The 115,343-nt window shown below is 61.3% G+C and carries 111 protein-coding genes, 7 tRNA genes, 1 other RNA gene, 2 pseudogenes and 1 riboswitch (1 of these 122 running past the window's edge); of the genes and pseudogenes, 50 read left to right on the forward strand and 71 right to left on the reverse strand.

What is annotated here, in order from left to right:
- Window positions 1-231 (reverse strand): annotated as a pseudogene (locus O148_RS17795) (hypothetical protein); the annotation flags it as partial.
- Window positions 232-542: 311 nt separating this feature from the next.
- On the opposite strand from O148_RS17795, the gene O148_RS0109600 reads away from it, so the two are divergent.
- The 7 genes from O148_RS0109600 to O148_RS0109630 all read left to right on the forward strand — a co-directional run bounded on the left by O148_RS0109600 (window position 543) and on the right by O148_RS0109630 (window position 8,655).
- Complete coding sequence (locus O148_RS0109600) at window positions 543-2,204, forward strand: thiamine pyrophosphate-binding protein (protein ID WP_026530732.1); 1,662 nt, start codon at window positions 543-545, stop codon at window positions 2,202-2,204.
- Window positions 2,205-2,293: 89 nt separating this feature from the next.
- A complete protein-coding gene (locus O148_RS0109605; protein WP_026530733.1) occupies window positions 2,294-3,808 on the forward strand; it encodes a fumarylacetoacetate hydrolase family protein in 1,515 nt (504 codons plus the stop codon).
- Window positions 3,808-4,500, forward strand: coding sequence for a GntR family transcriptional regulator (locus tag O148_RS0109610; protein ID WP_026530734.1), 693 nt, complete (start codon window positions 3,808-3,810; stop codon window positions 4,498-4,500). Before O148_RS0109605 ends, O148_RS0109610 begins: the two co-directional genes overlap by 1 nt.
- Entirely contained in the window at window positions 4,484-5,986 is a 1,503-nt protein-coding gene (hpaE, locus tag O148_RS0109615) for a 5-carboxymethyl-2-hydroxymuconate semialdehyde dehydrogenase (RefSeq protein WP_026530735.1), read from the forward strand. Before O148_RS0109610 ends, hpaE begins: the two co-directional genes overlap by 17 nt.
- 44 nt (window positions 5,987-6,030) lie before the next feature.
- Window positions 6,031-7,119, forward strand: coding sequence for a 3,4-dihydroxyphenylacetate 2,3-dioxygenase (hpaD, locus tag O148_RS0109620; protein ID WP_026530736.1), 1,089 nt, complete (start codon window positions 6,031-6,033; stop codon window positions 7,117-7,119).
- The gene (locus O148_RS0109625) at window positions 7,106-7,891 is read left to right on the forward strand and encodes a fumarylacetoacetate hydrolase family protein (protein WP_035745732.1); all 786 of its coding nucleotides are present in this window, start codon (window positions 7,106-7,108) and stop codon (window positions 7,889-7,891) included. The genes hpaD and O148_RS0109625 overlap by 14 nt, the downstream gene beginning before the upstream one ends.
- An 8-nt stretch (window positions 7,892-7,899) precedes the next feature.
- Window positions 7,900-8,655 (forward strand): HpcH/HpaI aldolase family protein, encoded by a 756-nt coding sequence (locus tag O148_RS0109630; RefSeq protein ID WP_240470845.1) that lies wholly within the window; start codon window positions 7,900-7,902, stop codon window positions 8,653-8,655.
- Window positions 8,656-8,735: 80 nt separating this feature from the next.
- Here O148_RS0109630 and O148_RS0109635 read toward each other — a convergent pair whose 3' ends face one another.
- From O148_RS0109635 to O148_RS0109715, 16 genes are all read right to left on the reverse strand, one after another.
- Window positions 8,736-9,638 carry a VOC family protein gene (locus O148_RS0109635; protein ID WP_026530738.1) on the reverse strand — a complete coding sequence of 301 codons (903 nt, stop codon included), beginning with the start codon at window positions 9,636-9,638 and terminating at the stop codon, window positions 8,736-8,738.
- Window positions 9,639-9,815: 177 nt separating this feature from the next.
- Entirely contained in the window at window positions 9,816-11,813 is a 1,998-nt protein-coding gene (locus tag O148_RS0109640; protein ID WP_026530739.1) for an HNH endonuclease signature motif containing protein, read from the reverse strand.
- 169 nt (window positions 11,814-11,982) lie between these two features.
- Window positions 11,983-12,633 carry a DUF6318 family protein gene (locus O148_RS17125; protein WP_338035374.1) on the reverse strand — a complete coding sequence of 217 codons (651 nt, stop codon included), beginning with the start codon at window positions 12,631-12,633 and terminating at the stop codon, window positions 11,983-11,985.
- Window positions 12,633-13,235 carry a DUF6318 family protein gene (locus tag O148_RS17130; RefSeq protein WP_157374603.1) on the reverse strand — a complete coding sequence of 201 codons (603 nt, stop codon included), beginning with the start codon at window positions 13,233-13,235 and terminating at the stop codon, window positions 12,633-12,635. The genes O148_RS17125 and O148_RS17130 overlap by 1 nt, the downstream gene beginning before the upstream one ends.
- A gap of 70 nt (window positions 13,236-13,305) precedes the next feature.
- A complete protein-coding gene (locus O148_RS0109655) occupies window positions 13,306-14,205 on the reverse strand; it encodes a PKD domain-containing protein (protein ID WP_157374604.1) in 900 nt (299 codons plus the stop codon).
- 38 nt (window positions 14,206-14,243) lie between these two features.
- Window positions 14,244-14,885: a DUF6318 family protein gene (locus O148_RS17800; RefSeq protein ID WP_157374605.1), complete on the reverse strand. Its 642-nt coding sequence runs from the start codon at window positions 14,883-14,885 to the stop codon at window positions 14,244-14,246.
- 116 nt (window positions 14,886-15,001) lie between these two features.
- Entirely contained in the window at window positions 15,002-15,529 is a 528-nt protein-coding gene (locus O148_RS15995) for a hypothetical protein (protein WP_157374606.1), read from the reverse strand.
- A 329-nt stretch (window positions 15,530-15,858) separates the two neighbouring features.
- Complete coding sequence (locus tag O148_RS0109670; protein WP_026530742.1) at window positions 15,859-17,358, reverse strand: hypothetical protein; 1,500 nt, start codon at window positions 17,356-17,358, stop codon at window positions 15,859-15,861.
- Between the two features lie 425 nt (window positions 17,359-17,783).
- Window positions 17,784-20,252: an FdhF/YdeP family oxidoreductase gene (locus tag O148_RS16000; RefSeq protein ID WP_084157246.1), complete on the reverse strand. Its 2,469-nt coding sequence runs from the start codon at window positions 20,250-20,252 to the stop codon at window positions 17,784-17,786.
- A gap of 126 nt (window positions 20,253-20,378) precedes the next feature.
- On the reverse strand, window positions 20,379-20,780 hold the full coding sequence (locus tag O148_RS0109680; protein ID WP_026530743.1) for a DoxX family protein: 402 nt from the start codon (window positions 20,778-20,780) through the stop codon (window positions 20,379-20,381).
- A 583-nt stretch (window positions 20,781-21,363) separates the two neighbouring features.
- Window positions 21,364-23,091, reverse strand: a complete 1,728-nt coding sequence (locus O148_RS0109690) for a UvrD-helicase domain-containing protein (protein WP_026530745.1) — start codon at window positions 23,089-23,091, stop codon at window positions 21,364-21,366.
- Window positions 23,092-23,096: 5 nt separating this feature from the next.
- Entirely contained in the window at window positions 23,097-24,950 is a 1,854-nt protein-coding gene (locus O148_RS0109695; protein ID WP_026530746.1) for an ATP-dependent nuclease, read from the reverse strand.
- Window positions 24,947-26,119 (reverse strand): AAA family ATPase, encoded by a 1,173-nt coding sequence (locus O148_RS0109700; RefSeq protein WP_026530747.1) that lies wholly within the window; start codon window positions 26,117-26,119, stop codon window positions 24,947-24,949. Before O148_RS0109700 ends, O148_RS0109695 begins: the two co-directional genes overlap by 4 nt.
- Entirely contained in the window at window positions 26,109-26,882 is a 774-nt protein-coding gene (locus O148_RS0109705) for a DUF6414 family protein (protein WP_051620082.1), read from the reverse strand. The genes O148_RS0109700 and O148_RS0109705 overlap by 11 nt, the downstream gene beginning before the upstream one ends.
- The gene (locus O148_RS0109710) at window positions 26,882-27,064 is read right to left on the reverse strand and encodes a hypothetical protein (protein WP_157374607.1); all 183 of its coding nucleotides are present in this window, start codon (window positions 27,062-27,064) and stop codon (window positions 26,882-26,884) included. Before O148_RS0109710 ends, O148_RS0109705 begins: the two co-directional genes overlap by 1 nt.
- Before the next feature lie 312 nt (window positions 27,065-27,376).
- A tRNA-Ala gene (locus tag O148_RS0109715) sits at window positions 27,377-27,449 on the reverse strand.
- A gap of 120 nt (window positions 27,450-27,569) precedes the next feature.
- On the opposite strand from O148_RS0109715, the gene O148_RS0109720 reads away from it, so the two are divergent.
- Window positions 27,570-27,917: a hypothetical protein gene (locus O148_RS0109720; RefSeq protein WP_026530750.1), complete on the forward strand. Its 348-nt coding sequence runs from the start codon at window positions 27,570-27,572 to the stop codon at window positions 27,915-27,917.
- Here O148_RS0109720 and O148_RS0109725 read toward each other — a convergent pair.
- The 6 genes from O148_RS0109725 to O148_RS0109750 form a co-directional block, all read right to left on the reverse strand.
- Window positions 27,914-28,540 (reverse strand): histidine phosphatase family protein, encoded by a 627-nt coding sequence (locus tag O148_RS0109725; RefSeq protein WP_026530751.1) that lies wholly within the window; start codon window positions 28,538-28,540, stop codon window positions 27,914-27,916. The two genes, O148_RS0109720 and O148_RS0109725, sit on opposite strands and share 4 nt — an antisense overlap.
- Window positions 28,541-28,544: 4 nt before the next feature.
- Window positions 28,545-28,934 (reverse strand): ribosome silencing factor, encoded by a 390-nt coding sequence (rsfS, locus tag O148_RS0109730; protein WP_026530752.1) that lies wholly within the window; start codon window positions 28,932-28,934, stop codon window positions 28,545-28,547.
- Window positions 28,935-28,942: 8 nt separating this feature from the next.
- A complete protein-coding gene (locus tag O148_RS0109735; protein WP_026530753.1) occupies window positions 28,943-30,157 on the reverse strand; it encodes a hypothetical protein in 1,215 nt (404 codons plus the stop codon).
- Window positions 30,158-30,166: 9 nt separating this feature from the next.
- On the reverse strand, window positions 30,167-30,778 hold the full coding sequence (gene nadD, locus O148_RS0109740) for a nicotinate-nucleotide adenylyltransferase (protein ID WP_420805784.1): 612 nt from the start codon (window positions 30,776-30,778) through the stop codon (window positions 30,167-30,169).
- A 77-nt stretch (window positions 30,779-30,855) separates the two neighbouring features.
- Entirely contained in the window at window positions 30,856-31,086 is a 231-nt protein-coding gene (locus tag O148_RS0109745; RefSeq protein WP_035745735.1) for a hypothetical protein, read from the reverse strand.
- 114 nt (window positions 31,087-31,200) lie between these two features.
- Window positions 31,201-32,550, reverse strand: a complete 1,350-nt coding sequence (locus O148_RS0109750; RefSeq protein ID WP_026530756.1) for a glutamate-5-semialdehyde dehydrogenase — start codon at window positions 32,548-32,550, stop codon at window positions 31,201-31,203.
- Window positions 32,551-32,671: 121 nt separating this feature from the next.
- Between O148_RS0109750 and O148_RS0109755 the strand changes: the two genes are divergently transcribed.
- Window positions 32,672-32,923, forward strand: a complete 252-nt coding sequence (locus O148_RS0109755) for a hypothetical protein (protein WP_026530757.1) — start codon at window positions 32,672-32,674, stop codon at window positions 32,921-32,923.
- Between the two features lie 74 nt (window positions 32,924-32,997).
- Here the strand turns inward: O148_RS0109755 and proB are convergent, their stop codons facing one another.
- A complete protein-coding gene (gene proB, locus O148_RS0109760; protein ID WP_026530758.1) occupies window positions 32,998-34,122 on the reverse strand; it encodes a glutamate 5-kinase in 1,125 nt (374 codons plus the stop codon).
- A gap of 92 nt (window positions 34,123-34,214) precedes the next feature.
- On the opposite strand from proB, the gene O148_RS0109765 reads away from it, so the two are divergent.
- The gene (locus O148_RS0109765; protein ID WP_051620084.1) at window positions 34,215-35,162 is read left to right on the forward strand and encodes an aldo/keto reductase; all 948 of its coding nucleotides are present in this window, start codon (window positions 34,215-34,217) and stop codon (window positions 35,160-35,162) included.
- 12 nt (window positions 35,163-35,174) lie between these two features.
- On the forward strand, window positions 35,175-35,531 hold the full coding sequence (locus tag O148_RS0109770; protein ID WP_026530760.1) for a MerR family transcriptional regulator: 357 nt from the start codon (window positions 35,175-35,177) through the stop codon (window positions 35,529-35,531).
- Between the two features lie 3 nt (window positions 35,532-35,534).
- Here the strand turns inward: O148_RS0109770 and obgE are convergent, their stop codons facing one another.
- The 7 genes from obgE to O148_RS16010 all read right to left on the reverse strand — a co-directional run bounded on the left by obgE (window position 35,535) and on the right by O148_RS16010 (window position 43,234).
- A complete protein-coding gene (gene obgE, locus O148_RS0109775; protein WP_026530761.1) occupies window positions 35,535-37,109 on the reverse strand; it encodes a GTPase ObgE in 1,575 nt (524 codons plus the stop codon).
- Window positions 37,110-37,228: 119 nt separating this feature from the next.
- A complete protein-coding gene (rpmA, locus tag O148_RS0109780) occupies window positions 37,229-37,492 on the reverse strand; it encodes a 50S ribosomal protein L27 (protein WP_026530762.1) in 264 nt (87 codons plus the stop codon).
- A gap of 13 nt (window positions 37,493-37,505) precedes the next feature.
- The gene (rplU, locus tag O148_RS0109785) at window positions 37,506-37,814 is read right to left on the reverse strand and encodes a 50S ribosomal protein L21 (protein WP_026530763.1); all 309 of its coding nucleotides are present in this window, start codon (window positions 37,812-37,814) and stop codon (window positions 37,506-37,508) included.
- A 290-nt stretch (window positions 37,815-38,104) separates the two neighbouring features.
- A complete protein-coding gene (locus O148_RS0109790; protein WP_035745738.1) occupies window positions 38,105-38,482 on the reverse strand; it encodes a type II toxin-antitoxin system VapC family toxin in 378 nt (125 codons plus the stop codon).
- A complete protein-coding gene (locus O148_RS18255) occupies window positions 38,479-38,751 on the reverse strand; it encodes a ribbon-helix-helix domain-containing protein (RefSeq protein WP_075204341.1) in 273 nt (90 codons plus the stop codon). Before O148_RS18255 ends, O148_RS0109790 begins: the two co-directional genes overlap by 4 nt.
- Window positions 38,752-38,853: 102 nt before the next feature.
- Window positions 38,854-40,386 (reverse strand): bifunctional hydroxymethylpyrimidine kinase/phosphomethylpyrimidine kinase, encoded by a 1,533-nt coding sequence (thiD, locus tag O148_RS16005; RefSeq protein WP_035745740.1) that lies wholly within the window; start codon window positions 40,384-40,386, stop codon window positions 38,854-38,856.
- Window positions 40,376-40,472: riboswitch (TPP riboswitch) on the reverse strand. Its footprint overlaps the gene before it by 11 nt.
- 5 nt (window positions 40,473-40,477) lie before the next feature.
- Window positions 40,478-43,234, reverse strand: a complete 2,757-nt coding sequence (locus O148_RS16010) for an Rne/Rng family ribonuclease (protein WP_051620085.1) — start codon at window positions 43,232-43,234, stop codon at window positions 40,478-40,480.
- A gap of 380 nt (window positions 43,235-43,614) precedes the next feature.
- Between O148_RS16010 and O148_RS0109805 the strand changes: the two genes are divergently transcribed.
- Entirely contained in the window at window positions 43,615-44,325 is a 711-nt protein-coding gene (locus O148_RS0109805) for a vitamin K epoxide reductase family protein (RefSeq protein ID WP_338035375.1), read from the forward strand.
- Window positions 44,326-44,483: 158 nt separating this feature from the next.
- On the opposite strand, the gene ndk is transcribed toward O148_RS0109805, so the two are convergent.
- The 5 genes from ndk to O148_RS0109830 form a co-directional block, all read right to left on the reverse strand.
- A complete protein-coding gene (gene ndk / locus O148_RS0109810; RefSeq protein WP_026530766.1) occupies window positions 44,484-44,900 on the reverse strand; it encodes a nucleoside-diphosphate kinase in 417 nt (138 codons plus the stop codon).
- Window positions 44,901-44,940: 40 nt separating this feature from the next.
- Complete coding sequence (locus O148_RS0109815) at window positions 44,941-45,402, reverse strand: DUF4233 domain-containing protein (RefSeq protein ID WP_026530767.1); 462 nt, start codon at window positions 45,400-45,402, stop codon at window positions 44,941-44,943.
- Window positions 45,402-46,775 carry a bifunctional folylpolyglutamate synthase/dihydrofolate synthase gene (locus O148_RS0109820; RefSeq protein WP_026530768.1) on the reverse strand — a complete coding sequence of 458 codons (1,374 nt, stop codon included), beginning with the start codon at window positions 46,773-46,775 and terminating at the stop codon, window positions 45,402-45,404. The genes O148_RS0109815 and O148_RS0109820 overlap by 1 nt, the downstream gene beginning before the upstream one ends.
- Window positions 46,772-50,071 carry an isoleucine--tRNA ligase gene (gene ileS, locus O148_RS0109825; protein WP_026530769.1) on the reverse strand — a complete coding sequence of 1,100 codons (3,300 nt, stop codon included), beginning with the start codon at window positions 50,069-50,071 and terminating at the stop codon, window positions 46,772-46,774. The genes O148_RS0109820 and ileS overlap by 4 nt, the downstream gene beginning before the upstream one ends.
- 249 nt (window positions 50,072-50,320) lie before the next feature.
- Window positions 50,321-51,091, reverse strand: a complete 771-nt coding sequence (locus O148_RS0109830) for an SDR family oxidoreductase (RefSeq protein WP_026530770.1) — start codon at window positions 51,089-51,091, stop codon at window positions 50,321-50,323.
- 44 nt (window positions 51,092-51,135) lie between these two features.
- Here O148_RS0109830 and valS point away from each other — a divergent pair, with 44 nt between their 5' ends.
- Complete coding sequence (gene valS / locus O148_RS0109835; protein WP_026530771.1) at window positions 51,136-53,760, forward strand: valine--tRNA ligase; 2,625 nt, start codon at window positions 51,136-51,138, stop codon at window positions 53,758-53,760.
- 176 nt (window positions 53,761-53,936) lie between these two features.
- On the opposite strand, the gene O148_RS16015 is transcribed toward valS, so the two are convergent.
- The 7 genes from O148_RS16015 to O148_RS0109870 form a co-directional block, all read right to left on the reverse strand.
- Window positions 53,937-54,755 carry an alpha/beta fold hydrolase gene (locus O148_RS16015; RefSeq protein WP_051620086.1) on the reverse strand — a complete coding sequence of 273 codons (819 nt, stop codon included), beginning with the start codon at window positions 54,753-54,755 and terminating at the stop codon, window positions 53,937-53,939.
- Complete coding sequence (locus tag O148_RS0109845; protein WP_026530772.1) at window positions 54,755-55,384, reverse strand: mycothiol-dependent nitroreductase Rv2466c family protein; 630 nt, start codon at window positions 55,382-55,384, stop codon at window positions 54,755-54,757. Before O148_RS0109845 ends, O148_RS16015 begins: the two co-directional genes overlap by 1 nt.
- Window positions 55,385-55,395: 11 nt before the next feature.
- Window positions 55,396-56,685, reverse strand: a complete 1,290-nt coding sequence (gene clpX / locus O148_RS0109850) for an ATP-dependent Clp protease ATP-binding subunit ClpX (protein WP_026530773.1) — start codon at window positions 56,683-56,685, stop codon at window positions 55,396-55,398.
- Window positions 56,686-56,829: 144 nt separating this feature from the next.
- Window positions 56,830-57,519, reverse strand: coding sequence for an ATP-dependent Clp protease proteolytic subunit (locus tag O148_RS0109855; RefSeq protein ID WP_026530774.1), 690 nt, complete (start codon window positions 57,517-57,519; stop codon window positions 56,830-56,832).
- A gap of 70 nt (window positions 57,520-57,589) precedes the next feature.
- Complete coding sequence (locus O148_RS0109860; RefSeq protein WP_420805782.1) at window positions 57,590-58,210, reverse strand: ATP-dependent Clp protease proteolytic subunit; 621 nt, start codon at window positions 58,208-58,210, stop codon at window positions 57,590-57,592.
- A 220-nt stretch (window positions 58,211-58,430) separates the two neighbouring features.
- Window positions 58,431-59,897, reverse strand: a complete 1,467-nt coding sequence (gene tig, locus O148_RS16020; RefSeq protein WP_051620087.1) for a trigger factor — start codon at window positions 59,895-59,897, stop codon at window positions 58,431-58,433.
- Between the two features lie 57 nt (window positions 59,898-59,954).
- Window positions 59,955-60,029: transfer RNA gene (locus O148_RS0109870), tRNA-Pro, on the reverse strand.
- Between the two features lie 138 nt (window positions 60,030-60,167).
- Here O148_RS0109870 and O148_RS0109875 point away from each other — a divergent pair.
- Window positions 60,168-60,241, forward strand: a tRNA-Gly gene (locus tag O148_RS0109875).
- 263 nt (window positions 60,242-60,504) lie between these two features.
- Complete coding sequence (locus tag O148_RS0109880; RefSeq protein ID WP_026530776.1) at window positions 60,505-62,268, forward strand: type 2 periplasmic-binding domain-containing protein; 1,764 nt, start codon at window positions 60,505-60,507, stop codon at window positions 62,266-62,268.
- Window positions 62,269-62,277: 9 nt separating this feature from the next.
- On the opposite strand, the gene O148_RS0109885 is transcribed toward O148_RS0109880, so the two are convergent.
- Complete coding sequence (locus O148_RS0109885; RefSeq protein ID WP_026530777.1) at window positions 62,278-62,757, reverse strand: ribose-5-phosphate isomerase; 480 nt, start codon at window positions 62,755-62,757, stop codon at window positions 62,278-62,280.
- Between the two features lie 39 nt (window positions 62,758-62,796).
- A complete protein-coding gene (locus O148_RS16025; RefSeq protein ID WP_051620088.1) occupies window positions 62,797-63,636 on the reverse strand; it encodes an aspartate dehydrogenase domain-containing protein in 840 nt (279 codons plus the stop codon).
- A 137-nt stretch (window positions 63,637-63,773) separates the two neighbouring features.
- Here O148_RS16025 and O148_RS0109895 point away from each other — a divergent pair, with 137 nt between their 5' ends.
- The 4 genes from O148_RS0109895 to O148_RS0109910 all read left to right on the forward strand — a co-directional run bounded on the left by O148_RS0109895 (window position 63,774) and on the right by O148_RS0109910 (window position 69,146).
- Entirely contained in the window at window positions 63,774-65,543 is a 1,770-nt protein-coding gene (locus O148_RS0109895; protein WP_084157249.1) for an extracellular solute-binding protein, read from the forward strand.
- 95 nt (window positions 65,544-65,638) lie between these two features.
- Window positions 65,639-68,185, forward strand: coding sequence for an aminopeptidase N (gene pepN / locus O148_RS0109900; RefSeq protein ID WP_026530779.1), 2,547 nt, complete (start codon window positions 65,639-65,641; stop codon window positions 68,183-68,185).
- Window positions 68,182-68,670, forward strand: coding sequence for an OsmC family protein (locus O148_RS0109905; RefSeq protein ID WP_026530780.1), 489 nt, complete (start codon window positions 68,182-68,184; stop codon window positions 68,668-68,670). The genes pepN and O148_RS0109905 overlap by 4 nt, the downstream gene beginning before the upstream one ends.
- Window positions 68,667-69,146, forward strand: coding sequence for a globin (locus tag O148_RS0109910; protein ID WP_026530781.1), 480 nt, complete (start codon window positions 68,667-68,669; stop codon window positions 69,144-69,146). The genes O148_RS0109905 and O148_RS0109910 overlap by 4 nt, the downstream gene beginning before the upstream one ends.
- Here O148_RS0109910 and O148_RS0109915 read toward each other — a convergent pair.
- The gene (locus O148_RS0109915; protein WP_035745743.1) at window positions 69,143-69,784 is read right to left on the reverse strand and encodes a DUF8185 domain-containing protein; all 642 of its coding nucleotides are present in this window, start codon (window positions 69,782-69,784) and stop codon (window positions 69,143-69,145) included. The genes O148_RS0109910 and O148_RS0109915 overlap by 4 nt on opposite strands.
- The gene (locus tag O148_RS16030; protein ID WP_035745745.1) at window positions 69,781-70,260 is read right to left on the reverse strand and encodes an acyl-CoA thioesterase; all 480 of its coding nucleotides are present in this window, start codon (window positions 70,258-70,260) and stop codon (window positions 69,781-69,783) included. Before O148_RS16030 ends, O148_RS0109915 begins: the two co-directional genes overlap by 4 nt.
- A 130-nt stretch (window positions 70,261-70,390) precedes the next feature.
- On the opposite strand from O148_RS16030, the gene O148_RS0109925 reads away from it, so the two are divergent.
- Window positions 70,391-71,287 carry an acyl-CoA thioesterase gene (locus O148_RS0109925; RefSeq protein WP_026530783.1) on the forward strand — a complete coding sequence of 299 codons (897 nt, stop codon included), beginning with the start codon at window positions 70,391-70,393 and terminating at the stop codon, window positions 71,285-71,287.
- Window positions 71,288-71,469: 182 nt separating this feature from the next.
- Here the strand turns inward: O148_RS0109925 and ettA are convergent, their stop codons facing one another.
- From ettA to O148_RS17140, 3 genes are all read right to left on the reverse strand, one after another.
- Entirely contained in the window at window positions 71,470-73,152 is a 1,683-nt protein-coding gene (ettA, locus tag O148_RS0109930; RefSeq protein WP_026530784.1) for an energy-dependent translational throttle protein EttA, read from the reverse strand.
- A gap of 76 nt (window positions 73,153-73,228) precedes the next feature.
- Window positions 73,229-73,669, reverse strand: coding sequence for a DUF6993 domain-containing protein (locus O148_RS18125; protein ID WP_240470846.1), 441 nt, complete (start codon window positions 73,667-73,669; stop codon window positions 73,229-73,231).
- Window positions 73,670-73,868: 199 nt separating this feature from the next.
- On the reverse strand, window positions 73,869-74,570 hold the full coding sequence (locus tag O148_RS17140) for a single-stranded DNA-binding protein (protein WP_051620089.1): 702 nt from the start codon (window positions 74,568-74,570) through the stop codon (window positions 73,869-73,871).
- A 1,191-nt stretch (window positions 74,571-75,761) separates the two neighbouring features.
- Here O148_RS17140 and O148_RS17980 point away from each other — a divergent pair.
- Window positions 75,762-75,932: a hypothetical protein gene (locus O148_RS17980; protein WP_205618181.1), complete on the forward strand. Its 171-nt coding sequence runs from the start codon at window positions 75,762-75,764 to the stop codon at window positions 75,930-75,932.
- Between the two features lie 47 nt (window positions 75,933-75,979).
- Complete coding sequence (locus O148_RS18190; RefSeq protein ID WP_276203069.1) at window positions 75,980-76,102, forward strand: hypothetical protein; 123 nt, start codon at window positions 75,980-75,982, stop codon at window positions 76,100-76,102.
- Between the two features lie 196 nt (window positions 76,103-76,298).
- Here O148_RS18190 and O148_RS17810 read toward each other — a convergent pair whose 3' ends face one another.
- Entirely contained in the window at window positions 76,299-76,490 is a 192-nt protein-coding gene (locus tag O148_RS17810; RefSeq protein WP_157374610.1) for a hypothetical protein, read from the reverse strand.
- Window positions 76,491-76,823: 333 nt separating this feature from the next.
- Between O148_RS17810 and O148_RS0109970 the strand changes: the two genes are divergently transcribed.
- From O148_RS0109970 to O148_RS16055, 9 genes and pseudogenes are all read left to right on the forward strand, one after another.
- Window positions 76,824-77,303 (forward strand): MarR family winged helix-turn-helix transcriptional regulator, encoded by a 480-nt coding sequence (locus O148_RS0109970; protein WP_026530787.1) that lies wholly within the window; start codon window positions 76,824-76,826, stop codon window positions 77,301-77,303.
- Window positions 77,304-77,382: 79 nt separating this feature from the next.
- The gene (locus O148_RS0109975; RefSeq protein WP_026530788.1) at window positions 77,383-78,006 is read left to right on the forward strand and encodes a DsbA family oxidoreductase; all 624 of its coding nucleotides are present in this window, start codon (window positions 77,383-77,385) and stop codon (window positions 78,004-78,006) included.
- A complete protein-coding gene (locus tag O148_RS0109980; protein ID WP_026530789.1) occupies window positions 78,003-78,530 on the forward strand; it encodes a deaminase in 528 nt (175 codons plus the stop codon). The genes O148_RS0109975 and O148_RS0109980 overlap by 4 nt, the downstream gene beginning before the upstream one ends.
- The gene (locus O148_RS0109985) at window positions 78,527-78,847 is read left to right on the forward strand and encodes a DMT family transporter (protein WP_026530790.1); all 321 of its coding nucleotides are present in this window, start codon (window positions 78,527-78,529) and stop codon (window positions 78,845-78,847) included. Before O148_RS0109980 ends, O148_RS0109985 begins: the two co-directional genes overlap by 4 nt.
- A 33-nt stretch (window positions 78,848-78,880) precedes the next feature.
- A complete protein-coding gene (locus O148_RS0109990; protein WP_035745747.1) occupies window positions 78,881-79,279 on the forward strand; it encodes a DMT family transporter in 399 nt (132 codons plus the stop codon).
- A gap of 7 nt (window positions 79,280-79,286) precedes the next feature.
- Complete coding sequence (locus tag O148_RS0109995; RefSeq protein WP_026530792.1) at window positions 79,287-80,357, forward strand: MFS transporter; 1,071 nt, start codon at window positions 79,287-79,289, stop codon at window positions 80,355-80,357.
- Window positions 80,354-80,494, forward strand: coding sequence for a hypothetical protein (locus O148_RS17815; RefSeq protein ID WP_157374611.1), 141 nt, complete (start codon window positions 80,354-80,356; stop codon window positions 80,492-80,494). Before O148_RS0109995 ends, O148_RS17815 begins: the two co-directional genes overlap by 4 nt.
- Complete coding sequence (locus tag O148_RS17145; RefSeq protein ID WP_026530793.1) at window positions 80,491-80,697, forward strand: hypothetical protein; 207 nt, start codon at window positions 80,491-80,493, stop codon at window positions 80,695-80,697. The genes O148_RS17815 and O148_RS17145 overlap by 4 nt, the downstream gene beginning before the upstream one ends.
- Before the next feature lie 140 nt (window positions 80,698-80,837).
- Window positions 80,838-81,329, forward strand: a pseudogene (locus O148_RS16055) (hypothetical protein); the annotation flags it as partial.
- Window positions 81,330-81,548: 219 nt separating this feature from the next.
- On the opposite strand, the gene O148_RS0110015 reads toward O148_RS16055, so the two are convergent.
- From O148_RS0110015 to mptB, 3 genes are all read right to left on the reverse strand, one after another.
- Window positions 81,549-81,621, reverse strand: a tRNA-Arg gene (locus tag O148_RS0110015).
- A 194-nt stretch (window positions 81,622-81,815) separates the two neighbouring features.
- Window positions 81,816-82,238 (reverse strand): DUF3224 domain-containing protein, encoded by a 423-nt coding sequence (locus tag O148_RS0110020; protein ID WP_026530794.1) that lies wholly within the window; start codon window positions 82,236-82,238, stop codon window positions 81,816-81,818.
- Window positions 82,239-82,294: 56 nt separating this feature from the next.
- Entirely contained in the window at window positions 82,295-83,824 is a 1,530-nt protein-coding gene (gene mptB / locus O148_RS16060; protein ID WP_035745749.1) for a polyprenol phosphomannose-dependent alpha 1,6 mannosyltransferase MptB, read from the reverse strand.
- 120 nt (window positions 83,825-83,944) lie between these two features.
- Here mptB and orn point away from each other — a divergent pair, with 120 nt between their 5' ends.
- Complete coding sequence (orn, locus tag O148_RS0110030) at window positions 83,945-84,562, forward strand: oligoribonuclease (RefSeq protein WP_075204342.1); 618 nt, start codon at window positions 83,945-83,947, stop codon at window positions 84,560-84,562.
- Window positions 84,563-84,696: 134 nt separating this feature from the next.
- A tRNA-His gene (locus O148_RS0110035) sits at window positions 84,697-84,769 on the forward strand.
- 268 nt (window positions 84,770-85,037) lie between these two features.
- Here the strand turns inward: O148_RS0110035 and O148_RS0110045 are convergent.
- Together O148_RS0110045 and O148_RS0110050 are read right to left on the reverse strand one after the other, a co-directional pair.
- The gene (locus O148_RS0110045) at window positions 85,038-85,187 is read right to left on the reverse strand and encodes a hypothetical protein (protein ID WP_157374612.1); all 150 of its coding nucleotides are present in this window, start codon (window positions 85,185-85,187) and stop codon (window positions 85,038-85,040) included.
- An 87-nt stretch (window positions 85,188-85,274) separates the two neighbouring features.
- Complete coding sequence (locus O148_RS0110050) at window positions 85,275-86,522, reverse strand: hypothetical protein (RefSeq protein ID WP_026530797.1); 1,248 nt, start codon at window positions 86,520-86,522, stop codon at window positions 85,275-85,277.
- Window positions 86,523-86,711: 189 nt separating this feature from the next.
- Here O148_RS0110050 and O148_RS16065 point away from each other — a divergent pair, with 189 nt between their 5' ends.
- Window positions 86,712-87,317, forward strand: a complete 606-nt coding sequence (locus tag O148_RS16065) for a CGNR zinc finger domain-containing protein (RefSeq protein WP_205618182.1) — start codon at window positions 86,712-86,714, stop codon at window positions 87,315-87,317.
- A gap of 2 nt (window positions 87,318-87,319) precedes the next feature.
- On the forward strand, window positions 87,320-88,192 hold the full coding sequence (locus O148_RS17150) for a PIN domain-containing protein (protein ID WP_051620091.1): 873 nt from the start codon (window positions 87,320-87,322) through the stop codon (window positions 88,190-88,192).
- 79 nt (window positions 88,193-88,271) lie between these two features.
- Here O148_RS17150 and O148_RS0110065 read toward each other — a convergent pair whose 3' ends face one another.
- The gene (locus tag O148_RS0110065; RefSeq protein ID WP_338035376.1) at window positions 88,272-89,147 is read right to left on the reverse strand and encodes an EamA family transporter; all 876 of its coding nucleotides are present in this window, start codon (window positions 89,145-89,147) and stop codon (window positions 88,272-88,274) included.
- A gap of 114 nt (window positions 89,148-89,261) precedes the next feature.
- Between O148_RS0110065 and O148_RS0110070 the strand changes: the two genes are divergently transcribed.
- The 5 genes from O148_RS0110070 (at window position 89,262) to O148_RS16075 (ending at window position 93,376) form a co-directional block, all read left to right on the forward strand.
- Window positions 89,262-89,672: a VOC family protein gene (locus O148_RS0110070; protein ID WP_026530799.1), complete on the forward strand. Its 411-nt coding sequence runs from the start codon at window positions 89,262-89,264 to the stop codon at window positions 89,670-89,672.
- 226 nt (window positions 89,673-89,898) lie between these two features.
- Window positions 89,899-90,465 (forward strand): TasA family protein, encoded by a 567-nt coding sequence (locus O148_RS0110075; RefSeq protein ID WP_026530800.1) that lies wholly within the window; start codon window positions 89,899-89,901, stop codon window positions 90,463-90,465.
- A gap of 73 nt (window positions 90,466-90,538) precedes the next feature.
- Window positions 90,539-91,876 (forward strand): signal peptidase I, encoded by a 1,338-nt coding sequence (locus O148_RS0110080; RefSeq protein ID WP_026530801.1) that lies wholly within the window; start codon window positions 90,539-90,541, stop codon window positions 91,874-91,876.
- A gap of 49 nt (window positions 91,877-91,925) precedes the next feature.
- A complete protein-coding gene (locus tag O148_RS0110085; RefSeq protein ID WP_026530802.1) occupies window positions 91,926-92,522 on the forward strand; it encodes a peptide deformylase in 597 nt (198 codons plus the stop codon).
- Entirely contained in the window at window positions 92,522-93,376 is an 855-nt protein-coding gene (locus tag O148_RS16075; RefSeq protein ID WP_051620092.1) for an acyltransferase domain-containing protein, read from the forward strand. The genes O148_RS0110085 and O148_RS16075 overlap by 1 nt, the downstream gene beginning before the upstream one ends.
- An 86-nt stretch (window positions 93,377-93,462) precedes the next feature.
- On the opposite strand, the gene O148_RS0110095 is transcribed toward O148_RS16075, so the two are convergent.
- From O148_RS0110095 to rnpB, 4 genes are all read right to left on the reverse strand, one after another.
- Window positions 93,463-93,639: a hypothetical protein gene (locus O148_RS0110095; RefSeq protein ID WP_157374613.1), complete on the reverse strand. Its 177-nt coding sequence runs from the start codon at window positions 93,637-93,639 to the stop codon at window positions 93,463-93,465.
- Between the two features lie 172 nt (window positions 93,640-93,811).
- The gene (locus tag O148_RS0110100) at window positions 93,812-95,035 is read right to left on the reverse strand and encodes a sensor histidine kinase (RefSeq protein WP_026530804.1); all 1,224 of its coding nucleotides are present in this window, start codon (window positions 95,033-95,035) and stop codon (window positions 93,812-93,814) included.
- 3 nt (window positions 95,036-95,038) lie between these two features.
- Window positions 95,039-95,722, reverse strand: coding sequence for a response regulator transcription factor (locus O148_RS0110105; RefSeq protein ID WP_051620098.1), 684 nt, complete (start codon window positions 95,720-95,722; stop codon window positions 95,039-95,041).
- A 42-nt stretch (window positions 95,723-95,764) separates the two neighbouring features.
- Window positions 95,765-96,156: RNase P RNA component class A (rnpB, locus tag O148_RS17155), an RNA gene on the reverse strand.
- Window positions 96,157-96,234: 78 nt separating this feature from the next.
- Here rnpB and O148_RS0110110 point away from each other — a divergent pair.
- Window positions 96,235-96,996 carry a YaaA family protein gene (locus tag O148_RS0110110; protein ID WP_026530806.1) on the forward strand — a complete coding sequence of 254 codons (762 nt, stop codon included), beginning with the start codon at window positions 96,235-96,237 and terminating at the stop codon, window positions 96,994-96,996.
- Here the strand turns inward: O148_RS0110110 and O148_RS0110115 are convergent.
- The 3 genes from O148_RS0110115 to O148_RS0110125 all read right to left on the reverse strand — a co-directional run bounded on the left by O148_RS0110115 (window position 96,983) and on the right by O148_RS0110125 (window position 99,529).
- Window positions 96,983-97,876, reverse strand: coding sequence for a reverse transcriptase-like protein (locus O148_RS0110115; RefSeq protein ID WP_240470847.1), 894 nt, complete (start codon window positions 97,874-97,876; stop codon window positions 96,983-96,985). The genes O148_RS0110110 and O148_RS0110115 overlap by 14 nt on opposite strands.
- Entirely contained in the window at window positions 97,873-98,613 is a 741-nt protein-coding gene (locus O148_RS0110120; protein WP_026530808.1) for a zinc ribbon domain-containing protein, read from the reverse strand. Before O148_RS0110120 ends, O148_RS0110115 begins: the two co-directional genes overlap by 4 nt.
- Before the next feature lie 79 nt (window positions 98,614-98,692).
- Window positions 98,693-99,529 carry a Nif3-like dinuclear metal center hexameric protein gene (locus O148_RS0110125; RefSeq protein ID WP_035745754.1) on the reverse strand — a complete coding sequence of 279 codons (837 nt, stop codon included), beginning with the start codon at window positions 99,527-99,529 and terminating at the stop codon, window positions 98,693-98,695.
- Window positions 99,530-99,642: 113 nt separating this feature from the next.
- Between O148_RS0110125 and msrA the strand changes: the two genes are divergently transcribed.
- From msrA to O148_RS0110145, 4 genes are all read left to right on the forward strand, one after another.
- The gene (gene msrA / locus O148_RS0110130; RefSeq protein WP_026530810.1) at window positions 99,643-100,167 is read left to right on the forward strand and encodes a peptide-methionine (S)-S-oxide reductase MsrA; all 525 of its coding nucleotides are present in this window, start codon (window positions 99,643-99,645) and stop codon (window positions 100,165-100,167) included.
- Window positions 100,168-100,235: 68 nt separating this feature from the next.
- Entirely contained in the window at window positions 100,236-101,171 is a 936-nt protein-coding gene (gene cysK, locus O148_RS0110135; protein ID WP_026530811.1) for a cysteine synthase A, read from the forward strand.
- Window positions 101,172-101,230: 59 nt separating this feature from the next.
- A complete protein-coding gene (gene epsC, locus O148_RS0110140; RefSeq protein WP_026530812.1) occupies window positions 101,231-101,824 on the forward strand; it encodes a serine O-acetyltransferase EpsC in 594 nt (197 codons plus the stop codon).
- Between the two features lie 223 nt (window positions 101,825-102,047).
- Complete coding sequence (locus O148_RS0110145; protein ID WP_035745756.1) at window positions 102,048-103,001, forward strand: hypothetical protein; 954 nt, start codon at window positions 102,048-102,050, stop codon at window positions 102,999-103,001.
- A 29-nt stretch (window positions 103,002-103,030) separates the two neighbouring features.
- Here the strand turns inward: O148_RS0110145 and gndA are convergent, their stop codons facing one another.
- Window positions 103,031-104,473 (reverse strand): NADP-dependent phosphogluconate dehydrogenase, encoded by a 1,443-nt coding sequence (gndA, locus tag O148_RS0110150; RefSeq protein ID WP_026530814.1) that lies wholly within the window; start codon window positions 104,471-104,473, stop codon window positions 103,031-103,033.
- Between the two features lie 76 nt (window positions 104,474-104,549).
- On the opposite strand from gndA, the gene O148_RS0110155 reads away from it, so the two are divergent.
- A complete protein-coding gene (locus O148_RS0110155; protein WP_026530815.1) occupies window positions 104,550-105,923 on the forward strand; it encodes an L-serine ammonia-lyase in 1,374 nt (457 codons plus the stop codon).
- A gap of 23 nt (window positions 105,924-105,946) precedes the next feature.
- Here the strand turns inward: O148_RS0110155 and O148_RS0110160 are convergent, their stop codons facing one another.
- The 6 genes from O148_RS0110160 to O148_RS0110185 all read right to left on the reverse strand — a co-directional run bounded on the left by O148_RS0110160 (window position 105,947) and on the right by O148_RS0110185 (window position 109,303).
- Window positions 105,947-106,987, reverse strand: coding sequence for an iron-siderophore ABC transporter substrate-binding protein (locus tag O148_RS0110160; RefSeq protein WP_035745758.1), 1,041 nt, complete (start codon window positions 106,985-106,987; stop codon window positions 105,947-105,949).
- A gap of 355 nt (window positions 106,988-107,342) precedes the next feature.
- Window positions 107,343-107,418, reverse strand: a tRNA-Val gene (locus O148_RS0110165).
- Between the two features lie 27 nt (window positions 107,419-107,445).
- Window positions 107,446-107,519, reverse strand: a tRNA-Val gene (locus tag O148_RS0110170).
- Between the two features lie 63 nt (window positions 107,520-107,582).
- The gene (locus tag O148_RS0110175) at window positions 107,583-108,404 is read right to left on the reverse strand and encodes an NAD-dependent protein deacetylase (protein ID WP_051620093.1); all 822 of its coding nucleotides are present in this window, start codon (window positions 108,402-108,404) and stop codon (window positions 107,583-107,585) included.
- The gene (locus O148_RS0110180) at window positions 108,395-108,871 is read right to left on the reverse strand and encodes a redoxin domain-containing protein (protein WP_026530818.1); all 477 of its coding nucleotides are present in this window, start codon (window positions 108,869-108,871) and stop codon (window positions 108,395-108,397) included. Before O148_RS0110180 ends, O148_RS0110175 begins: the two co-directional genes overlap by 10 nt.
- A gap of 3 nt (window positions 108,872-108,874) precedes the next feature.
- Window positions 108,875-109,303, reverse strand: coding sequence for a DUF3052 domain-containing protein (locus O148_RS0110185; RefSeq protein WP_026530819.1), 429 nt, complete (start codon window positions 109,301-109,303; stop codon window positions 108,875-108,877).
- 390 nt (window positions 109,304-109,693) lie between these two features.
- Between O148_RS0110185 and aceE the strand changes: the two genes are divergently transcribed.
- The 4 genes from aceE to O148_RS0110205 all read left to right on the forward strand — a co-directional run.
- The gene (gene aceE / locus O148_RS0110190; protein ID WP_026530820.1) at window positions 109,694-112,435 is read left to right on the forward strand and encodes a pyruvate dehydrogenase (acetyl-transferring), homodimeric type; all 2,742 of its coding nucleotides are present in this window, start codon (window positions 109,694-109,696) and stop codon (window positions 112,433-112,435) included.
- A 108-nt stretch (window positions 112,436-112,543) separates the two neighbouring features.
- Entirely contained in the window at window positions 112,544-113,773 is a 1,230-nt protein-coding gene (locus O148_RS16080; RefSeq protein WP_084157255.1) for a PucR family transcriptional regulator, read from the forward strand.
- 3 nt (window positions 113,774-113,776) lie between these two features.
- The gene (locus O148_RS0110200) at window positions 113,777-114,718 is read left to right on the forward strand and encodes an ACP S-malonyltransferase (RefSeq protein ID WP_026530821.1); all 942 of its coding nucleotides are present in this window, start codon (window positions 113,777-113,779) and stop codon (window positions 114,716-114,718) included.
- A gap of 15 nt (window positions 114,719-114,733) precedes the next feature.
- Window positions 114,734-115,343: the 5' portion of a beta-ketoacyl-ACP synthase III gene (locus O148_RS0110205; RefSeq protein ID WP_026530822.1), read on the forward strand. Its footprint extends 446 nt past the window's final position; the window shows 610 of its 1,056 coding nt (coding positions 1-610); it begins with the start codon at window positions 114,734-114,736; its stop codon lies beyond the right edge, outside the window.

Raw genomic sequence — 115,343 nt, forward strand, 5'->3', positions numbered from 1 at the left:
CAAGACCGCTTTAGTGACGAAATCGCTGGTCTGCCGAGGATGCGAGAGAGGCTTTCGCGAGCCCTTGAGCGCAGCGTCCTGAACACCCTGCTCGCGCACCAACGCACGGACCCGGTAAAACCACGACCGTGATACTCCATGCCGCAAGCAAAACGCTTCCACATCACCATGAGAGGCGTTCTGCGGCCAGGAGAGAACGAGCTGACGAATTTGATCAGGAATACGAGTCATCCCCGCATTCTCAACCGCCACAAACCAGCACGCTCAAATGTCCACTATGTATTGAGACCTAACTGTCCACTATGTATTGAGACTTCACAGACCCGTATACGGCTCAATTTTTGCGGTACGGGGATGCGAAACGAGAGTGTAATATGGCTCACGTCGGCACCCCGCCCTCGCCACGGTACGCGAAGTCGGGTGCCAGGTTCGAAAAAGGAACCTGAGAGCAGCGGCGCTTCCGGACACACGCCACAAACGCCGCTCCTGCAAGACATATATGGCCGCCTCGTAGCTCATAATGTCGATCCAGGAGTTCCACCATGCCCACCACACCCACCGTCGCCGCCGCACTCGCGAACACTCTCGCCACACACAGCGACATCATTTTTGGCGTCATGGGCAACGGCAACGCCCACTTCCTCGATGCCCTGCTCAAGCACCCCGTCCGCTATGTGGCAATGCGCCACGAAGTCGGCACCGTCGGCGCCGCGGACGCCTACCACCGCGCAAGCGGCAAACTCGCCCTTGCCACCACCACCTACGGCCCGGGCTTCACCAACGCCGCGACCACGCTCGCCGAAGCCCGCATGGCCCAAACACCGCTCATCATGATGACCGCTCAGTCACCGACTACGGGCCAGCGCCCATGGGATATCAATCAGGAAGCGTTCGCCGCCGCGATGGGCGTGCCCACCCTCGTCGTTACCGGAGACAATGCCGCCACCATAGCCGAGCAGGCCGTCCGCATGGCGCTCACCGACCGCACCCCGGTCATCCTCGCGCTCCCTTATGACCTAATCGAGAAACCCGCCACTGCAGCGACAGCCACAACGAAAACCACTTCAGCGACCACCGCGGGCACCGACGAAACGCCCCAGCCCGAGGCGCGCCGCGAGAACATCGCCGAACTCGCGACGGCTCTTCGCAACGCCCGCCGTCCGCTCATTCTCGCCGGACGCGGCGCCATTCCCGCCGCCGAGTCCGTGCGCGAACTCGCCACAATCGCCCGCGCACTCGGCGTCACAAGCGCTCCCGCCCGCGGGCTCTTCACCGGCTGGGAGCTGGACGCGGGCGTCGCCGGCGGTTTCGCCTCCGCGCGCACCGCCCGCCTCATCCGCGAATCCGACCTCGCCGTGGTGCTCGGCGCCGGCCTCAACCAGTTCACAATGGCGTTCGGCGAGACCTTTGCGCCCGGCACCCGGGTTTGGCAGATGGACGACGGCGTGTCCCCCACTCACGCGCGAGTCGATAGCTTTATCCGGGCGGACGTGGGTGACGGGGCTCGTCAACTCATCGACGCGCTCCGTGGCTCTCATCCTCGCAGCGACTGGGATCACGCGGATGTTGTCGGCGCGCAGGATGACCGCGAGCCTGGGGACGCACTTGCACCGGACGGTCGCCTCGACCCGCGTTCGCTCACGCGACGGCTGAACGCGATCTTGCCCGCAGAGCGGATTGTGAACCTGGACGGCGGCCACTTCATTGGTTGGCCCAACACCTACCTGGACCTTCCGAACGAGCGCAGCATGATTTTGCTGGGTACCGCTTTCCAATCGATTGGCTTGGGTTTCCAGGCCGCAGTCGGGGTCGCCGCGGCGCAACCGGACCGTCTCCTTGCCACGTTCGCGGGAGACGGCGGGGCGCTCATGTCCCTGGCCGACCTGGAAACCCTCATCCGCGAATCCACCCGCACCGTCGTCGTCATTTACAACGACGCCGCGTACGGCGCCGAAATCCACCAGTATGGGGCCCGCGGCATTAATGAGATGCCCATGCTCATCGACCAGGTGAACTTTGCCGCGCTCGCCCAGGCGCTCGGCGCTCGGGCGGACGTCGTCACCACCTTAGAAGACCTCGCGGGAGTCGAGTCCTGGATTGCTAGCGACGCCCAGGGACTCTACCTCCTCGACTGCCGCGTCTCGCAGACGGTCGTGGCCCCGTACATCCAAGAGATCATTCAACGCACGCTCGTAAAGGACTGAATCCACCACTACCCGAGATGCACAGGATCGTATACGATCGAGAGCAGAATCGTATACGATCTCAGCCGCCGACCAGCAAAGGAGCTCCGGTGACCCACAGCAACGACGCCAACGAGAAAGCAGAGTCAACCCCCGAGCGCGAGACCGCCGACCCGTCCGGCACCGACGCCCAGCGCGAACTCCCCCTCAGCACGCGCCCGGGCAAAATCATTGCGGTACACCTGAACTACCGCTCCCGCGCCGAACAGCGCGGCCGCATCCCGGCCCAGCCCTCCTACTTTTTCAAGCCCGCGTCCTCGCTCGCGGGCACCGGCGAGACAATTACCCGACCGGAGGGCACGGAACTTCTCGCCTTTGAGGGTGAAATCGCGCTCATCATCGGCACCGCAGCCCGCAACGTCAGCCCGGAGGACGGCTGGTCCCACGTGGCAAGCGTGAGCGCCGCCAACGACTTTGGGCTCTACGACTTCCGCGAAGCCGACAAGGGTTCCAACCTCCGTTCCAAGGGCGGCGACGGCTTCACCCCGATCGGCCCGCACATGATCGATGCCGCGAGTATCGACCCCGAGAACCTGCGCGTGCGCACGTGGAAGAACGGAGAACTCGTCCAGGAGGACAACACCGCGAACTTACTCTTCCCCTTCGGGCGCCTCATTGCCGACCTCTCGCAAATGCTCACCTTGGAACCCGGCGACATCATCCTGACCGGCACCCCCGCCGGTTCGTCGGTGTGTGAACCCGGCGACAGCATCGAGGTGGAAGTGGACGCACCCACCGCGAAAGGCGAGCCAAGCTCGGGAAGGCTGGTGACCGCCGTCGTACCCGGAAATATCCCCTTTGGCGACTTTGGCAGCAAACCCAGCGTGAATGACGCCCAGCGCGCCGAAGCGTGGGGCAACGAGCCCGAACCGACGCTCACCGATGCGCTCCGGGACAAGCTCGGCCGGGTCGCGGTCGCGACGCTGAGCGCGCAGTTGCGTCAGCGCGGGTACAACGAATCCACCATTGACGGCGTGCATCCGGCCGTTCCCGGGCAGCGGATTATTGGCACGGCGCGCACCTTGCGGTTCATTGCGCAACGCCCGGACCTCGACGCGGAGCGCGGCAAGGGTTTCAACGCGCACAAACAGGTGATTGACTCGCTTAAGCCGGGCGAAGTGCTCGTCATGGAGGCGCGCGGCGAGCCCATGACCGGAACCATTGGCGACCTTCTGGCGTTGCGCGCCAAAGTTCTCGGCGCCGCCGGTGTCGTGACCGACGGCGGGGTCCGGGACATTGAGATGGTGCAGGAGATCGGGCTGCCGACCTTCCACCAGAGCGCGCATCCAGCGGTCTTCGGGCGGCGGCACATCCCCTGGGAGATTGACGCGACCATCACGTGCGGCGGGGCCGCGGTGCAGCCCGGTGACATTATTGTTGGCGATAACGACGGCGTTGCCGTCCTCCCAGCGCACCTCGCCGAAGAGCTCGCTGACGCGGCGCTCACCCAGGAGCGCCAAGAACGCTTCATTGCCGAACAGGTGGCCGCCGGTGAGTCCATCAAGGGGCTGTACCCGATGAATGACGCCTGGCGTGAGCGATATGCGGCGTGGGACGGGCAGTGATGGCGAGCGTGACTGCCGTGCAGGAGAGCGCCTCGCAAAGCAAGTCTGAGCGGGCCTACCGGTGGCTTCGCGACCGCATTGTGGGTGGTGATTTCCCCGGCGGGCACCGCCTGGTACTAGACCAGATCGCTCGCGAACTCGACGCGAGTCCGGTTCCGGTACGGGAAGCGTTGCGCCGGCTCGAGGCGGAAAAGCTTGTGGTGTTTACCCGCAATGTGGGTGCGCAGGTCGCTGCGGTGGACAGTAAGGAGTATGCGCACACCATGCAGACGCTTGCGGTGCTGGAGGGCGCCGCGACCGCGCTCGCCGCACCGCACGTGGACGAACTTTCGCTCGCCAAGGCGGCCAAACTCAACGAATCGATGCGGGCGCTGCTTGACGACGTTGATCCGCTTGCCTTTTCCGATCTCAATCACGAATTCCATGAGGTGATTTTTGCGCACTGCCCGAATCCGCAACTGCTCTCGGTTCTGCAAGAAACCTGGGCACACATGATGCGCATTCGCTGCAGCATTTTCGGGTTTATCCCCGGCCGTCCGCACGATTCCGTGGACGAACACGATGCGCTGCTTGCCCTCATCCGATCCGGTGCGCCGGGCATGGATATTGAAGACGCCGTCCGGCGCCACCGACTCAACACTTTGAACGCCTACCTCGATACCTCAGGAGCGAACCATGCCGACAATGACTAAGCCAGACAACCTTCCCGAAAAAATCCAGCACTACATCAACGGCGAGTGGGTTGATAGCGCAGACGGGTCCACCTTTGACGTGCTGGAGCCGGTGGGCAACGAGGTCTACCTCACCGCCGCGGCGGGTAAGAAAGCAGACATTGACAGGGCCGTTGCCGCCGCGAAAGACGCGTTTGAAAGCGGACCCTGGCCGCGCATGCTCCCGCGCGAGCGCGCCCGCGTGCTGAACAAGATCGCCGACCTGGTTGAGGCGCAGGACAAGCGGCTCGCGGAACTAGAAACCTTCGATACCGGCCTGCCGATCAAACAAGCCCTCGGGCAGGCCCGCCGGGCGGCCGAGAATTTCCGGTTCTTCGCGGACCTGATTGTGGCGCAGGCCGATGACACGTTCAAGGTGCCCGGGCGCCAAATGAACTACGTCAACCGCAAACCCATCGGCGTGGCTGGGCTCATCACGCCGTGGAACACGCCCTTCATGTTGGAGAGTTGGAAGCTCGCACCGGCGCTGGCGACCGGCAACACCGTGGTTCTCAAACCCGCGGAGTTCACGCCGCTTTCGGCAAGTCTGTGGGCCGGGATCTTTGAGGAGGCGGGACTGCCCAAGGGAGTCTTCAACCTTGTGAACGGTATTGGCGAGGAGGCGGGCGACGCGCTCGTCAAGCACCCGGACGTGCCGCTCATTTCCTTTACCGGCGAGTCTAAGACTGGGCAGATCATCTTCGCGAACGCGGCTCCCTACTTGAAGGGTTTGTCGATGGAATTGGGCGGCAAGTCCCCGGCCGTGGTGTTTGCCGACGCCGACATCGACGCCGCACTGGACGCCACCGTGTTCGGTGTGTTCTCGCTCAACGGCGAACGCTGCACGGCAGGCAGCCGCGTGCTGGTCGAGCGTTCCATTTATGACGATTTTGTGGAGCGATACGCCGAGCGTGCCAAGAACGTGGTGGTCGGTTTGCCCAGCGATGAGGCGACCGAGGTCGGCGCCTTGGTGCATCCGGAGCACTTTGACAAGGTAATGAGCTACGTCGAACTGGCCAAGGAAGAGGGCCGGATCGTCGCGGGCGGAAAACGCCCAGATGAGTGGCCGGAAGGCAACTTTGTGCTGCCAACTGTTGTGGCCGACGTCGAACCTCAGGCCCGCATATTTCAGGAGGAAATCTTCGGTCCGGTGGTGGCAATTACCCCTTTTGATTCGGACGAGGAAGCGCTTGAGCTCGCGAACAACACCAAATACGGACTGGCCGCCTATATTTGGACGAACAACCTGAAACGCGCGCACAACTTCGCGCAGAATGTGCAAGCCGGAATGGTGTGGCTCAATTCGAACAATGTGCGCGATTTGCGGACCCCGTTTGGTGGGGTGAAGGCATCCGGGCTGGGCCACGAGGGCGGTTACCGTTCAATCGACTTCTATACCGATCAGCAGGCCGTGCACATTTCGCTCGACGAAGCGCACACGCCGAAATTCGGGGTTGGCGCCCAGTAATTGCCGGGTGGCCCCATTGAACACAGACTCAAAGGAGAGTACTCATGAGCACAGAAAAGACCGGCGCGCCAGTTGCCACCGACCAGTCGCCGGCCCCCGATATTTTGCGGGCGGCCTACGCCGAACTCGTGGTCACTGACCTCGCGAAATCACGTGAGTTTTACGTCGATGTCCTCGGGCTCAATGTCACGTATGAAGACGATCAAGAGATTTATCTGCGCAGCGACGAAGAGTTTATTCACCACAATTTGCTGCTGCGGCAGGGTCCGGTTGCGGCCAATGCCGCACTGAGTTTCCGCGTGCGCACACCGGAGGACGTGGACAAGGCACAGGCGTACTATGAGGCGCTGGGGTGCCGGGTGGAGCGGCGCAAGGATGGCTTCGTCAAGGGCATTGGGGATTCGGTGCGAGTCGAGGACCCGCTCGGGTTCACCTATGAGTTCTTCTTCGATGTGGATCATCAGGAGCGGCTGCAATGGCATTTTCACCTGCACTCCCCCGGCGCGCTGGTCCGCTTTGACCATTTCAACCAGGTCACCCCGGACGTGCCGCGCGGCGTTGAATACCTGGAGGGGCTCGGTTTCCGGGTGACCGAGGACATTCGGGATGAGAGCGGCACTGTGTTTGCCGCGTGGGCGCGCCGCAAGCCGACCGTCCATGACACCGCAATGACCGGTGGCGATGGGCCGCGCCTGCACCACATCGCGTTCAATACGCATGAGAAGCACAACATCATTTATATCTGCGACAAGCTCGGCGCGCTCCGCCTGTCGGACGCGATCGAGCGGGGCCCCGGCCGTCACGGCGTGTCCAATGCGTTCTACCTGTATCTGCGCGATCCGGACGGGCACCGCGTGGAAATTTACTCGCAGGACTACTACACCGGCGACCCGGATAACCCGCTACGCTCCTGGGATGTGCATGACAATCAGCGCCGCGACTGGTGGGGCAACCCCGTGGTGCCCTCCTGGTACACCGAGGCCAGCGCCGTGTTGGATTTGGACGGCAATGTCCGGGAGCTCAATGCGCGCGAAGAGGACAAGGAGATGGACGTGACCATTGGCGCGGACGGTTTCTCCTACACGCGCGAGGGCGATACCGAAAAGGGGTTCAAACTTGGTGAACAACTCTGAACTGCACACTCAGTTGGCCGACGAGTTGGCCGCGGCGGAGCGCTCTCAGGGGCAAATTCCGCTGATCACCGGGCGCTTCCCCGATCTGACGGTGGAGGACTCTTACCGCATTCAGGGCGTGTGGCGCTCTCGCGGCGAGGCTGCGGGGCGGCGCGTGGTCGGGCACAAGATTGGGCTGACCTCGCGGGCGATGCAGCAGGCGACCGGGATTACCGAGCCGGATTACGGGATCATCTTCTCCGATATGGTCTACCAGTCCGGGGCGCGGATTGAGCACGCGCAATTCTCGGGAGTGCGGGTGGAGGTGGAGCTCGCCTTTGTGCTCTCGGAGCCGTTGTCAGGCCCGGATTGCACCATGTTCGACGTCCTGCGCGCGACCGAATATGTGTTGCCGGCGCTGGAGATCCTCTCTTCCCGTATTGAAATGGAGGGCCGCACGATTGTGGATACGATCGCGGACAACGCGGCGATGGGCGCCATGGTGCTCGGCGGCGTCCCGATGAAGCACGACGGCGTGTCCTTACCTTGGGTGGGCGGCGTTCTGTACCGCAATGCCTCAATTGAGGAGACGGGGCTGGCTGCCGGGGTGCTTGGGCATCCGGCTCACGGGGTGGCGTGGCTGGCAAACAAGTTGCACCAGCACGGTGAATCATTGGCCGCCGGTGAGATCATTTTGTCAGGGTCGTTTACCCGGCCCCTGTGGGTTTCACCCGGTGACACCGTGTTTGCCGATTATGGCGAGCTGGGGAAAGTGACGTGTGAGTTTGTATGAATGCATCGTTGACTTTTAGAGATGCGCTGGCTGCTGCCAATGGTGGCGGGCACGCGCTGCGCGGCGCGTGGATTGCTTCCGGCAGTGTGGTGTGCGCCGAAATTGTGGCCTCCTCTGGAATGGGGTTTGTGCTGATTGATGCCGAGCATTCGCCGGTGGGGCTCAGCGAAACGACGCACTTGTTGCAAGCAGTGCACGGGTACGGTGCGGTGCCGTTGGTGCGTATGCCGGCCAATGGCGTGGTGCTCATTAAGCAGTTCTTGGATGCGGGTGCACGCAACGTGGTGATTCCCATGGTCAACACCGCCGATGACGCTGAGTCGGCCGTCGCCGCGACACGGTATCCGCCGCACGGGGTGCGCGGGGTGGGTAGCGCCCTGGCGCGATCCTCGCTGTGGAACGGTGTGCCGAACTATCTGGAGCGGGCCTCGGACTTCGTGTCATTGAGTGTGCAGATTGAAACCGCGCAGGCCGTGTCCAACGCCAAGGAGATTATCGGAGTGGATGGCGTGGATTCGGTGTTCATTGGGCCCAGCGATTTGGCCGCATCCATGGGGTATTTGGGGAAGCAGTCTCAGCCGGAGGTTGTCGACGCGGTGTTGTCGGTGATTTCTCTGGCTCGTGCCGCCGGGAAGTTTGTGGGTGTGAACGCATTTGATCCCGCAATGGCGGCAAAATATGTGGGCGCGGGCGCTCAGTACGTGTGTGTCACGGCCGATGTGACCATGCTGGCAAGCGGTATGCGGGAGGCCGCGAACCCGTAGATTCTGTGAGTGTCACCGCTGGGTAGCGCTCACATAAGTACTTCCGTGAGAGCTAACGCGAAGTAGCACTCACGGAAGTTTTACTTGTAGTCCGCGATCACGATCTTTTTCTGATTCATCATGGTGGTGAATGCGTCTGGGGCTTGCATCAGTTCTTCCATGTTCTCCGGGACGATCTGCCATGACACCCCGAACTGGTCCTTACACCAGCCGCATTGTTCTGATTCGGGGACGGCGGAGAGTTTGCTCCAGAGGTAGTCGATTTCCTCTTGGTCTCGACAGTTGACTTGGAAGGAGACGGCTTCGTTAAAGGTGAAGTCCTGTTCGGCGCCGGCGTCCATGGCCGCGAACCACTGGTGTGCGAGCGTGAAGTCTGCGTACATGATGGTTCCGGCCGTTGCCGGGCCCATGTCTTGTTCCCACTTTGCCGTGGTGCCGCGGGCAGAGCCGGGGAAGACAGAGGTGTAGTACTCGATGGCTTCTTCGGCGCGGTTCTGTGCCGGGCCACCAAACATAAGTGCGGGTACAAGTTTTGGCCTGGGTTCACCGGCGGGACCGGCGAGGGTGAGTTGCCAGCTGTAGCCGTACTTGTCCTGCATCCAACCGAAATAGGGGCTGAAAGGATATTCCTGGAGCGGCATTAGCGCGGTTCCGCCGTCGCCAAGCTTTTCCCATAGCGCGTCGATCTGTTGGCGGGCATCTTTGTCTTGGTTTTCGTCGAAGTTGACCATGATCGAGTGCGATGGTGTCGGTTTGAACTCGGGTCCAGCGTTAATCGCAACGAGCTGATAGCCGCCGATACTGAACTCAACGACGAGGTCGTCTCCGGCCAGCGGCTCCTGAAAATCGAGAAGACCCTCTTCCTTGCTTTGTGGGTATTTGGCTCCCCCAGTGATCTCAGCGTTCGGGAATGCGGACACATAGAATTCGACGGCTTCGCGGGCGTTCCCGTCGAACCAAAAATTGGGCACGATCTTTTGCATGGCAGGCTCCTTCGTTGGGGTCAAAAAGGGACTCACACGATGATCCCAACACTACTCCGCGTTGACTGGGTTTGGGCGGTGTTCGCGGCGGGATTGCAGTGCAGTGTTTCTGGGAAGGCTGCTGTGCTTGTCGCCGGGTATTGCTCGGGGCGTCCGCAACTCGCGCGGGCTCTACCCCTAGACGCCGCTCCGTACTCGATTCGCTTCGCGGAGTTTCGCAAAGACGGCGTGGCTCACCGAATTGGCAGTGGAACTACCTCGGCCCGGCCGTGGGCTTTCGGCATTGATGGTGTCTCGAAGCGCCTCACGGAATTCTTGCCACAATTGCTCATCCTGGTCGAGAGAGTCGGCGCTGGGGGACGGCTCGGAAGTTGCTTCGATGCTGCTGGCCCGATCAAGGCGCTGGCCGGCGTGTTCCGTGAAGTACTCATTGCCGAGCGGTGAGCGCCAAGTCAGGGTATTGTCGGAGTTCTTTGTGCAGGTCCACCCGTAATGGGTTTTCATGTTGTGGTGCTTCCGGCACAAAAGTTGCAAATTGTCCGGGGCGCTAGTGCCGCCATCGTTCCAATCCTGAATGTGGTCGATATCGGTATTTCTAGCGCTTCGCGAACACCCGGGGAATTGGCAAGTGTGAGAGTGAAGGTGCAAGTAGTCCCGGGTTTGCCGATCTAAGCGGTAGCTCTTACGTTCCAGATCCAACACGACACCGCTGATCGGGTCCACGAGCATTCGATACAGTGATGGAGCTTGGGCCGCTATTTGCCTCGCGGTCTCTGCTGGAATGGGACCGTAATCGTGGAGAAGAGCGTGGTCGTCGTTGAGTCCGGCTAACGTCTCGGCAGATACCGTCACAAAAATTTTCGGTTGCAATCCGGTCGGCACCGGAAGTTCCTGTGCCGCGGTGGAATCGGAGAAGCCAGCATCCTCCCTGAGGACATCGCTGGTGACATCAGAGCCCGGAACGCCACCAACGAACCTGCTCGTGTGATCTCCAGTTAGTTCATTGTCGAGCACCGTGACGCGTGCCTTGATCCAAGGCTGTGGAAGAGCCGAGTCGATACGATCATGCACCACGCGTCCCGGCTGCGAGAGCAGTGTCGTCGGGTTGAGCACCATGTCGACAAATACGTCTGCACGTATTTGTGCCATCGAGCGGCGCACGGGCCCAGCGGAGCCAGGATTCGGCGTGCCCGGTAGCCCTGGGGCTCGCGGTTGTTCACGGTGTAATGAGCGGGCGACGTCGTTAAGAGTGTTCATGATTGCGTGAGCGCTTTCAGCAGGAAGATGCGCAGTGATGGTAGCCATCCCGTCCTGATCTGCGGTCACATAAACATTCCGTCTCTCTACACGGCGCGCTCGACGCACCTCCAGCGGCTCAGCATGAAGCTCTTCACGAACGTGTTGCGCCTTGCGCCGCACGTGCGCCCGCGATCGGGTGGGTCGAGTTCCTGTGCTTGGCGACAAATATTCGGCGAGTTCACTTCCAAATATTTGCAGGCGTTCTTGAGGTAAGTCTTCACTCTGATCAAGCAACTCCTGTGCGTTTCCCCAGCTCATGAGGCCCTGCCGGTGGACCTTTTCCAGTTGGGGCGACGCTAGGAGCAGCACAGATTGGTGCATGAGTTGGTGTGCGCGCAATTCAGTGCATTCCAGCAGGCACGCTAGCTCGGTCGAAAGGGTGTAAGTAGCTGTACTAAACGCACGAGCGAGAACTGGATCTCGAACAAATTCGGCGGGCAATCCCTTGAAATTCGCGTGCGCGCCCTGGGCCTTGCTCTTCAGCTCATCTAATGGGTTGACCGGGCAGACAAACGCGGGCTCGCAATTGGTTGAATCCACGTCAGCGAATTCCTCTGGCTCCCGCGCGCATGACGAGGAGCTGTCAAGCGAGGCGAGGTTGTTGAGCTCCCGGGCCGCATACTCTTCGACAAAAATGCTGAGCAGTGCGGAAGTGCCCACATGCTGAGCAGAATCAAATCGTTTGCGCAGTGTATTCCATTGTTTCAAAATGACAGTGGCACGCTTTTCTGTTAAAGCGCTGCCATTGATGTCGATCGGTTCTTCTGAACTAACCTTTTGATCGAATGTATCGAGAGCCTTTTCCACATCAGCCACCAGTGACTCAAGGGCGAGGATACGCCGCTCGAGGTCTTGGTCAGCAAGTGGAAAATTCATAACTTCATTTTACTCTCTTGCTCCGACAATAACCACTTAAATCAAGCTCTTATGGAAATCTGTGGATAACTTTTCTCTCAATTGCATTTCACATCCCCTTACCGCAAAATCATCCCCTAATTGCATGATTCTGGAGGCGGTTCGAGCTGCGAACCCGGTTGGGGGTGCATCAAGAAGCCGGGCCGAACTGGAACACTTTCCATCCGGAATTGACGGGCGTCAATTGGAGGTACCAGACGGATGGCTCAATCCCTTTGCCTGTACCTAGAACGCCCCGGTCGCTGGCAAGCGCGTAATCTTGGCGAGAAAATTTCAAGTTGCCGCCAATATTTCCCTCTCTGTCAAGAGCCATCAATGCGTCCATATCATGGAGCGAATACACTCCATCGACAGGCCATTGATTTTGTTCTGCTACAAAGTTGGTAAAGTGAATTTCAACCCTGCAAAAGTCACAGGCTCCGGAAGCAAGAGCTTCAACCCGGCTCGGATCGTTGGTCTCCACCATGTAATTGAGCTCGTCGATGTAATACTTCGCAAAAGCCTCCCATCCTTCTTTGGTTTGTTGCTTGGCGGCCTCGGGCATCATTGGCACCGGAACGTTCTGGGCGGGCGCCTTCTCCGAAGTGGGCACATATACGGTAGGCGAGGGCGCCGATGCCGAAGTCGACGCAGGCGCGCTTGCTGGTGGATCCGCACTGGCTGATGACGACTCCAAGCTCCGATTCCCGGCGCTACACCCGCTAAGCAGCGCGAGCCCAGCGGCCACCACTGCGATCATTCGGGCACCAACTTTCAGCGCGACTATGCCTGGAGCTCGCATTACTTCACTAGCTCCAACCGATCCACGGCCCAGGCTCCCTGATACCAATACAGAGCCATTGACCAATTACTCGATTTGAACCCGGGGCGAACGGGAAGCGCGCCCCGCGCCTCAGTCGGGGTTGAATCGCTGCGAGACATGGTGAGTATGCCGGCAATAGTTCCCGTTTCGGTCGGCGCCATTTGCGTCATGGCATACTCGAGCGTGAACTTTCCTCCTACCAACCACTGGTTGTACTCGTCGAAGAAGTTCGCGAGCGTTGCCTGCTCCTGGCAATAATCACAACCCGCGGTCGTAAGTTTTTGGAGCCGTGAAAAGTCATTTGTTTCCACCATGTAATTGAGCTCGTCGATGTAATACTTCGCAAAAGCCTCCCATCCTTCTTTGGTTTGTTGCTTGGCGACCTCAGGCATCACCGGCACCGGAACATTTTGTGCCGGCGCCTTCTCCGAAGCGGGCACATACACCGTTGGCGTGAGCGTAGGGCTCGGCGTGGAGCTTGCGGCAGTCTCCGCCGTATTCCCCGACGCGGAAGATATCGGCGCACTCGTGCCTCCCCCAGTGCATGCGGTCAGCAATACCAGGGCAAGGAGGGAAGCCATGGTGCTGAAAAAGCGCCTCACGCCGCGAGAACCACTCATCATCACGCTCCCGAAAATCTGTCGTTGTCAGTTATGGTGTTTTAGCGCCGGGGCAGCCCCAACTATCCGGATTCTCCGCACAGGCTTCATCGACGTTTCGAATTTCGGTGCGCCACACGTCGATAGTCTGTGCGGGTGTCGCCACCTCGCCAGTACCGAGAATCGCTTGGCGCGGTCCGCCGTTCATCGAGTAATCAGCGATGAACTTTGTTGTGAGTCCTACCTGATATGTACCTGTTTCCTGATACACATGCGTGTAGGGCGTCTTCTTATCCGCCTCCTCGCCAGGACGCAATGGAGCACCGTTTGAGCCAATGGTGTTTGACTCGCCATCACCATAAGTCCACGTGTATTCAATGGGATAAACGTTCACGTCGAACTTTTGGCCGCCAACCGTCATCTGAAAATTCTGAGTCGCATCACTCGTATAGAAGTTGGTTTCAAACCGAATGAGCGTGTTCGGCGACGGCTCAATATTGATGGGCGACGGTCTTATATCGAATTTCATCACGTCTTCAATCGTGATTGTTGGCGCGCCTTCACCTGGGTCAGGTTGCGGAGTATCCGGACCGGTACAGAATGGTGCGCCAACCGAGTACGGATCACTCGGCGGTTCCAGATCTTGCCTCCAGAGTTGCACGAACATACTTCCCGTTGATTTATCGCACTCTGTGTTATCGAGGCAGCCTCCTGGATCGGCCTTTTCATTGGGACACAGGTAGACGAGCCACTCCCTATATTTTGGTAGTTCTGGATCCCCGATTCCGCCTTCAGGAGGATCCTCTGGGTCCTGAATGTCCCTGGGAATTACACATAATACTGAAACTTCCCCAGTGCCTAATTCTATAAGCGCGTATTTTTCACAGGTAGCGTCCGGTGGCGGAACTTTGACTTCCGGCGATTGTGCGGATTGTGGCGCCAATGATCCCACGGTAAGCAAGACTAGGCACATGGTGCGAGTCAAGAGGCTCATTTGGTTTCACCAAACTGAAAAACCCTCCAGCCCGTTTCTGAGGGCTGTAACTGCAAGTACCACACCGAGGATTCAATTCCCGCGGCCGTACCTAGGACACCGCTTTTGCTCACAATCGAAGATTCTTGACGAGAGACCGCGATATTACCGCCGATATTCCCATCCCTATCTGGCGACATAAGGGCATCGATTTTCCCTATGGAGTATTTTCCATTAATATTCCACTGACCGTTGTCGCTGAGGACTGTCGCATACTTGGTCTCGACCCTGCAGAAGTCGCAATCACCTACTGAAAGCTTCTCGACCCGACTAGGATCGTTCGTCTCCACCATGTAATTGAGCTCTTCAATAAAGTACTTCGCGAACGCTTCCCAGCCCTCTTTGGTTTGCTGTTTAGCGGCCTCGGGCATTACCGGCACCGGAACGTTTTGCGCCGGCGCCTTCTCGGACGCGGGCACATACGCCGTAGGTGTCGGAGTCGGCGTGGGTGTAGAAGAAGTCTCCTCCGCGCTGCCCGAGACAGACGGAGTTTGCGCGCCGGCATCTCCCCCGTCGCACCCAGATATAGCCACCAACCCGGCGACCAAAAACATTGACACAACAGCCTTGTGTGCAAACCATCCAACAGTGCGCGCCATTGTCAATCCCCCTTGTTTTCACCAAGTGAGATCAAACGCTACCGCAGAACGTCAACGACCGGCAGAAGTTATCCACAGTTTTCTTCTGGACCCACGTGAACTAACGGAGGCGCCCGCTAACCGTCGGCTTCGAGTTCCAACTGAATCCGTCTCTCCAGAGCGACCGTCGCACTCTCGGGCAGGAGCACCAGCCCCTGGACCTCGCGCACCAGACGCTGATACGCCAATCGACGCTCCGGCGGGGTCGACACCGAGTCCTGTGCAATCGACAGCAACGCCGAAGCCTTCTCCAGACTCTTCAGTTCCGCGGGCGAATACGAGTTCCGTTTTAGACTCCGTGCGTGCGCTTCGGCCACTTCAAATGCCTGCTCGAATTCGCGCACGGCCCGTGAATACGCCCCAATATCGGCTCCGTCCCGCAAATCCTCCGCGCGACGCATCGCCTGAATCATGGTGGCGGTTTGGTCTACGCGAGGATCGGACATGGCGGGATAGTCGATCATGAGCGCCAGGTCCAACTCGTACGCTCGCCACTTTTTCAGCACGGAGTCATGTAGCAGTTCCGCGCGTCGTCGTTGTTGCTCGGGAGTAGGTCCAGCATCAGAATTCGACGCTCGCGCCTCGCGAGAGTTCTCGCGCGGCACCTCAGCGGAGTAAACGCTCGAAGCACCCCGGTCCTCGTCTCGCCAGGCACCTTGGCGACCACTCGCCGTCGTACTTCTGCGACTCCCTCCCGCTCGCTTGCGCGAGGACCGAACCATCACCACCGAAACCGCCAATACACAAACGAATACCGGCCTGAGTTCTCTCAGCAAGAATATTCCGACGACAGCCGCCACCCCGCTAACGGCGTAAACAAGCACAGCGGCGGTGCCAAGTGCCGTGGGCGGCGTGTCACGCGCGGTCGAGTCGGAGCCGCTCAAGAGCAACCCGGCGAGGAGCGGTGGGCGCTGCGGTACACGCTTGCCGCGGCTCACGAGCGGACCTGCTTTCCATTAAAGTCGTAGGTCTCACGGCGCTCGGGTTGATCGGGTACGGAAACCCGCACATAAATTTCGCCATCGATAATGGTCATACTCGCGTACCGCAACTCCTCGAGCGAATACTTATCCCACGGGAAATTTGCGAGAGTGAAAGCGCTATCCATCCGCCCGGTCGCGCCGCCGGTACCAGCGCTACTGCCGGTGGCAACAGTCATGCAACCAATATCGTCGCAACGTATTTCCTGACCGCCCGGGACAGTTGCGCTGAACTCTTCGGCACTCAGATCCACCCGCGAGACTGCCTTCTCGGCCATCGCAGCGGCAAGATTACCCCATGCCTTCTCCCGTGTTTCCGGCGCAAACAGCGTCTGAAACACCACCGTTTCACCGCCAGGGAGGAACGCGCGCAACACCGTCCCGTCGTCACGGATGCTGACCCCGCCGTAACCATATTCCGTGTCCACGTTGAAGCGCCCAATCAAGCTCTTTTCATTAATGCTGGACGCCTCATAAGTCACGGAGTCAACTTCCCCTGCCGTCAACTCTGACTGCTCCAGCCCACGTTTCAAGCCGTCGGTAAACGCCTGAGCGTCAAAGTTCGAAAAATCGTACTCGCGCCAGACTTCATCCTTGCTGAGCGTGCGGTAACCTTCCCGCGTGAACGAGTCCCTGAACCCCAGCCGCACGCTATCGACTTCGCGGCCACCCGGCTTTGCCAGCACCTCGGCGGAAATGGAACGCGGCGAAACGGTCATCGAACCGAAGGTAGAGGTCCCGCTGGCGTCAATGAGTTTGGTGACCTTCTCCGCAATCCCCTCCGGGGTGAGGACGTCGGATACGGTTTCTGCCGCGTCCTCGGTGTCATGGCTCGTGCCAAAACGTTCGCCCGAAACCGAGGCATAGAAGCCGCTCATGAGCGAGCCCACAATCACGGCGCCGACTAGGAGTGTCCGGGCTCGCATCGCGTTGGCCCGCGGACTTGCGGCGAGGGTGAGCACGCGCGAATTGGGTTGTTTGACCCTTTGGACGGGCGAATTGGGGTCGCGCCGAATCGGGACCACGAGCTCGGGATACCTCTCCGACACGGCGCACAGCCACGTTTCACCGTTGAGCGGCGGCGCGTCATCCGGGGTGTCGATGACCGCCCGGTACCGAACCTGGCTGCTCGGTCTGAGAGTCCATTGCGAGGACGGCATCACGGTCACCGCCCAGCGCGTCCAGCCCTTCCCGCCGCCCGCTTGATTGGACGTGCGCACTATCATCGGAACGAGGTCACGGGACTTGAGCAATTTCCGGTACTCGGGCTCATACCCGGCGTAATAGCGCGGCGGGCGCCGGGCGCGCCCCCACAACCACACGGCCGCGACCCCCACAGCGCTCACGGCTGGAATCCACGGCCCGACCACCGGTATCTCGAAGATCGGCCAAAATACGCCCGAGAGCGCAAGCGCAACAAACGCGCCCATGAGGACATACCGCAGTCCCGCCACTCTCGCTCCCCTTTGTACCCCATGGCCCCGCTCGGACCGGCGGACGGCCGATCCAGCACAGCGTATTGTACGCGTGATTCCTAGCTTATGCGACGCACACTTATTAGTCGTGACTGGTTCGGTTTGCGGGGCGCGGAGGTGAATTACGACGGCGATGCTCGCCCAGTTGCCTCGGCTCACCTTCAGCTTGCCGGAACAGAATTCTCACGACGTCGTGAAGATAAAAGCGTCGCGAAGTCGGAGTGGGTGTCTCCCTCAGGCCATAAATGAAATGTAGGACCGTCTTAAAATGCAGGCTGTCTTTATGGCCCACAATGAGTCCCACCTTCACGTGGGAAACCGTGGGCCAACCCCGCACAAAAGGCGAGGTGCGACGGAGATGGAGGCATCGCCGTCGTACCTCAATGCCTGGGTGGCGCGAAACGCTAGGCGGGGATGCTGTCCTGGTCCGCGCGGCGCTCAATCTTGATGAGGATGTTTTTCATCAGGGGTTGGTCGCTTTGCGTGGAGTAATCGGCCCAGCCGAGGAGGACGTTCATTTCCGGCATGTAGCCGGCCGCCGAGCCCATCGGGATGTTGTATTTCAGGGCGCGGTAGTTCTCCAGCATGCGCTCGGTGCCGTCCTTGGAGAAGGAGCGGATGTTCACGAGGTCGCCTTCGCCGATGCCGCGGAGCTTCATGTCCTCCTCGTTCATGAACACGAGGGTGCGGAGGTTCTTGACGCCGCGGTAGCGATCGTCGTCCGCGTAGATGGTGGTGTTCCATTGGTCGTGAGAGCGCATGGTTTGCAGGACGAGCATGTCCTCATCCTCGGGAACCACGTTGGGCAACTTCGCGTGCGAGAACTCTGCCTTGCCGGTGCTGGTGAAGAACTCGAGTTCGCGCGCGGGCTGCGGGATGCGGAAGCCGTTGCGCTGACGGACTAGTTTGTTGAAGCCCGTGAATCCGGCGAGGGCGTTCGCCATGACGTCGCGGATACGGTCGTAATCGGCGACGAACCAATCCCACGGGGTCGTGGAGTTCGGAAGGCTCGCTTTAGCCATGCCGGCGATGATGGCGAGCTCGGATTTCAGGTCCTCCGAGGCGGGTTTACGGTTGCCGCGGGAGAGATGAACCATGCTCATCGCGTCTTCGACGGAGATCGACTGGTTTCCAGCTTCCTGCACGTCGAGCTCGGTGCGGCCGAGGCACGGCAGGATGAGCGCCTTTTTGCCGTGGACAATGTGGCTGCGGTTGAGCTTGGTGGAGACCTGGACGGTCAAGTCCATTTTGCGCATGCCGTCTTCGCTGTAATTGGTGTCCGGGACGGCCCGCACAAAGTTGCCGCCCATGCCGACGAATACTTTGAGGTCGCCGTCATGCATGGCCTTGATAGTGCCAACGGTGTCGAAGCCGGGTTCGCGCGGCGAGGTGATGCCGGTGGCTTTGTCCATGCGTGCGAGGAACTCTTCGGTCGGGCGGTGGTCGATGCCGCAGGTGCGGTTGCCCTGGACGTTCGAGTGGCCGCGGACCGGTGACGGGCCTACACCCGTGCGGCCGAGGTTGCCCTTCAGGAGGAGCACGTTCACGAATTCGCGGACGGTGTCCACGCCGTGTTCGTGCTGGGTCACGCCGAGGCACCAGCTAATGATCGACTTCTTGGACTGGCGGTAAATTTCTGCCGCTCGGGTGATGGATTCGCGGTCGAGGCCGGACTGGAATTCGAGTTCTTCCCAGGTGGTGTTCTCCACGAGTTGCTTATACTCGTCAAAACCGCTCGTGTGTTGGCGGGCGAACTCTTCATCGATAGCCGTGGGATCGGTTTCGGCTTGTTCGAAAAGGTATTTGGCGATCGCGCGCATGAGGGCAAGGTCGCCGCCCGGGCGGACCTGAAGGTTCAGGTTCGAGGTTTTGGTGGCCTTGAACAGTGCCATATCGACGAACTCGTGGGGCACGATCGTCGACTTCGTGGCGGCCTCAATAATCGGATTGATGTGCACGATTTGGGTGCCGCGCCGCTCGGCATCGGCGAGAGCGGTGAGCATGCGCGGGGCGTTGGATGCCGCATTGACGCCGATGATGAAGAGGGCGTCCGCTTCATCCCAGTCAATGAGGTCGGCTGTGCCCTTACCGGTGCCGATCGACTGCTTGAGCGCACGGCCGGACGCTTCGTGGCACATGTTCGAGCAGTCCGGCAGGTTGTTGGTTCCAAACTCGCGGGCCCACAGTTGGTAGAGGAACGTCGCCTCATTGGAGAGCCGCCCCGAGGTGTAAAACGAGACCTGGTTGGGGCTATCGAGACCCTGAAGCGTCTCGGCGACTATCCGGAACGCCTCATTCCAGCTGATCGCCTCATACTTGTCGGTGTCCGGGTTATAGGACATCGGCGTGGTGAGACGGCCTTCGGCTTCGAGGGCGTAGTCGGTCCAGCTTTCCAGTTCGGTGACGGTGTGATTGCGGAAGAACTCCGGCGTGGTGCGCTCCGGAACCATTTCCCACGTGGTGTGCTTGACGCCGTTCTCGCAGAGGTCCAGCTTGAGGCCCTTGAGGTCATCCGGCCACGCGCAGCCCGGGCAGTCGAAGCCCTTGCCCTCCTGGTTCATGTTGAACATTTCCAGGGTGCCGGCCACGGGGACCTTGTTTTCCAGGAGCACTTTTCCTACCGAAAGCGCTGCTCCCCAGCCTGCGGCGGGGTGGTTATAATCCTTTTGGCTCCACTTTTTGTTGTCACGCCGGCCGTATCCGCCTTGACCCTGCTCACCGTCAACGTTGACGGGAGGTTGCTCCGGCACGCGCGAGCGCACTTCCGGATCGGGTTCGATGGACTCCCGCGCCTGGTGCGTGGGGTCGGTGTCAACGTTCGGTGAGGTTGGCTCCGCGAATTCGGTCTTGGTTGCGTCTGCCTCATCGGCCATGTTGATCCTCCGCTACGTCGAAAAATACGTCAGTCCCCTGGTCTCATCGTATACCCGAGTGGGCGTCGTGGCCGGTGTTGGGTTTGGGCGCCGGTGGGCTTTGGGTGGCAGAGCCTGGAATGCGTTCTACTTCGACCCAATGATGTACACGAGGCCACCCATGATGGCGACGTTCTTCAAGACCTGGGTCTTTTGCATGTTGCGCTGCGGGTCTTCCTTGTCCATCTTCCAAAAGGCGTGGCCGGCAATCGTGGTAGGGATCAGTACAGCCGCTATCGCGCTGGCGGCGACTTTTGGTAGGACGCCGAGGGACAGCATGGCGCCGGAAGCGACCATGATTCCGCCGTTGGTGCGCACCACCGCCTCATCATCAAGCGGAATAGTGACTACCTTGCGCATCGTGGCGATCGTGTCCTTGGCCGCGGCTACCCGGCCCCCGGGCTCGGTGAGCGCCCCATATCCGAGGTAACCCACGGTGGCGCCGATCATGGTGCGGCCAACAAATTTCAACAGTGACGATGAGTTCATTCGAGAAGTCTAACGGCACAAAAAATGCCCCGCCAAAAGGCGGGGCATTCCTGGGAAAAACGTGGACGCGGGCGGACTCAAACCGAACACCTTGCAGCGATTCGAGCGGCTGAGTTCCGCGTGGAATCAGGCGAGACTCGGCATCGATGATGCGCCAGACAATGCCATTGACGACGAGCCAGGGGTCGTCGCGAACCCTAGGAGACGAGCTAAAACACCTCTGACGGAGAGCCAAGTGGACGCTATCCGAACTGCCCGCAAGAACGGTGAGAGCGTGATCTCCATCTGCCGACGATTCGAGGTGCATCGGATGACCGTCTGGACGCATACGAAGGATCTGATCGCGTAGACCTCTCGAGTTCAACCCAGGAGGTAGTCCTCGGCGCTAAGCGTCCTTCCGAGTGACACTGCCTCAGTTACTCAAAGACGTTGACAACTCCGGCCTATGGGACCGGTCTATCCACCTTGGACCTCGTCTCGGCTAGTCGGAGTGCCATCAGGGTGTGACCGTCCGAACGCGGCCTCGATCTTCGCGGTCGCGTCGATGTCGATTCTGGGTCGGGGTGTCTCGTCATCCCGCAAGTCATGCCAACACCGGCGCACCCGCTGGGGTCACAAGTGCCGGAGCGCCGTGCGGCCGAATGATCGCCACCTGGTGTCGCGCGCGGGTGATGCCGACGCGCAGCAGACGTCGCGATGCGGCTCGCTGCACCTCGGTGTCCGTGTCGCGAAAGAAGTTGCCCTGGTACTGCCCCTCGACGAGCAGGACGCCATCGAACTCCTTGCCCTTGGCCCTGTGGATGGTCATGAGCACGCAGCCGCGTGGGTCGCGCTGGTCGGCCTGGAGTCTGCCTACCTCGAGCGCGCGACGTACGAGGCCGACGGCGCGGCCGTAGCTACCGTGGAGATCCCACGCCGAGGCAAGTCGGCTTCCGATCTCATCGGTTGCGCGGAAGAGTCGGACGAACTTGGCGTTCGACAAGAGATCAGACAAGTCATTCCCGGCGCCGAGCAGATCACGCGCGTGTAGCCAGTCCTGTGCCGGATCGCCCTGAAGCACTAGACCGCTGTCGTACGAGGCGGTGAGGGCCTTGGCGCTCTTCAACCGCTGAATCTCACCTTTACGTGCTCGGTCAGCGGCGGTCCGATACCGCTCGCTGGTCTGCCGGGCGGTGTTGCTCGCGTTGGCAGCATTCTTCGCATCAAAATAGTCGGCGATGCGATCGAAGGTCTGGCCAAGTGCAGCCTCCTTGGGGTGGCTCTGCCATTCCAGAATCGAGGCCACTACCAGGGCGGCCGTTGCGGTGAGGTCTGCGTCCCACAGCACGTCGTGCTCAACGGGTCTGATTGTCTGGCCGTTGAAGCTGTGTTCTTGCCCCAGGATTGTCGATAGCTTCCCGATGAGCGCGTTCGTTCTTGCGAGTACGACGACGGACGGATGGGCGATGCCCGCCTTGCGGAGCGAACTGAGCATCCAGATGACGCCGGCGTGGACGGTGCTGTCGAATACGTTGGCCCAGTAGGCGCGCGTGATCACGTCCTTGGTGTCCGGGAGAGACCGGTTCATTAGCACTGCGTTGGCGTACTGCAGGATACCGGCGTCAGGGCTTCGGTGGTTCTCGCCACTGAGGTCGAACTCCGCGGGTCCGAGGTGGTCACGCAGATGGTTGATGCGCTCCGGGTCCACACGCGCGTCATAGTCGAAGATCCGCTGATCCGGGTCGGCCATGAACACGGTCTTCGAGCGTGCGGACAGCGCCTTGACCAGCGCCCATTGTGCGTCGTCGGTGTCTTGGAACTCGTCCAGGATGATCACGGGGTACTTGGTGGCGAGTAGGGCCGCAATCGATGAGCTGCCAGCGACGAGTTGGGCAGCGGCTGCGGCGAACTGCCCGAACACGTAACGGCCTTCATCGCGTGCGAGACGTTCGACTTCAGCGCCCCAGTCACCGTCGAAGGCGGCCTTGGCGAGGTTCTCATCGCCGGGATAGACAATGCGCGGAACGCGTCCGGTGAGCAGGCGACCATGCGCACGTAGGATGTCCATCGCGAACGCGTGGTAGGTGCGCACGACGATCTGCCGACGCTCGTTCGAGCGCAAGATGTCGCGGCAGCGGATCTCGACCTGCCGGACGGCTGCTCGGGAGAAGCTGAGGAAGAGGATCTCCTGGCCGGGCTGCAGGACGTGGAGCATCGCTTGCGCTTTCAGGAGCGACAACGTGGTCTTGCCGGAGCCGGGGCCACCGAGCACCAACACGGGGCAGTCGCGATCCAGGGCTCCCTGGGCGGTCTCGGATAGCTGCACCTCCACGGCGCCTACTCTTCGGGCTCTGCGGAGCCGGTCGCTGACTGAGCGTCGTCCAGTATTAGTTCAGGCTCGTCCTGGAGCTGTTCGTTGATAGTGAGAAGCGCGTCGCGGATGAAGGGAGGCAGCTCGTCCTCGGTCTGACACTGCTCGATGAGCGTGCCGGTGTACCCGAAGCCGAACGCATCACCCTTGCGGGCCTTCAATACCTTCGCCGCCAGCACGGCCAGGTCATCGTCAGCAACCTGCTCGGCCACGTACGGATAGCTCGTCGGATAGTCATCACGCTGCACGACTTCGTCGAGGAAGCTCCGCATCACACGCGTCGGAACCTGCTTCACGAGGATCTGCTCAATGCCCGTCTCCGGCGACTCCCAGAACTCGTCGAACGACTTGATGTTCTCCGTCGCGTCCGCTGCATCAGGGGCGTTCAGCTTGTCACGTATGCCATAGACCCGCTTGCCGAGAGCCTTGAAGATCGGAGCATACCGCGGCACCTCGCGGTCGTTACCCGCGTTGAAGAGAGTGACGCCAGTGAGATCAACGTGCGAGTAGTCGCCCCGGAACTGCTCGAGCGCCGATGAGACGGCGTGCACGGCAACCATCTCCGTCTGCCCCTCAAGGACGAGGACGGCGCGGCTCAGGATCGCCTCAGCAAACTGGCGGCGCTGCGTGCGGTACGTCTTCGGCTTCACGCTTGTAGTGTCGATCGGTGCGCCGGAGAAGGTATCCCCGTCACGAGAGAGGATCACCACGTTCTCTGGGTCGAACTGCTCGATGATATAGGGCGAATGGGAGGTGACGATCGACTGTCCCATCTGTTGCACTACAAACTTCGTCACGCGCCGCTGGGTGTGGGGAGGAAGCGCGATCTCCGGCTCCTCCATCACGAAGATGACGGATTGGTCTTGCTTCAGATCCGCGATGATCGTCAGCAACGCGAACACCAGCAGATTGATCGAGCCGGTGCCCTGCTTGGCGAACGGCACCGAATGGTTGCTCGGTTGCGTCGCAACGAAAAGGCGGACGACCTCGCGGAGGTGCTCGCGCGTCAGGTCTGAGGCGAAGAACGCCGCGGAGTCCTCACCTGGGGCCAGGTTGACGAACTTGCCGAGGCGCGTGCGGATATCTTCTCGGATCACCTTGAGCTGTTCGATCTCTCCGATTGCCGGATCAAGATCTTGCAGCGCTCCAAGTGCGTCCTGCCACATCTCTGCTGCGCCCTCGCCGCCGAGCCGAAGTATCGTGTCGAGCAGCGAACCGCGTTGCAGGCTAAGCGCGCGAGATCCGGTGCGCAGTGCTCGCAGGAAGATGAAGCCGCAGAGCCGCTTGTGCGCACGGATGAACTGCGCGCGGCCCGATCCGAGTGATGCGCGCTGGTCTTCGTCGAGCTCGTCAAGCTCGGGTAGCGGGTGGTCGAAGAACGTCTCTCCGATGAAGTCGTCTTCTTCGCGGTCATAGCGTCCTACAAAGATGACAGGGAGCGCCCAGACAGTTCCATCGTCGTCAGCGGATTGGACGCTGTCCGGTTCCTCATCGATGAACGAGAGTTCCTCGTCGTCCCAGCGCCGGAGGTGTTGGAAGAACCGGCGCAGCTGCTCGTCCGAAAGGTCGGTCAGTACGGCACGAACGCGAATCTCGCGTGGGTCGCCCGCGTCGCCAAGATATGTTCCGTGGGAGAAGTCATGCTCGTCGATGACCGGACGACGGTAGAGGCGCTCCGGACCCAAGACCAGCTCGAGCGCCTCGCACACCGTGGACTTCCCGATGTTATTTCCGCCGACCAGCAGGGTGTGCTGCTGGAAGACGATGCGTCCCTCTGTGATGCCGCGGAAGTTCTCGATCTCGAGCTGTCTGACCCTCATACCGCAGTCTCCTCGTCATCGGGGGACGTCGGCACGTTGGGATCAGTCGCTTCGTCCAGAGCCGCTCGGACCAGAAGCAGCGAGATCACCTCGTCGACCAGCTTTCCGAGCTTGCGGACGTTGCCGGTGCCGCTCGCATGAGCGTAGAGCAAAGACTTGATCTTGTCGCTGTCGAGTGCCGCCTGCTCATCGGTCGAGAGAACTTCAAAGCGACCATCTACCAGCCGATCGATAACCTGCCTAATCTCGTCGGGAGACAGCGGCTCGAACGGGATCAACGCATCGAAGCGCGAGTACAGAGCATCCCCGAGCGCTTGGCGGACCTCGTCTTCTGAGCCGTAGTTCGATGTACAGATGATCAGTGCCGGACCAAGCTGCACCCGATAGTTCTTATCTTCGAAGACGCCTTGGTCAAAGACTTCGTAGAAGGCGCTATGGAAGACGGAGTTGGCCTTGTCGAATTCGTCGATCAGGATCACACCCGAGGACCGGTCGAGCAGATCCCGCGCGAACGAGCTCTCGAAGTGTGTGCCGCCAAAAACATAGGAGGCGAATTTGTCACTATGGAACATCGAGAACTGCTTACGAAGCAGCTTGCCACCAAGAAGTCCGTTGATGAACTGGGCAGTCTCGGTCTTGCCCACGCCGGACGGACCGTAGAACATCAGGACGACTGGCTTGGTGCGCCGATCCGTAGTCAGGGGGTAGAGGGCAGCCAGCATCCGTTCTCGGACTGCCCGCTGTCCAACGAGATGCTCCGCGAAGCCGTCGCGGAACTTAACCAAGGTGTCGCGCGTGACGACCGGGTAGGCAAAGGACTCAACCTTCGTCTTGAACACTCGGTCCAGTTGCGTATGGATGTGTTCTGGCGGGTTGTGTAGGAGCAAGTGCTTTGGGTTGATCTCTCGCACGAGACCAACGAAGTTCGTGATGGCGTGCTCATGGACGCTCGCGTAGTCACTGGACATCGCGATCAGGCGGTCTGGTCGCGGCGCTGGCGCCTCCTCCTCGGTGCTCTCTTGCCCATCGACAGTGTGCCGGATGCGGCGTCTGGCTTCGTCGCGTTCGTTGACGGCGTCGAGCAGGTACCGTCGAGATCTCTTGCCGAGTTGCTTCTCGAACCATGAAAGGGGGCCGTAATAGACCTTGACCTTCGTGTCACTCCCCATACTCGACTCCCGCAAGGATGACGTCGTACACGTCCAGAAGCGTGTTTGGCTCCGTTGAGACGCCGTCGACCACGTCCAGGCCTGTCACAGATGCGGGCTCGGCACTGGGAGCCATCTCGGCCTGCATAGTCAGGCTGGATTCCGGGGCCCTGCCGACACGGATGCCGTGAAACACAAGACGCATCCGACCAAGATCAACCAGTCCATAGTTGTTTCGGAACGCCTGAATGTTGAAGCGCAGGATGCGCTTCGTGCCGTCCGCACTCTGTCCGAGTAGCTCGAAATACCCCTTCGCCGACGTCAGCGCGCTATCCAATTCGGCAAGATTGACAGGTAGCTCATCTATCTTAAGCATCGCCAAGTACGGCGTGTACATCTTCATATACGCCGCGGATTCGCTACGAGCAGTAACCGTCAGGCCTTCAAGCCGCTCGATACCCTTCAGCTCACCAAGCTTGCTGAGGTAGTCGGTCAGGATGGTATTCGAGAGCGTCTTGTTGAGGATGCTGCGTCCAACCGCCGACGCACTCGCAGCAGCGCCAGCCTCGGCAGATCCCCCGAAGAAGGGCAGCCAGTTGAACTTTGCGGCGGCCTTCGCACGCGCCTCAGCCTCCACCTCAGCTGTCCGTTCCTTGGTCAAGTCCTTCGAAGAAGTCTCTTTGCCCCCCGCCAGGATATCCAGCAAGTCCGAGGCCGACTCCTCATCGAAGTAGACAATCTTGATCAGAGGCGGATTCGCCTGGTCTTTGCTTGCACCAATCATCAGTCTTCACCTCCGGCTCCGCCGCTCAGCAGCCTGGGCTTGTCGGCCGTGTAGTTGTAGCTGACCGCCCCGTTCGGTACGGCGTCGAAGTGGTGGTCGACAAAGCGGGTACGCGTCGCCCCGCCCCAGTCCAGGTCGTCGAGGATCATTTCCCCCAGGACTTCGAACCCGACGAGGCTCAACGTGCTTGGGTAACCCCAGGGCCAGATCTGCGGAGATACCGCCGCCATCGTCTGCCTCGCTCTCTGGCGATGGCTCGGCTGCGCGAACTCGCCTGGTGTCAGAGATTCATGTCATCTATCAGTATCTCGAAAAGGTCGCCGCGAACGGGCGACGACACGACCACGGCAAGCGGCTCGCCAACCAAGCCCTCACCAACGGCATCGACATCAGCGAAGACGAAAGGGCGACGATCCGACTCGCTGAGCCCTTCGCCGCCCTCGCACCAACACCGGATTCAACCGATGTCAGGTGTTCTAGTACGTCTTCAATTGTGGAGGTAAGGGGACTCGAACCCCTGACCCCTTGCATGCCATGCAAGTGCGCTACCAGCTGCGCCATACCCCCGCATTCGGCGGATCAATCCGCCGAAAGCAACTTCTCTAGTGTAGTAGACATTTTCTGCTCAAACCAAATCGCGCGCCAGGAGGCACACCCCATACGTCACTTCCCCTAAAATTGGCGGGTATGGAGATCATCATCCCCACCGATTGCGGCAACGCCCCGCGCAAACTCGTCATCACGGACTTCATTACCGCCTGGGCGCTAGCCGACACCAAAACGCTCAACAGTTGGCTCGCAATAGACGCCGAATGGCTCACACCCACAGCGCCCGCAGACAGCACGCAACCGCCGCAACACAAGGCTTTGAAACTCGAATTCCTCACCCTCGCCACCCACGGCCGCGAGGCCGCCTGCAACGGCTACCTTGAGAACGCAAACACCAGGCTGGATTTCGCCCACTTTTTCCATTTCGCCACCACGGCGCGAACCAGCAAAATCACCCTGATCCGCAGCTACCTCATCGAGAGTTAGAGGCCAGCGTCCAATTCGGTCAATTGCCAGTGCGGCTCCGCTACATCGCCAGAGACCCACCGGAACGCATTCCAGTGACAGTTCCCCAAGTTTGTGAACCGGTTCCACGTGCCTGGCGGCAGTCCCAACATCGCGGCGGTCAAGGAGCGCGAGGAACCGCCGTGAGTAACTAAAACGAGCGTCCCGCCGTCGGTCACAGCCTCAGAATGTGACTGCAAAGAAGCCAACATCCGCTCGGCCACTTCTTCCCGGGTCTCCCCCGTACCGCCAGCGCGCACACCCGGCACACCGCCGCTCCAAAACCGCTGCAAATCCGGATCCTCGCGCGCAATATCGGCAAAAAACTTGCCCTCCCAGGGCCCTGAGGACACTTCGCGCAGACGCGAATCGAACGTCACCGGCACCCCGGCGGCGGCACCAATAATCCGCGCCGTCTCGGCCGCCCGCTCCAAGTCCGAGGAGACGACCGCAGAAATACCCCGAGCACCCAGCACCTCAGCAACCGCCGACGCTTGCGCAATGCCAGCAGCATTCAGCGGAATATCGGACACACCCTGATACCGCTTCTCCAGATTCCAGTCCGTCTGCCCATGCCGCAGAATCAGGACGTGTGAGGCAACCACAAATTTAGGAGGCGTCGGCGCCTGTGGAGGCATCGCCGTCGATCTTCAAATCAATGACCGGCGAGTCATTCCACAATCGCTCGAGCGCGTAAAACGCGCGGTCCTCCTCATGCATGACGTGAATGACCACGGCACCATAATCGAGGAGCACCCAGCGCCCCTCAGAGCGTCCCTCGCGGCGCAGCGGCTTGTCGCCGCGCTCGGACAGCGCCTCCTCGATCACGTCCACAATGGCGTTCACCTGGCGCTCGGACGGCGCGGACGCAATCAAAAATGCGTCCGAGAGCGCCAGCCGCTCCGAAACGTCCAGCCCCAGCAAATTCGTGGCCAGCTTATCGGCCGCGGCCGCCGCGGCGACCTCGACCATCGTGCGCGAATCTTCGCTGATTGTCACTGTTCTCCTTAGCGATTCATGCTTTGCAAAATCAGAAAAATACCGGTTGCGAGCGTGCCGAGGCCGAGGACTAAAAGCACGGCCTGCGCCACATAAAACTTCGTGCGCGAGATCGGTTGCCGCTCGCTGGCCCCCAACGGGTCCAGCCCGTACGCGTCCCGCGCCTCGACGGGGCTCGCCTGTAGCAATTGCTCGGCGTCCACCCGCTTCAAACGCCCGGTCAACGGCGAGCGAGAGGTACGACGGCGCGTGCTCACCTGCTGCGAATTCGTCACCACGGGCACGTGGGACGTCGCCGGACGCTTCATGACCGGACGATCCACGCCGGGAACCTTTTCAAATTCGAGAGGGGTCACCATGGCGAGGTTGTCGACGTCGGAGGGGGCGGAGCGTTGGGCTTTGGCCGCTTCGCGTGCTGTGCTCGCTTCGGGTGTGTTGCTCGCTTGCGGCGCGGATTCCTTGTGCGTCTCCGCCCGCGCCGCTTCCGCGGCCATCCGCTCTGCCTCGGCCCGCTGGGTCTCGACCCTTCCTGCCTCAGCGCGTTCAGCTTCGACCCGTTCAGCGGCAGCCTTTTCCGCCTCGGCTTGCGCCTGCAACTGGGCCTCAATGGCGCGAGCTTTCTCGGCGAGCACCTGGTGCTGTTGAATGTCCGCGAGCGAGAGGGCGTTCGGATCTTCGCGTCGCACCGCCTCCATGCCCGCGGCCTGATTCAGCACCTGCGCGGCAAGGGCCTCGCGGGCAGCCGAAATCTGCTCCAACGACATCGAATTAGTAATCGGATCCGTCACCGAGGCCGCAGCGTCTGCGGTCGGTGTCTCGGCGCCCGTTCCGCTAGCGGCGGCAACGGGCTCCTCTTCCTGCGACGCTTCTTTTGCGCCGGGCCCGCCCTGGTGATTCGCGCGTAACCGCAAGGTTCTGCGCGTGATGGGGGCATCGCCGTCGTTCTCCACGGGCGCGAAGTACTGCGGTGAGGTGCGGATATATGGCACGTCCACCGGACCGTCTGCCGCGTGGTTGAGGCGAGCACGGCGGCGACGACCGGCCGGAGCGGCTGATTCGCCTTCGCCCTCGGACTGGGCGGTGCGGCGCGCCGCTTCGACCCGCGCAGCTTCAGCGGCCGCGCGCTTCTCGGCCTCGGCCTCGGCCGCCGCGCGCGCTTCTTCGGCCAGCCGCGCTTGTTCGCGCAACTGACGCCGGGAAAGGTGGCCGTTGTCTTCGCTCATGCTCACCCCCTATGAATTGTGCAATCGCGGCAGACTGGATGTGATGGCCGGCTCGTCGTCGAGATACAGTTTGTACTTAGCGATGTATTGCACTACCCCGTCTGGAACAAGGTACCAGACCGGCTCGTGCTCCTTCACGCGACGCCGACAGTCGGTGGAGGAAATCGCCATCGCGGGCACTTCCATCAGACTCACGTCGGTGCGGCCAAGGTTCGTCAGCTCATGCCCGGGCCGCGTCACGCCGACAAAATGCGCGAGCTTCCACAGTTCATCGACGTCCTTCCAGGACAGGATTTGCGCAAGCGCATCCGCGCCGGTGATGAAGTAGAGCTCCGAATCCGGGTACAGCTTCTTCAGATCTTTGAGCGTGTCGATCGTGAAGGTAGGCCCAGGGCGGTCAATATCCACCCGACTCACCGTGAACCGCGGGTTCGCCGCGGTGGCGATGACCGTCATGAGGTAGCGGTGCTCGGGCTTGGAAACCTTTTTGCCCTCTTTTTGCCACGGCTGACCGGTGGGCACAAAGATGACCTCGTCGAGGCTGAATTTGGAGGCCACTTCGCTGGCGGCGACCAAGTGGCCGTGGTGAATCGGGTCGAAGGTGCCACCCATCACGCCGATGCGGCGAGGACCGTCTTCGCGCGGGGGCGCGCTAGCGGGTGCGGAGGGGGCGAGTGGATTCAACGGAACGGAGCCCCCTAGTGGGAGGAGTCCGAATGCAAGCCGTGATTATTCGCGTGTTGCCGGTTGGGATCGAAATGTTCTTCATGCGCTTCGTGCCGCAGGCCGACGCTCTTGAACGCAAAGGTAATGACCAAGAGGAACAGCAGAATGGCAAGAGCAATGGCCCCATACATGAAGGTGGGGATGGGAAGTTGGTTGACAACTTCGGCTTCCATCGGGGCGATCGCGGGCAGAATACCAATCATCGGTTCTCCTCAAAGTGTTGCTGGTGGCGCTCTATACATGGTACTTGCTTGGCCGAGATTCGCCGAGTTTCCCGCGCGATCCGTGACGCGTTTGGTGCGGCGCCGAGTGAGGCGCTAGCCGCGCACTTGACCGTCGCCATGCACAACCCACTTGGTGGTGGTGAGCTCGGCAAGGCCCATCGGTCCGCGTGCGTGCAATTTTTGGGTGGAGATTCCGACCTCGGCGCCAAGCCCCAACTCTCCCCCATCGGTGAATCTCGTGGACGCGTTGACGATCACGGCGGCCGAGTCGAGTTCGGCAACAAACCGGTCGGCGTTAGCCAGGTCATTGGTGAGGATCGCCTCGGTGTGACCGGTGGTCCAGGTGCGAATGTGCTCCAGCGCCTCATCGAGATCATCCACGACCTTCACCGCCAAATGCAGATCGAGATATTCGGTTGCCCAGTCCTCCTCGGTGGCCGGCTGGGTTTCCAGGTCCGGGATGAGCGCCTGTGCCCGTTCATCCGCATGAAGCACGACGGCGGCACGTGCCAAAGCGCGCAACACACCTTCTCCTTGGGTCACCGCGTCCTTGTGGATCAGGAGCGTTTCGACGGTGTTGCACACGCTGGGCTTCTGAGTTTTCGCGTTCAGCAGGATCTCGGTCGCTTGCTCGGCGTTGGCGGTCTTGTCGATAAAGATGTGGACGTTGCCTTCACCGGTTTCGATGACCGGGACGGTGGATTCGGTGACCACCGTTTGAATGAGGTCGTGGCCGCCCCTGGGGATCAGCACGTCCACGAGACCGCGGGCTTTCATGAGTGCCCCGGCGCCTTCGCGCCCGTACTTGTCCGCCGAGATGATGGCGTCTTCGGGCAGGCCGACGGCGTGGAGCGCATCGCGGAGAATGCTGACAAGAACTTTGTTGGTCTCTTCCGCCGCGCTCCCGCCGCGAAGGATGGCGGCGTTCCCGCTCTTGATGGCCAGCCCGGCGATGTCCACCGTGACGTTGGGGCGCGCCTCATAAATGGCAGCGATAACGCCCATGGGGACGCGCATTTGGCGCAGCCGCAGACCGTTGGGCAGTGTCTGACCGCGCACAACTTGGCCGACGGGATCTGGCAGACCGGCGAGTTCGCGGAGCGCGTCTGCGAGGTCTGCGATCTTGGCTTTGGTGAGGGTGAGGCGCTGAATGAGGGGCGCGGCAACTCCATTCTGCTCAGCGCGCTCAAGGTCGCGCTGGTTGGCGGCGAGAATCTGGTCTGTTTTCGCGAGGAGTTGCTCCGCCATCTCGGTGAGCGCACGGTCTTTCCAGGCGCGGGTGGCACGCGCGAGCTTGCGGCTTGCCTTCTTGGCGCGCTGACCCAGTTGGGTGATGCCCTCTTGCGGCGTCAGGGTGGGTTCCAGCGTTTCCGGTGATCCTGGCTCGCTGGCGGTGTTCTCGAGGTCCGTCTCGGAAGCTGTGTCCTGGATATCCGCGCTCATCCCCCCATCCTAGTCCGCGCCCCTCCCCCCGCGAATTTCATGACGTAACTCACGTTTCATGGCCTCCAGAGGTCATGAAAAGTACGGGAAGCCATGAAAATTGCCCTGGCAGAATGGGGAGATGAGCACTGAACCGGATCGAAACTCTGTCAAGGTCACCGAGCGAGTCAACGCGATCGCGCTTGAACTGCTCGACAATGCGCCCGAGGGCATTCGCTGGAGCGAGCTCAATAAAGCGATCAAGAACGAGGACCCGTCGCTACACCCCAAAACCATCAACGGCGGAGTGTGGAAGCTCATCGAAAAGTTCCCAGACCGCGTTTACAAGTCCGGCAAGGGCGTCTTCCGCTCCACCAAATTCCGCTCACACTAGGCAAATTTAAGCGTCTTGTTCACGGTTAAGCGTCCTATATGGCGCTGAAAACCTCGAAAGGCGCTTAAATTTGCTCAGAGGAGGACGAGGTCGTCGGCGTGGACCACCGCGCGCTCGAAACCGTGCCCCAGCTCCGCGCCAAGCTCGTGCGTTGACCTGCCGAGCATCTGCGGCAAGTCGTCATCGGCGTAACTCACGAGTCCGCGCGCCACAACAGCACCGGACTCGTCCACCAGATCCACCGCGTCGCCGGCGTCAAAATGCCCGGTCACCTTGGTAATTCCAGCAGCAAGTAAGGAACGACGGCGCGTGGTCACCGCCCGCACGGCGCCTGCGTCCAGCGTGAGCGAACCTTTAGTGTTCGCGAGGTGCGCGAGCCAGAGTTTGCGCACCGGCATCTTGGCACCCGTCGGCTCAAACCAGGTGCCCACATCGTCACCAGCAAACGCCGCGGCAACATTTTTCGCCGAGGTCAAGAGCGTCGGGATTCCGGACGCGGCGGCAATCGTCGCCGCCTCGACCTTGGTCTTCATGCCCCCTGTGCCAAGACCCGCGCTCCCCGTCCCGCCAATATTGAGCGACTCCAGCAGCGCCAAGTCCTCCACAAAGGGGACACGCAAAGCGCCTTCGGACGGCGGCCCGTCATACAGCGCGTCCACATCGGAGAGCAACAGGAGCGCCTCAGCCTTAATAAGGTGCGCTACCAGAGCGGCCAGCCGATCGTTGTCGCCAAATCGAATTTCGTGGGTTGCTACGGTGTCGTTCTCGTTCACGATCGGCAGTACCTTGAGATTCAGCAACCGCTCCAGCGCCCGAAATGCGTTGGCGTGTTGCTGACGGCGCATCAAATCCTCTGCCGTCAGCAAGACCTGACTCGCGGTTATCCCATGCCCCGCAAACGCTCCGGTATACCGTGCCACCAGCAATCCCTGGCCCACACTTGCGGCAGCCTGTTGCGTCGCCAGATCCCGCGGACGTTTAGCCAATTCGAGGGGCGCCAACCCGGCAGCGATCGCCCCGGAGGACACCAGCACAATCTCGACGCCACGACCATAGGCGGCCGCCAACGCGTCGACAAGTGAGCCTATCGCCTCAGTGGATAACCCGCCGGTCAGCGAAGTGATAGAAGAGGATCCGACTTTCACCACGACGCGCCGAGCGCGCGGCAGGGCATTTCGGTTCTCGGTTGGAGTAGTCATTGCCATTGAGTTTACGTGCCCTCCGGCCGACGCGTTTCATTCCGCACGTCACGGTTGCGTTGAACCGAGGTCCAGGGTCAACACTTGTTCTCATGGATGCTAAAGAAAACACGTTTGTCAGCCCCGAAGCCTTTATCGGGACCATGTACTGGGGCACCAGGGTCGCCGAGTCGATGGCGCACCGAGTCATCGGTCACGCACTATCCAACGGGCCAGCCTTTCTGGACACCGCCAACAATTACGCCTTCTGGCTCGGCTCAGCAACCGGCGATGAATCTGAACTGGTTATCGGATCCTGGATCGCCAAACACCCAGAATCCGTTGCCGACGGCTCTCTTCGTATAGCTTCGAAAGCCGGAGCACGTCCCGTGGCGCAGGGTGGCGACCTCAGCAACATCATGGATTTGAAACCGGAGTCGATCCGCGATCAGCTTCATGGGAGCCTATCCCGCCTGAACGTAGAGAGAATTGATCTGTACTATGCCCACATTTATTCGAGAACTGTTCCGCAAAGCGAGGTTATTGGTACGCTCCAAGACCTCGTCAGCGAAGGGTTAATAGCTCATTACGGCGTCAGCAACTACACCTCTACGCAACTCCCGGAAGTCTTGGACTTCACCGGAAACCAGTTGTCTCCGGTCTCGATCCAGAATTACTTCACCTATCTGCAGCCCAAAAACTTCACTCCTTACCTCCAGGACCTCATGACTGAAGAAGTGATTAGTACAGCCCAGGACCATGGCATCACTCGTGCCGGATATTCGCCACTCCTCTCCGGTGCGTACGATGCCAAGGGCAAGGATTTTCCCGATATGTATGAGGCCAGTGCCATTGAGACACCCCTCTCTGCACTCCGAAGAATTGCCCAAGAGTACGGGTTAGCTTCAGGACAAGTCGTCTTGAGTTGGGCGACTCACAGACACCGGTCGGTGACACCTATAGTGGGCATCTCTTCACCGGAGCAGTTTGATTCCATGTCTCACGCCATCAAAACGGACTTGCCCGAAGCGGTTTATCTAGCCCTGGACGCCGCCCGCTGACAGACTCTAGTCATGAGAATCGGAGAAGTATCCCAGAGGCTTCACATAGGCGAGGACACCATCAGGTATTACGAACGGGAGGGAGTACTACCTCAACCTCGCCGAGACGCGCTTGGTCACCGGGATTACACGGAAGAGGATCTGGAGTTCTTAGACGCCCTCATCCGGCTGAAAGAAACCGGCATGAGTCTGGCTGACATCGCGAAGTTTACGCATTGGGTGCAGGGCGATCCAGATTTTGTCGCTGAGCGTCTTCAGCTTCTGCGCGGTCACCGGGAAAGCATCCTGGCACAGCAAGAAGTTCTCAACCGAGCGCTCTCGGTGATCGACCACAAAATTGAGGTCTACAGTTCGCGACTGGATCCCTAACGACTATTCATCATCGAGGTCACCCTCGCGGGCGAGCCGCTCGGCGCGCCGCGCATCCACGGACTCGGTCCAAATCCCGGCCTGACGCTGCTCTTCCAATTCCTCGCGCGCGGCAGCCTTAGCGTCCTTGCGCTCCTGGTACTCCTCGCGCTTTTGCGCGCGCGTGGGCCGGGCGAACTCTTCCAAGCGAATATCGGTGCCGCGCGGCGACGCCAGCAGTTCGGCACCGCCGACCATGGTCGGCTCCCAGTCAAAGACCACCGCGTCCTCTTCGCCAATGACCACGGCATCCCCTGGCTTAGCGCCCTGCTTGAAGAGTTCATCTTCGACACCGAGCTTGTTGAGCCGGTCCGCCAAATAGCCGACAGCCTCATCATTATTGAAGTCGGTTTGCTTGACCCACTTCACCGGCTTGTCGCCAATGACTCGGAAGAGCGGTTCTAGGTTCTTTTCCTCGCGCCGGATCGTGAACTCGCGACGGTTCACCGCCCGCGGACGCAGCACTGGCGGCGTCACCACAGGGGCGGCAGTTTCCAGTTTTTCGCGCGCCTGCATGACCAAATCGGCCATCGCGAACCCGAGTTCGCGCAAGCCCTGATGCGTCACTGCTGACACTTCGAAGACTCGGTACCCTTCTGCTTCCAAGGGCTCGCGCACCATGTCCGCCATCGCCTGGCCATCGGGCAAATCCACCTTATTGAGCACCACCAAGCGTGGCCGTTCGTTGAGGGGAATCACCTCGGAGTCCCCACCAAAACCCAAATCGGCGGAATACTTCTCCAACTCCGCCTCGATGGTGTGCAGATCATCCACAGGGTTCCGCTCGCTCTCCAGGTTCCCGGCATCCAGCACGTGCACAATCACCGCCGTGCGCTCCACGTGCCGCAAAAAGTCCAAGCCCAGACCGCGCCCCTCGCTCGCGCCCTCGATCAGCCCGGGAACGTCGGCAATCGTGAACCGCACATCCCCCGCCTGCACCACGCCGAGGTTCGGCACTAAGGTCGTGAACGGGTAATCGGCAATCTTCGGCCGCGCGGCGCTCATCGCCGCAATCAGACTCGACTTCCCGGCAGAGGGGTACCCCACCAGTGCCACATCGGCAATCGACTTGAGCTCCAGCACAATGTCTTGCGAGTCGCCCGGAATCCCGAGCAACGCGAAACCGGGCGCCTTCCGCTTTTGCGAGGACAACGCCGAGTTACCGAGGCCGCCCTGGCCGCCAGAAGCCACCACATACTCGGCACCTTCACCCACGAGGTCGGCAAGGATGTTCCCCGAACGGTCTTTGACCACCGTCCCGTCAGGCACGGGCAGCACCAACGTTTCGCCAATCTTCCCGGCGCGCCAATCCCCCATACCCGGCCCGCCGTTGCCGGCTTTCCGGTGTGGAGAGTGGTGGTAGTCCAGAAGCGTTGTCACCTGTGGCGATACCCGCAAGATAATGTCGCCACCGTCCCCGCCGTTACCCCCATCGGGGCCACCGAGTGGCTTGAACTTCTCGCGCTTAATGGAGACACAGCCGTGACCGCCGTTACCTGCCGTGGCATGTAACACCACGCGATCCACAAAGTTCGCCACCGACAAAACCTCCACCTACGTTAAGAAGCTGGCCCATCGCCGTCGTGCTTCTTTTTCTATATTAAATGCGAACGGTGGGCGGACCGCTTTGGGCCCACCCACCGTTGAGTAAAACTTTTTTACGCGCTCACAGTTTCGGCAACCACGTTGACCACGCGGCGGCCACGGCGAGTACCGAATTCCACGGCACCGGCCTCGAGCGCGAACAAGGTGTCATCCTTGCCGCGGCCCACGCCTGCGCCCGGGTGGAAGTGGGTGCCGCGCTGGCGCACGATGATCTCGCCGGCCTTGACGACCTGACCGCCGAAGCGCTTCACACCCAAGTACTGCGGGTTGGAATCACGACCGTTGCGAGTCGAGCTCGCACCTTTCTTATGTGCCATGTGTCAGGCTCCCTTACTTAATTCCGGTGATCTTCACACGGGTCAGCTCGGAACGGTGTCCCTGACGCTTCTTGTACCCGGTCTTGTTCTTGAACTTCTGAATGACGATCTTCTTGCCACGGAGATTCTCGATAATCTCTGCGGTCACCTTGACCTTGTCGAGGCTCTTCGCGTCACTGGTCACCTTGTCGCCGTCAACCAGCAGCAAGGCTGGGAGCTCAAAGGTGTCGCCAGCGGAGCCCTGAACGCGGTCAAGAGTCACGAGGTCTCCCACGGAAACCTTTTCTTGGCGGCCGCCTGCGCGGACAATCGCGTACACCACTTGAGTACTCACTTCTTTCGACAATACGTTTGAATGTGCGGCCTCAATGAAAGACGACCACAAAGGTGGAGCCAAGATAGATTATCTGGCTTTCACACCGACAAACCAGTCTACTTGATACGCGCCAATCGGCGCAATTCGCGGGTGCCGCGTGTCGTCCGGGTTTTCCGGTCCTGATGCACGACGGCGTTGCTCGCCTTCCGCGCGGGCGGCCGGGCATGGCGCCGCTCGCAGAAAAGGCCCGGTGGACGGCCCTCGGGCTCATGCGCAAGACGATGCTGACGTGCTCGTCAGTAGGGCGCCACCAGAGAGTCAAACATCGGAAAGTGCTTGACGTTTTTGGTGCGCAAGCGCGCGCTGAGCGAAAACGCCGTGGCGGCGATGGCCAGGTCTGCCGAGTCGATTCCACGATTGCGCGGTAACCATTCTCGCCCCAGTTCTCCGGCGATCTCTGCAATCCTCTCATCCACCGGGTGCCACACGAAGGCCCGAAAGAGCGCACGAGTCGCGCTTTCTTCCTGTGGACGCATTCCCGCAAGAACTTCTAGCCTCGTGATTTCGCTGGCGTGCAGGGGGCCATCGTCCAGGGCCTGGCGAAGAACCGCCGCCGCAGATGCATTGCCGCGCAAGAGGTCGATGAGGATCGAGGTGTCGACGAGCACTGTCATGGAGCGGATGTCCGGCTCAGCCTGCGACCGGATCTCACATTCTCCACGTAGCGCTCCCCATCTTCGCTCCGCGCTTCCCATGCGCCCCACGCGGACTCGATGATCTTTCGGTCCCTGTCGAGATCGCGTGATTCTCCGTACCGCGCAGATACGGCTTCCCGAATCAATGACGAAATCGATCGCCCAGTGCGGGCCGCCTCCCGATCGAGAAGTCGACGCTCTTCGGGTGTGAGCGAAATCTGGGTACGTAGCATGATGTAATCATACATCACATTCACTTTAAGGTGCCGGTCCCCACCTCGTCTGTGTAGCGCGACACGCCGAGGTTTTCGCGCGACACTCGGCGTGTCGCGCTACACAGACGGGAAGGGTTAGGGGGTGCGCCAGGTGGTGGGCATCTCAAAAAACTCGCGCTCGAGTTCGCACGAGTACAGAAACGCGATATCCATCTGCTGGCGTGTGAGCGCATCGGCGGCGCGCCATTCGCTGTCGAAAATGTCGATCACGCGCCGAGTGGACGCTTCAAACGCGTCATCCGCGTAAGCCTCAATCCACTCGCCAAAATCGTGCGGATCCCCCAGGCGATAGGTGTCAACCAGGTGCTTGCCAATTTCCGAGTACAGCCAAAAACAAGGCAGTACTGACGCGACGGCCCCCGCATAATTCCCGCGAGCAGTCGCCGCGGCTAAGTGATCGGTGTAGCGGCGGGTTGTCAGGTTCAACACCCCGATGTCTTGCGCCAACCGCGCATCGTTGGCCGAACGCTCTGCCGTAGCAAGCACCGGCTCCACCCATTTGTTGTGTAGTTCGCGCTCTTCATATGCGCACGCGTGAGCGGCCTCACGGAAAAACTCCTGCTCTTCCTCCGTTGGTGCCAGTGCCGCCGTCGCTTCCAGAGCTTGCGCATAGATACCCAAGTAATAGGAGTCTTGAGCCAAATAATACGTGAACACGTTCCGATCCAGCGTCCCGGCCGCCAACTGTCGAATAAACGGCAGCTCAAGCGTGGCCTCAAAGGTCGGGCGAATGTGCCGCCACCAGTACGCGTGCGCTGGTTCTGCCACATTGCGCGCGGCGTGAAAATGGTGAATCGGACCGTGACCGGTGCCCACTTCCAGAGCATCCGCCTGCGCGACGGCCTCATACAACCACGGTTTCACCTCCGCCATCGCCGCATTCACGTCCCCGTACTGGGCTATCGCGGTGGCCAACGCGGAGGAAAGCGAACACCCGGTTCCATGCGTATTCTTCGTCTCGACCCGCGCCGAAGGATACTCGGTGTACTCGAGAGTTTCGCCGCGCGCATCCACGACGGCATCCGGCGCCTGGTCACCGGCCAAATGGCCGCCCTTGAGAATCACCACGGCTCCGTGCCGCCGCGATACGGTCTCCGCCTGTGAGCGCGCTTCATCCCACGTCGAGGCCTCGGCGGCTTCGGCGAGCACGGCCAATTCGGGCAGGTTCGGGGTGATGACGTCGGCAAGATTCAGGAACTCGCGCAACGCAGATTCCGCAGAAGCGTCCAAAAGCCGGTCGCCGCTGGAGGCGATCATCACCGGATCAACGACGGCGATGGGCCGGCTTTGCGGGTAGGTTTCCAAGAGCCACCTGGAGACAGTGTGAATAATTTCCGTGCTCCCCAACATCCCGATCTTGATGGCGTCAATGGCGACGTCGTCGCTGACCGCGTCGAGTTGCTCACGCAAAAAAGCCATTTCGGGGATGTGCACGCTGCGCACGCCGTACGTATTTTGCGCTACCAGCGCCGTGACGACGCCCATGCCGTAACCGCCCATCGCCGCGATGCTCTTCAAGTCGGCGTGTAGTCCGGCACCACCGGTCGGGTCGGTACCGGCAATGCTGAGCACTCGTGGCACGGCGCGCGTTGTAGTGACGATTTCCATGTGACATCCCTTCGCTGGCATTACCCAGACAGGTTCAACGGGTTTGGATTCTCAGCTCGCCTTCGCTCGCTCCCCGTGTCTATTGAAATTGTTACAGCTCCGAGGCGGGCACTCCGACGCCGAAAATCAGCGGCTCAGCGGCGTCCTTCTTCGGCTCGGCGGCCTTGGGCGCTTCGGCTTTGCTCGTGTGCACAGCGGTTCCATTTGCTGACGCATCGTTACTGACCTGAACCGTCGTGACCTGGGCGGTCTCGGCGTTGCCTTGGGCGCTTCCAGCGGCCCGGCGGCGCCGGGGCTTACGTGCCGGACGGCCGGACTCGCCGGATGCGCCCTGTTCGCGCTCCCCCATCGCCGCGCTCAGCGTTTCGAGAGTAACGTCAGGAGCCGCGCTGCCGTCGGCACCGCTCGAAGCACCCCGGTCCGAGGTGCCCTCCGGTGCGGAAGGCGCGGTCTCGCCGTCGTGCTTAACCGGGATTTCTACCACGTCATCGCCAAAGGTGATGACCGGGCGCTTTTCGGTGGAGTCGCCGTCCTGCTCGCCATCGTGGTCATGCTCGTGGGCGTGCGCGGTCGCGGCGGCGATGTTGGCCAGCGCGGCGCGAGCGGCCTCAGCCTTGGCCTGCGCCTCGGCGTCCTGGGGCTCGGCGGGCGCCTCGGCAGCGTTGTCCTTGCTCTTACGATTGCGGCGGCGCTCGTTGCGCGAGGGCTTTTCGCTGCGCGGCTGATGCGGGGACTCCTCACTGACGTGGCGGTGGTGGTTGACCGGCTCGTCATAGGTGACCATGCCGCGTCCCTGGCATTCGCTGCACTGTTCGCCGAAGACTTCCAGCAGGCCGGTGCCCATGCGCTTGCGCGTCATTTGGACGAGGCCGAGCGAGGTGACCTCGGCGACCTGGTGTTTGGTGCGGTCGCGGCCCAGGCACTCGACGAGTCGGCGGAGCACCAGGTCTCGGTTGGACTCCAATACCATGTCGATGAAGTCGATGACGATGATGCCGCCGATGTCGCGCAGGCGCAGTTGGCGGACCACCTCTTCGGCGGCCTCGAGGTTGTTTTTCGTGACGGTTTCTTCCAGGTTGCCGCCGCTGCCGGTGAATTTGCCGGTGTTCACGTCCACCACGGTCATGGCTTCGGTGCGGTCAATCACCAGCGAACCGCCCGAAGGCAGGTACACCTTGCGGTCCAGGGCCTTCTTGATCTGCTCGTCGATGCGCTTGGCTTCGAAGACGTCCTGATCCCCGGTCCACTTTTCCAGGCGGCCCACGAGGTCCGGCGCCACGTACATGACGTAGGCCTCGATGGTGTCCCAGGCGTTATCGCCCTCGACAATGAGCTTGGAGAAGTCCTCGTTGAACACGTCGCGGACCACCTTGATGGTCAGGTCCGGTTCGCTGTGCAGGAGTTCGGGGGCGAGGGTCTTCTTGGAATTCGCCTTCTCCTCGATGCCTTCCCACTGGGCGCGCAGGCGGTTGATGTCATTGGTGAGCTCTTCTTCGCTCGCGCCCTCGGCGGCGGTGCGCACGATCACACCGGCGTCCTCGGGGAGGCGATCCTTCAGGATCTTCTTCAGCCGATTTCGCTCCACATCCGGGAGTTTGCGGGAAATACCGGTCATCGAGCCACCCGGAACAAACACCAGGTAGCGGCCCGGAAGCGAGATTTGGCTGGTCAGGCGTGCGCCCTTGTGCCCGACGGGGTCCTTAGTTACCTGAACAAGGACCGAGTCGCCGCTCTTCAAGGCGGACTCGATCTTGCGCGGCTTGCCATCCAGCTGGACGAGGTCCCAGTTCACCTCGCCGGCGTAGAGCACGGCGTTGCGGCCCTTGCCGATATCCACGAACGCGGCCTCCATGGAGGGCAGTACGTTCTGTACCTTGCCAAGGTAGACGTTGCCGATCAGCGAGTCTTGCTGGGTCTTGGACACAAAGTGCTCGGCGAGAATGCCGTCTTCCAACACGCCAATCTGGATGCGGTCGGCACGCTCGCGCACAATCATCTGGCGGTCTACCGACTCGCGGCGTGCCAAGAATTCGGCTTCGGTAATGACTTGGCGGCGGCGGCCGGAATCGCGGGACTCGCGGCGGCGCTGCTTCTTGGCTTCTAGGCGGGTTGAACCCTTGACCCCGACAACCTGATCGGGGGCGTTGTCCGAATGCGTGCGCGGCGCGCGCACCCGGGTGACGGTGCCTGGCGGGTCATCGTCCAGACCGCCGACGAGCTCAATATCGGCGTCTCCACGGCGACGGCGGCGGCGACGCTTGGACGAAGTTTCCGACGCGCCCTCCTCCCCTGGAGTGTCCTGGCCGTTGTCCTTGCCTTCTGCCCCGGCGTCCTTTTCGCCCGAGCCGTTCGCGCCCTCACCGTCGTCGGTGTTCTTGCGGGCGTTGCGGCGCTGGCGGCGGGATTTGTTGCTTTGAGAGGAATTGTCGCGCTCGGCACCATCACGGCCTGAGTCCTCGCGAGTCTTGGCGTCTTCGGCGGAATCGCTCTCGGTGTTGTCGCTACGATCGCTCTTGGGCGAGTCCACCTTTTTGGGCTCGCGCTTCGGGCGCGGAGGGATCGCGCTCAGGTCTGGCGCTTGGAACAAAAGGGAAAAGGTATCGGCCGGCGCGGCAGCCTCCGCAGGCTCGGCGGTCTCGCTCTCGGCCGCTACCGGGCCGGCAGCTTCGCTGTGGCTTCCCCCGCTAACGGATGCGGCGTCGGGAAGCTGATCATCGCCGTCGTTCTTCTTTTTGCGCTTGGGCTTTTTCTTTGGCGCGTCCTCCGCGCTCTTCTTGCGCTTCTTCGGCGCGGACTCGGCCGCGGGGGCCTCGATCGTCTGGTTGTCCGACTCTTCGGAAGTATTCATCTATAAATCTCCAAGTCCCCAATGCCGCGCCACACCACGCATCAAGGCGTTATCGGTGAGGTCAGGCCCGGGGCCGCGGCACTCGCCGGAAGTCATGTCTGCTCGCGCGCCACAATATGCGTGCGGTGGCAGGCCGATAGCGGGAGGAGTCGTTGTCTCTCGACTGAACAAAGCCGCGCGGATCAGGTGGTCTCCGTCCTCGGAGCCTCTCACCAAAGCATCGCGCTGCTCAAAAGCTATCGGGGCGTTCGGGGCGTGTGGACCCCGTTCGCTCCTAGTCATTGTCTCACACCGAGGTGACATTGGCGGCGAAGCTGGGCGCCGGGTTCGATTTCGTTGGATATAATCGGGGCAGTTGACGCGAAAATCCAGGAGATCATGTGAGCAAGGGCAAGTCACGTTCCACGCAAGGCGTAAAGCACGACGGCGATACTCGCCTTTCTCGCGCATCTTCCGCGGGCACCGAGGTGCTGGAGCGCTCCGGTTCGGATGAGGCGTCTTTGCCATGGTTCGCGCGGGCGAGGGGCACGGCGTGGATGTTGTTAGTGACCGGCGTGGTGGCGTGGCTGGCGTCCGGCGAACTGGTGCTGGAGCGGTTGCGGCTATACGAGAATTCCGAGTACGTCACCTCCTGCGACATCAACCCGTGGGTTTCCTGCGGCTCGGTGATGGAACGCTGGCAGGCCGCGCTGTTTGGTTTCCCGAATCCGCTCTTGGGGATTGTCGGCTTCGCCATCATCATTACCATTGCGATGGCGCTCTTTGCCCGTGCCCGCTTTGCCCGCTGGTATTGGTGGGGAATTCAGGTGGGTGTCACGCTCGCGATGGCATTCATTGTGTGGCTGTGGAGCCAGGCGCTCTTCGATATTGCGATTCTGTGCATCTACTGCATGATCGTGTGGGCGATGATGATTCCGATGTTCCTGCTCGTCACGTTCCGGAACATCATTCACGGAGTGATTCCGGCGTCTGCTGGTGTGAAGCGGTTTGTCGGCGACTGGGCGATGCTCATGGTGGTATTGGTCTGGCTCGCGACCGCGGCCAGCGTACTCATCCGTTTCTTCCCAATGTTCTTCGGTAGCGGTTCCTAAGCTTTCTGCTACGTTTGGCGCGAATGCGTCGCGGGACTCTCGTGGTACGCCTTTTCCGTTCCGCACACCACTCCGCCGTTAGACACATCTGCACGTAATTCCTGATCAATTACGTGCAGATGTGTCTAACGGCGGTACGGGGATGTGAAACGAGGGGGTTAGGCGAACCAGATCGCGATCTCGCGCACGGCAGACTCGACCGAGTCGGAGCCGTGCACCAGGTTCTTTTGGACCTTCTCGCCCCAGTCCCGGCCAAAGTCGCCGCGGATACTTCCGGGTGCAGCGGTGGTCGGGTCGGTTGCCCCAGCCAGAGTACGGAATCCTTCGATGACGCGCTCGCCCTCGAAAATCGCGGCCACGACCGGGCCGGACATCATGAACTCGACCAGCGGCTCGTAAAACGGCTTGCCCTCATGCTCGGCGTAGTGTGCGGCGAGCATCTCCCGGGTCGCGTTGACCTTCTTCAGTTCGGCAAGTGTGTAGCCCTTTTGCTCGACACGGGCGAGTATCTGCCCGGTCAGGTTGCGCTCTACGCCATCGGGCTTGACCAACACGAGCGTACGTTCGGTGCTCACAGTTCTCCTTAAGTTCTTCAGTTCAGGGTTCGGAATTAGTTTAGGGGGAAACGGGCGGCGGCGCGTCTTTGGGTCCCGTGCCGCGCTTGCCCAACGCTTCCTCTTGCGCGGCGCGTTCCTTGTTTTCCCGGTCCAGGCGCTTTCCGGTGACCACGGCGTACCACCAGGCGCCGGCGAACATGGCACCGACCACAAACATCATCGGTTCCACGAATCCGAGCGCAATCAGCAGCACCTGGAGAATCCAGCCAAGCGCGGTCCCCCACGGTTTTGTCAGGAAAGCGCAGGACGCAATGAGCACGCCGGAGAATAGCAATCCGTCGATGATGATGACGGGACCGGGAATCATGTCCTGGCGGAGCCCAAAGGACACCAGCGTTGCGAAAAACACGACAAACGCTTCCAGCGTCAGCACCGCCGAGGCGAACATGACATAAATGCTGCGCGGCTTCTTCGGCTGATCGGGACGCCACTCGCGTTGCGCCTTGGTTTGGCGTACCACTAGGAATCCTCTCCCGGACGCACCAACAGGGTACGCGCCTCGCCCACCACCGTGATAGAACCGGTGATCAAGACCCCAGAGGCCAGGTCACCGGTCGCTTCGGCCAACTGCACCGAGGTTTCAATGGCGGTGTCCAACCGCTCTGCGACCTGCACCTGATCCGCGGGGAACCCCGCCTCGACCGCGAAGCGCACCAGATCCTCGGCCGGAATCGCGCGCGGTGAGGAGGATTGCGTGACCACCACGTCTCGGATCAGTTCGCCTAGCTCTTCGGCGAACGCCGCAAAAATGGCTGCAGGATCCTTCTCCTGCAGAATCCCAATCACCAGCACCAGGGCAGAGAAATCGAAGGACTCGGCAATCGCGCGGGCGGTGGCGCGGGCCCCAGCCTCGTTGTGTGCGGCATCCACAATCATGGTCGGCGCCGTGCGGACAACCTCTAAGCGACCGGGGCTTGTCACGTTGCGCATTGCCTCGCGGACTGCCTCGACATCCAACTCCGTGTCGCCGCCACCGATAAATGCCTCGACCGCGGCAATCGCCGTCGCCGCGTTCTGCGCTTGGTGCTCTCCCAGCAACGGCAGCAAAATATCGGTGTATCTCCCTGCCAGACCGTCGACGGTGATCTGCTGTCCGCCAACCCCGGGCAACCGGGATTCTACGCCGAAATCCACGCTTTCGAAGGCGTGCGGGACGCCGAGTTCGGTCGATTTCTCCAGCAGAATTTCGGCCGCGCCCACCGGTTGCACAGCGCTCACCAAATACCCAGCGGGCTTCACAATTCCGGCTTTTTCGGCGGCGATATCCTCCACGGTATCGCCCAGCAAGTCCGTGTGATCCAGGCTGATCGGCGTCACTACCGACACCTTGCCGTCCATCACGTTGGTCGCATCGGTAATCCCGCCGAGGCCCACCTCAATGACCGCCACGTCCACCGGAGCGTCGGCGAAAATAGCGATTCCGAGGATCGTCAACGCTTCAAAGTAGGTGATACGGGGTTGACCGGCCGCTACCAATTCGGCATCGACCATATCCAGAATGGGGCTGATCTCATCCCAGACTCGCACAAAGGTTTCATCCGACACGGGCGAACCATCAATGCTGATTCGCTCGGTCACCCGGCTCAGATGCGGCGAGGTGTAGCGTCCGGTGCGCAATCCGAGAGCCAGGAACAGTTGCTCGATCATGCGCGCAGTTGACGTCTTGCCGTTGGTCCCGGTCAGATGCACCACCGGGAACGCCTTGTTCGGTTCGCCAAGCAACTCCATGGCGCGCCACATCGGTTCCATGCGCGCTTCCATCTTGTTCTCCGGCGCACGCGAGAGCAGTTGGCCGTAGACGCTCTCCACCGAGAATTCATCGATATCGCTCATGCCACTCTCACTTTCACGTTCGTCTTGCCTTCAGCACCGGCACCAGCAGCTTCCAGCACCAGTTCCACCGACAGTGTTTCACCCTTGACCAGTTCTGCGTGAGCCTGGACGGCCTCCATCACGCTCGAGGGACCCACCAGCCGCGTCACAATGCGATCGCTCACCTGCAAACCGGCATCCTTCCGGGCCTGCTGGATCAGCCGGATCGTATCCCGGGCCACGCCTTCCGCTTCCAGTTCCGGGCTCACCACGGTATCAAGCACCAGGAAACCACCTCCTGGCAGAACCGCCGCGGAGAAGGAGGCATCGCCGTCGTTCTCTACCTTGGTTTCCAGCGAATACTCCCCCGGCTCCAGCTCAAGTCCGCCAGCCACCACGGCGCCGGAATCGGAGACGCTCCAGTCCCCGCTCTTGGCATCCTTGATGGCCTGCTGCACATCGCGGCCCAGGCGCGGCCCCGCGGCGCGCGCGTTGACCACCAGCTGCTGCGAAATACCGAAATCCGCGGGCGACGTCTCGGCCGCATCCAGCACGCGCACATCCTTGACGTTGAGTTCGTCCGCGATGATCTCGCGCAGATCCGCGCCCAACCCGGAGGCGCCAGGCACCACCGCTGTCAGCGACGCGAGTGGCAAGCGCACCCGCAGCTTGGCGGCCTTGCGCAGCGCCAAACCTTGGGAGGCAATGGTCCGGGTCAACGTCATTGCGTCCACCAGTTCCGCGTCGCGTTGGAAATCGGCGGGATCGGGCCAATCGGTCAGGTGCACGCTGCGCTCACCGGTCAGCCCGCGCCACACCTGCTCGGCCAACAGCGGCAACAGCGGCGCAGCCACGCGCAACATTGTCTCCAGGGCCGTGTAAAGCGCGTCAAACGCGTCGGTCGACTCGTCGAAGAACCGCTGGCGCGAGCGGCGCACGTACCAGTTGGTGAGCACGTCCACGTAGGAGCGCAGGGCGTCTGCGGCGTTCGCAATGTTGTAGGCGTCTAGCTCCGCGCCCACGCGCTCCACCAGGTCCGCGGTCGCGGACATCAAAAACACGTCCAGCGGATCCGTGTAGCCGCTCCCGCGCCACTGCGCCTCATAACCGGCGCCGCCCGCCGCGGAATTCGTGTAGAGCGCAAAGAAGCTGTACACATTCCAGATGGGCAGCATCATGTGCCGCACGGCCTCGCGGATACCCTCCTCGGTGACAATAAAATTGCCGCCGCGCAGGATCGGCGATGACATCAGATTCCACCGCACCGCATCCGAGCCGTACGTATCAAAGGACTCGTTGACGTCCGGGTAGTTGCCAAGCGACTTGGACGCCTTCAATCCGTCATTGCCCAAGATGATGCCGTGGCTGATCACGTTTTTGAAGCTTGGCCGGTCAAAGAGCGCGGTCGAGAGAATGTGCAACATGTAGAACCAGCCGCGCGTCTGGCCGATGTACTCGACAATGAAATCGGCCGGGTTATGCGTGTTGAACCAGTGCTCGTTTTCAAACGGGTAATGATTTTGCGCGTACGGCATGGAGCCCGAGTCGAACCACACGTCCATCACATCGCTGACGCGGCGCATCGTCGAGGTGCCGCTCGGGTCATCAGGGTTGGGGCGGGTCAGTTCGTCGATGAACGGGCGGTGCAGGTCGACGTTGCCGTTCGCGTCCACGGGCAGGCGCCCAAAATCGGCCTCGAGCTCGGCGAGCGAGCCGTACACGTCAACGCGCGGGAACTCGGGGTTGTCCGAGACCCACACCGGGATCGGGCTGCCCCAATACCGGTTGCGGCTGATCGACCAGTCGCGCGCGTTCTCCAGCCATTTGCCGAATTGGCCGTCCTTGACGTTCTCCGGGATCCAGTTGATCTCTTGATTCAACTCGATCATGCGGTCCTTGAACTTGGTCACCTCGACAAACCACGAGGTCACAGCCTTGTATATCAGCGGGCGGCGGCAACGCCAGCAGTGCGGGTAGGAGTGCTCATAGCTGGCCTCGCGCACCAGCCGTCCAGCGTCCCGCAGATTGCGGATGATCGGCCGATTCGCGTCAAAAACCTGCAGCCCGACGATTTCGGCAAGCGGCCCCTCGCCAAACATCGGCAGGAACTTCGCCCCGTCATCCACGCTCAGGATCACCGGGATCCCGGCGGCCTCGCTGGAGCGCTGATCCTCTTCACCGTAGGCGGACGCCTGGTGGACAATGCCGGTACCGTCGGTGGTGCTGACGTAGTCCTCGGCGAGGACTTGCCAGGCGTTTTCGGTGCCCCACTTCTCGGTGTCCTGGTAGTAATCCCACAGCGGCTGGTATTTCAGGCCGGCTAAGTCCCGGCCCAGGTAGTGACGTACGACGGCGTTGCTCGCCTCCTCGGGGTCGGCGAAACCGAGGTCCTTCGCGTAGTTAGCGACGAGGTCTTGGGCCAACAAATATTGTTTGCCATCCGGCGCCTGGACAAGGGCATAGCTGATGTCTCGGCCGACCGCAGCGGAAAAGTTCGTTGGGAGGGTCCATGGGGTGGTGGTCCACGCCAGCAGGTTCACTCCCTCGAGTTCTTGATCGAGCGCGTGGCCGGAGGCAAGGATCGGAAAGGTGACCGTGACCGAAGGGTCCTGGCGCATCTGATAGACGTCATCATCCATGCGCAACTCATGGTTGGACAGCGGCGTCTCATCATTCCAGCAGTACGGCAGAACCCGGTAGCCGTTATAGACCAGTCCCTTTTTATACAGTTCCTTGAACGCCCAAAGCACGGACTCCATGAATTCGACGTTCATGGTCTTGTAGTCGTTGTCGAAGTCCACCCAGCGCGCCTGGCGGTTCACGTAGGCTCGCCACTGGTCGGCGTATTCCATGACGGATTCGCGGGCCTTGGCGTTGAATTTGTCGATGCCCATTTCTTCGATTTGGGCTTTATCGCTCATGCCCAGTTGCTTCATGGCTTCCAATTCGGCGGGCAGCCCGTGCGTGTCCCAGCCGAAACGGCGCTCCACGCGGTGCCCGCGCTGAGTTTGGTAGCGGCCAATCAGGTCCTTGGCGTATCCGGTCAAGAGATGGCCGTAGTGCGGCAGGCCGTTGGCGAAGGGTGGGCCGTCATAGAACACGAACTCGTTGGCGCCGTCGGTGCCCGCATCGCGGTTGTCAATGCTCGCCTGGAAGGTATTGTCCTTGGCCCAGTAATCCAGGACGCCGACTTCGATGACCGGGAACTCGGGGCGCGTGAAAGATGAGCCCACAGCCGAGGTGTTGACCTTGGGGTAAATATTCGCGCTGGCGGCAGGGGCAGCGGTTTCAGAGACGTGCGGTTCGGTGGTGGTCATCGTACTTCCAAAGGACGCGGGTTGTCTTGGGGAACGTGAGGACGAGACTGCCAACCACATGCGGTTGGTGACCCGCGGTACCACCTCTGTTGTCGCCGTCGTACCTCTTGTATTCAGGCGACCACTTATTTGCTGCTGTGACGGGCTTACCCGTCCGGTTCTACTGGGGCGCCGCGAAAGTAAAAGCGGGGCCGGTTCTTCCGGATGCTCGCCGGTGATTGCCGGGTCAACGCGCGTGCTTACAGTGTATCAGCGCGGCTCGCGTCGAATGACCTTGTGCTGGGCCGCTTGCGCTAGGGGCCGAATGACGATTTCGTCGAGGTTCACGTGATGCGGGAGTTCCAGGGCATAGGTGACGACGTCGGCGACGTCCTCGCCGGTCAGCGGCTTGTCGACGCCCCGATAGATTTTGTCCGCCTTCTCCTGAGACCCCAGTCGCATCAGCGAGAATTCGGGCGTATGAACCATGCCCGGAAGTACCTCAATGACGCGAATATTGTGTTCGACCTCCTCCAGGCGCAGCGCCCGGGTGATGGCGCGTTCGCCCCATTTCGCGGCGTTGTAGCCGGCGCCGCCCTCATAGCCGGCCAGCGCAGCGGTGGAGGTGAGGTTGAGGATGGTGCCGTTCCCGTGGTCGCGGAGCATGGGCAGGAACGCGCGTGTCAATTTCATGGTGCCGATTACATTGACCCGGTACATCCATTCCCAGTCCTCGGTTTTCGCATCCGCGATCCAGTCTTGGCCGCGGGCGCCGCCGGCGATGTTGACGAGTGAGTCGATGCCGCCGTGATCGGTGACGGTCTTGAGGATGCGCTCGACGTCGGCGTCTTCGGTGATGTCGCCCGGGACTTCGATGGCGCCGGTTTCTTCGGCAAGCGCGGCAATGCGCTCGGCGCGCCGGGCGGTAGCGAAAACCGTCCAGCCGTTTTTACGTAGCTGGCGGACGGTTGCTTCGCCGATGCCGGTGCTCGCGCCGGTGACCAATGCCGAACGTTGGGTGCGAGATGCGTTTTCAGTCATAGTTCTAGCGTAAAACTAGTTCGACAGCATGAAACAATAGATGCATGGCTGAAACTACTCAGGGCACAGACACGCCCAAAAACACGACCGTCCCGGACAAACCAGCGTTGGAAGGGCTCGAGTCCAAGCTCCACGAAGCGTGGCAAGCCGAAGGAATCTACACCTTCGATCGCAACGCGGACCGCGGCGAGGTCTACTCGATCGACACTCCCCCGCCCACCGCGTCCGGTTCGCTGCACGTCGGCCATATTTTCTCTTACACGCAGACGGACGTGATCGCCCGTTACCAGCGCATGCGCGGCAAAAAGGTCTTCTATCCGCTGGGCTGGGATGACAACGGCCTGCCCACCGAGCGGCGCGTTCAGAACTATTTCGGCGTTCGCTGCGATCCGGCCATCCCGTATGACCCGACCTATCAGCCCCCGGCGAGCCCGGCCAAAAATCAGCGCGACTGGGACGTCGTGTCCCGGCGCAACTTCATCGAGTTGTGTGAGGAACTTGCCAGCGAGGATGAGAAGGTCTTCGAGGATCTCTTCACGCGCATCGGGCTTTCGGTGGACTGGAACCTGGGCTACCGCACCATTGACTCGCACTCTCGCGCCGTCTCGCAGCGCGCTTTCCTCAAGAACTTCTCTGCCGGCGACGCTTACATGGCCGAAGCTCCCACGCTCTGGGACGTCACCTTCCGCACCGCGGTGGCGCAGGCAGAGCTGGAGGATAAGGAAGTTCCCGGCGCCTATTACCGCTACGGATTTACCAAGAACGACGGCGATGCCGTCCTTATCGAAACGACTCGCCCCGAGCTTTTGGCCGCCTGCGTGGCGCTTGTGGCGCACCCCGATGATGAGCGGTACCAATCCTTGTTCGGGCAAACCGTCACGTCCCCCATTTTTGGGGTGGAGGTCCCAGTCAAGGCACACCCGTTGGCCAAGCCGGACAAGGGCTCGGGTATTGCGATGGTGTGTACCTTCGGCGACTTGACCGACGTGACCTGGTGGCGCGAACTCAACCTGCCAACACGCGCCATCATTGGCCGCGACGGCCGCATCACCGCCGAGGTTCCCGAATGGATCACCTCGGAATCCGGCCGGGAAGCGTACCGGCAATTGGCCGGTCTCACCGTGTTCTCTGCCAAAGAAAAAATGGCCGAAATGCTCACCGAAGCGGGTCTGCTGGATGGCGAACCGCGGAAGATCACGCACCCGGTTAACTTTTACGAAAGGGGCGATAAGCCCCTGGAAGTGGTGACCAGCCGCCAGTGGTACCTGCGTAATGGCGGGCGTGATGCGGATCGGCGAGAGCAACTCATTGAGCGCGGGCGCAAGGTCGACTTCCACCCGAGCTTTATGCGCTCGCGCTATGAAAATTGGGTCGAAAACTTGAACGGCGACTGGCTCGTGTCGCGTCAGCGTTTCTTCGGCGTGCCGATCCCCCTCTGGTATCCGTTGGACGACTATGGCGATCCCGACTATGACAACCCGATCGTCCCCGATGACGCCGCGCTTCCGGTCGATCCGGCTGCGGAGGCGCCGGAAGGCTTTGATTCCTCGCAGCGCGGGGAACCAGGTGGCTTCATTGGCGATCCGGATGTGTTGGATACCTGGGCAACGTCCTCGCTGACCCCGCAGATTGCCGGTGGTTGGAGCACCGACGATGAGCTGTTCAACCGCGTCTTCCCCTTTGATCTGCGCCCTCAAGGCCACGACATCATCCGCACCTGGTTGTTCTCCACCATGGTTCGCGCCGACGAATTGCAGGACTCGGTTCCGTGGCAGAACGCGGCCATTTCCGGGTGGATCTTGGACCCAGACCGCAAGAAGATGTCAAAGTCCAAGGGCAACGTGGTTGTCCCCACCGATGCTCTCGATCAGTTCGGGGCGGACGCGGTACGGTACTGGGCGGCCTCCGCCAAGCTGGGTGCGGACACTGCTTACGAGACGGCGCAAATGAAGATCGGCCGCCGCTTGGCGATCAAGTTGCTCAACGCGTCCAAGTTCGTGTTGGGTCTCGGTGCCACGGCGGATTCTATCCTGAGCGAAGCGAACGCCGCGTCGCTGACCGAAGCACTGGACACATCACTTCTGGCTCAGCTTGCCACCGTGATCGAAGAAGCCAGCGCCGCACTGGAGAATTACGACTACGCCCGCGCACTCAGCTTCATTGAGTCGTTCTTCTGGAATTTCACCGACGACTATGTGGAACTTGTCAAGGACCGCGCCTACGGTTCGCACGGTGAGGAGGGGAAAACCTCCGCGATCATCGCGCTGGCCACCACGCTCGATGCGCTCCTGCGTCTGTTGGCGCCGTTCCAACCGTTCGCTACGGACGAGGTCTGGCGCTGGTGGCGCTCGGGATCCGTCCACGCGACCGGGTGGGCTTCCGCTGAGCAGGTCTCCCGTTTTGTCTCCGGTGCCGACCCGAGCACGCTGACCCTGACGGGGCAGGCTCTCGCCGGTCTGCGCAAGGCCAAGAGCGAGGCGAAAGTCAAGCAGCGCACGCTCGTCACCAATGCGGTCATCGAAGGTTCCGACGCACAGGTGGCGCAACTTGCCAGCGCCCTCGATGACCTCAAGGCCGCGGCCAACGCCGAGAACATTGAGCTCAAGACCGGAGCTGAGTTCGCGGTCAGGGACGTCGAACTCCAGCCGGAGGAAGCCCCGACCGGCTAGAGCCGATCCCCGAGTTTCAGTTGCGCGGTTCATCCGCTAATTTCGTTTTCATCCGGCAATTGCGGGATGAAAACGAAATTAGCGGATGAGCCGAGAGGTACGACGGCGATACTCACCACCCAGCCACATCTCACCGAACTTTCCCGCGCTGAGAAGGTGTTTGCGGGAGGGCCGCGCTACTTGGAAGGGAGGGAGGCGCGAATGAGGTTGGCCGTCTCGGAAGGGTGGCTGAAGTGCATGGCGTGCGCGGCGCGCTTAACGAAACCATCCTCCACGTTGGACTCGTTGTCCCGCACCCGATCCAGCCAACTCGGTGGGCAAATCGGATCCGCGTCGCCGCCGATGAGCATGACGGGGTACTCAATCTTGGCCAGCCGATCCCGCATGTGGTGATTCAACATTTCGGTGAGCGTCTTGAAGAACCAGGGCAATCCGCAGCGCAGGTAACTCAAGACCACGATCGGGCCGAGCTCGGGCGACTCCCGGTAGGAATCCTCCAGAAGGCGCAGGCTCTGCTGCCAGCGAGTGGACTCCCGGTCATTGACGGTCGGCGCCATCAGTACCACTGCTTCGGGCTCGACCGGAGTGTCCAAGGCCATCTCGACCGCGACCTGGGTTCCCATCGAGTGTCCGACCACCACCACATTTTCCGGCTGCATGTAGCGTTGCTTCCACATCGCCACCATGCCTTGCCATACCGAGTCGGCGAACTCGGCCATGCTCAGCGGTCGAGGCGGCTTGTCATTGCGGGAAAACCCGGGAAGCTCCACCAAGAAAACTTGCGCATCCTCGGACAAGATGTTCGCCAAGGGAAGGTAATACTTGGCCGACATGCCGATACCGTGTATGAGGATGTATGCGCGCTCCCCGCGCCCACGATGGCGGATGCGCAGATCCTTACTTGCCAGCCCGGGCAGGTTGAGCACAAACTCCCGATATTGCGGATCCAGGGCCTCGCTCATCGGGACGTCGGTGATGTAGACGTCCGTGGGCATCAGTCGAAGGTCGGGCTCTCGGTGCGGGTCCGCTTGAGCTCGAAGAAATACGGGAAGCTCGCCAATTCGACCGACGCATCAAACAGTCGTCCAGCATCCTCGCCGGTGGGAACACGCGTGATGACCGGGCCGAAGAAGGCCGCGCCGTTGAACGCGACGACCGGCGTACCGACGTCCTGACCCACACGGTCAATACCGTCGGCGTGGCTGGCGCGTAGTTTCTCATCAAAGTCGGCGCTACTCGCGGCGTCAATGAGATCGGCAGGCAGGTCCGCCTCGGGCAGCGCCTTCGCTAGCGCGTCCAGGTTGTCGTCATTTTTGGCATAGTGCAACTGGGAACCAATGGCGGTGTAGAACCGGCCAAGCGCCTCCTGCCCAAACTTCTCTTCCACCGCAATCGCCACCCGAACCGGACCCCAACCCTTGTCCAGCATGTCGCGGTAGCGCTGGGGCAGATCGTCCTTGCCCTCGTTGAGAACGGACAAGCTCATGACGTGCCAGGTGACCGAAACCGGGCGAACCTTTTCGACTTCCAACATCCACCGGGAAGTAGCCCAGGCGAACGGGCAGATCGGATCGAACCAAAAATCGACGGATTGCTTGTCTTGATTGGCGGGGGCGGTGCTCATGAAAGCGCTCCTTAAGCGGACTTGGGGCGGCGCTTGGCCGCTTCCTTGTGGGTGACGAGGGTCGGTTCGCCCTGCTTACGCACGGAGTCCGCGGTCACGATGACCGAGTGCAAATCGTCACGGCTGGGTGCCTCAAACATGACCGGGAGCAAGATGTCTTCCAGAATCGCGCGCAGTCCGCGCGCACCGGTTCCACGCTCCAAGGCAAGATCGGCAATGGCGTCCATCGCCTCATCGTCAAAGACCAACTCCACGCCATCCAGATCCAGCATCTTCTGGTACTGCTTGACGAACGCGTTCTTCGGCTCGGTCAAAATCTTGATGAGCGCCGGGCGGTCCAAGTTGGACACGGTGGTGATGACGGGAAGACGGCCGATAAATTCGGGGATGAGGCCGAACTTGAGTAGGTCCTCGGGCAGAACCTCGCCGTAATTGTCCACGTCCTTGGACGCGTCCTTGAGCGGTGCACCGAACCCGATTCCGGTTCGCCCGGCGCGCGCGCCAATGATTTCCTCGAGACCGGCAAACGCACCAGCCACAATGAAGAGGACATTCGTGGTGTCGATCTGAATGAACTCTTGATGCGGATGTTTGCGCCCGCCCTGCGGAGGCACGGATGCCACGGTACCTTCCAGAATCTTCAACAGCGCCTGCTGCACGCCCTCGCCGGAGACGTCTCGGGTAATCGACGGGTTCTCGCTCTTGCGGGTGATCTTGTCGATTTCGTCAATGTAAATGATGCCCTGTTCGGCGCGCTTGACATCATAGTCGGCGGCCTGAATGAGCTTGAGCAAAATGTTCTCGACGTCCTCGCCGACATAGCCTGCCTCGGTCAACGCGGTGGCATCGGCCACAGCAAATGGCACATTTAGCCGGCGCGCCAAGGTCTGCGCCAAATAGGTCTTGCCGCAGCCGGTCGGTCCAATCAGCATGATGTTCGACTTGGCGATCTCCACCTCCTCGGCGGATGCCTCGTCATTGAGCTTCTTCGGCTTTGCGTTGGCCTTCGCCTGGATGCGCTTGTAATGGTTATAGACCGCGACGGCCAAGGTGCGCTTCGCGGTTTCCTGCCCGATCACGTACTCCTGCAGGAAGTCGAAGATTTCGCGGGGCTTGGGAAGTTCAAAGTTTCCCAGGTCTGAGACCTCGGCCAGCTCTTCTTCAACGATCTCGTTGCAGAGTTCGATGCATTCGTCGCAAATGTACACGCCGGGCCCGGCGATGAGCTTGCGCACTTGCTTCTGGCTCTTCCCGCAGAACGAGCACTTGAGCAGATCAGTGCTTTCGCCCATACGTGCCATAGTGGTGCCTCCGATAATTCCTCTACAACAAAACCGACGCGAAAAACGTGTCCGTCTTCCACTCTAGAGCACCGAGCGGAAACTTTCGCTAAACACGCAGGTGGGCTGTGCATGACGCACAGCCCACCTGGATTTCACGGATTTTTACTCGACGTTGATGGCCGGTTTGACCAGCTTGCGGGAGTCGAGAACCTGGTCGATCAGCCCGTAGTCCAGGGCCTCGGATGCGGTCAGGATCTTATCGCGCTCAATGTCGCGGTTGACCTGCTCGCTGGTCTTCTTGCCACCCGAGTGCAACGCCAAGGTGTCCTCAAGCCAGGTGCGCATACGCATGACTTCGTTGGCCTGGATTTCCAGATCGGACGCTTGACCTTGCTGTCCGCCGCCCAATGCCGGCTGGTGGATCAGCACACGCGCGTTCGGCAGCGCCAAACGCTTGCCCGGGGTACCGGCCGCAAGCAACACGGCCGCGGCGCTGGCCGCCTGGCCCAAGCACACCGTCTGGATTTCCGGGCGGATGTATTGCATCGTGTCGTAGATCGCGGTCATGGCCGTAAACGAGCCGCCCGGTGAATTGATGTACAGGGTGATGTCGCGGTCCGGGTCGGTCGCTTCCAGCACCAGCAACTGCGCCATGATGTCATCGGCGGAGGCGTCATCAACCTGCACGCCCATGAAGATAATGCGATCTTCAAAGAGCTTGGTGTAGGGGTCCTGGCGCTTAAAACCGTACGGGGTGCGCTCCTCAAACTGCGGCAGCACGTAACGCGAGGACGGCATCACCGGAAGGTTCTGGTTGGGCAGTTCTCCTGCCGAACGAAAATCAAAGTTCATCTCTATTTCTCACACTTTCGAAAATTTGTGGTGACGATGCCCCGAAAAGTCGGGGACACGCCGTCGTGCATTAATTGGCTGCCGTGCCGCCGCCGCCCGGAAGGGTGGAGGCGTTGGTGGAAATGTGGTCGAAGAAGCCGTATTCCAGCGCCTGCTGCGCGGTGAACCAGTTGTCGCGGTCGTTGTCCTCGAGGATTTGCTCGACGCTCTTGCCGGTTTGTTCCGCGGTGAGCTCGGCCATGACGCGCTTCATGTCCAGGATGAGTTCGGCCTGTGTCTTGATGTCCGAGGCGGTGCCGCCAATTCCGCCGAGCGGCTGGTGCATCAGGATGCGGGCGTGCGGGGTGGCGTAGCGCTTGCCCTTGGTGCCCGAGGACAAGAGGAACTGTCCCATCGAGGCGGCGAGGCCGGTGGCGACGGTCACGACATCGTTCGGGATGAACTGCATCGTGTCGTAGATCGCCATGCCTGCGGTGATGGAGCCGCCGGGCGAGTTGATGTAGAGGTAGATGTCCTTCTCCGGGTCTTCGGCCGAAAGCAGGAGCAGCTGGGAGCAGATCAGGTTGGCGTTCTCGTCGCGGACTTCGGAGCCGAGCCAGATGATGCGCTCTTTGAGCAGACGGTTGTAAATGAAATCGTCACGACCCACGAGCTCGGTAGCCATCGTCGGCGTGTTGGGTGAATCTGTCATGTGTCTCTTCCTAGTCGAAATTGTCCGGGATCCTTATGTGGACACTAACCCGTTTCCGGGGCGATTTGCTCCCGGTTTTGCACCTGTTCGCTGATGGCGCATACTCCCGGCGGGCTTGCACGGCGGGCTTGTTCGCTGGGCGCTGCCCACCGCACGCAAAAGTGGGGCGCGCACCTCTATGGTGCGCGCCCCACTTTAAGTCTCCCGCGGGTAGCGGGAATTAGAACTTGATGTTGGCCGGGTCGTCGGCGTCGCCTTCACCCTTGAGGTCCTTGCCCGCCTGAGCGTCCTCAGTGCCCTCGGCAACCTCGGTAGCCACAGCCTCGGCACCGGCTTCTCCCTCAGCTGCTTCGAGATCGGCGCCCTCGGCGGCAGCCAGGTCCTCTTCGCTCACGCTCGGGGTCACGAAGGAGGACAGGTCAACCTCATCGCCGTTAGTGTCAACCACCTTCGCGGACTCCAACACGGTGGAGAGCGCCTTGCGGCGGCGGACCTCGCCAATCATCATCGGCACCTGGCCGGATTGCTCCAGCACCTGCGCGAACTGCTGCGGCTCCATGCCGTACTGGCTCGCCATCGTCACGATGTACTCGATGAGTTCCGGCTGGGAAACCTGCAGGTCTTCCTTGTCCGCAATCGCGTCCAGTATCAGCTCGTTGCGGAACGCGCTCTCGGTGTTCTTGCGGACCTCGGCGCGGTGCTCTTCGGTATCGTGGTCGGCTTCGGCGTTCTCGGCGCCCGGGCCGGAGAAGTGCTGCTCCACCTGCTCCTCGATGACAGAATCCGGCACCGGCACATCCACCAGTTCCACGAGCTTGTCGATGACCTTGTCGCGAGCCTCAATGCCCTGGCCGACAATCTTCTGTTCCTTGGCCTGCTCGGCCAGGCTCTCGCGCAGCTCTTCGATCGTGTCAAACTCGCTGGCAAGTTGCGCGAAGTCATCGTTCGCCTCGGGGAGCTCGCGCTCCTTGACGGCGGTGACCTTCACGGTGACCGAAGCGTCTTCGCCGGCGTGCTCGCCGCCGACCAGCTTGGTGTCAAAGGTGGCATCCTCATCGGCGCTCAGCCCAGTGAGCGCCTCATCCATGCCGTCCAGCATGTTGCCGGTACCGATCTGGTAGGAGAGCCCCTCGGCGGAGTCGACCTCTTCGCCATCGATCTTCGCGGCCAGGTTAATGGTCACGAAATCATCGGCAGCGGCGGGACGGTCCACCGGCTTCAGGGTGCCGAAGCGGCTGCGCAAGGCGTCCAGTTCGGCGTCGACATCGGCTTCGTCGGTTTCGATGGCGTCCACGGTGATGTCCAGACCGGTGTAATCCGGCAGATCAATCTCGGGGCGGGTTTCCAGCTCCACGCTGAACTTCAGTTCGCCGCTATCGGCGGTGGGGTCGGGAACCTCGGTGATCTCCACCTCGGGTCGGGACAGCGGACGGATCTCGGTCTCCGCCACGGCCGCCTGGTAAAAGTCGTTGAGACCTTCATTGATGGCGGTTTCCAGCACGTATCCGCGGCCGACGCGCTGATCGATGATGCGCGTGGGAACCTTACCCTTGCGGAATCCCGGAACCTGGATTTGTTCAGCGATGCTCTTATAAGCCTGATCGATGTGCGGCTTGAGCTCTTCAAGCGGAACTTCTACGTTGAGTTTCACCCGAGTAGGTGTGAGGTTCTCGACAGCGCTCTTCACGACGAGGTGCTCCCTGAGGTTGTTTGTGTTGGGTTTTTCTGTAAAGACGATACAGAGTCGGGGTGACAGGATTTGAACCTGCGACCTCACGCTCCCAAAGCGCGCGCTCTAGCCAAGCTGAGCTACACCCCGAATTTAGTGCAGTGGAAAGTCTACGTAATGGCCCGGTGGTTCACCTAATCCGCGGGATTCCGGCGCGCTGATTTGTCAGGTGGCGCGCGGGTGTGGTGTAGTTATATCTGGTTTTTTACCGTGCCGAGAGGCGTAAGCGGGGACGTAGCTTAATGGTAAAGCCTCAGTCTTCCAAACTGATTACGCGGGTTCGATTCCCGTCGTCCCCTCCACTAGGCTCCAGCCGTTCGCGGCTGGGGCCTTCAATTTTTTCTCGCCTTGGCGAGTGACGCACCAGGTGAGGCACGACGGCGCGGCCGCATCGCCGTCGAACATCTCACCGGGCATTGGGGTGCTTCGAGCGCCTACGCAACCCTTGATTGATCTGATCTTTAGCGCTAGATTCGTGCACTAACGACGAATTCATCCGCGCCGTTGCCACCTTTAGTCGGATGATCATCCGGCAGTGGCCGACGATTCCACAGGAGCAAACTTCATGAGCACTCGCACCAGTTTCCCGACGCCATCCCGCCGAGCATTTCTGGGCGCCACGCTCGGCGCCGCACTGGCCGGAGGCGCCCTCACTGCCTGCTCCCCTAGCACCCCAACCAAACCCGCCGGACCATCCCTAGACCCGAGCCGTCTGCTCCCGCCCGAGGGCGGACCGGCAAAGACACCGGTAGACGGCGTGGTGTACCCGCCGGACTACGACGGCCCACAGGCATACACCCCGGAAAAGCTCGTCACCGAGGCGTTCACGCTCAGCGTGGTCGCAATCCAGGACCCGACGGTCGGCGACTGGAAAACCAATGCCATGACCAAGTGGTATGAGGAGCGCACCGGCATCTCGGTGGACTGGACCGTGATCCCCGCGGGCGACGAAGGGCTGACCAAACTCAACGCGATGATCGCCTCGGGGAACCTCCCGGACGTCGTGCTGATGAACCCGCTCAGCAGATCCGCGCTGTACGCCAATGCCCAACAGGGGACGTTCATTGACGTGAAAGACATCGTGGCGAAGTACGCACCCAATACCCAGATGATGTTAGATACCTTTGCCGAGGAAGCGAAGGCGCTGTTTGCCCCCGATGGCGGGCTGTATGGCGTCCCGCAGCTCAACGATTGCTACCACTGCCGCTGCTACTGGGACCGCGTGTGGGTGCACAAACCGACGATGGACGAGTTGGGGCTGAAAATGCCAAGGACCACCGAGGAGTTCAAGCAGGTGCTCCTGGACGCGAAAAAGGCGCGCCCGAACATCCAGACGTACACCACCTACGCGAATGAAACGCCCGGTAGCGCGCTACGTTACGACATGATGCCGCTTGGCGCCTTTGGCTACTACCCGGGGACGGTCAATGCATTCCAGCAGAACTATTTGGCGACCGGCGAGGACGGCAAGGTGTACGTCAGTCTCACCGGGGACTCGGCGCGCGAGGGCCTGAAATACCTGTCGGACTTGCGCGAGTCCGGTGCGATTGACCCGGCAAACTTCAATCAGACCGGCGATCAGCTCAAGCGCCAGGTGGCTCAAGGCAACGTGCTCATGATCGCGGCCGGGTATCAGGGCGAATTCATGAACATTGGCGATCCCAAGTACCGCGACTGGGTGGCACTCGAACCGTTTTCCGCTCCGGGTACCAAAGCCGTCGTCAGTTGGGACTATTACGGCGGCATGTCCGTGGCGAGCCTCATTTCCAAGACCTGCAAGACCCCAGAAATGGCGGCGGCGTGGATCGATCTCATGTTTGAGGCCACCGCGACGAGCGCCAGCCAACTGGGTGTCCAGGGCGAGGGCTGGGATTGGTCTAAGCCGGGCGCCGAGGGGTTGATTGGCGGTCCGGCCATGTATTGGAGCAACTTTGATGACAAAGCCCGCAAGGACAAGTGCTGGAACCAGTACGGCCCCACCTACCGCTCCACCATGTACCGCGACGCGCAGGAAAGCGACCCGAAGGATCCCTCCTTTGAAGCGACCCTGCGCACCGTGAGTGAAGATCTGTACTTCCCCTATGCGCAGCCGCAAGAGATGCAGGTGCCCCCGCTCTACCTTGACGAGGCTCAAGCGGGCTCGATTGCCACCCAAATTTCGGATGTCTCCACCTTTTTGCAACAGGCGGTTTTCGAATTCACCTCCGGTAAGCGGAACGCAAACGACGACGGCGCGTGGCAAGCTTTTAAGGACGAGGTCGCCTCACGCGGGGCTACTCAGATTATCGAGGTCATGCAGCCTGCCGTCGATGCCTTCCGTAACGCCTAGTTGGCGAGGCTAGTTTGCTGCGGCAATCGTGCCGGTGTCTTCGTATTCCTTGATCTGGTTAATGCGGCGGATGTGGCGCTCTTCATTGCTGAACGGGGTTTTCAAAAATTCCTCGATGATGGCGGTTGCCTCTTCGATGGAATGTTGGCGTCCGCCCACGGCAACGACGTTCGCGTCGTTGTGTTGGCGGGCTAGGCGCGCGGTCTCGAGGTTCCAGGCGAGCGCCGCGCGGATGCCCTTGACCTTGTTGGCCGCGATCTGTTCGCCGTTGCCGGAGCCGCCCAGAACAATGCCGAGCGCGTCGACGCCGGCCTCTTGATCGGCGATGACTGCCTCGGCGGCGGCAATGCAGAAGGCGGGGTAATCGTCCAGCGGGTCATATTCTCTGGGGCCGTGATCAATCATCTCGTAGCCTTGCGAGCTCAGAACTTTGACCAGGTGCGCCGAGAGTTCCATCCCTGCGTGGTCGGTAGCAATGTGTACGCGCATGATCACCTTTCGCGCCAAAAGAAGTGTGTGAGTCCCAGCCTAAATGAAACGGGTTGCCAGTCGCACCGCGGGGTCGAGGTCCGGGGCATGACCGGACGGCAACGCGATACCGCCTCCAGCCAGCGCAACCAGTGCGGCGAGTAGGGCTCTGGCCGTGAGGCCGCTGGATTTGGGATTTTCCGGGTTGACCTCGTTGTCGATGCGGAAATCGTAGCTACCGGCACTCCCCGACGCCTGAATGCGGTGCACTGTGCGTTCGGCACTCCCGTCGGCGATGACCTCCACCTCAACGGGCACGCCGGGTGCGGACAGGGAGAGCGCCACCGTGACGTTCGCGGTCGCCGGGAATGCCTGGATCGCCTCATCGGGAGTGCCGCGAAAGATCGTGCGCCTGCCCTCCCCCAGCCCGGCAACCAGGGCGGGGTTGAAGGCTTGGGCGCGCTTCGCCGTCGTAATTTTGATGCCGGTGAGGCCGCCGGACAGGGCGGCCGCGCAGATGAGGTCAAGACCGCCGATGGCACCTGTGGTGAGCCAGAACGAGGTGGTGGACGCTTGTAGCGTGTGGCGCAGCGCTTGGTTGGCGAGCGCACCGACTGAGGTAATGATCAGCGGTGTGCCGCTCGCGAGAACGCGAGGTGCCCAGGTGGAGACCGCGTCGACGCTCGCGCATTCGATGACGATGTCGGCGCTCGCGCAGAGCTCGGTGAATTCGGTGCCGTTGGACCCAGCGCTTCGGCCAATTGATCCGATGATTGTGAGCGGGTAGTCCGAGGCGCCGATGAGCGTCTCTAGGTGACCCGCTATGGAGCCGCGGCCTATCAGCCCCACGCGGAACCGGCGCTGCGCTGGCGGGGCACCCGAGGTGCGGGCATGCGTCATGTCACCACTAAAGCAAACCCGTCGGCGACACGCTATGCCTCCCGAAGATAAGCCTTGATTCATCCGATGTTTTGCGGTAGCTTGACCGACAACAGATGTGAACAGAATCACACCGAAATAAACATTAGGGGGTAATTATGCGCAACTCAGATTCGACCTTGGCCAGCCACACGAAACCGGGAGCAGTGGGGACCAGCCGCCGAACCTTCCTGGGCGGGATGGCGCTCTCGTTAGCTGCCGTGGGACTCGCCGGCTGTAGCGGTGGAGGCGCTGCGGCGAGAAGCGACCTGGACCCGAACCGAATCTTGCCCCCGGAAGGCGGACCGGAGTTCACCCTGATCGACACCGTCCAGTACCCGCCGAACTACGTGGGGCCCAAGGCATACACGCCGAAACCGATCGTGACCGAGAAGGTGACCTTGAAGGTCGCCACCACCACGGACGCCAGCATCGCGAATTGGGACACCAATAAAGTCTCCAAGTGGATGGAGGAACGCACGGGAGTGTCGGTGGAATGGATCACTCTGCCCAGCGGCGCGGATCTGACCAGCAAGGTAAACGCCATGATCGGTTCGAATGACCTGCCGGACGTCTTCTTTAATCCCTACGGCACCGTCATGTCCCCGGCGATGCTCAATCAAGACGGTGCCGCCGGTGTGCTGATTGAACTCGACGAGATCATCGATAAATACTGCCCCAACGCGAAAATGGCTCTGAGCGAGTACAAGGACCAAATCAGCCTGCTTCGCTCGACCGAGGGCAAGCTGTACACCTTCCCGACGATCAATGACTGCTACCACTGCCGATCCGCGGCGGAAAAGATCTGGATTAACCAGAACGTGTTGGACAAGATCGGTGCCGAGATTCCTACCACCACCGAGGAATTTGTCGAAGCCTTGCGCGCGGCCAAGGAGCTGGATCCTCAAATGCAGACCTACACCACCTGGAGCGACGGCGGCGCGCAGCAGGAACTGCGGTGGGACATGCCGATTATGGGGTCCTTAACCTATTTCCCGGGGACCAGCGCGTTGGCACTGAACAAGGACGGGCAGGTAATTCTTCCGGCCATCACCGACGAGGCGCGCAACGGTTTTGCGTTCTTTGCCCAGCTGAATCGAGAGGGCTTGGTCAACCCTAAGTGGTGGAATCAGACCATTGAACAGCTCCAGCGGGTGACCCCGGAAGATCGGGCTTTCATCGTAGCTTCCCCGCACCCAGGGGTCATGACGAAGGTCTCAGACCCCGCGATCAACCGGTGGAAGTCCATGGCGCCGATGTCCGGGCCAGATGGCACCCGCATTGCTGCATGGAATTACTATGGCGGTGCCGACACTGGCGGTCTGATCACCCGCGCCTGCAAGACTCCGGAGGTTGCGGCGGCATGGATGGACCTCATGCTGGAAATGGAGGCGACCCTGACCACTACCTTTGGTCCGCGAGGGGTGACCTGGGAATGGTCGCCCGAAGGAGCCAAAGGCTTCACCGGCGAACAGGCCATCTACGCGCAAAAATCCGGTCCCGACAACAAGGATTGGTGGGGCCAGCTTGCTCCCAACTTCCGCTCGCTCTCCTACCGCGATGGCGAACAGGTTGTCGAGAGCCAGTACAACTTTGAACAGGTATTGCGCCTGGAATCGGAGCGAAACTACGCCCCGTACCAGCAACCCCAAGAATGGCAGTTGCCGCAAGTCCCGCTCACTACGGAGGAAGCAACCGCCGCGTTGACCCCGCAAACGGATATCAACACCTACCTGGTGCAAGCGATTACCGCCTTCGCGAACGGAGCCAAGGACCCGGAGTCCGAAGACGATTGGAAGGCCTTCGTCAAGGGCGCCACCGACCGAGGAGTAGAGACGCTGACCAGCACCTACCAGACCGCGTGGAATCGATTCAAGCAACTGGGCTAGGCGGGGCGCGCCAGAGCTGAAACGTGCCGCACCGAAACAAAAGTGATTGACTAAACTCATCACTTCTTGCACCCCCGTTCAGAAAGGCCCACCAGGTGCCCGCCGAAAATCTCACTCGTACCGAGGCGCAAGGTCGCGCCGACCTGCTCTCCGTGGATAGCTATGACATCGACCTCGATCTCAGCCGTCCCACCGAAGACACCTTTGGCTCCACCACGAGAGTGTCGTTCTCAGCCACCGAAGGCGGTTCCACCTTTATCGACGCCATCACGGATTCGGTAACTCGCGTGGTGCTCAACGGGCGCGAACTGGACCCGGCCGCCGTTGCCGATGGGACGCGTATCCAACTCGATGATCTGGCAACCACCAACGAACTCACCGTCGAGGCGCGGATGAAGTACATGAACACCGGCGAGGGCCTTCACCGCTTCACCGACCCGGCGGACGGCGAGGTGTACCTCTACACCCAGTTCGAGGTTCCGGACTCTCGGCGCGTTTTTGCCGTGTTTGAGCAACCGGATTTGAAGGCGACCTTCCAATTCACGGTGCGCGTCCCGGAGAACTGGACCGTGGTGTCCAACCAACCTACCGGTGAACCGGAGAAGAACGACGGCGTTGCCTCCTTTGCGTTCGAGCCCACCGTGCGCTTGGCGAGCTATGTGACGGCGATTGTCGCCGGGCCGTACAAGTCGGTGCACTCGGAACTGACGAGCGCTGACGGACGGATCATTCCCCTGGGGCTGTATGCGCGCGCCTCCCTCATGGACTACGTGGACGCCGAGGAGATTTTTGAATTGACCCGCCAGGGCTTCGAGTTCTTTGAGCGCGAGTTCGACCGGCCGTACCCGTTTGCCAAATATGACCAGCTTTTTGTGCCCGAATTCAACGCCGGGGCGATGGAGAACGCCGGTGCGGTGACGATTCTTGAGGATTACGTTTTCCGCTCTCGCGTTGCGCAAGCGAAGGTGGAGCGCCGCGCGATTACCGTGCTGCACGAGTTGGCGCACATGTGGTTCGGCGACTTGGTCACCATGAAGTGGTGGAACGACTTATGGCTCAACGAGTCCTTCGCCGAGTACGCCTCGCACCTGGCGGCGGTGGAAGCGACCAAGTACAAGGACGCCTGGACAACCTTCGCCGCCGTGGAGAAATCCTGGGCGTACGCGCAAGATCAGCTCCCGTCAACCCATCCGATCGTGGCGCCGATCAATGATCTGGAAGATGTCCAGGTCAACTTTGACGGGATTACCTACGCCAAGGGCGCCTCGGTGCTCAAACAACTGGTGGCGTGGGTCGGCCAAGAGGAGTTCATGCAGGGCGTGCGCAGTTACTTCGCGAAGCACGCGTTTGGGAACACCACACTCCCGGATCTCCTCTCCGAGTTTGAAGCCTCAAGCGGGCGCGATCTCAAGGAATGGTCCAAAGCGTGGCTGGAAACCAGCCAAGTCAACACCCTGCGGCCAGAGATTGCGGTGGACGAGGACGGGGTCATTACCGAACTGGCGATCACGCAGAGCGCCGTCGCTGAGCATCCCGTGTTGCGGCCGCACCGCTTGGCTGTGGGTTTCTACAACCTCAACGAATCCGGTGCGTTGGAGCGTACCGATCGCATTGAGTTGGATGTTGACGGGGAACGCACCGTCGTTGCCGAGGCCGCCGGGAAGAAACGCCCTGCGCTGCTGTTGCTCAATGACGAGGATCTCGCCTACGCGAAAATCCGCTTGGATGACGCCTCCTTCCGTACCGCGACCCGCTCCCTTGGCGCGGTCAGCGATTCGTTGGCACGAAACCTGTTGTGGTCCGCCGCTTGGGACGGAACCCGCGATGGAGAAATCCCGGCCCGGAACTTTATAGAGCTGGCCATCGGTAACCTCGGTACCGAAACCGACTCCTCGGCAACCCTGATTATTCTGCGCCAGTTGGCCACCAGCGTTGATCTTTACGTGGACCCGGCCGACCGTGACGCTATTCGGGTGGCGTTGGCCGAGAGCCTGTGGGATCTCACCGAGGCGGCCGAGGCTGGCTCGGACAACCAATTGCAGTTCGTCAAGGCTTTTGCCGAGCATGCCCGCTCGAGCGAGCACCTGGACATTTTGGAATCGCTCTTGACCGGCGGTAAGTCGCTTCCAGGCTTGCCTATGGACCAAGACCTCAAGTGGGATCTGTTGACGGCACTGGTGGTCGGGGGACGCGCCGGCGAAACCGAGATCGCCGCGATGGCCGCGCAGGACAAAACCTCCACCGGCGAAAAGAGCGCCGCCCGCGCCCGCGCCGCAGTACAAGGCGAGGAGGCCAAAAAGGAGGCGTGGAAGTCTATTGTTAAGGGCGCAGAGCTCTCCAACAATATTCAAAGCGGCGTGATTGAGGGCTTCAACAAGGTCACCGATCCGGCGCAACTGAGCGAATTTGCAGCCAAATACTTCAAGAACATTGAGCGCATCTGGGATGAGCGCACCAATGATGAGGCACAGCGGATTGTCACCGGGCTCTACCCGCGGCTGCAGGCGGATCAAGCGACCGTGGACGCGAGCGAGGCATTCCTTGACGAACTTGGCGACCGGAAGCCCGCATTGCGGCGATTGGTGAGCGAGAGCACCGATTCGCTCCGCCGAGCCTTGAAAGCGCAGGCAGCCGACAAGTGAGCGAACACTCCTACCAGGTCAGCGTCCAGTGGGAGGGCAATCGAGGCACCGGGACGAGCGGTTACCGCGACTACGGTCGAGAACACACCGTGTCCGCCGCCGATCTGCCCGACATTCCCGCTAGCGCCGACCGCACCTTCCATGGGGACGCCGATCGGTGGAACCCAGAGCAACTGCTCATCGCCGCGCTCGCGCAATGCCACATGCTCTCCTACTTGCATATGGCAACCAACGCTAGTGTAGTTGTCGTCGATTATCAGGACTCCGCGCGCGGCACGTTGGTTCTTAATAGTGATAACTCCGGGCAGTTCTCAGAGGTAACCCTGTACCCTTTGGTCACTCTCGCCGCTGGGGCAAGCGCGGAGGACCAGCAAGCGGCTCTCGATGCGCACCACAGCGCACACGAGGCCTGTTTCATTGCCCGCTCGGTGAATTTTGCGGTCAATGTGGAACCGACGGTGGTCATTCAGGAGTCGGGAGAATGAGCTCAGATACCGCTGGCGGACCATCCGAGCCGCTCAATCCCCGTGCGGCCGCACCCCGCGGCAAAGATCTGGGTTTGAGCAACCAGGCGGGGTTCACCCAGCCAAGCGAGAGCATGTATGAGTCAATGGGCGGGCATGAAACGTTTGCCGCGATCGTGCACGAGTTTTATCGCCGCGTGGCCGATGACGAACTGCTCCGGCCCATGTACCCCGAAGAGGACCTGGCACCTGCCGAGCGGCGACTGCTCATGTTCTTGGAACAGTACTGGGGCGGCCCAAAGACCTATGGCGAAGAACGCGGACACCCCCGCTTGCGGATGCGGCACATGCCGTTCCGGGTCAACGCCGAGGCGCGTGATCGCTGGCTCTTGCACATGCGCGCCGCCGTGGACCAAGCGCACCTGCCGCCGCTGTATGAGAATATGCTGTGGGATTATCTGGAACGTGCAGCACACTCCATGGTCAATAGCGCCTAGTTGTTCTTGACGAGCACATGACCCACCGGCGTGCTCAGCCGCGTCCAACGCCCCGAGGTGAATATCGGGACAGGACCGGTCACCTTGAGGAAGCCGAGCGTGAACGCGGCAAATGCCGCACCTTTGGGCAGCGGTTCGTCCTCGGCAACCGGACTCCCCCAGATCGCGTTCCGGGCGGCCGTGACCATGTGCGGTCCGGGGTTCTCCGGGAGCGCGCGGGCCACCTCCTCGATCCCCTCTTTCGCGACCGATTCCAAGAAGCCTGCGTCCAGTTCTCCGACCGATTCCCAGCCGCCGCGCGGCGGCAGTATTCCCGACCAGCCAACCGACACTTCGGTAGGCGGCACACTAATACTTGTTGAACTAATGGGTTGGCGGGCAATGCGATCGGCCAGTGAAGCCAATGACACGGTGATGTTGATGTTCGCTGGTTGGGCAAGGACGCTCGTGCGCAATCCCAAAATGGTCGGTGTTTTCTCCCCTAGATTCTTCGGTGCGAGGATGGCCACGTAGCTGGCGAGCACGCTCCCGGAGGCAACCAGGTGGAGTCCCGTGTCGCTCACCTGCTTAGCCCGGCGCACGAGGTGAGCGAAGTCGCGGTAGGAGGGTTCGTCGTCGAACATCAGAAGATCGCTCACGCAACCCCCATCCTGCGGAAATTGACCGGCTCGCCGATCAGCGGTGAGAGGCCGTCGCGCATGGGGGCGGAGAGGCGCTCGGGGCGGCCGGTGGCGATCTTGACGAGGACGATGCCGGTTTCGGCGTGCGCGTAGATGGTGGACCCGTCTTCTTCTTGGACGAGGTATTGCAGCGTGTAGGAGGAGCCGCCGATGTGCGAGACCCAGATGCGCACGAAGATCGGGTCGAGGCGGAACGTGAGCTGATTCAGGTACTCGATGCGCTGACCGCCAACCATCGGCAGTGCGCCCTCGGGGGCGTGCTCCTTGAGCGATGTGCCGTTGACGCCCGGGGTTTCGGACCAGGTGATGGGGGTATTGAGCAGGCGGACGCGGGCGTCTTCAAGGTAGCGTAAGTAGGTGACGTTGTTGACGTGTTGGTAGGAATCTTCATCGCTGTAACGCATTTGGATCGGGAAAAGAAAGCCGGAACTCATGTGTCCATCATGTCAAAAACTCACCCCCTCACAATCGACTGTGCAAAACACGCACGCGACACGCCGTGTAAGTGTGCATTATCTGCACAATGGATTTTGACTGTGCACTGATTTTTCCTGGAGGTAGGTAGTGGAATCGACCGGCTTGGATCCCGTGGAGCGTCTGCTCGGGTTGCTGGATTTGTCCGATGCGGGCGGGGCGCGAACCGAGGAGGACATTTACGTCGGCGAGTCGCAACCGCAACCGGGTGGCCGGGTTTTCGGCGGGCAGGTGCTGGCGCAATCCGTGATGGCGGCGGCGCGGACGGTTCCGGAGGATCGGCTCATCCATTCCATGCACGGGTATTTTCTGCGAGCCGGGGACGCTGCACAGCCCATCACCTTTGGAGTGCAGCGCCTGCGCGACGGGCGTTCCTTTTCGGCCAGGCGCTCCCACGCCTATCAAAACGGCGAGCCGATTTTGTCCATGATCGCCTCATTTCAAGTTTCCGACGAAGGTATTGACCATCAGGAGCCCATGCCGGAGGGCGTTCCGGATCCCGAATCGCTTCCCAGTACGGCGGATCTGATTGGCAAGATTGACCACCCTGCAGCGCGTGCGTGGGCGTTTGGGCGGGCCTTCGATATTCGGCATATTTCGGCACCTATTTATTTGACCGGTGACACCTCCGGCGAGGCGGTCAATGCGGTGTGGATGAAGACGTCCCGCGCGTTGCCGGACAATGAGACTTTGCATCGGGCGGCGCTCGCCTATGCCAGCGATTACACTCTGTTGGAGCCGATTTTGCGCCGGCATTCCTTGGCGTGGACGACCCGCGGGATGAGTGTGGCGAGCCTCGATCACGCAATGTGGTGGTTCCGGCCGGTGCGGGTGGATGACTGGTTGCTGTACACCCAGGTGTCGCCAAATGCGTCCGGCGCTCGGGGTCTCTCGATCGGCCGCATTTATAACCGTTCCGGCGAGCTGGTCGCGTCGGTCGCGCAGGAAGGCATGGTGCGGGTTCCGCCCGTCGGCTCAGAGGGTTGAGGGCCCGCTTCTATGCACACTCGAAATCGACTGTGCAGATAAAGCGCACTTTAACGGCGTGTCGCGTGCGTGTTTTGCACAGTCGATTGTGGGGTGGGCGGGTGAAAGTGAGAACAAGTACGACGGCGCCCGCTCACCTTTTGCAGTGAACGGGCGCCGTCTCTTGGGGTGCTTGGAGCACGCTAGTCGCGCGTGAGCTTGCGGTGGGTGACGCGGTGCGGCTTGGCGGCCTCGGGGCCGAGCCGCTCGATCTTGTTCTCCTCGTAGGATTCGAAGTTGCCCTCGAACCAGTACCACTTCGACGGGTCCTCGTCGGTGCCCTCATAAGCGAGGATGTGTGTTGCCACGCGGTCGAGGAACCAGCGATCGTGGGAGACAACCACGGCGCAGCCAGGGAACTCCAGTAGCGCGTTCTCCAGGCTGGTGAGGGTTTCGACGTCGAGGTCGTTGGTGGGCTCGTCGAGGAGCAGCAGATTGCCGCCTTGTTTCAGCGTGAGCGCGAGGTTCAGACGGTTGCGTTCACCGCCGGAGAGCACACCCGCCTTCTTTTGCTGATCCGGCCCCTTGAATCCGAACGCGGAAACGTAGGCGCGGCTGGGCATTTCGACCTGGCCAACCTGAATGTAATCGAGCCCGTCCGAGACAACCTCCCACAGCGACTTGTTGGGGTCAATGCCGCCTCGGCTCTGGTCGACGTAGGAGATCTTGACCGAATCGCCGATCTTGAGCTCTCCCCCGTCGAGTTCTTCGATGCCCACGATTGTCTTGAACAGGGTTGACTTGCCGACACCGTTGGGACCGATCACACCGACAATGCCGTTGCGCGGTAGCGAGAAGGAGAGGCCGTCGATCAAGATGCGATCGTCGAATCCCTTTTCCAAATCATTTGCTTCGATGACCAGGCTTCCCAGGCGCGGTCCCGGCGGAATCTGAATCTCTTCAAAGTCGAGTTTGCGGGTGCGCTCGGCTTCTGCCGCCATTTCCTCATACCGGGCGAGGCGCGCCTTCGACTTCGTTTGACGACCTTTGGCGTTGGATCGAACCCACTCGAGTTCCTCGGACAGGCGCTTGGCCAGCTTCGCGTCTTTCTTACCTTGGATTTCCAAGCGTGCACGCTTCTTTTCCAGGTAGGTGGAGTAGTTCCCTTCATAGGGGTACAGATGACCGCGGTCCACCTCCGCAATCCACTCGGCAACGTGATCGAGGAAGTAGCGATCGTGGGTGACGGCGAGGACTGCGCCGGGGTACTTGGCAAGGTGTTGCTCCAACCACAGCACGGATTCGGCGTCCAAGTGGTTGGTGGGCTCGTCCAGGAGTAAGAGGTCGGGCTTTTGCAGCAACAGCTTGCACAGCGCGACGCGGCGGCGCTCACCACCGGAGAGAACCTTCACGTCCGCATCAGCCGGAGGGCAACGCAACGCGTCCATGGCCTGTTCGAGTTGGGAATCGAGATCCCACGCGTCGGCGGCGTCGATCTGCTCTTGAAGCTTTCCCATCTCCTCGAGGAGCGCATCGTAATCGGCGTCCGGCTGCGCCATTTCCTCGGAGATTTCGTTGAAGCGCTGAACTTTGCCGTAAATTTCGCCGACGCCTTCACGGACGTTTTCGATTACGGTCTTGTCTTCATCCAGTGGCGGTTCCTGCAACAGGATCCCAACGCTGTAGCCGGGCGAGAGCCGTGCTTCACCGTTGGAGGGAGTGTCTAGGCCAGCCATGATCTTCAAAATGGTGGACTTACCGGCGCCGTTCGGGCCAACCACACCGATTTTTGCACCGGGATAAAAGGACATGGTGACATCGTCAAGGATGAGCTTGTCGCCAACGGCCTTGCGGGCCTTGGTCATGGTGTAAATAAATTCTGGCATGACTACAAATCTATCGGAGCTTGGCGCGAGTCTCCTATTTGAGAGTGTGCAGGTTCACCCTCGGCTCACGAGCGCGCTAGCGACCAGTCTGATCGCCGACGAAACACTTGCCACCACTGAGTGCAGGAAGTTGAGTCATCGAGACCTGGCCACCGCGAATTTCGCCCATGATGCAAATATCCGCATCATTGACGGCGAACTGCATAGCATCCACGGCAAGCCCAGTCGGTGTCACCGACTGCCCCACCGACACTTGCTCTAACGGCACGCCGGTATCAGTAATCGCCTTTTGCACAACTTCACGCGCGGGGAATCCGCTCTCGGGCAGGACACCGGTGACGGCCTGTTGAATCTGATCGGACTTAGCGTTGAGAGCCGCCACCCGAGGGTCTTCGGGTGCTTGCGAGGTCGGAGCCTCCGAGACTGCCGGCGAACCGGTCGACGTTGGGTCCGAGCTTTCCGAAACACATCCGGCGAGAGCAACCGCCACGGTGCCGCCCACAACCAGGCTCAGCACGGGGTAGGAACGTCGACGTAGAAATGTTGTCACTCTTGGGGCCCGCTCAGCTTTTCTCACGACCCCTATCTTGCCATGCCCAGCGGATATGCCAGGAGCGCGCCCCGTGTACAACGCATCGGTCTACATAGCAGACCCGCGAGCGCCCGGAATAGGGAACAGCGATCTTCCGGGACACCCGTGGCGTCGGCACGGCCTATTAGGCACTCCTGGGGTATTCCTCCTCACCTCCGATCTCCTGATCCTCATCGATATCCTCCGAATCATCGTCATTGCGGTCCGAGTCCGTGGTGGGCCGGCTCTGCCCAAAATGCAAGGGACTAAAGTTGCCAGATTCCTCGGTATCGCCAACTTCACCGGATTCCCGATCGACTTTCTCCCCTGCGTCGGTGCGTATTCCAGACTGGTCGCCCTGCGTGTCCGCACTGTAATCGTCACTTACAGCGGAGTCACCGCCGTCCGGGTCGCTCGAGGTTCCACCTTCTGCGTTTGATTGGTCCGCCGAAGATTCCGAATCCGCCGATTCGCTCGATTGCGCGCTGCGGAATACGTTGCGAGCAAACTTGACGGTGCCCCAGGTGAGGTCAGGTCCAATGGAATCGGCGAGCACCTCAAAGCTGTAGCCGGTGCTTCCGTCCTTTTTCCGCCAGTTATTCAAACGGAGCCTGCCATGGATGATGACCCGATCGCCCTTAGTGAGGCTCGCTTTGGCGTTGAGCGCCAGCTGACGGAAGCAGGAGACGGTATACCAGTTGGTGTGAACGTCCTGCCATGATCCGTTTTCTTGGGGTCGGCGCTCGGTACTGGCAACCCTAAAGCGGCTCACCGCAACGCCTGATTCGAGTGTCTCCGATTCGACATCCGTACCGATGTGGCCACGGATGGTGATAGTGTCTGTCATTTTCAGCCTTCCTGTTGGCCCCGAGTTGGGCCGATGAGTCCAGCCTGAACGCACAGCGAGCCCAGAAAAAGGCGCAGATCAGAAAATGTGGATAACTTCGCCAAGAAATCGCAAACTACTGCCCCTGTGTAGGAGCATCCACGTGGTGCAAGCTTGGCGCAAGCCCCCCCTTGGATGAGCATTACAGTGCTCAACCAGCCACTTTGAGCATTTCAACCCCGCTTGGACTACGCATTGACCGGACCCCACCGCGTTTTGCCTTGTCAAAGGCTTCTATTCAGGTGAGATCATCAAGACGCGGGGCCAAACGGGGCTGAAATGCCGATACCACCGAACTCATCGACCCCGAATTCAGAAAGAAAGTGCACCTCTGTAGGCAGTTCGAGAACATTAGCCAGGCGGTGAAGACCGTAGCTGCTCGGTGGAGGCATGGTGTCTATCGCGATAGTCGGCGTCCGTCTGAGCCTTCGGTCACTGATTATCGGGGTCGAGTGGTGCGTTCGATTGGGAATGCTCAAATTCTTCGGGGCGAGGCGCAGATAGACGAGCTGGTGGCCTTGTACCGCGAGGGGCTGTCGCTGTGCGACTTGGCGGAGAGGTTGGGTGTGTATCACCGGACGGCGGCGGCTCATCTGTTGCGGCGGGGCGAGCCGTTGCGGCGTAGCCCGTTGACGAAGGGACAGGTCGCGAGGGCCGTGCAATTGCACCAGAACGGGATGACATTGCTTGCGGTCGGATGTGACCTCGGGGTGAGCCAGGGAACGATCCGACGAGCCGTCGCCGCTGAGGGCGTCACAACCTGTCCGCGCGGCCGTGCCTGTCGGAGCGCCTAGAACGGCTGACTTGAGTTCGCGCCTACCACCGTGGGTGGCAGGCGCGAACTGTTGTGTTGGGCGGGTTTCAGCCGTCGGTGCCGCGTGTGCCTCCGGCCAACACTGGAGCTTGCCCGATGACCTGCCCCTGATTCGTCTTAGTTTGTCGATGGTCGGCGCGGCGCTGGGCGTGCTCTTGGAGGCAGACGCGGGCGGACAGGATCAGACTGATGGGTCCGATCCAGAGCATCCTCAATGCCGACCAGATGCTGATGCGGACGGGGATGTGGAGCCAGCCGGGACCGTCGTCGCGGACAATGATTGCCAGTAGGCTGGCGAGGTAGAGGTATGGAGGCGATGTGTGTAGTGGGTGTCCGCGATGGGCCGCCCTTGGATCTGTTCGCTGTTCTCTGGCTACGGCGGCTTCGATCTTGCCGTTGAGCACACCACCGGCGGCCGGACGGTCTGGCTCTCTGAGCTCAACACCGTGGTCGCGGGCATCTTCGCCTACCACTGGCCGGACGCCCCGAATCAGCGCCAGCGATCCTGAACAAGTGCAAAGGGCCGTGCACCGCACCGGAGTTCGTCGAATGGCTCATGGGTCTGCCCGCCGGCTGGGTCACCGACCCCATTCAAGGGCTGACCGCGAATCAGCAGAACACCGCACTCGGTAACGGCGTGCTCCAATTCCAGGCTTTTATCGCAATCGCTCTGCCGTAAAGAGGCGCGGCGGATTGTTGGGCAAATTTGCCTAGTTCATGCAGGTTTATCTCATGTTGTTCAGCTTCAGGAGAGACTGAGCAGGGAACTGCACAGTTGCGATCATTCGAGGGTCGGTTCCCCTCGCGAAGGTCGAGCATCGCAGTAGGACCAAGGACAAGTGGCCGAGTCCCCGAGGGGACCCGGCCACTGCGTTTCAACGGTGCGCCGCTACTGAGCTGACTCCCGCACAGCAGCGGGACGGGGCGAGCGTGAGGGGGAATGCGTGCCTGCGTGCGCTCGCGACGAGCACGAGGCTGAGGACGACGAACGCCGTGACCGCGATCGGGATCGACACCTCGCCGAAAGTTGCGAGGAGGACGCCGACGACGAGTCCTCCGAATGCCACCGGGGCGTTCCAGGGGTGACGAGGATCGCCCGGGCAGTGTCGGCCGCGGCAGGACTGTGCAACCGAGACGGTTCGCGGCGCGGCCGTTTACAGCAGGAGCGTGACAAGCTCACCGCGCGCATCAATGTCCTGAGCCACAACCGGGGCGCAATGATGGAGTATCTCGCCGAGGTCGAGCGTTGCAGAGCGCCAGACGAGCCCGCGAACGGGGAGCCACAGGAGGCTCGAAGGCCTCCGTGACTCATTGCAGCGGGGCGGTCGCCTGGCCGTGATGCCTTGGTCGAACACGCGTTCGGCACTTGACACAACGGGGCGGCCTGCTAATCTAATTGCATGCACACACAGTCAACTGCCACTGAAGTCGCTCCTGGCGGTCGCGCCAGCGTCGAGTGGTCGCGGGTGGCGGTGTTCGCCTCCGCAGTGGACGCGAACCTGGACAAGTGGCTGTCGGACGCGCATCGCCTCGGACTCACAGAGTACCGTGCACTAAACTTCCTGAGCCAGGCGTCCGACAAGGAACTGCGTGTCGCCGCGCTCGCGCAGCGCATCGGGCTGAACGCGAGCTCGACCACTCGCCTGGTGAGTCGCCTGGAGGCGAAGGGGCTTGCGCGCCGAGACGTCTGCGCAGACGACGGTCGTGGCGTCTACGCCGTCATCGACGAGCCGGGCGAGACTCTACTGCGCGAGGTTCGCGACCCCTATGAGGCCCGCGTCAACGACCTGCTGAGCAGGCCCGCCGCACACTTTCCCGACCTCGACCCGCACCTCATCGCCACGGCTTTGGCGGAGGTGAGCGCATTCATGAAAGCCTGACGCCCAGGTGCCGCACTGTGGGCATTTCTTTTGACCATATATCTGCATGTACACACACCTATATTGAAGGGTTCAACCCATGACCACCCAGATCGATGTCTTCGTAGACTACGTCTGCCCATTCTGTTTCCTGGTCGAGCCGGCGATCGAGGAGCTCAAGCGCGACCGTGACGTGGAGGTGACGATCCGCCCGTTCGAGCTGCGCCCTGAACCGGTGCCCACGTTGCGCCCGGAAGACGAGTACCTGCCACGCATCTGGCGCGACGCGGTTTACCCGATGGCCGAGCGTGTCGGCGTGCCAATCACACTGCCGTCTATCTCGCCCCAGCCTCGCACCGAGAAGGCGTTCATGGTACTTCAGCTCGCCCAGGAACGAGGTCTCGCGGAGGCTTACACCGAGGCGATGTTCGTCGCGTTCTTCCAGCAGGACCGCAACATCGGCCTCAATGAGGTCGTCATCGACATCGCCACCTCGGTCGGCCTCGACCACGCCGAAGTCACCGAAGCCTTGAACGATGAGGAGCGCCGCCGGCGGCATCACATCGATCAGGAATACGCGGTGAACACGGTCGGGATCGACTCGGTGCCCGGCATCGTGGTGAACGGCCAGGTGCTGCGCGGGGTGCCATCGGTGACAAGGCTGAAGAAGGTCGTTGACGACCTTTCCGAGCGTCAGACCACATCAGGTCAGGGGCAGTTGTGAGCGTCGAACCGATCGCTCTGAGCGCGGTGATGGTGCAGGCGGTCACTGCCTGTACGGAGCACGTCGATGCCGGTGGCCTCCCGTTCGTCGGTGTCCTTGTGAACGCCGCCGGGGAGGCGGCGTCCGGGTTCGGTGTGAACCGGGTACACGAGACCGGAGACCCGACGGCACACGCCGAAGTCGTCGCCATGCAAGATGCCATGACCCGCCACGGTCTCGAAACCCTCGCCGGGTACGTGCTGCTCGCGACCGGGGAACCCTGCGGCCTGTGCTATCGCTACGCGATCGACCACGGCATCGACACCATCTACGTCGCCGTCGACCGCGACCAGGTCGCAGACCTCGGCTTCGACTACCGATCCAGCTATCCCGCGTTCGGCATCACCGACGCCCAACGCACCAGCCTCTTCCGCTCACTCGCCGTTGAGCGCGGGATCGAACCGTTCACCCGATATCTCCAAAACCACCTTTCCGGTCACGCAACCGTGCGACCGGGCATCGTATTGAAAGGAACACCATCATGAGCTGGCTCTACTTGGGAATCGCTATCGTCTTCGAGGTCGCCGTCGGCATCGCCGCCGGCAAGGCAAACGGATTCAAGAACCTCGCGTGGACGATCGCCACCCTCGTCAGCGGAGCGATCGCCACCTTCTTCCTCAGCCTCGCCCTGCTTACCTTCGACGTCGGCGTCGGCTACGCCCTGTGGACCTCGCTCGCCGGCGTCGGGATCGTCATCGTCGGCGCGCTGTTTCTCTCCCAGAAGCTGACCTGGAAGAAGGCACTTGGCATCGCCGTCGTCATCGTCGGAGTCGTCGGCCTCAACCTCGCCGGCACCGCCTGAACCGCCCTACACAATCTTGAAAGGAATCTCCTTATGACGACGACTACACCCGTGGACCACATCGAAACCGAGAAGAAGGGAGGCGCGTGGATCGCGCTGTTGATTGCCGGTGTCTTCGAGGTCGGCTACGCCCTCTCCGTCAACGGCAGCGCGGGCTTCACAGACCCGTTGTGGTCGATCATTGCGGTCGGGTTCTTCCTGTTCACCCTCTTCTTCCTCAGTGTCGCCCTGAAGAAGATTGATGTCGGCATCGGCTACGCCGTCTGGGCCGGAATTGGGGCCATCGGCGCTGCGGTGCTCGGCCCGGTCTTCTTCGATGAAACCCTGACGCTGGTCAAGGGATTCTGGTTGGCCGTGATCATCGCTGGGGTCGTCTGGCTCAAGCTCGCCGACAGCCCCAAGCTCGAATCCGAAGCGCAGCCGGCGAGTTGATTCAGTCGTGACCGCGACGACCAACCTGGGCGCCGCCCGCCGTATCTCATGGACGGCGGGCGGTGCATTCGCCGCGTTTTACATCTTCTACGCCGCCGCCCCCGTCGCCTTCGCGCACGCGACGCCCGGCGCCGGCGTTCGGGTGTCCGTGGTGATGCTGATCGTGGTGGCTGTCCAGCCCCTCGTTCCACTGCTCGGGCGCTGGGGGATCAGCAGGCAGAAAGCCGTAGCGGTCGCCGTCGCGATGATGGGAACCGGGAGTGCTGTGATGCCGCTCCTCCAGCAGTGGCCAGGCCAGTCACTCCTGGCGATCGGGTTCGGGATCTTCGTCGTCGCCAGCACCGCATGGGTCAAAGAGATATCACCGCCCGGGAGACTTGGAAAGGCGCTCGGCATCTATGGGCTCGGGTCGGCCGTCGGTGGCGCAATCGGAGCACCCGTCGGCATCTACCTCATAGGACGGTTCGGACTTACTGGCGTCGCAATCGCAGGCTCAACGGTAGCGATTGCCGCAGCACTGCTGGCGGTACAGATGAAGCCTGCCGCTTGTTCAACAGCGCCCGTCTCTAACGCTGGCCATGCCGAAATAGCGACTGTGCAGCGTGCGCCCGCCCCAACTGGACGAGTTACGGCAGCTGTCACCCTCCTGGGGCACATCGGGGCCGTCACGGTCTACGCCAGTGTTCTCTCCGGTCTTGCGGTGGCACCACTCGGACAGAGTAGCTGGGCAACAACAGGAGCAGCATTCCTTGTGCAGGCCTTCCTCGCCGCAGGGCGGATGGCAGGAGGCTTGGCTGGCGGTCGTGGACGACGCATCCACCTCGGGCTCCCAGTCGTGGCAGTCCTCGTCGCAAGCACCGTCGGGTTCTACATCAGCGCTACCCCACTTCAGGCAATAGTTTTCAGCATGCTTGTCGCCTTCACCTCCGGCATATGCCAAACCGCCGCACTCACCTCACTCATGAGCCGAGCCACCGGCGCGGGGCGTACTGACCGGGCCAGCGCTGCATGGAACATCTGCTTCGACGTTGGTCTCGGTCTCGGTGCACTCACCGCCAGCACAACACCGCCCCGATGAACACCACGTGCGCGCCCGCCGAACATGCCGTCATCAACAGCGACGTCACCATGGTGCTGCTGGACGCCGGATATGCGCTTCCATACGTTGAAGCGGCAATCGGTGAGGGCCCACCTTGGTCGGATATCATCCATTGATCGCTCGTACGCGTACGATTTATCGCCCCGTCGGGCCGGTCGTCTTTGACGGTTTGAAGCTCATCGTGATCCGCTCCGGGTCGGCGATCTTGTGCTCGGAGTTCGGCGAGCATCCGGTCAAGGGCGGCGATGCGATCCTGCGGGGAGCAAATGTGTTGTTTGAGTCGGAGCCGGAGTGGCACGTCACTGTCACTACGATCTAGGCCAATACCGGCTTCCTGCTGGACTAGTTGTTTTGGCAGCACGTCGATGTGCTCCGTGATCGTCACAAAGCGCAAGGGCTCGCCGACATGATCTACACCGAACCGGCGCAGGTGCTCCGCCTGGTGAGGATCGAGCCGGGATGTTGATGCCCTGGCTGGACGAGCTGGTCGCCCTCAGCGTCGACGTGCTCGAAAAGGAATGGTAGGCCCTGAACCGGTGTGTGGAGAGGTTGCGCCGCACCTACGGCCTGCCCGCCAGCGAGATCCCGCCATTCTGGCACCGCTACGACGAACTGCTCTGGGAGCTGTCAGCTCTCCATCTTCACTGGCTGTGCGCCTACCACCCCGAACAAGACGGGTCCGCGCCGTTCGGGTGGCACCGCGACTTCGCCGACGCCCGCGCCAGACTGCGCGAATGGGTCGCCGCCTCCGGCACCCGCCTGGACCGCGACCGACCCACCTGGCAGACCACCTGGCCCTGCGAGGAACCCGCCGATCCGATCGAGGACGTGTTCGTCGCCGACCGCGACCGCGACTTCGTGGACTGAGTCGCCGCACAGGTCGCCGAGCGACGCGCCACCGAGGACGCTTTCTACGCCGACGCCGACGTAGACCCCGCTACCGGGGAGATGCTGGGCCGATGGGCAAAAACCCCCGTCCTCATGCTCATCGACGAAAACACCGTCACCGTTCTCCACAAAGACACCAGCGAAATACTCTCCACACACACCATCAACGAACACAAAAATTGCTGGCGCAACAACGAAAGAGAGCCCGGCCGATGGCCAGGCTCTCAAACGTGAACTATGTCGCGACTCAACGTGAACGATGTCTCGACTCATCACACAGGGTGCCCCGGGAGGGAGTCGAACCCCCGACCAAGAGATTAGAAGGCTCCTGCTCTATCCACTGAGCTACCGAGGCGGGCGCGCCAAAAGGCACCATCCCATTTTAGGGGTATCGCCGACCGCGACACGAAATCCCCCGAGGCCACCGGCCCTCAAAACCGCCCTACCGGCCCCGCACCCTCGCAAGGCAAACTCGATAAGGCGAGCATCGCCGTCGTACTTCACGCCCGGGCAAACAACCGACCAAGCCCGCGCTCCGCCAGAGGCGAGCTAGACCATCTCCTCGATGCCCCCGGCAAAGCTCACGTTGAGAGTAATGTAGTGTTGCCCGTCCTGGTCCTGCGAAATCTTGACGTTCCCGCGCATGGGCTCAAGCGCGCCGGTGCCGGAGCCCGGAACCACGTACCCGTCCGCCACCGACGCGGCCCCCTCGGCCACACCCCAGTGCTGAAAAACGAAGGAACCGTCGCGCCCGGCAACCGTCCCAATGAAAAGCTCAGAACCCACGTACCCAGCACCGACCGGGTTGCTGGCCATGAGAAGTTCGGCATCGCTCGTGCCAACAATTTCCCCGCTAAACCGCTTGCGCACTCGGACCTTCGTCAGCTCCGATGCGGTGCCTTCACGCTCATACGGCTCGGGGTCCCATCCCACAATCTCGAACTCGGCGCGGATTTCTTGAGTCGATTCCATGTCCTCTAGTCTTCCCAGCCGCGCCCGGAATGTCTACCGGGCTCAATCTCGGCAAGCTAGGTGGTGACCGCGCCGCTACCGGAAACGCGGCGCTTGAGGAACAATCCGCGGGTGCGCGGGTCGGCCACGATCAGGTAAATCGTGAACGCAATCGCAATGCATGCGGCGAGGTTGCGGGCCAAGGTCAGGTCGAGCGGCAGGTACGGGATGATGTCGAGCTGGTCGCTGACCGAGTAGACCGCGAACGCCGCGGTGAGCACGTAAATGAGTTTGGATTGCCAGTCGTCGCGGATGCCGGTGATCGCGAAGAGCACCAGAACCCACATCATGTACCAGGTTTGCACCATCGGCGAGAGGAACACCAGCGCCGCGAAGGCGATCGCCAGGCGGCGAATTAGTTTTTCGTAGGAGCCCCAGAAAATCGTCCAGAAAATTACGCCGAGTGCCACAATCTTGAACCCGCCGAACACCAGCGTGTTCATGACAAAACCGCCGTCCAGTCCCAGCGAATTTGCGACCGTGGATGCTTGCCAGCCCAAGAATCCGACCGGGGCGTACCAAATCCATACGCTGCCGGGGGTGCTGAGCGCGCCGATCCAACCAAGGCCCACGTTGATAGAGAGCCCCATGAGCCACAGCATGAGCAGGGAGGACACGCCCACGATGCCCATAAACACGATGCGGCGCAGCAAGGATGCGTTCTTCCCGGCCCACATCAGACCGAGGAAGGGTAGGAACAAAATGGTGATGGGTTTGATGGCAATGGACAGGGTGACCAACACAATCGCCAGCACCGGCTTCTTCTTGGCCATCGCGTACAGCCCGGCCAGGGCGAAGGCGAGCATGAGCGAATCGTTGTGAATTGCGGCCACGAAGTTGGCTAAGAATAGCGGATTGAGCACGCTGATCCAGGTGGCGCGCGCCGGATTGATGCCGTGGATCGCGGCGAGCTTCGGGACAAAATACGCGCACCCGATCACGCCAATGACGGCAAGAAGCCGGAAGAGCAGAATGGAGAGTTCCACTTGCCCGCCGGTCAGGCCCACAACCGCCCACTCCATCATCAGGAACAGCGGTCCGTACGGGGTGGGGCTGGAGGACCACAGATCGTCCGCACCGTACTGCAAATAGTTGTTGATGTTCGCGTAGCCGTCTTCATACGGGTTGAGTCCGTTCTGCATGACCAAGCCCTGCACAATGTAGGCAAAAACGTCCCGGCTAAAGAGCGGCAGCGCAATAATGAGCGGGGCGGACCACAGCGCGAGCGCCTGGTACACCACCTTCAGCGAACCTTCGCCCCAGCCCTTGAGCCGCTGCCCGAGCCGGAGCCACGAGCGCACCAGAAGCATCGTGCCCACCGACAGCAACACGATCGAGAGAATGACCCCGACCACTTCCAAACGCAACCAAATCATGAACGGTTGCCGCGACAACTCATAGGACGCCCGCGCCAGCCAGCCCACACCCAGCGAGCCGACGAACATCATCATCGATCCCACAAACCCCTGAATGAGCGCGACTCGCGCCCGCTCGGTGTGCGGCGCTGCCTTTTGCGCGGTTTGCGGTGGCACTACGTCGCTGGACATGAAAATCCTTGGGCTTGAGGGGAAGAAAACTTCCCTGATTTTAGCATCGACGCGCCCGTTCGCGACGAAAATATGGCGGGATGCCAGCCAGAAAACGAGGCAAAAGTGTAGATTGGTCTGGTGCCTATTTCTTCAGAAAATATTGTCTGGATCGACTGCGAAATGACCGGGCTGGACCTGGATAAAGACGCCCTCATCGAGGTGGCGGTCCTGGTCACCGATCCGGAGCTCAACATCCTTGGCGAGGGCGTGGACGTGGTGATCAAACCCACAGACGCGGCGCTGGCGCACATGGGCGACTTCGTGCGCACCATGCACACCACCTCCGGGCTCATCGACGAACTCGACGCAGGAATCACCATGGAAGAGGCGCAACGCCAGGTGTTGGACTACATCAAAAAATGGGTCCCGGTCCCCCGCAAGGCGCAATTGGCCGGCAACTCGATCGGCACCGACAAAATGTTCCTCCTGCGCGATATGCCCGAGGTCATCGACTACCTCCATTACCGCGTCATCGACGTCTCCACCATCAAGGAACTCGCGCGCCGCTGGTACCCGCGCGCCTACTTCCAATCGCCGGCCAAAACCGGCGGACACCGCGCGCTCGGAGACATCAAGGACTCCATCGACGAGTTGCGCTACTACCGCGCGGCCGTCTTCGTCCCCGCGCCCGGGCCGGACAGTGAGCAGGCGGCGGCCATTGCGCGCGGCATGCGTGCCGAGTCCCCCACCGAATGATGTACGACGGCGTTGCTCGCCTTCATCGGCGGGCGGCGCCCTGGAGTGCGCTCGCCCGCGCGCCGATGTGCATCCGAGGCGCTGGAGCGTGTAGACTGATCTGCGCTGCCTGATCGCGAATGCAGCAGTTCTTGGTGGGTATAGCTCAGCTGGTAGAGCGCCTGGTTGTGGTCCAGGAGGTCGCGGGTTCAAGCCCCGTTACTCACCCTGATGTGGCGAAGTTCAAACCCTCGACCAGAGGAACCGCTCTGGTCTGGGTCTGAACCTCGCCACTTTTCTGCGTCTCGGCGGCCCAGTTCAAGGCGTTCGCCTGTACCTCGGGATCGCACAGTGCGTCGTAGGGCTGCTGGTAGGTGACGCGCGGTTCGCCGTCGTCATCGAGGTAGATCGCGGTGAAGAACGCCTGGTTGCAGAGCCGGCGGTTCGCGTCGTCGCAGCGGCGATAGATGCCGGCGACATTCGCCTGCAGACCGATCTAATCTTCCAGGTTCGCCCGCGCGGCGGTGTACTCATCATGATGGGCCGCGATCCGGTGGTTGATCGTTTCCAGCTCCGCGCCTATCCGGACCTGCTCCTGCTTGAGCAGGTCCAGCGGTACCGCGTCGGCGTAGTGGGCTTGCAGCAACTTGACTCGCTCGTTGTCGAGGCGGTCGCGGTCGGCGCCCCTCGGCACCGACAGTGACCAGGTAGCGCATGCGGATGTGGTCCACGACTACACTTCTTGATCGCCTGTGGATGTGTTCCTCGTGAGCCTCACGGTGCGCCATACGGACGCAAACGCCAGGACGCTCATCACGACAACGAATGCGACGTACGGCACCGAGGTCAGTGTGTGGGAGGACAAGCTCACGAGGAGACCGCCGATGAAGAGACCGAGCTGCAGCGCCGAGGAGTCGACGACGTCGATGAGGGTGAATGCCCGCACCACGCCCTGCTGGTTCTCGAGGAGGCGATGCGCCATCTCCAGAAGCGCCAGGCTGGCGTACATCATCCCGAACGTCATTACGATCGTCACGAGCACGATGCTGATCTGCTCTCCAATGTTCTCTGCGGTGTTCCCGACCCCGACGAGGGCGATGCTGCCGGCCAAGACTAACAGCACACCGATCGTGGCGCGCCGCCCTAGGTCGTCCTTGGTGGGTCGCCACGCGAGTAGAGCCGCGATGGAGGCGACCGTCTGGATTGCACCGATCGCGCCGAGGTTGGCCGTCGTCCACATCACCTCGGACAGGTAGACCAGCCATAAAGGCAAAGCGCCCAGGTTCAGAGCGGCGAAGCTGCCAAGGACCCACCACATGGCAGGGGTCAGACGCGCTGGTCGCTTCTTGCTGGGTTTGGCGGGAGGCGACCGGGTATCCAGATCTGTGACGGCGATGCGCCCGAAGCTCACTGCCACGCCGATGGCGAGGAGGGCGAGGGCGACCAGCAGCAGCGACCTGCCGATGACTTCGGTGGCCGAGAAGACAATCAACAGCCCGGCCAGCAGGCCTCTTCCCAAGGCGGTCCATCCTGCGTTGATCCGTTGCCGGTCACGGGTCTGGGTACGGGTTGAGAGCAGTGGTTGCCATGCCGTCACGAAGAGTACCGAGATGGCGACCTCGGCGGTGACGGTCACCACCAGAGCAGTGGCGGCGAGCCCACCGGTGGCTTCGATGGCCACGAGCCAGGCCAGCAGAAGACTCTGGATCGCTGCGAGCATCAGGAAGACCTGCACGTTACGCCTGCCCAGACGAAGGGGCATCCTTGCAGCCCACAGTTGAAGTGGCAACGACAGCAGACCCAACCCGAACGCGATCCCGATAGCCGATGGCGACAGTCCCAGATTCTCGACCGCGAGAATCTGGAAGATCGCCCCGCCGTCGATTCCCAACGCAGCCGCGAGCGCGGGCTTGCTCAGCGCCACCGGGACGAACCGGCTGACCGGTTCCGAAGGCGGCAGCTCGGGCCCCTGAGCATGCACGTGAGCCTCCTCCGATGGGCACAGATTGGTATGTGTGAGTCACCTACGGGCGACGCCGTGGCGGGGCGTCCGCAGATTCAACACCTGCAACAAGCATATGGCGGTTACGAGGATCGGTGCAACCTTTATCTCAGCTATGCTGGTGTTGCAACTTGGGTGTGCAAGGCAACGACTCAGAGGCGGGAAGCGATGGGAAAGACAGGCATGGATGCGATGCCACCGGCTTACGCCGAACTGCTGTGCGCCTTCGCGAACACGCTCGACGTCGATGTCGACGCCGACATCCCAGAAGCACTCCTTGACGCTACGGCGTTGACGAATTGGCTACGCGAGCGTGACCTGCTCGACGGCAGCCAAGGGGCAGATGAACACGACCTCGTGCTCGCCATCACCCTCCGCTCCGGATTACGTGACGCGATGACACTTCACCACGAGCGCAACGACACCTCGCCCGTCCCCGAGTTGAATGCCGTGACTGCCGACCTCCCGCTCCAGCTCGTTTTTGACGGTACCCGTCCCCGGCTTGCCCCAGCACTGGGCGGCGTTCGGGGCGCACTCACCCGGCTCTTGATCGCGATCACCGATGCTCAAGCAAAGGGCACCTGGGCGCGCTTAAAACTTTGCGCTGCAGATGACTGCCTATTGGCGTTCTACGACGCCTCGAAGAACCGATCACGACACTGGTGCTCGATGAGCGAGTGCGGCAACCGACAGAAAACCCGCACCTACCGCGCTCGACAGCGACGACGCCCGTCTCTTGAACAACCAACCGGTCAGGGTGCCGATGAACTTTGAGGGTGTTCACTTTCGATGGCCGCCTCGACCTGAGCGGCCAGATGACCATTACGCGGCGCCTTCCTCCTGACGAAGAAGTCTTTGAGTCGCTTGCTTCACGAGTTAGACCGTTGACCGTAACGTCTGAGCCCGTTTTCTACGTAAAGGTCTTCGACGCGATTGAGCGTGTCATCGGCAATGCGGACGTCAATGACGCATTTTGGCCGCGCATACCCGGCCTTCGGGGTGCCTGGGAAGCCTCAAAGATTCAGGGCACACAGGTTCAGGGATACGCGATGCAATCCGCTCGCTTGGACGGAGCCGAGGCGACCAACATGGTCTCGGACACGCAACTCGCCGCTGCGTGGCTGTATGCCGATCTCGTGCACGCCGATGCTCAAGGGCCGAAGCAAGAAGCCTTGGCCTTCTCTCTTCGCGAGCGATACGCCGCAGCTGCTCGCGTGTTCTCTGACATGGCTGTTCTGAACGGTAAGCCCGTCATCGTCCGTTCCCAGTGGCCATTGATGGTGCAAGATGGCGCTGAACAAGACATCCCGGACGCGCGGTTCATGGCATCCGTTGCCCGCCGGGAAGAGAAGGGGTCAGACGTCAACGTCGCATCCCATCTGCTCATCGATGTCCTCAAGGGCGCTGTGGACGCTGCCGTCGTAATCTCCAACGACAGCGACCTCGCGTACCCCATCCGTTTTGTGCGAGATATAGTTCCTGTCGGCATAGTCAATCCCACCAAGGGCTACCTCGCAGGGAAATTAGCCGGTGGACACGCTGACGGCGCCGGAAACCACTGGTGGTACCAGATGACACCGTGCGACTGGTATTCTCACCAACTCCCAACACTCATTAGTCCTCGCATCACCAAGCCACTAGAGTGGTAGCTGGAATCAATGTGATGCTATGCTGGAGTTATACCACCCGATCCCTCTGGGGTCGGGTTTTTCTATGTGCAACGCCGGCTTAGGCCATCGCATCTGGCGCCGGGTCCAAGGTTCTCCGCCCACCGCGTTGCGCACCCGCGCCGGCCGCAATGACAATCGCAATTCCGATCAGTTGCCACAGTGTCGGTGCCTGACTCAAAATCAGCACTCCCATGAGTACACCAAACGCTGGTTCAACCGACAGCAGTGTCCCGAACGCGGTGTGCGTCATCCGCTTGAGCGCCAACATTTCCAGCCCGAACGCGATCACCGGGGTCAACAGTGCAATTCCGGCGGCCGCGAGGATGACCCACCAGGCGGGGTTGCCTCCAAGAACTTGCGGTAGCCCCACGGGGAGAGTCGCCACGGCCGCTACCGGAATGGTCAGTGCCAGCCCGCTAATCCCGTCAAACCGATCCCCCACATGCTGGGTCAACAGGTTGTAACTACCCCAACACATGCCGGCCAGCACCGCAAAGATCACCCCGAGCGCATCGATCTCGCCGTGCCACGGTTCGGTCAAGAGAATCACACCGAGGAGAGCAAGCGGCGGCCACACCAGCGCCTTCCGGTTCTTGCTCGTGAATCCGGCAACGGTTAGCGGCCCGAGAAACTCAATCGCCACCGCCGTGCCAAGCGGAATGCGGTCGATGGCCGCCAGAAAGAACACCGTCATGAACCCGGTGACGGTTCCCAGTGCAATCAGCGCCGGAACATCCTTGCGCCGAATCGCTCGCAGAGAAGGACGCACCAGCAGAAAAAGAAATACTGCGCCGAGGCACATGCGCACCCATGCGGTACCCGCGGGCCCGATCTGCTCGATGATTCCTACCGAGAGCGCATTGGAAATCTGCACGGCAAGCATCGCCGCAATGGCAAGCGACCACGGCGGAATCGCCCCGCTTCGATTCACCACCACAGCCCTCCGATCACACAACACACACAAGCATCACTACCCACTGAATCCACAGAGCAAAGTGTATGCACAAACCATTGCGCCAAGCGCACCACCGGGCATAGGCTCAAGCCCATGAGCGCACCCCAGGTCTATCTCACCTTTCCGGGCAATGCCCGCGAAGCCCTCAACTACTACCAGAGCATCTTCGGCGGTGAGCTCAAACTCTTCACCTTGGAGGAGTTCAACCGCACCGATGGACCGGCCACCGCGATCGCACACGGCGAGCTGCGTGGGCCGGTTCCCCTCGCCGGATCCGACGCCACCGGGGCGGACCGGCCCGTGCAGATGATCGGCATCATGTTTTCGCTCCTCGGCACCTCCGACCCCGCAACTCTCCACCGATGGTTTGACCAGCTCGCCGACGGCGGCACCGTGAATGACCCTTTGGCAGAAAAACCCTGGGGCGCCAGCGATGGCCAAGTCACCGACAAGTACGGCCTGCGCTGGCTCATCGGCTACGAACACCACGACACCACTCCATAGGCATCCCACACGGCCTGACGCCTTGGTACGCCGCCCACATGCTCGCGCCACCCCCGGCAGATCCCCGGCAGATCCCCGATATGGCGCGGAAAACCCCCACGTAGGTGGTACTACTCAACATCGCGATTTTCGCTTTACTTAGGGTACTAACAGCGTGCACAGTGGAAGTGTCAGCAATCTCTGACCTACTTCCACACCACAGAATCTTCACCATAGGAGTACCCCCATGCCCGTTTCCGCACGCACAACCCGCATCGCGAAACTCGCTGTCATCCCCGCCGCCCTCGCCGTATCCGGCCTGATTGTGGCAACCAGTTCCTACTCGGCGTTCAGCGCCACCACCGATAACGCCGGAAACTCCTGGGCAACAGGCACCGTCGCGCTGACCGACGATGACAAGGGCGCCGCCCTCTTCGAGGCCACCAACCTGAAGCCCGGCGCCACCGGAACCAAGTGCATCACCGTCACCTCCAAGGGTTCACTCCCCGCGGATGTGCGTCTGTACGCTCAAGACTCCACCACCACAAAGGCGCTCAACCAGTACATCAACGTCACCGTCGCCGAATCGGCAACGTGTGACGCCACCAATAAGCAGAACATCTTCAACGGCACCTTGGAGAACTTTGGCACCAAGTCCACCTTCGCTGCCGGTAACGGCGCCTGGGCAACCGCCGGCACCCCGGACGAGTCCCGCGCCTACACCATCAGCTACACGCTGGACAACGCAACACCGGACACCGCGCAGGGCGGAACCGCGGGAGTGAAATTCGTCTGGGAAGCACAAAACAAGTAACACCGGGCACCCCGCGCCTCCCACACGCTCTAGCGTGCTCCGCACATCCGCAGCCATCTCAAGGAGCCGAGCCATGAACGATCACACCCAAACTCAAGACCTCAGCGTCCCACAGTTCAGTGTCATGATCCTGGCTCGGCTCCTTTTGGCAATTCTCTTCGGGCTCGTGTTTTGGGCCATCGCTCCGCTCGCCCTCGGCTGGACCCCCACCACAGTGTCCTCAGGATCCATGGAACCGGCGATCAGCACCGGCGACGTGGTTTTGACCATGCCCATCGACGCGAATAAAACCTCGGCCGGACAAGTCGCGCTCGTCAACGACCCCGATAAGCCCGGCACCCTCCGTCTGCACCGCATCCTTGAACGCAATGCCGACGGCACCCTCACCCTCAAGGGGGACGCGAACCGACAAGCAGATTCCACGCCCATCCAACCAGACGCGCTCAAGGGCATCGGCATGATCCGAGTTCCCTGGATTGGCGCTCCGGGACTCCTGGCCGCCACCGGCAACCCACTCCCGCTCATCGCGGCGCTCGTCGGCGTCGGGGCGCTCGTGCTCCTTGCCCAGCAGCGCACGCTCGAGCGCACCGCGCTCTCTGCGGCGAGCGCCACGGCCGTCGCGTCGATCGTCATAGTGGCGCTGGGCGCCTCCTCGCTCTCCGTGCCCCTCGCCTCTGCCAACTTCACGTCCCAGGTGAGCAAACCCGCTAACTTTAGTTCCGCCGTCGTACGTACTTACAAGGATGTGGTGCTGGCGGACAAGCCGTTGGTCTTTTACCGCGGCCAATCCGCCGACCCCGCCGCCGACGCGAGCGGAAACAACTCGCAATCGCTCAACCGCGGCGTGACCATTGACCCGACCGCCGGCCGCATTGGCAAGGGCGCGTTGAAATTTTCCAATTACCGGGCCGGCATGACGCTGTTGCCGTCCATTCCCGATCCCGGGCCCCGCGAGTTCAGCCTCGAATTCTGGTTCCGCGCCTCGGTGGGCGGGCAAGGGGCGCGTTTCATCGGGTTCGGCTCCGAACGCGAGAACCCGGCGTACTACTATGACCGCAACGTGTACATGAACCGGTCCGGAAACATCCTCTTTGGCATCGGCCCGTGGGGGCCAAACCTGCTCAAGACCCCCGGCCGGTATGACGATGGGCAGTGGCACCACGTGATTGCCACCCGCAGCGCGCAGGGCATGATGCTCATGGTCGACGGGCAAGTCGTCTCCTCAAAGACCGGCGGCGACATCCAAACGTACACCGGGTATTGGCGGATCGGTTGGGACCGGCTGGACGGCTGGCCGGAAGACCCGCAAACCAATGCCTTCCCCGGGTTCATGGATGACATTGCCATCTACAACCGCGTCCTGACCCCGCAAGACGCCCTCAACCACTACAAGGCAGGGCAAGAGGGCTGAGCAAGTAGGGTGGGAAAGTAACAATTTCTACCACCGTTAAGGACGCTCAGTGACCGTTTTTCCCATCCGCATTCAAGGCGACCCGGTGCTGCATCAGCGCGCCACGGCGGTGGAGACGATCGATGAGGAGATTCGCCGCCTCGTCGCCGACATGTTTGAAACCATGGACGTTGCCAACGGGGTGGGGCTGGCCGCCCCGCAGATCGGGGTGGGCAAGCGGATTTTTGTCTATGACATGGAAAACCACGACGGCGTTGCTCACCGTGGTGCCATCATCAACCCTTTGTTGACGCTCGGCAAAATTCCCGGCTCCGCCCCCGACCCCGATGAGGAGAGCGAAGGGTGCCTGTCCGTTCCCGGCGAGAACTTCCCGCTCAAGCGCGCCGACTGGGTGCGAGTGCAGGGAGTCGACGAGAACGGTGAGCCGGTCGATTTCGAGGCAACCGGGTGGTTCGCGCGGTGTATGCAACACGAGTACGACCACCTCGACGGGAAACTCTATGTGGACCGTCTCAACGATCGGTACGCGCGCCGGGCTCGCCGGGCCGCAAAGAGGGCCGGCTGGGGCGTCCCAGGCTTGACCTGGATGCCAGGGGTGGACCCGGATCCGTTTGGGCACGACGCCGTCGAGGAAGAAGGACTCTAATGCCTGCCGGGGTTGCACCGGACAACGGTTCCTGGCCGATTGAACGCCTCGTTGAGTGGGCGGGGATCCTCGAGACGGATCTCCGGGACGTGTGCGATCTGCTCGAGCGGATGCCGCCGGAGGCGCTCACTGAACAATTGGCGCATTTGCACTCGATTGTGGGCCGCCCGGGCTACCACGCCATTGACCACGACCAAGACGAAATGTCCTGGATTGCCGCACTGATCTGGTTCATTCCCGAGCAAGCGCAGTGGTATGCCGAGCACGGGGTAAGCGAGGAGATTGGCCGAGCGAGCATCGCCGACATTGGGCGGCACATCGGCTTATCGCGCCGGACTCTTGGCGTGTTCGGGTGTGAAACGTGGTGGTGGCTGTTGCAACAAGCCAGTTGCTCGCTGTTTCAGCTGGGCCGGCTGCAGTTTCAAATCCAAGAGCACGACCACACACTCCCGGTAGGCGCAGATCAACAATTCGACCTCGGAATCCATATTCCCGAGTCGGGACCCATGACGCCTGGAGCCGTGGACGCATCCCTGGCCAAAGCGCGGCCGTTTTTCCGGCGAGTCTATGGCGCCGACGTGGACTGGGGTGTGTGCGCATCCTGGTTGCTGGATCCCTACCTGGTACAGACTCTGCCTGAGAGCAGCAACATTGTGAGCTTTGCCGAGCGATTCACCCTGTGGGGCACGCCCCAGGACTCTCAGGACTCAGCCCTCTACTTCACGTTCCGCACTCACGACGTGAGGCGCGTCCCCACGCTCCCACGCGAACGCTCAATTCAGCGCGTTGTGCTGGAGCGCATCGAGGCGGGTGGCATCTGGCAGACCGCGTCCGGTTACCTCCCGCTCCCCTAACCCCGTCCCCCTCCCGTCTATGTAGCGCGACACGCCGAGAAAACCCCGGTTTTCTCGGCGTGTCGCGCTACATAGATGAGAAGAGGTTAGTTGATTGAGCGGTCCTTCGTGACGCGGTCAACGTCTTCTTGGGCGGTCTGCGCGAGCCGCTCTAACTCGTCAATGCGCTCTTGCGGTTCACCGAACTTCTTCGCCTCGTCCACCAGGCGGCGCGCTTCGCGCAGATTCTTCTCGGCCATTTCCAAGGGATTCAAATTTTCCATGCTCATGTGTTTATCTTGCCACCTTTGCGTGGGTGCCCTTGCCTTTAGGTGTTAGCACCCAGAACTGTCTGCGCGGAGGGCCCGAAACTGGTTCACTTATATCAGCGGCCCGTTACGGGATTCTGCGGATGAGTCCTGGTCGCATCAAAACCCCGGCACACAGTCCCCCCATTTATTGAGTGCCGGGGTTTTTCTCTGCCTGAATCGGCATCTCCAAGACAAAACGGGTGCCGCCGCCGGCCCGCGGCTCCAACCGAAACTTCCCGCCGCGCCGCTGCAATCCCAGTTGCAACCGAGCAAGACCGCGGAAATTGGGGTCGTGAGTAACCAATCCTTTCCCGTTGTCCTCCAAACACACGGTCAACACCTGCCGTCCAGTACCGGCTGAGGCAAAGGCAATCGTGACACTTAGGGCTGTCGCCCTGCCGTGCTTGAGCGCGTTGGTCAGCGCCTCCTGGAAGAGGCTAAACGCCAGCAGCGCTTCTTCGTCGGTGAGCGCGGGATTGTCGAGATCGCTCAGACGCTCGGCCGGGTCATTGACGGCAACATTTACCGAGATGGACATGGGAAGCTGGCGCAGTTGGGCCCTGATGGCGGTGACAATGCCCATATCTAAGCCCACCGGGTAGAGCGCGGCGCTGACTTGGCGCACCTCGCGTTCACGAATTTCCTCGATACGCATCTCCAGCTGCTCCAAGCCCTCATCCGCGGTCGAAATATCACCGTTGCGTAGCCGCTCCCGGATTCCGCGCACCGCAGCCTGGGCAAACACGAGGTGCTGTTGCAACGAGGAGTGTAACCGGTGCGAAATTTCGCGCCGCACCTGCAGCTCCCCACGCTCCACCGCCTGCAACGCCCGCTCGGTTTCCAGCGCTTCACGCACCAGTTCCCGATCCTTGTCACGCGCTTTGCGGGCCGTGCGGGTCAAGATCAGGACGAAAATGACCGAGGTAAAGGCCGCAATAAAGGAGGTGAACGTATCCACGTAGAGTCGATCCGCATCCGGACGGGTACTCCCGCCATTCAGGTCAATCAACATGAAGCGAAACGCAGCGCCGCTCAACGCCAACACCAGTAGCGAGAAAAACAGATCCCAGCCGCGACGCTGGGAAAGATCGCTGAGCGCAATCACCAGCAGATAGAGGACGCAACCACCCACATTAATGAGCATCAGTCCGGGGACGCGATTGCCGTCCGGCCACAGGTCAAAGCTGTAGGACACATCCGCCATACACCCTTGCGCACGCGGACACGATGCCGCCGAGACCACATAGGTGAGCCCAATGACCATCAGGATAATGCCGGAAAAGACGAGCATCCGCAGCCGGTCTTCGCGAATATCGCGGGCCCTCAGCTCCTTGAGATTGTCACTGGCGAAGTTGAGATTACTGGCCATCTCTCAAAAACTCCGTGATGTCTCTTTCAGGAACGTCAAGGTGGCAAGAACTCTCCGGTTTGCGCCTTCATCCACGGGCAAACCGAGTGCAGAATAGACGGCGTTGACATGGTTCTCCACCGACCGCACGGAAAGTCCCAGATCCTCGGCGATCGCGACGTTGGACATTCCGGTCGCCACAAGTTTGAGGATCTCGAAACGACGGGGACTCAGCGCAGCCGTCGCGGTGTCGGTGCGCGGCCGGGCGCGGCTGACAAGTTCAGGATCTAGAACCCTGGCCCCCTTTGCCGCGGCGATAATGGAGCGCTCCAAGGTTTCGACGCTCAGCGAGGACGTCTTGGACAGGTAACTCCACCCCCGCACCACGGGGTCGGGAAAATCCACCAGCACGTCCATCATGTCGAAGCTCGAGAACAAAATGATCCGTATCCGCGGGTACTTCCGGCACAACCACACGCCCAGGGCAATGCCGTTGCCCTCGCCGAGTTCAATGTCCAAGATGGCCACGTCGGCCTGCGCGAAGCTGCTCATGGCGCGCGCCTGCGGCACCCCGGGTGCCACCGCGACCACCGGAAAATTGCGTTCCCTGAGGGTGCCGACGAGCATCGATCGGTACAGATCCTGGTCCTCAACCACCGCTACCCGTGGTTTGCGTACCCCGGTTGGGGCTATTGTGGCTTTTTCCATGGCGAGCATCACCCTCACCTGCCAGTGTGTGAGAAGGGTACAAGGAGGGGCTGACCTGTACGCCGGGTTCTGTCTCCGGCACCAATTACTCGATGCCGGGAGGCGATCATCTCTCTAGGGTTGCCGTTGCCGGCAATCTCAAGCGGTCTACCCGAGTACTCAGACGAGTCATCTTCAAACGTACCCATATTTGACCTTGCTCCCAGTGGGGTTTACCGAGCCCTTGACGTCACCATCAAGGCTGGTGGTCTCTTACACCACCGTTTCACCCTTACCAATACCTGCTCCCCCACTAAGGGTGGAGCGTAAATGGCGGTCTATTTTCTGTGGCACTAGCCTGCGGGTTTCCCCGAGTGGGTGTTACCCACCACCATGCTCTGCGGAGCCCGGACGTTCCTCGTGGCACAAAACCACGCGATCACCCGGTCAGCCCATCCTCTAGGTACTATCTTACGCCCTCGGCACTTAAAGCTTTAAGCATGCACAACTTTTGTGACCGCTAGGATAGTTCGGTGCTGATTTTGCTCCCGCCTTCCGAAGGAAAGACTCCGGCAACCCGCGGAGAACCGTTTGCGATCAAGGATTTGAGCTTCCCGCGCCTGGAAACATCGCGCGAATTCATCCACGAGAACCTTAAGCGAACCAGCCAGTTGCCCGAGGCGGCCAAGCTACTGCACGTGGGCGAGTCCTTGCTCCCAGAAATTGAGCGCAATGTGCGCCTAGAGCGGGAACCGGCCGCCCCTGCCCATCGGGTGTACACCGGGGTCCTCTATGACGCACTAGGCTACCCCACCCTGACACCGCGCCAGCGTGAAAAGGCGCAAGCGGATGTTCTCGTCATTTCTGCGCTGTGGGGCGCTTTGCGCCTCGGCGACCGGATACCTGCCTATCGGCTCCCGATGAATGCCACACTCCCCGATCTCGGGCCCTTGTCCACCTGGTGGAAGCCTCGGCTCGCCGAAGCGTTGGCCCCCGTCGCTAAGAATCAGCTCATCATCGATTGCCGCTCCAGCACCTACCAGCAGGCGTGGTCTCCACCGGCGGAGCAGACGGTTGCCGTGAACGTCTTCCAGATCCGCGCTGGAAAGCGGACCGTGGTCTCGCACTTCGCCAAGCACACCCGAGGCGAGTTGGCGAGGGTGCTTCTGCAGCGGCGCGGCGCCGGCGTCGCCTCACCGAGTCAATTAGCCGCCGCGGCGAGCAAACACTGGGACGTCGATCTGATTCCGGCAACCGCCAAAAAGCCGCACCAGCTGGATCTCACGATTCGCTAGCGACGATCTCCACCTCGAAGCCAGTTTCATTCTCCAGGTACGCCGCATAATGTTCGGCGCCCCCGGCATAGGGGTGCGTGTCGGCAAACATGAGCGTCCAGCCGTGCTCGGGGGCGGCCTTCGCGATCGCATCCACATCGGCGCGGGTGGGCACCGCAAACGCCACATGATTCATACCCGTACGACGGCGATCATACGCTTCATCACGCACGTCGCCTCCCGCTTCCAGCACCAGATAAAAATCGGGGGCCCGGTATTCGATTCCGTTCGACCAGGTGCGCCCTTGGGTAAACCCGAGTTCGCCCAGCAACCAGGAAAACGAGGGTTTTTCGGCATCCAGGTCGGTGCACCAGAGCTCGATGTGGTGCAGGCGCGGTGTCCGCGAGGATCCCTGTTTCCCACTCTCGCCGACCCTGGCAGGCTTGGCGGGCTTGCCCATCCCTTCGTCCATCGCCACGTTGGAGAGCCGGTCCGCGTCCTTGTTCTTTTCGCGCGGAATCCACTCGTAACCCACCAAGTGCGGCGGGTACGTTCCGCGCGCTTGCTGTGCGAGTTCGCGCATGTCGGCGTGCTTGATCTTCCAGTTGCCGGTCATCTGTTCAACCACCAGCTTGGAATCCATCCGCACCAAAACGCGTGCCTTCGGGTCGATGCCTTTCGCCAGGGTAAGCCCGGCGATGAGCCCGGAGTATTCGGCCACGTTGTTGGAAACGGTGCCCAAATATTTATAGTCTTCGGCCAGAATCTTGCCGGTGTCAGGATCACGCACGAGTGCCCCGTATCCGGCGTGACCGGGGTTGCCGCGAGAACCGCCGTCGGCCTCGACAATCAGTTTCCTGGCCGTCGCCGGCACCAGGTCCTCGGATTCAAAGAGGCTCACGAATTCCACTCTTCGCTGCGGATGAGGATGACCCCGGAATCGGGGCAGAACACGATCGCGTCCTCGCCAGCCTTGTTAATCTCTGCGAGGTCCCCGGGGCTGAGGTCCATACCGGACCCCTCCGAACGGCCGTGAAAGAGTCGCGCGGCACCGATTCCGCGTTGCGCAAGGGTTTTCTCATACACGGCGAGCAGGTCATCGGCAAACGAACCGGCCAACACCTGGCGTTGGTCGCTCAGGGCGCGGGCGCTGGCATCGATGTCAGCCTGTTTGGCGTCCCGCTCATCCTCGCGGGCTCCCAGTTTCTCCCGCAGGCTTTCTACCCGGGTGACAATTTTTGCTTCCTCGGCGCGCGTGATTTCGAGGCGCTCCATGATTTCCAGTTCCACTTCTTCAAGCTCGTTGCGCCGTTTGGTGAGGGTTTCGAGCTCTTTTTGCAGGGCGAGGAGGTCCTTGGAGAGCCCTTCACCGCTGTCCAGGCGCGACTGGTCGCGATCGATCCGGGCGCGTACCGTCTCCACATCTGCGTCCGAGCGTTTCAATTCGCGCTCGATATCCTCAATGGCGGTGCGCGCGGCAACGAGGTCTTGCTCCTCTGCGCTCAGCATTTCCTGCGCAGACTTGATTTCCGGGTCCGCGGCGAGCTCCTTGGACTGGCTTCGCAAATGCTTGAGTTTGGCATCCAGGGCTTGCAGATCCAGTAGACGCCGCTGTTCTGCCGCGGGTGCTTTAACCACCGTGACCTCCACGATTGTCGATAATGTGACGAGCTTGGGTAACTAGCCTACGCGAGAAGCGGCGCGGACCGTTGCGCCATCAGGGTGTCAGAATGAAGTCCCACGGGTCGGTGTTGATTGTGCTCACTTCGATGTCAGCGCTGAAGCCGTGGTCATCAAGGGCGCGTTGTAAGGCACCGGCAGCGGTTGGGAGCCACACCCATTCGCTCGCGAAGTGCGAGACATCGATGAGATAGGGCCGCCCGTCGTTGGCTTCGCGCGCCTCAGAGGCAGGATGGTGGCGTAAATCCGCGGTCACGAAGACGTCGGCGTCGTGGGCTCGTACGGCGTCGAAGAGCGAGTCGCCGGCCCCGCCGCACACCGCGACCCGGTGAATCAGCGCGTTGCGGTCCCCGCTCACGCGCACTCCCCCGGCCACCGCAGGCAGCACCGAATACACGCGCGCCGCGAAATCACCGAGCGTCATGGACTCTTCGAGGTTGCCAACCCGGCCGATACCTTCTGGGGAGTCCTCGGAGCCAACGGGCTCAAGCGGAGTGGTGCCGCGGATTCCCAGCACGTCGGCGAGCACGTCGGAGACGCCGCCGATGGCGCTGTCGCCGTTGGTGTGCACCGTAATGAGAGCGCATCCGGCTTCCACGAGCGACTGCACCAGATTGCCTTTGAAATGTGAGTCAAAAACACCGTTGACCGGGCGCAAGAGCAATGGGTGATGCGTGATCAAAAGGTCAGTGTCTTTATCGATGACTTCTTGAACCACATCAAAAGTGGGATCCACCGCAAAAAGGATTCTGCGGACTTCGGCCCCTCTGCGCCCCACCACCGGGCCGACCGCGTCCCAATCCTCGGCCAAGGACATCGGCCACAATTGCTCCAGGACGTCTTGGACATCGGCCACGGTGGGGACCTTTGGCATTGGCCGGGTCCCCGGCTCTGTAGTGCGCATACACCAGTCATATCATTCCCGTGCGGCAAATAGGCGAGATGCGCTCTGGAACAAAAGTATCGCCGTCGTACTTAAATGTAGTTGTGAAAACTTTTGTATTGGCCGGTGGCTGTTTTTGGTGTTTGGACGCCGTGTATCGCAAGACGCGCGGCGTCACGGATGTGGTGAGCGGATATACCGGCGGGCACACCGCCGATCCGTATTATGAGCAAGTGTGTTCGGGAACCTCGGGGCACGCGGAGGCGGTGAAGGTGACCTTTGACGAGTCGATCGTGCCGGATGAGGTCATCCTGGGCCTCTTCTTCGCTTCGCATGACCCGACCACGCTGAACCGCCAAGGATATGACGTGGGGACGCAATACCGCTCGGCGATGTTTTATCAATCGCCGGAGCAGAAGGCGGAGTTCGCTGCGGCCATCGAAAAGGCGCAAGCGGATTGGAAGGATCCGATCGTCACCACGTTGGAAGAGTTGCAGACCTTCTACCCTGCCGAGGAGATTCACCAGGATTTTTATGCGAAGCGGCCCTATGAGGGCTATTGCCAGGTGATCATTAATCCGAAGCTGGCCAAGGCGCGCAAATATTACGCCGAGTGGCTCACAAGTTAGCCCGCCGGTAATCCCCCGGTAGTCTGGGCGTCAGAGAACGCATTCGGTGAACACTTGAGGAAGCGGTTATGGCACAGATTTACAGTGACGTCACGCAGGTGGTCGGCAAGACCCCGTTGGTGCAGTTGAACCGGCTAGCCAAGGATTTGCCGGGGGACGTGGCGGTCAAGCTGGAATTTTATAACCCAGCCAACAGTGTCAAGGATCGTATCGGCGTCGCCATTGTCGATGCCGCCGAGGCGTCCGGGGACCTCAAGCCTGGGGGCACCATCGTGGAAGGCACATCCGGGAACACCGGAATTGCCTTGGCCATGGTCGGCGCGGCCCGCGGCTATAACGTTGTGCTGACGATGCCCGAAACCATGTCCAACGAGCGCCGCGTCATGTTGCGCGCTTACGGTGCGCAGATTGTGCTGACTCCGGGTGCCGAAGGCATGCGCGGGGCGGTGGAGAAAGCTCAAGAGATTGTGGCCCAGACACCGAACGCGATTTGGGCCCGGCAATTCGCGAACGAGGCGAATTCCGCGATTCACCGCGCCACGACTGCCGAAGAAATCTGGGACGACACCGACGGCGCAGTGGATGTTTTTGTGTCCGGTATCGGCACAGGCGGGACTATCACCGGTGTGGGCCAAGTGTTGAAGGAGCGGAAGCCTTCGGTGCGGGTGGTGGCTGTGGAACCGGCCGACTCCCCCATTTTGAACGGCGGCGCACCGGGGCCGCACAAGATTCAGGGCATTGGCGCCAACTTCGTTCCCGAAATCTTGGACACCGAGATCTATGACGAGGTCTATGACGCCACGATCGAAGACTCGGTGCGCGTGGCCCGCGAGCTGGGAACCCAAGAGGGCATTCTGGGCGGCATCTCGTCGGGAGCGGTCGTGTGGGCGGCGCTTGAAGAGGCCGCCAAGGAGGAGAACGCGGGCAAACTCATTGTGGCGGTGGTCACCGATTACGGCGAGCGCTATATTTCCACCGTTCTCTTTGACGATATTCGGGGCTAACGCGGGAAAGGCCGACACTGAATACCTCACGAGACTCTTCACGAGCACCGCGTACCGGAGTGGCTGGCCGGGTCTTAGCCCGGCTGCGAGAAGACCTGGCATCGGCTAGCTCGCACGATCCCGCTGCCCGATCCAGTCTCGAGAATTTCTTTATCTACTCCGGTCTGCATGCCATTTGGATTCACCGGCTCACCCACCGCATGTGGACCAACCCGATGTTGCGGTTTCCGGCGCGTGCGCTGGCCCAATTCGGCCGTTTTCTCACCGGCATTGAGATTCACCCCGGAGCGGTTCTTGGCCGCCGTGTCTTCATCGATCACGGTATGGGAGTGGTGATTGGCGAAACCGCCGAAATCGGCGATGACGTGATGATCTATCAGGGTGTGACTCTCGGTGGCCGATCCCTTGAGAAGGTCAAACGCCATCCCACCATTGGCGCGCGCGTAACGATTGGCGCCGGTGCCAAGGTGCTCGGCCCCGTGGTCATTGGCGCCGATTCGGCCATTGGCGCCAACGCCGTAGTGGTCAAGGACGCGCCCGCGGAGTCCATTATCACCGGGATCCCTGCCCGGTGGCGGCATCGCGACGCGGCCCGCGAGACGAAGCCGGCCGTGGACCCGGCGGAGTACATCGATCCCGCGATGTACATTTAGCGCAACGTGCTGCGGAGTTTCCCGCATTCAGATGTGCCAGCGGCGGCAAACCGTGAGAGTGTTGACAGTAATTGCCGCGCGTATCAGCCGATCCTCAACGCAGGGTGCTTGGAGCGTTTGCGGCGCGGCATACCACGTTGGGGAGGACGGCATCATTTTTCGGGGGAACACCGGTAGCGCAGGAAAAACGGGGATCTCATCGGGCGGCGTTTCGCGTCGCGCGGTGACGAAGGCATGGGGCTTGGGAGCCGTTGCCACCGGGCTCGCGCTAAGCGGCTGCACGTCCGGCTCGCCAAATGCGGAAGGGAGCGCAACCGTCTCTGCCCCACCGGCGACGCCCACACCGACGCCCACTCCCACACCGACACCCACGCCCACTCCCCAAACGCTCCCCGGCGGCGGACGCATTGTGTTTCCGAATCGACGGTTCGTGGCACTCTACGGGCACCCGGGAAGCCCGAGCCTCGGTGTGCTCGGCGAACAGGACATTCCCGCATCGATCGCCCGCGTCAAGGATCTTGCCGCCCAATATCAGCCGTTCAGCAAGGAACCGGTGATTCCGGCCTTTGAAATCATTGCCACCGTCGCTGCCGGGCAACCCGGCCCCGATGGAAACTTTTCCAATGAGTGGCCCGTGGACAAGCTGCGCCCCTGGGTCGACGCGGCAAAGGAAGCTGGCGTCTACGTGGTGTTGGACCTGCAAAGCGGCCGCACGGATTCGCTAGAGCAGGCCAAACTCTACGAGCCGCTGTTGAAAGAGCCCCACGTGGGCCTCGCATTGGACCCCGAGTGGCGCCTTGGCCCGAATGAGTTCCCGCTACAGCAGATCGGCCAGATTTGGGCGGAGGAAGTGAACCGCACCAGTGAATGGTTGGCCACTGTGACCGCCGAAAACGACCTGCCGCAAAAGGTCTTCATTCTGCACCAGTTCCGCCTCGATATGCTTCCGGACCGTCAGAACGTTGCGATACGCAAAGAATTGGCCACGATCATTCACGCCGACGGCCAGGGCGCGCTCGGCGACAAAATGGCAACCTGGACAGCGTTGCAAGAAGGGTTGCCCAAGGGCGCCTGGCTCGGTTGGAAGAATTTCTACGACGAAGACACCGAAATGCTGACCCCGGAACGCACCATGACAGAAGTGAAGCCGACGCCCTGGTTTGTGTCCTACCAGTAGCGCCGGCTCCTCTTGAGGCCCGTGTGCAACTAGTGCGTGTCTACGGCCGCAACTTCGCTGCGGTCACCAGACCACTGCGTGTGGAAGGTGCCTGGCTTGTCGATGCGTCCGTATGTGTGAGCGCCAAAGTAATCGCGCAAGCCTTGCGTCAGGGCGGCGGGCAACCGGCCCCGTCGTAGCGCGTCAAAGTAGGCAAGCGACGAGGAGAACACCGGAACCGGGACCCCCGTTTCGGCCGCGACGGCGACCACGCGCCGCAACGCCGGAACCGCGCCCGCCATGGCCCGAGCAAACGCCGGAGCGAACAAGAGGTTCTTCGGGGCGTCCCCGCCCTGGTACGCGCGCATAATGTCATCGAGAAGGTCCGCCCGGATGATGCATCCGGCGCGCCAGAGCGAGGCGATCTCATCCAACTTGAGATCCCAGCCATACTGGTCTGCGGCGGCGGTCAACATGTCCAGACCCTGCGCGTAGCTCACCAATTTGGATGCGAAGAGCGCCTGCCGAACATCCTCCACAAAACCTTCTGGCACCTCGCTCCCGCCAGTACCGGCCGCCTCAGCGAAGACGTTTTGCGCCTCAGCGCGTTGATCGCGCTGGGAGGAGAGCGCCCTAGCGAACACCGACTCGGCAATCGCGGACACGGGGGAACCCAAATCAAGACCGGAGATCACCGTCCAGCGCCCTGTGCCCTTCTGCCCGGCCGAATCCACCACCACGTCCACCAGCGGCTTGCCGGTTTCCGCGTCCACCTGCGCAAGCACCTCGGAGGTGATTTCAATCAGGTAGGAGGCAAGTTCGGTGGTATTCCACTGGGCGAAAATTTCTGATTGCTCCGCCGGTGAAAGACCTGCCACGGAGCGAAGCAAGTCATATGCCTCGCCAATGACCTGCATATCGGCATACTCGATGCCGTTGTGCACCATCTTCACGAAATGACCGGCCCCATCGGTGCCGATCCAGGCGCAACACGGGTCGCCCTCATACTTGGCAGAGATCTTCTCCAGCATCGGTCCCAGGGACTCGTAGGACTGCTTGGATCCGCCGGGCATGATGGAGGGCCCCAGCAACGCGCCCTCTTCGCCACCCGAGACGCCCACGCCGACAAAGTGCAACCCCTTCTCCGTCAGGGCTGCCTCTCGCCGCCGGGTGTCCTCAAAATGCGAGTTTCCGGCGTCGATGACAATGTCGTCTTCTTCCAAGAGCGGGACCAGCTGATCAATCACCGCATCGACCGGAGCGCCGGCCTTCACCATGATGAGCACCCGTCGCGGCTTCTCGAGGTTTTGCACTAACTCTTCCAGGGATTCGGTGCGAATAAAGTCGCCTTCGTCACCATGGGCGCTTAGGAGAGCGTCGGTTTTTTCCACCGAGCGGTTGTGCACGGCAACGGTGTATCCGTTGCGGGCCAGGTTCCGTGCCAGGTTTGCTCCCATCACGGCAAGACCGGTGACACCAATTTGTGCGCTCATAACTCTCCTGAGGTAGTTCCACGTGTAGCAATAGCCTAGCGCTCCTGCCCAGGTTGGTGAGATAGCCTGTCATATCATGACGTGCTACACCTCTGTATTTGATCTTTTCAGTGTGGGCATCGGTCCTTCCAGCTCACACACGGTGGGCCCGATGCGAGCAGCGAAGCTCTTTGGCACCACCCTCATCGAGGACAACCTTCTCACCGGTGTGGACCGGATTTCGGTGCAATTGTGCGGTTCGCTCGGAGCCACCGGCATCGGTCATGGGACGCCGCAAGCGGTCTTGGCGGGCCTCGTGGGCGAGGATCCGGAGACGGTCAACCCGAGCCTGCCAAACGAGCTTGCCGCGCAGATCGAGTCTGAAGGCACCATCAATCTGATGGACAAACATCGCATACGCATGAACCCGGCTGACATTGAGCTCCTTCCGCACCGCATCCTGATCCGGCACACCAACGCCGTCGTTTTCAATGCCTTTTCGGCGGCCGGAGAGTTGTTGCTCTCCCGCACCTACTATTCGACCGGCGGCGGATTTGTGGAAGAGGAAGGCGCGCCGGCCACCGTTTCGGTTGATGCCGAACTCCCCTACCCTTACCAATATGCCTCCGATCTGCTGGAGATATCCGAGCGTGAAGGTCTCTCCATCGCGGAGATTGCGTTCGCCAACGAGTGTGCGCTGCGCCCGCCAGAGGCGGTCAACGCCGGGCTTGACCGCATTTGGGCGGCCATGCGGGAAAGCATTGCCAATGGCTTGGACACGCGCGGCACCTTGCCGGGAATTCTTAAAGCACGACGGCGAGCGGCAGCTATTGCTGAACAGTTGCGTTCCGTGCAGGGCGAGCGAGAGACCTCCCTGGAATGGTTGCAGGCCTACGCCATAGCGGTGAACGAGGAAAACGCGGCGGGCGGTCGCGTGGTCACGGCGCCCACCAATGGAGCTGCCGGAATCATTCCTGCGGTCATGTTCTACTTCAACGAGTTCCTGGCCGAGGCGATGGATGAGGTGAAGACGGAGGCCGTTCGCCGATACTTGCTGACCGCGACCGCCATTGGCTCGCTCTATAAGGGCAACGCCTCGATCTCCGGTGCGGAGGCCGGTTGCCAGGGCGAGGTCGGTTCGGCTTCCTCGATGGCCGCCGGTGCGCTCTGCGAAATTTTGGGCGGCACTCCTGCCCAAGTGGAAAACGCCGCCGAGATTGCCATGGAGCACAACCTTGGTTTGACCTGTGACCCGGTGGCCGGACTCGTGCAACTTCCCTGTATTGAGCGCAATGCCATTGCCGCCGGTAAGGCCGTGGCCAGTGCGCGCATGGCACTCTACGGAGACGGCAAGCACATGGTCTCGCTAGATACGGTGATCGAGACGATGCGCCAAACCGGGCGGGACATGTCCACCAAGTACAAGGAAACGTCCGAGGGCGGCCTCGCCGTCAACGTCATCGAGTGCTAACCCAATGACCGGTCGCGGAGTTCTTAGAGCTTCGGAGCCTCCCCTGCCGCGGCTGCCTTCAGCAGCGGCAGATATTTATCCAGCATCCACGGCAGGCTCAATACGGTGATGGAGCTGGTTGCGAAGACCATGGGTGGATCTGTCAACGGAATGTAGCCGCCGTTTTTGACTGCCGGAATGTCGGCGAAGAGCGGCGAGCTCTCGAGTGACTGCTGGACCCCGGAGTCAAGGAACCAGGAGACGAGGACATCCGAGTCGATGGATGTCAGGTTCTCTAGACTCATTTGCACGGCGAACTTGTCGCCTTCGGTGGGGACGCTGGGGGCAATTTGGAATCCCAACTCCTTGAGTAGCTGTACGCGAGAATCGCCCGCTTGGTAGATGTTGAAGCTATCGGCTGCGGTACCCGAGCCAAAGGCTATCGTCTTGTCCGCAAATCCCGGGTTCGCCTTTTTCGCTGAGGCAATCAGGTCGGTTGTTTTGGTGACGAGGTCCTCGGCTTCAGCGCTCATGCCCAACGCTTTGCCGACGATCGTGGTTTGATCCTGCCAGCTGGTGAGCCACGGTTTGCCTGGGTAGGCGACGGTCGGTGCGATCTCGCTCAGGCGCTTGTACTGTTCGGGGTCCAGGCCCGAGTTCACGGCCAGGATGACATCCGGTTTGAGCGCGAGAATCGATTCAAACGGGATGTCGCTCGAGGAGGACTTGATGAGAGAGGGTTCGGCCGAACCAATGAGTTCCTTATCCCATGGCAGGATTCCGGTACCGTCCCCAGTATTCCCGGACATGTCCTGCATCCCCACCGGAACTACCCCGAGAGCGAGTGCGACGTCCTGGCTCCCCCAGCCGATGGTCACGACCCGTTCGGGTTTCTTCTCTATGGTGACTTGGCCGAGCGCCGAGTCAAGGGTGACGGGGAACGCCGAAGAGTCTGCCGGAGCGCCTGACGAGGGTAATTCGCCGTTTGTGCTCGCGCTCGGCGCGCATCCGCTTGCCAAGAGCGCCACACTGAGCAGTGCCGCAATCAGCACGAACACACGTGAGGGAAAACCAGACTTTTTCACGGGCCACCTTTCGAGCAATTAATTTAGGTAACCATAACCTAACTTACATTTGCACGGTGCCCCAAAAACAGGTACTGAACTGGTCATAAATGTGGCCGGCATGACGTTGGCATTGGCAGGAGCTCTGTGGTGACGTGGCTGCGGACTTTGAATCGAGGCAGTCGTTGGCATGCGAAGCCCTAGGGCGACGACCAGTTGACGCCTTCGAGCACTACCGCCTGAAGCCCCGTGACCGCAACCTCGACAGCTCCGGTGTCGAGTGCGTGCGCGAGCAACGCTCCGGCGAAGACGGTAAGAAAGCAAAAAGGGAACGCCGATCATCTTGGCGATGGTTGGTGTTCCCTTACGAGATTTGTGGTGGGTCCTACCGGGATCGAACCGATGACATCCACGGTGTAAACGTGGCGCTCTACCAGCTGAGCTAAAGACCCAAATTTTCCCCTTCGTCGAGGGAAACGTGGTTCCTACTGGACTCGAACCAGCGACCTCTGCCGTGTGAAGGCAGCGCTCTAACCAACTGAGCTAAAGAACCGCACCCGGACCCGAAATGGGCCAAAGCAACGAACAACTAATCTACCGTATCCGAGCCGAAAACTCACAACCGGGCGATGGCCGCGAGAACTTCGGAGGTTCCTTGCTCGATCTTGACTGTCGCAACCTCGTCTCCGCGGGTCGCTCCCCGGTTGACGATCACCACCGGCTTGCCCCCTTTGGCGGCATGGCGGACAAAGCGCAAACCGCTCATGACGGCCAAGGAGGAACCGGCAACGAGGAGAGCATCGCCGTCGTTCACCATCTGATAGGCCGCCGTGACGCGCTCGGGCGGCACGCCCTCACCAAAATATACAAAGTCCGGCTTCAACACTCCCCCGCACGCCGGGCAATCCGGGAAACGGAAACCGGCGGTGGCCGCAATCTCCGCGTCCGCATCCGGTGCGACGTCCGCGGCATCGGCATGCGCGTCCGCGTAACCGGGGTTGAGCGCGCTCAATCGCAAACCAATGGCAGCGCGCGTGAAAATCGTGGGGCAGCGCAGGCAAACCACCCGGTCATAGCGGCCGTGCAGGTCGATGACGTTTCGGCTTCCCGCGTCCTCGTGCAGACGGTCCACATTTTGCGTCACCAGCCCGGCGAGCCGGCCATCCCGCTCCATTGCGGCCAGCGCACGGTGCCCACTATTGGGCTGGGCTCGCCGCATGTGCTCCCAGCCCACATGATTGCGCGCCCAATATCGCCTGCGGGCATCCGCACTGCCGACAAACTCCTGATAGGTCATTGGGTTGCGCCGGACCGACGTTGGGCCCCGGTAATCCGGAATCCCGGAGTCGGTCGAAACCCCCGCGCCGGTGAGCACCGTGATGCGCCGACCATGCAACAACGCCGCCGCGCGCTCCACCGAATGCAGATCTAGCCCCACGTCGCGACCGTGTCCACGAGCCGCTGATACTTCTCCATGGGCCGCGGAACCCCCAGGTCCGTACTGAACACGTCGGCGATGACCCCGCCCGAGCTGATCGCAAAGGTGTAGCGTCCGGCCATCCCGCTGTCCGAATCGAACACGCCAAAATGCTCTGCAACCGCACCATGCGGCCAAAAATCGGCGAGCAAATCAAAGGTGATGCCCTCGGCGTCGGCAAAACTGCGCAGGGCAAATTTGTGGTCCACCGACACGCCCATCAGCCGGATGCCGGCGCGCTCAAAGTCGCCATGACGCGCGTTGATCGAGGCTAGCTCGCCCGTACACACCCGCGAAAACGCGAACGGATAAAAAACCAGGATTGTGGGTTGGCCGGTCCGGGTAAACACCACATTTTCCCCATAGTGATTGACCAGGGCCAGTTCACCGAGCTGATGTCCGACGGCGAGTGGTTGCCTTCGTGCCACGCGTTACTTTTGCGTTTGGGTGCGTTTGGGGACGAGGCGGGTGGCCGCCCAGTCTTTGGACACACCTGCGGTGGATGTCGAGTGAAGGCCAGCCGTCGGGGCGGCCTGTTGTATGTCTGCGGGCGGAACGTAGCCGTCCCGTCCGGATTTCGGGGTGAGCACCCAGACGCTCGCGGACTCGTCCAGCGAGGTTTGGCAATCCATGAGCGCATCGACAAGGTCGCCGTCGCCTTCGCGCCACCACACGATCACGGCGTCGACTACTTCATGGTCCTCTTCGGTGAGCAATTCTGAGTCGATGGCGTCTTCAATGTCGTCACGGAAGTCAAAATCGACGTCATCGTCATATCCGAATTCCTGAACTAGATCTCCCGGGCGCAAACCCAGTCTGCTCGCCACACTCTGATCCGTGGCGGCTTCCGCCTTGCTCACCGCTTTTCCTCCCACTCAGTTGAGCCAAAATGCGCACACGTGCGCTACTTCACATTGTCCTTAATTTGTGCGCGTTTTGGTAGTCGCCCCGGCGCGCGAGGCGAATTTTCGCGGTTCTAGCCGGGACGGATGGAAAGGCGGTGGCGGGCGCGGGCGTCACACATGGCGAAGAGGGGCACTCTGGCTACGCATTGGAATGCACTGCGGGCTAGAGTGATTTATGTGCACCCATGCGCCGGGCAAACCGAGCGTGAGTGCGCGGCGGAATAAAGCCGCTGAGAGCGTGTTTCCAGTTTTGGAACTGCCGTCAGTTTGTGGACTGAAATCAGTCTTTGCGCGGGCGGCGGCGCTCATGCCCTGCTTTCCCAGCAGATTATAGAGAGGTAAGACGTGGCCGCAGGAGAAGATACCAAAGACATTCTGAGCGGGCTCACCAGCCAACTGCCAGACGCTGATCCGGAGGAAACTGCCGAGTGGATCGAGTCTTTGGACGAACTCATTCAGAGCCAAGGAACCGAACGCGCCCAGTTCATTATGCGTTCCTTGTTGCAACGCGCAGGATCGCGCAGCGTCGGTGTGCCGATGGTGACCACCACCGACTATGTCAACACGATCCCCGCTGATCAGGAGCCGGAGTTCCCCGGTAACGAAGAAATTGAACGCAAGTACCGCGCATGGTTGCGCTGGAACGCGGCCGTCATGGTGCACCGCGCGCAACGCCCCGAAATTGGGGTGGGCGGCCACATTTCCACCTACGCCGGCGCAGCCACCCTGTATGAAGTGGGTTTCAACCACTTTTTCAAGGGCAAGGATCACCCCAGCGGCGGCGACCAAGTATTCTTCCAGGGGCACGCCTCCCCCGGCATGTACGCTCGCGCCTTCCTGGAAGGACGCTTGAGCGAAGAAGACATGGACGGATTCCGGCAAGAAAAGTCGGATGCGCCGCACGGCCTCTCCTCCTACCCGCACCCGCGGCTCATGCCCGAGTTCTGGGAGTTCCCCACCGTGTCCATGGGCATCGGCCCGATGAACGCGATCTACCAGGCGCAGTTCAACCGCTACCTGCATAACCGCGGGTTGAAAGACACCTCTGATCAGCACGTCTGGGCGTTCCTTGGCGACGGCGAAATGGATGAACCGGAAAGCCGCGGCCTGCTCCAGCTCGCCGCCAACGAGAATCTCGACAACCTCACCTTTGTCATTAACGCGAACTTGCAGCGCCTCGACGGCCCGGTTCGCGGCAACGGCAAGATCATTCAAGAACTGGAAGCGTTCTTCCGCGGTGCCGGCTGGAACGTCATCAAGGTCATTTGGGGTCGCGAGTGGGACGCCTTGCTCGCCAAGGATGATGACGGCGCCCTGGTGGACATCATGAACTCCACCCTGGACGGCGACTACCAGACCTATAAGGCCGAGTCCGGCGGTTTTGTGCGCGAGCACTTCTTCGGAAAGACCCCGCAAACCAAGGCCATGGTTGAGGACATGAGTGACGACGAGGTATGGAACTTGAAGCGCGGCGGCCACGATTACCGCAAGGTGTATGCCGCGTATAAGGCGGCCACCGAGTTCAAGGGCAAGCCGACCGTGGTTATTGCCATGACCGTCAAGGGGTACGGACTTGGCCCCCACTTCGAGGGCCGCAACGCCACCCACCAGATGAAGAAGCTCACGCTGGATGACCTCAAGGGCTTCCGCGACCACCTGCGCATCCCGGTGACCGATGAGCAGCTCGAGGCTAACCCGTACCTGCCCCCGTATTACAACCCGGGACCGGAATCCGAGGAAATCAAATACCTGCTGGAGCGCCGTAAAGAGCTCGGCGGTTCGCTCCCCGAACGCCGTAATAACCCTGGCGAACTCGCATTGCCTGGCGATAAGGCGTACGAGGTAGCCAAACGCGGTTCCGGCAAGCAATTGGCAGCGACCACAATGGCGTTTGTGCGCTTGCTCAAGGATCTGATGCGGGACAAGGAATTCGGCGCCCATGTGGTCCCGGTGATTCCCGATGAGGCGCGTACCTTCGGTATGGACTCATTCTTCCCGACGTCCAAGATCTACAACCCGAAGGGACAGAACTACCTCTCGGTGGACCGTGACCTGGTACTCGCCTACAAGGAATCCCCTCAGGGCCAGATCCTGCACGCAGGCATTAACGAGGCCGGCTCCATGGCCGCGTTTACCGCGGTCGGTACCTCCTACGCCACCCACGGCGTGCCCATGATCCCGATCTACGTGTTCTACTCCATGTTCGGTTTCCAGCGCACCGGCGACTCGATTTGGGCCGCCGCAGATCAGATGTCCCGCGGGTTCTTGATTGGCGCCACCGCCGGCCGCACCACGCTGACCGGTGAGGGGTTGCAGCACGCCGATGGTCACTCGCCGCTTTTGGCTTCGACCAATCCGGCCGTGGTGCACTATGACCCGGCATACGGTTACGAAATCGGACACATTGTGAAGGACGGGCTGAACCGCATGTACGGCCCGGACTCCGAGGATCGAAACCTCATTTACTACCTGACCGTGTACAACGAGCCGATCCAGCAGCCGGCAGAGCCCGAAGAGTTGGACGTCAACGGCCTGCTCAAGGGCGTGTACCTGCTCGCCCCGGCCAAGATTGACGGGCCGCGCACCCAGTTGCTCGCCTCCGGTGTGGCGGTGCCGTGGGCGCTGGAAGCACAACAGATCCTCGCCAACGAGTGGGGCGTGTCCGCTGACGTATGGTCGGTGACTTCCTGGAACGAACTGCGCCGCGACGGACTTCGCGCCGAAGAGGAGAACTTCCTCAACCCCGGTGCCGAACCGGTCGTTCCATTCGTGACCAAGCAGCTGGAAGGCGCGACCGGACCGATCGTGGCCGTGAGCGACTACATGAAAGCGGTACCGGATCAGATCCGCCAGTTCCTGCCCAACGAGTTTGCGACTCTTGGCGCGGACGACTTCGGCTTCTCCGACACCCGCGCCGCCGCACGCCGCTACTTCAAGATCGATAGCCATTCGATCGTGGTGCGCGCCCTGGAAATGCTGGCACGCCGCGGCGAAGTCGACGCGAACGCGCCGCGCGAAGCATTTGACCGCTACCGCCTCGATGACGTCAACGCGGGCACCAGCGGCAACGCCGGAGGCGACGCTTAACACCGGCAACACGTGACAGTGGGTGTGCCATCCCTTGCAGGGGGGTGGCACACCCACTGTTTTTTGTAGATAACACACAAACGCCGTGTTTCTCGTATGCTCGAATACATGCCCGGCCGCCAGAACTCCACACTGCAAACCCTGCAGAACTCCATCGGATCGCTTTCCACTGCGACGCTCAAGGAATTAGAGAAGCAACTACCGTGGTACCGCGAGCTGCGCCCAAGGGACCGCACCGCACTGGGCCTCATAGCGCAAAAGGGCATCGCCTCCTTTGTGTCCTGGTATCAAAAACCCGCCGCCAAGACGTGGGTTCTCGCCGACGTGTTCGGCACCGCCCCCACCGACCTTGCTCGCTCGATCAGCTTGCAAAAGGCCCTGCAACTGATACGGGTCGTGGTGGGGACGGTGGAGGATCACGTCCCGGAGCTGGCCGCAGGCGGAGATGAAGACAAGCTACGGCTCGCCGTGTTGCGATTTTCTCGAGAAGTGGCCTTTGCGGCCGCCGACGTCTATGCGCGCGCCGCCGAGGCGCGGGGCGCGTGGGACACCCGGCTGGAGGCGCTCGTTGTCGACGCCATTTTGCGCGGCGAAAACTCTGACTCGCTTCGCTCCCGGATTGCGGCTTTAGGCTGGAAATCGAAGAGCCCGGTGACGGTCGTTGTGGGTAGCGCGCCCGAGGATGCGAATCCGAGTTTTGTCTCCGATTTGCGCCGCTCGGCGTTGCGCTTCTCCGAGGACTCCCTCGTGGGAATCCAGGAGGATCGCATTGTGCTCTTCCTGGCCGGGTACCGCGATTCTCCCGAGTCTGGGCAACGCGTCGTGAACTCGTTGGGGCCGGGCCCGGTGGTGGTGTCGGCACCGGCCCCGAGTCTGGTCGAAGCCGGAGCGCAAGCGAATGCCGCGTTTTCGGCGGTCACGGCCGCCGCGGCGCTTCCAGCCGCGGCACTGCCCATTTCCACCGGCGACCTGCTGCCAGAACGCGCCATGAACGGCGATGCCTCCGCCTCCGCCCAACTTGTAGAAACCATTTACACGCCGCTCGTCAAGGCAGGAAACGGCCTGCTGGAAACCCTTGGCGCTTACGTAGAAATGGGACACTCCTTAGAAACCAGCGCCCGCGAGCTTTTTGTCCACGCAAATACGGTGCGCTATCGGTTGCGCAGAGTCACCGAAATCACCGGCTGGGACCCGCTCATCCCTCGCGAAGCGTTTGTCCTGCACGCCGCGCTGATTGCCGGCCGACTATCGACTAATCTTGTAGGTAACCTACAAAACGGCGGGACGAGTATGGTCATGCCGCCACCGGGAAACCCCACAAAAGTTTGGAATGCTTGAATGGTGCTCGCAATTCTCTGCCCTGGACAGGGCTCGCAAACCCCTGGCTTTTTAACCCCCTGGCTCGATGTGCCCGGCGTGGCCGAACAACTGCAACGCTTGAGCGATGCCGCCGAACTCGATCTCATTCACTACGGCACCCAGGCTGACGAAGAGACCATCAAGGACACCGCCATCGCCCAGCCGCTCATTGTGGCCGCTTCCCTGGTGAGCGCGCGGGCGGCCGGCCTTGACTCCGCCGGATTGGATGGTGCGCCACAAGACGCGATCATTGCCGGGCACTCGGTCGGCGAAATCGCCGCGGCGGCACTTGCCGGTATTTTCAGCGACGAGGACGCGATGAAGTTCGTGAGCCAACGCGCGCAAGCAATGGCGCTGGCAACCAAGGCAACACCGACAGGCATGGCCGCTGTCCTCGGCGGCGATCAGGAAGAGGTCCTCGCCGCCATTCGCGCCGCAGACCTCACCCCCGCCAACGTCAACGGCGGCGGACAAATCGTCGCCGCCGGCGCCCTAGAGAACCTCGAGCGTTTCACCACGGAACCGCCGGCAAAAGCCCGCGTCATCCCGCTCAAGGTGGCCGGGGCCTTCCACACGAGCTATATGGAAGCCGCGCGTGCGAGCCTTGGTGAGGCCGCGCCGTCGTACTCCCCTGCCGACCCCGCGCGCACCATACTCACGAATTTTGACGGTTCCGAAGTCGCCACTGGCGGCGAATACCTCTCACACCTCGTGGAGCAGGTCGCCCGACCGGTGCGCTGGGATCTCACTATGGAGACCATGGGGCGCCTCGGCGTCAGCGGGATCATCGAGTTGGCTCCGGCCGGAACTCTGGTCGGCATCGCCAAGCGAGTCATGAAGGGCGTGCCGTCGGTGGGCTTGAAAACTCCGGAGGACCTGGGTGCCGCGGCGAACCTTGTGTCCGAAATGAATGACGGCGCGTAGTACAGGAGAGTGCGAATGGCCACCTTGCAGCAACGAAAGACCAACGAATTCACGAAGGTCATGGGTGTCGGGGCGTACCGTCCGGAAAAACGCGTGAGCAATGAGGAAATCATCCAGTGGATCGACTCCTCGGACGAATGGATTCGCCAGCGCACCGGCATTGTGACCCGGCAGCGCGCCGACGCGGACACCAGCGTCATCGACATGGCCGAAGGCGCGGCCCGCAATGCGCTGGAGAACGCCGGGATCAGTGCGGATCAGTTGGGCGCGGTGATTGTGTCCACAGTCTCGCACCCGTTCGCGACCCCAAGCGCCTCGGCGAAACTGGCCGACCGGCTGGGCGCCACCCCGGCCGCGGCCTACGACATTTCGGCGGCGTGCGCCGGATATTGCTACGGCATTGCCCAGGCGGACGCGCTGGTGCACTCCGGGCAGGTCGAGTACGCGCTGGTGGTCGGCGCGGAAAAGCTCAGCGACTTCATTGACAACCATGAGCGCACCATCTCCTTCCTCCTGGGAGACGGTGCGGGCGCAGTGGTGATCGGTCCCTCCGACACGCCCGGGATTGGGCCGACCGTGTGGGGATCGGACGGCAGCAAATATGACGCGATCGGCATGACCCATT

Source organism: Haematomicrobium sanguinis DSM 21259, from assembly GCF_000688395.1.
GTDB lineage: Bacteria > Actinomycetota > Actinomycetes > Actinomycetales > Micrococcaceae > Haematomicrobium > Haematomicrobium sanguinis.

Excerpts from the sequence above, each read along its gene's own strand:
- O148_RS0109600 (WP_026530732.1), top strand. The coding sequence starts at position 543 with ATGCCCACCACACCCACCGTCGCCGCCGCACTCGCGAACACTCTCGCC.
- O148_RS0109610 (WP_026530734.1), top strand. The coding sequence starts at position 3,808 with ATGGCGAGCGTGACTGCCGTGCAGGAGAGCGCCTCGCAAAGCAAGTCT.
- hpaE (WP_026530735.1), top strand. The coding sequence starts at position 4,484 with ATGCCGACAATGACTAAGCCAGACAACCTTCCCGAAAAAATCCAGCAC.
- hpaD (WP_026530736.1), top strand. The coding sequence starts at position 6,031 with ATGAGCACAGAAAAGACCGGCGCGCCAGTTGCCACCGACCAGTCGCCG.
- O148_RS0109635 (WP_026530738.1), bottom strand. The coding sequence starts at position 9,638 with ATGCAAAAGATCGTGCCCAATTTTTGGTTCGACGGGAACGCCCGCGAA.
- O148_RS0109640 (WP_026530739.1), bottom strand. The coding sequence starts at position 11,813 with ATGAATTTTCCACTTGCTGACCAAGACCTCGAGCGGCGTATCCTCGCC.
- O148_RS17125 (WP_338035374.1), bottom strand. The coding sequence starts at position 12,633 with ATGCGAGCTCCAGGCATAGTCGCGCTGAAAGTTGGTGCCCGAATGATC.
- O148_RS17130 (WP_157374603.1), bottom strand. The coding sequence starts at position 13,235 with ATGGCTTCCCTCCTTGCCCTGGTATTGCTGACCGCATGCACTGGGGGA.
- O148_RS17800 (WP_157374605.1), bottom strand. The coding sequence starts at position 14,885 with ATGGCGCGCACTGTTGGATGGTTTGCACACAAGGCTGTTGTGTCAATG.
- O148_RS16000 (WP_084157246.1), bottom strand. The coding sequence starts at position 20,252 with ATGGCCGATGAGGCAGACGCAACCAAGACCGAATTCGCGGAGCCAACC.
- O148_RS0109680 (WP_026530743.1), bottom strand. The coding sequence starts at position 20,780 with ATGAACTCATCGTCACTGTTGAAATTTGTTGGCCGCACCATGATCGGC.
- O148_RS0109695 (WP_026530746.1), bottom strand. The coding sequence starts at position 24,950 with ATGAGGGTCAGACAGCTCGAGATCGAGAACTTCCGCGGCATCACAGAG.
- O148_RS0109700 (WP_026530747.1), bottom strand. The coding sequence starts at position 26,119 with ATGGGGAGTGACACGAAGGTCAAGGTCTATTACGGCCCCCTTTCATGG.
- O148_RS0109705 (WP_051620082.1), bottom strand. The coding sequence starts at position 26,882 with ATGATTGGTGCAAGCAAAGACCAGGCGAATCCGCCTCTGATCAAGATT.
- O148_RS0109720 (WP_026530750.1), top strand. The coding sequence starts at position 27,570 with ATGGAGATCATCATCCCCACCGATTGCGGCAACGCCCCGCGCAAACTC.
- O148_RS0109735 (WP_026530753.1), bottom strand. The coding sequence starts at position 30,157 with ATGAGCGAAGACAACGGCCACCTTTCCCGGCGTCAGTTGCGCGAACAA.
- O148_RS0109745 (WP_035745735.1), bottom strand. The coding sequence starts at position 31,086 with ATGATTGGTATTCTGCCCGCGATCGCCCCGATGGAAGCCGAAGTTGTC.
- O148_RS0109750 (WP_026530756.1), bottom strand. The coding sequence starts at position 32,550 with ATGAGCGCGGATATCCAGGACACAGCTTCCGAGACGGACCTCGAGAAC.
- O148_RS0109755 (WP_026530757.1), top strand. The coding sequence starts at position 32,672 with ATGAGCACTGAACCGGATCGAAACTCTGTCAAGGTCACCGAGCGAGTC.
- proB (WP_026530758.1), bottom strand. The coding sequence starts at position 34,122 with ATGACTACTCCAACCGAGAACCGAAATGCCCTGCCGCGCGCTCGGCGC.
- O148_RS0109765 (WP_051620084.1), top strand. The coding sequence starts at position 34,215 with ATGGATGCTAAAGAAAACACGTTTGTCAGCCCCGAAGCCTTTATCGGG.
- O148_RS0109770 (WP_026530760.1), top strand. The coding sequence starts at position 35,175 with ATGAGAATCGGAGAAGTATCCCAGAGGCTTCACATAGGCGAGGACACC.
- rpmA (WP_026530762.1), bottom strand. The coding sequence starts at position 37,492 with ATGGCACATAAGAAAGGTGCGAGCTCGACTCGCAACGGTCGTGATTCC.
- O148_RS0109790 (WP_035745738.1), bottom strand. The coding sequence starts at position 38,482 with ATGACAGTGCTCGTCGACACCTCGATCCTCATCGACCTCTTGCGCGGC.
- O148_RS18255 (WP_075204341.1), bottom strand. The coding sequence starts at position 38,751 with ATGTATGATTACATCATGCTACGTACCCAGATTTCGCTCACACCCGAA.
- thiD (WP_035745740.1), bottom strand. The coding sequence starts at position 40,386 with ATGGAAATCGTCACTACAACGCGCGCCGTGCCACGAGTGCTCAGCATT.
- O148_RS16010 (WP_051620085.1), bottom strand. The coding sequence starts at position 43,234 with ATGAATACTTCCGAAGAGTCGGACAACCAGACGATCGAGGCCCCCGCG.
- O148_RS0109820 (WP_026530768.1), bottom strand. The coding sequence starts at position 46,775 with ATGAGCGATATCGATGAATTCTCGGTGGAGAGCGTCTACGGCCAACTG.
- ileS (WP_026530769.1), bottom strand. The coding sequence starts at position 50,071 with ATGACCACCACCGAACCGCACGTCTCTGAAACCGCTGCCCCTGCCGCC.
- O148_RS0109830 (WP_026530770.1), bottom strand. The coding sequence starts at position 51,091 with ATGACTGAAAACGCATCTCGCACCCAACGTTCGGCATTGGTCACCGGC.
- valS (WP_026530771.1), top strand. The coding sequence starts at position 51,136 with ATGGCTGAAACTACTCAGGGCACAGACACGCCCAAAAACACGACCGTC.
- O148_RS16015 (WP_051620086.1), bottom strand. The coding sequence starts at position 54,755 with ATGCCCACGGACGTCTACATCACCGACGTCCCGATGAGCGAGGCCCTG.
- O148_RS0109845 (WP_026530772.1), bottom strand. The coding sequence starts at position 55,384 with ATGAGCACCGCCCCCGCCAATCAAGACAAGCAATCCGTCGATTTTTGG.
- clpX (WP_026530773.1), bottom strand. The coding sequence starts at position 56,685 with ATGGCACGTATGGGCGAAAGCACTGATCTGCTCAAGTGCTCGTTCTGC.
- O148_RS0109855 (WP_026530774.1), bottom strand. The coding sequence starts at position 57,519 with ATGAACTTTGATTTTCGTTCGGCAGGAGAACTGCCCAACCAGAACCTT.
- O148_RS0109860 (WP_420805782.1), bottom strand. The coding sequence starts at position 58,210 with ATGACAGATTCACCCAACACGCCGACGATGGCTACCGAGCTCGTGGGT.
- O148_RS0109880 (WP_026530776.1), top strand. The coding sequence starts at position 60,505 with ATGAGCACTCGCACCAGTTTCCCGACGCCATCCCGCCGAGCATTTCTG.
- O148_RS0109885 (WP_026530777.1), bottom strand. The coding sequence starts at position 62,757 with ATGCGCGTACACATTGCTACCGACCACGCAGGGATGGAACTCTCGGCG.
- O148_RS16025 (WP_051620088.1), bottom strand. The coding sequence starts at position 63,636 with ATGACGCATGCCCGCACCTCGGGTGCCCCGCCAGCGCAGCGCCGGTTC.
- O148_RS0109895 (WP_084157249.1), top strand. The coding sequence starts at position 63,774 with ATGCGCAACTCAGATTCGACCTTGGCCAGCCACACGAAACCGGGAGCA.
- O148_RS0109910 (WP_026530781.1), top strand. The coding sequence starts at position 68,667 with ATGAGCTCAGATACCGCTGGCGGACCATCCGAGCCGCTCAATCCCCGT.
- O148_RS16030 (WP_035745745.1), bottom strand. The coding sequence starts at position 70,260 with ATGAGTTCCGGCTTTCTTTTCCCGATCCAAATGCGTTACAGCGATGAA.
- ettA (WP_026530784.1), bottom strand. The coding sequence starts at position 73,152 with ATGCCAGAATTTATTTACACCATGACCAAGGCCCGCAAGGCCGTTGGC.
- O148_RS17140 (WP_051620089.1), bottom strand. The coding sequence starts at position 74,570 with ATGACAGACACTATCACCATCCGTGGCCACATCGGTACGGATGTCGAA.
- O148_RS17980 (WP_205618181.1), top strand. The coding sequence starts at position 75,762 with ATGGGCCGCCCTTGGATCTGTTCGCTGTTCTCTGGCTACGGCGGCTTC.
- O148_RS18190 (WP_276203069.1), top strand. The coding sequence starts at position 75,980 with ATGGGTCTGCCCGCCGGCTGGGTCACCGACCCCATTCAAGGGCTGACC.
- O148_RS0109970 (WP_026530787.1), top strand. The coding sequence starts at position 76,824 with ATGCACACACAGTCAACTGCCACTGAAGTCGCTCCTGGCGGTCGCGCC.
- O148_RS0109975 (WP_026530788.1), top strand. The coding sequence starts at position 77,383 with ATGACCACCCAGATCGATGTCTTCGTAGACTACGTCTGCCCATTCTGT.
- O148_RS0109985 (WP_026530790.1), top strand. The coding sequence starts at position 78,527 with ATGAGCTGGCTCTACTTGGGAATCGCTATCGTCTTCGAGGTCGCCGTC.
- O148_RS0109990 (WP_035745747.1), top strand. The coding sequence starts at position 78,881 with ATGACGACGACTACACCCGTGGACCACATCGAAACCGAGAAGAAGGGA.
- O148_RS17815 (WP_157374611.1), top strand. The coding sequence starts at position 80,354 with ATGAACACCACGTGCGCGCCCGCCGAACATGCCGTCATCAACAGCGAC.
- O148_RS0110020 (WP_026530794.1), bottom strand. The coding sequence starts at position 82,238 with ATGGAATCGACTCAAGAAATCCGCGCCGAGTTCGAGATTGTGGGATGG.
- mptB (WP_035745749.1), bottom strand. The coding sequence starts at position 83,824 with ATGTCCAGCGACGTAGTGCCACCGCAAACCGCGCAAAAGGCAGCGCCG.
- O148_RS16065 (WP_205618182.1), top strand. The coding sequence starts at position 86,712 with ATGGGAAAGACAGGCATGGATGCGATGCCACCGGCTTACGCCGAACTG.
- O148_RS0110070 (WP_026530799.1), top strand. The coding sequence starts at position 89,262 with ATGAGCGCACCCCAGGTCTATCTCACCTTTCCGGGCAATGCCCGCGAA.
- O148_RS0110075 (WP_026530800.1), top strand. The coding sequence starts at position 89,899 with ATGCCCGTTTCCGCACGCACAACCCGCATCGCGAAACTCGCTGTCATC.
- O148_RS0110080 (WP_026530801.1), top strand. The coding sequence starts at position 90,539 with ATGAACGATCACACCCAAACTCAAGACCTCAGCGTCCCACAGTTCAGT.
- O148_RS16075 (WP_051620092.1), top strand. The coding sequence starts at position 92,522 with ATGCCTGCCGGGGTTGCACCGGACAACGGTTCCTGGCCGATTGAACGC.
- O148_RS0110095 (WP_157374613.1), bottom strand. The coding sequence starts at position 93,639 with ATGGAAAATTTGAATCCCTTGGAAATGGCCGAGAAGAATCTGCGCGAA.
- O148_RS0110100 (WP_026530804.1), bottom strand. The coding sequence starts at position 95,035 with ATGGCCAGTAATCTCAACTTCGCCAGTGACAATCTCAAGGAGCTGAGG.
- O148_RS0110105 (WP_051620098.1), bottom strand. The coding sequence starts at position 95,722 with ATGGAAAAAGCCACAATAGCCCCAACCGGGGTACGCAAACCACGGGTA.
- O148_RS0110125 (WP_035745754.1), bottom strand. The coding sequence starts at position 99,529 with ATGCCAAAGGTCCCCACCGTGGCCGATGTCCAAGACGTCCTGGAGCAA.
- cysK (WP_026530811.1), top strand. The coding sequence starts at position 100,236 with ATGGCACAGATTTACAGTGACGTCACGCAGGTGGTCGGCAAGACCCCG.
- gndA (WP_026530814.1), bottom strand. The coding sequence starts at position 104,473 with ATGAGCGCACAAATTGGTGTCACCGGTCTTGCCGTGATGGGAGCAAAC.
- O148_RS0110155 (WP_026530815.1), top strand. The coding sequence starts at position 104,550 with ATGACGTGCTACACCTCTGTATTTGATCTTTTCAGTGTGGGCATCGGT.
- O148_RS16080 (WP_084157255.1), top strand. The coding sequence starts at position 112,544 with ATGCCCGGCCGCCAGAACTCCACACTGCAAACCCTGCAGAACTCCATC.